Source organism: Peptococcaceae bacterium 1198_IL3148, from assembly GCA_036763105.1.
In the GTDB taxonomy this organism is placed as follows: Bacteria; Bacillota; Desulfotomaculia; order Desulfotomaculales; family Desulfohalotomaculaceae; genus JBAIYS01.
This window is the reverse complement of sequence record JBAIYS010000001.1, coordinates 230,686-346,028: the sequence shown is the minus strand read 5'-3', so window position 1 is coordinate 346,028 and position 115,343 is coordinate 230,686. Positions and strand designations below refer to the sequence as shown.

113 protein-coding genes, 1 tRNA gene, 1 other RNA gene and 2 riboswitches (2 of these 117 only partly in view) are annotated in these 115,343 nt (G+C 45.1%); of the genes, 93 read left to right on the top strand and 22 right to left on the bottom strand.

Going from position 1 to position 115,343, the window contains the following annotated elements; genetic code table 11:
- The 25 genes from V6C27_01785 to V6C27_01665 all read left to right on the top strand — a co-directional run.
- Positions 1 to 405, top strand: partial view of a PQQ-binding-like beta-propeller repeat protein gene (locus V6C27_01785; GenBank protein ID MEG6615158.1) — the 3' portion only. The gene continues 690 nt to the left of window position 1, outside the view; the window shows 405 of its 1,095 coding nt (coding positions 691-1,095); its start codon lies off the left edge, out of view; its stop codon occupies positions 403 to 405.
- Positions 406 to 430: 25 nt separating this feature from the next.
- The gene (gene fabZ / locus V6C27_01780; GenBank protein MEG6615157.1) at positions 431 to 856 is read left to right on the top strand and encodes a 3-hydroxyacyl-ACP dehydratase FabZ; all 426 of its coding nucleotides are present in this window, start codon (positions 431 to 433) and stop codon (positions 854 to 856) included.
- A gap of 162 nt (positions 857 to 1,018) precedes the next feature.
- On the top strand, positions 1,019 to 2,089 hold the full coding sequence (locus V6C27_01775) for an MraY family glycosyltransferase (protein ID MEG6615156.1): 1,071 nt from the start codon (positions 1,019 to 1,021) through the stop codon (positions 2,087 to 2,089).
- Positions 2,090 to 2,215: 126 nt separating this feature from the next.
- On the top strand, positions 2,216 to 2,482 hold the full coding sequence (locus V6C27_01770; protein MEG6615155.1) for a type II toxin-antitoxin system Phd/YefM family antitoxin: 267 nt from the start codon (positions 2,216 to 2,218) through the stop codon (positions 2,480 to 2,482).
- Positions 2,475 to 2,747: a type II toxin-antitoxin system RelE/ParE family toxin gene (locus tag V6C27_01765; GenBank protein MEG6615154.1), complete on the top strand. Its 273-nt coding sequence runs from the start codon at positions 2,475 to 2,477 to the stop codon at positions 2,745 to 2,747. Before V6C27_01770 ends, V6C27_01765 begins: the two co-directional genes overlap by 8 nt.
- 304 nt (positions 2,748 to 3,051) lie before the next feature.
- Positions 3,052 to 3,774 carry a DUF421 domain-containing protein gene (locus V6C27_01760; protein ID MEG6615153.1) on the top strand — a complete coding sequence of 241 codons (723 nt, stop codon included), beginning with the start codon at positions 3,052 to 3,054 and terminating at the stop codon, positions 3,772 to 3,774.
- A 16-nt stretch (positions 3,775 to 3,790) separates the two neighbouring features.
- A complete protein-coding gene (locus tag V6C27_01755) occupies positions 3,791 to 5,248 on the top strand; it encodes a phosphoglucomutase/phosphomannomutase family protein (GenBank protein MEG6615152.1) in 1,458 nt (485 codons plus the stop codon).
- A 266-nt stretch (positions 5,249 to 5,514) separates the two neighbouring features.
- A complete protein-coding gene (locus V6C27_01750; protein ID MEG6615151.1) occupies positions 5,515 to 7,701 on the top strand; it encodes a S8 family serine peptidase in 2,187 nt (728 codons plus the stop codon).
- 114 nt (positions 7,702 to 7,815) lie between these two features.
- Entirely contained in the window at positions 7,816 to 9,381 is a 1,566-nt protein-coding gene (murJ, locus tag V6C27_01745; protein MEG6615150.1) for a murein biosynthesis integral membrane protein MurJ, read from the top strand.
- Positions 9,382 to 9,640: 259 nt separating this feature from the next.
- Entirely contained in the window at positions 9,641 to 9,871 is a 231-nt protein-coding gene (locus V6C27_01740) for a YlmC/YmxH family sporulation protein (protein MEG6615149.1), read from the top strand.
- A gap of 104 nt (positions 9,872 to 9,975) precedes the next feature.
- Positions 9,976 to 10,077: riboswitch (SAM riboswitch) on the top strand.
- A gap of 82 nt (positions 10,078 to 10,159) precedes the next feature.
- Positions 10,160 to 11,347, top strand: a complete 1,188-nt coding sequence (metK, locus tag V6C27_01735; protein MEG6615148.1) for a methionine adenosyltransferase — start codon at positions 10,160 to 10,162, stop codon at positions 11,345 to 11,347.
- Positions 11,348 to 11,787: 440 nt separating this feature from the next.
- Complete coding sequence (locus V6C27_01730) at positions 11,788 to 12,090, top strand: hypothetical protein (protein MEG6615147.1); 303 nt, start codon at positions 11,788 to 11,790, stop codon at positions 12,088 to 12,090.
- Positions 12,091 to 12,120: 30 nt separating this feature from the next.
- Positions 12,121 to 13,305 (top strand): GAF domain-containing protein, encoded by a 1,185-nt coding sequence (locus tag V6C27_01725; GenBank protein ID MEG6615146.1) that lies wholly within the window; start codon positions 12,121 to 12,123, stop codon positions 13,303 to 13,305.
- A gap of 287 nt (positions 13,306 to 13,592) precedes the next feature.
- Positions 13,593 to 14,306, top strand: a complete 714-nt coding sequence (locus V6C27_01720; GenBank protein MEG6615145.1) for a ComF family protein — start codon at positions 13,593 to 13,595, stop codon at positions 14,304 to 14,306.
- Positions 14,307 to 14,621: 315 nt separating this feature from the next.
- Positions 14,622 to 15,146: a ribosome-associated translation inhibitor RaiA gene (gene raiA / locus V6C27_01715; GenBank protein ID MEG6615144.1), complete on the top strand. Its 525-nt coding sequence runs from the start codon at positions 14,622 to 14,624 to the stop codon at positions 15,144 to 15,146.
- A gap of 111 nt (positions 15,147 to 15,257) precedes the next feature.
- On the top strand, positions 15,258 to 17,912 hold the full coding sequence (gene secA / locus V6C27_01710) for a preprotein translocase subunit SecA (protein MEG6615143.1): 2,655 nt from the start codon (positions 15,258 to 15,260) through the stop codon (positions 17,910 to 17,912).
- A 12-nt stretch (positions 17,913 to 17,924) separates the two neighbouring features.
- Positions 17,925 to 19,041, top strand: a protein-coding gene (gene prfB, locus V6C27_01705; protein ID MEG6615142.1) for a peptide chain release factor 2 whose coding sequence is annotated in 2 segments (ribosomal slippage) — positions 17,925 to 17,993 and positions 17,995 to 19,041 — 1,116 coding nt in all. Because the reading frame shifts where the segments join, the coding sequence is not laid out codon by codon here.
- Between the two features lie 136 nt (positions 19,042 to 19,177).
- Complete coding sequence (locus V6C27_01700; protein ID MEG6615141.1) at positions 19,178 to 20,023, top strand: YitT family protein; 846 nt, start codon at positions 19,178 to 19,180, stop codon at positions 20,021 to 20,023.
- Positions 20,024 to 20,043: 20 nt separating this feature from the next.
- Complete coding sequence (locus V6C27_01695; protein ID MEG6615140.1) at positions 20,044 to 20,862, top strand: transketolase; 819 nt, start codon at positions 20,044 to 20,046, stop codon at positions 20,860 to 20,862.
- Between the two features lie 299 nt (positions 20,863 to 21,161).
- Positions 21,162 to 22,103 (top strand): transketolase family protein, encoded by a 942-nt coding sequence (locus V6C27_01690; protein ID MEG6615139.1) that lies wholly within the window; start codon positions 21,162 to 21,164, stop codon positions 22,101 to 22,103.
- Positions 22,104 to 22,324: 221 nt separating this feature from the next.
- Complete coding sequence (ftsE, locus tag V6C27_01685; GenBank protein ID MEG6615138.1) at positions 22,325 to 23,011, top strand: cell division ATP-binding protein FtsE; 687 nt, start codon at positions 22,325 to 22,327, stop codon at positions 23,009 to 23,011.
- Complete coding sequence (gene ftsX / locus V6C27_01680; GenBank protein MEG6615137.1) at positions 23,001 to 23,885, top strand: permease-like cell division protein FtsX; 885 nt, start codon at positions 23,001 to 23,003, stop codon at positions 23,883 to 23,885. Before ftsE ends, ftsX begins: the two co-directional genes overlap by 11 nt.
- 18 nt (positions 23,886 to 23,903) lie before the next feature.
- A complete protein-coding gene (locus V6C27_01675; protein ID MEG6615136.1) occupies positions 23,904 to 25,043 on the top strand; it encodes a peptidoglycan DD-metalloendopeptidase family protein in 1,140 nt (379 codons plus the stop codon).
- Between the two features lie 454 nt (positions 25,044 to 25,497).
- Entirely contained in the window at positions 25,498 to 26,565 is a 1,068-nt protein-coding gene (locus tag V6C27_01670; GenBank protein ID MEG6615135.1) for a S41 family peptidase, read from the top strand.
- 73 nt (positions 26,566 to 26,638) lie between these two features.
- The gene (locus V6C27_01665) at positions 26,639 to 27,874 is read left to right on the top strand and encodes a PDZ domain-containing protein (protein MEG6615134.1); all 1,236 of its coding nucleotides are present in this window, start codon (positions 26,639 to 26,641) and stop codon (positions 27,872 to 27,874) included.
- 241 nt (positions 27,875 to 28,115) lie between these two features.
- On the opposite strand, the gene V6C27_01660 is transcribed toward V6C27_01665, so the two are convergent.
- Positions 28,116 to 28,388, bottom strand: coding sequence for a DUF3243 domain-containing protein (locus tag V6C27_01660; protein MEG6615133.1), 273 nt, complete (start codon positions 28,386 to 28,388; stop codon positions 28,116 to 28,118).
- Between the two features lie 14 nt (positions 28,389 to 28,402).
- A complete protein-coding gene (locus V6C27_01655; protein MEG6615132.1) occupies positions 28,403 to 28,540 on the bottom strand; it encodes a hypothetical protein in 138 nt (45 codons plus the stop codon).
- A 115-nt stretch (positions 28,541 to 28,655) separates the two neighbouring features.
- Here V6C27_01655 and V6C27_01650 point away from each other — a divergent pair, with 115 nt between their 5' ends.
- The 4 genes from V6C27_01650 to uvrA all read left to right on the top strand — a co-directional run bounded on the left by V6C27_01650 (position 28,656) and on the right by uvrA (position 36,181).
- Positions 28,656 to 29,222, top strand: coding sequence for a uracil-DNA glycosylase (locus V6C27_01650; GenBank protein ID MEG6615131.1), 567 nt, complete (start codon positions 28,656 to 28,658; stop codon positions 29,220 to 29,222).
- A gap of 105 nt (positions 29,223 to 29,327) precedes the next feature.
- Positions 29,328 to 30,809 carry a substrate-binding domain-containing protein gene (locus tag V6C27_01645; GenBank protein ID MEG6615130.1) on the top strand — a complete coding sequence of 494 codons (1,482 nt, stop codon included), beginning with the start codon at positions 29,328 to 29,330 and terminating at the stop codon, positions 30,807 to 30,809.
- A gap of 376 nt (positions 30,810 to 31,185) precedes the next feature.
- Positions 31,186 to 33,207: an excinuclease ABC subunit UvrB gene (uvrB, locus tag V6C27_01640; protein ID MEG6615129.1), complete on the top strand. Its 2,022-nt coding sequence runs from the start codon at positions 31,186 to 31,188 to the stop codon at positions 33,205 to 33,207.
- A 100-nt stretch (positions 33,208 to 33,307) separates the two neighbouring features.
- On the top strand, positions 33,308 to 36,181 hold the full coding sequence (gene uvrA / locus V6C27_01635) for an excinuclease ABC subunit UvrA (GenBank protein MEG6615128.1): 2,874 nt from the start codon (positions 33,308 to 33,310) through the stop codon (positions 36,179 to 36,181).
- Between the two features lie 168 nt (positions 36,182 to 36,349).
- Here uvrA and V6C27_01630 read toward each other — a convergent pair whose 3' ends face one another.
- From V6C27_01630 to V6C27_01610, 5 genes are read right to left on the bottom strand one after another with little or no spacing between them, the layout of a single operon-like run.
- Positions 36,350 to 37,552 (bottom strand): ABC transporter permease, encoded by a 1,203-nt coding sequence (locus V6C27_01630; protein MEG6615127.1) that lies wholly within the window; start codon positions 37,550 to 37,552, stop codon positions 36,350 to 36,352.
- A gap of 12 nt (positions 37,553 to 37,564) precedes the next feature.
- Positions 37,565 to 38,707, bottom strand: coding sequence for an ABC transporter permease (locus tag V6C27_01625; GenBank protein ID MEG6615126.1), 1,143 nt, complete (start codon positions 38,705 to 38,707; stop codon positions 37,565 to 37,567).
- Positions 38,700 to 39,398: an ABC transporter ATP-binding protein gene (locus V6C27_01620; protein MEG6615125.1), complete on the bottom strand. Its 699-nt coding sequence runs from the start codon at positions 39,396 to 39,398 to the stop codon at positions 38,700 to 38,702. Before V6C27_01620 ends, V6C27_01625 begins: the two co-directional genes overlap by 8 nt.
- A 3-nt stretch (positions 39,399 to 39,401) precedes the next feature.
- Entirely contained in the window at positions 39,402 to 40,475 is a 1,074-nt protein-coding gene (locus tag V6C27_01615; protein MEG6615124.1) for an HlyD family efflux transporter periplasmic adaptor subunit, read from the bottom strand.
- Positions 40,476 to 40,478: 3 nt separating this feature from the next.
- Positions 40,479 to 41,114: a TetR/AcrR family transcriptional regulator gene (locus tag V6C27_01610; GenBank protein ID MEG6615123.1), complete on the bottom strand. Its 636-nt coding sequence runs from the start codon at positions 41,112 to 41,114 to the stop codon at positions 40,479 to 40,481.
- Between the two features lie 521 nt (positions 41,115 to 41,635).
- Between V6C27_01610 and uvrC the strand changes: the two genes are divergently transcribed.
- The 19 genes from uvrC (at position 41,636) to V6C27_01515 (ending at position 62,601) form a co-directional block, all read left to right on the top strand.
- Complete coding sequence (gene uvrC, locus V6C27_01605; protein MEG6615122.1) at positions 41,636 to 43,504, top strand: excinuclease ABC subunit UvrC; 1,869 nt, start codon at positions 41,636 to 41,638, stop codon at positions 43,502 to 43,504.
- Between the two features lie 31 nt (positions 43,505 to 43,535).
- Positions 43,536 to 44,339, top strand: a complete 804-nt coding sequence (locus V6C27_01600) for a Cof-type HAD-IIB family hydrolase (protein MEG6615121.1) — start codon at positions 43,536 to 43,538, stop codon at positions 44,337 to 44,339.
- A 125-nt stretch (positions 44,340 to 44,464) separates the two neighbouring features.
- A complete protein-coding gene (locus tag V6C27_01595) occupies positions 44,465 to 45,424 on the top strand; it encodes an ROK family protein (protein MEG6615120.1) in 960 nt (319 codons plus the stop codon).
- Between the two features lie 17 nt (positions 45,425 to 45,441).
- The gene (gene rapZ, locus V6C27_01590; GenBank protein ID MEG6615119.1) at positions 45,442 to 46,308 is read left to right on the top strand and encodes an RNase adapter RapZ; all 867 of its coding nucleotides are present in this window, start codon (positions 45,442 to 45,444) and stop codon (positions 46,306 to 46,308) included.
- A 3-nt stretch (positions 46,309 to 46,311) separates the two neighbouring features.
- Complete coding sequence (locus tag V6C27_01585; GenBank protein MEG6615118.1) at positions 46,312 to 47,607, top strand: YvcK family protein; 1,296 nt, start codon at positions 46,312 to 46,314, stop codon at positions 47,605 to 47,607.
- A gap of 289 nt (positions 47,608 to 47,896) precedes the next feature.
- Positions 47,897 to 48,847 carry a DNA-binding protein WhiA gene (whiA, locus tag V6C27_01580; protein ID MEG6615117.1) on the top strand — a complete coding sequence of 317 codons (951 nt, stop codon included), beginning with the start codon at positions 47,897 to 47,899 and terminating at the stop codon, positions 48,845 to 48,847.
- A complete protein-coding gene (locus V6C27_01575) occupies positions 48,848 to 49,849 on the top strand; it encodes an MBL fold metallo-hydrolase (GenBank protein MEG6615116.1) in 1,002 nt (333 codons plus the stop codon).
- Positions 49,846 to 50,331 carry an acyltransferase gene (locus V6C27_01570; GenBank protein ID MEG6615115.1) on the top strand — a complete coding sequence of 162 codons (486 nt, stop codon included), beginning with the start codon at positions 49,846 to 49,848 and terminating at the stop codon, positions 50,329 to 50,331. Before V6C27_01575 ends, V6C27_01570 begins: the two co-directional genes overlap by 4 nt.
- Before the next feature lie 20 nt (positions 50,332 to 50,351).
- Entirely contained in the window at positions 50,352 to 50,951 is a 600-nt protein-coding gene (locus V6C27_01565) for a DUF1405 domain-containing protein (GenBank protein MEG6615114.1), read from the top strand.
- Positions 50,952 to 50,980: 29 nt separating this feature from the next.
- Positions 50,981 to 52,363 carry an RNA polymerase factor sigma-54 gene (rpoN, locus tag V6C27_01560; protein MEG6615113.1) on the top strand — a complete coding sequence of 461 codons (1,383 nt, stop codon included), beginning with the start codon at positions 50,981 to 50,983 and terminating at the stop codon, positions 52,361 to 52,363.
- Positions 52,364 to 52,542: 179 nt separating this feature from the next.
- Positions 52,543 to 53,610 (top strand): type I glyceraldehyde-3-phosphate dehydrogenase, encoded by a 1,068-nt coding sequence (gene gap, locus V6C27_01555; protein ID MEG6615112.1) that lies wholly within the window; start codon positions 52,543 to 52,545, stop codon positions 53,608 to 53,610.
- Between the two features lie 88 nt (positions 53,611 to 53,698).
- Positions 53,699 to 54,880: a phosphoglycerate kinase gene (locus tag V6C27_01550; GenBank protein MEG6615111.1), complete on the top strand. Its 1,182-nt coding sequence runs from the start codon at positions 53,699 to 53,701 to the stop codon at positions 54,878 to 54,880.
- Between the two features lie 84 nt (positions 54,881 to 54,964).
- Positions 54,965 to 55,720, top strand: a complete 756-nt coding sequence (gene tpiA, locus V6C27_01545; GenBank protein MEG6615110.1) for a triose-phosphate isomerase — start codon at positions 54,965 to 54,967, stop codon at positions 55,718 to 55,720.
- Between the two features lie 16 nt (positions 55,721 to 55,736).
- The gene (gene gpmI, locus V6C27_01540) at positions 55,737 to 57,287 is read left to right on the top strand and encodes a 2,3-bisphosphoglycerate-independent phosphoglycerate mutase (GenBank protein ID MEG6615109.1); all 1,551 of its coding nucleotides are present in this window, start codon (positions 55,737 to 55,739) and stop codon (positions 57,285 to 57,287) included.
- 62 nt (positions 57,288 to 57,349) lie between these two features.
- Positions 57,350 to 58,633, top strand: coding sequence for a phosphopyruvate hydratase (eno, locus tag V6C27_01535; protein ID MEG6615108.1), 1,284 nt, complete (start codon positions 57,350 to 57,352; stop codon positions 58,631 to 58,633).
- Positions 58,634 to 58,787: 154 nt separating this feature from the next.
- Positions 58,788 to 59,021, top strand: coding sequence for a preprotein translocase subunit SecG (secG, locus tag V6C27_01530; protein ID MEG6615107.1), 234 nt, complete (start codon positions 58,788 to 58,790; stop codon positions 59,019 to 59,021).
- A 52-nt stretch (positions 59,022 to 59,073) separates the two neighbouring features.
- The gene (locus V6C27_01525; protein MEG6615106.1) at positions 59,074 to 61,176 is read left to right on the top strand and encodes a sodium-translocating pyrophosphatase; all 2,103 of its coding nucleotides are present in this window, start codon (positions 59,074 to 59,076) and stop codon (positions 61,174 to 61,176) included.
- A 659-nt stretch (positions 61,177 to 61,835) separates the two neighbouring features.
- Positions 61,836 to 62,144, top strand: a complete 309-nt coding sequence (locus V6C27_01520; protein MEG6615105.1) for an IclR family transcriptional regulator — start codon at positions 61,836 to 61,838, stop codon at positions 62,142 to 62,144.
- A gap of 43 nt (positions 62,145 to 62,187) precedes the next feature.
- Positions 62,188 to 62,601 (top strand): IclR family transcriptional regulator, encoded by a 414-nt coding sequence (locus tag V6C27_01515; protein MEG6615104.1) that lies wholly within the window; start codon positions 62,188 to 62,190, stop codon positions 62,599 to 62,601.
- 66 nt (positions 62,602 to 62,667) lie between these two features.
- Here the strand turns inward: V6C27_01515 and V6C27_01510 are convergent, their stop codons facing one another.
- Positions 62,668 to 63,396 (bottom strand): IclR family transcriptional regulator, encoded by a 729-nt coding sequence (locus V6C27_01510; protein MEG6615103.1) that lies wholly within the window; start codon positions 63,394 to 63,396, stop codon positions 62,668 to 62,670.
- Between V6C27_01510 and V6C27_01505 the strand changes: the two genes are divergently transcribed.
- The 9 genes from V6C27_01505 (at position 63,391) to ssrA (ending at position 68,486) form a co-directional block, all read left to right on the top strand.
- Positions 63,391 to 63,867 (top strand): 2-oxoacid:acceptor oxidoreductase family protein, encoded by a 477-nt coding sequence (locus tag V6C27_01505; GenBank protein ID MEG6615102.1) that lies wholly within the window; start codon positions 63,391 to 63,393, stop codon positions 63,865 to 63,867. The two genes, V6C27_01510 and V6C27_01505, sit on opposite strands and share 6 nt — an antisense overlap.
- A 35-nt stretch (positions 63,868 to 63,902) precedes the next feature.
- Positions 63,903 to 63,992, top strand: a complete 90-nt coding sequence (locus tag V6C27_01500; protein ID MEG6615101.1) for a 4Fe-4S binding protein — start codon at positions 63,903 to 63,905, stop codon at positions 63,990 to 63,992.
- A gap of 18 nt (positions 63,993 to 64,010) precedes the next feature.
- Positions 64,011 to 64,691, top strand: coding sequence for a transketolase C-terminal domain-containing protein (locus tag V6C27_01495; GenBank protein MEG6615100.1), 681 nt, complete (start codon positions 64,011 to 64,013; stop codon positions 64,689 to 64,691).
- Positions 64,684 to 65,556, top strand: a complete 873-nt coding sequence (locus tag V6C27_01490; protein ID MEG6615099.1) for a thiamine pyrophosphate-dependent enzyme — start codon at positions 64,684 to 64,686, stop codon at positions 65,554 to 65,556. Before V6C27_01495 ends, V6C27_01490 begins: the two co-directional genes overlap by 8 nt.
- Before the next feature lie 75 nt (positions 65,557 to 65,631).
- Positions 65,632 to 66,270, top strand: a complete 639-nt coding sequence (locus tag V6C27_01485) for a hypothetical protein (GenBank protein ID MEG6615098.1) — start codon at positions 65,632 to 65,634, stop codon at positions 66,268 to 66,270.
- A gap of 276 nt (positions 66,271 to 66,546) precedes the next feature.
- Positions 66,547 to 66,966 (top strand): PaaI family thioesterase, encoded by a 420-nt coding sequence (locus V6C27_01480; protein MEG6615097.1) that lies wholly within the window; start codon positions 66,547 to 66,549, stop codon positions 66,964 to 66,966.
- Positions 66,959 to 67,513 carry an HDIG domain-containing metalloprotein gene (locus V6C27_01475; protein MEG6615096.1) on the top strand — a complete coding sequence of 185 codons (555 nt, stop codon included), beginning with the start codon at positions 66,959 to 66,961 and terminating at the stop codon, positions 67,511 to 67,513. Before V6C27_01480 ends, V6C27_01475 begins: the two co-directional genes overlap by 8 nt.
- A gap of 136 nt (positions 67,514 to 67,649) precedes the next feature.
- Positions 67,650 to 68,111, top strand: a complete 462-nt coding sequence (smpB, locus tag V6C27_01470) for an SsrA-binding protein SmpB (protein MEG6615095.1) — start codon at positions 67,650 to 67,652, stop codon at positions 68,109 to 68,111.
- Between the two features lie 24 nt (positions 68,112 to 68,135).
- Positions 68,136 to 68,486: a transfer-messenger RNA gene (gene ssrA / locus V6C27_01465) on the top strand.
- Between the two features lie 261 nt (positions 68,487 to 68,747).
- Here ssrA and V6C27_01460 read toward each other — a convergent pair.
- Positions 68,748 to 68,954 (bottom strand): hypothetical protein, encoded by a 207-nt coding sequence (locus V6C27_01460; GenBank protein MEG6615094.1) that lies wholly within the window; start codon positions 68,952 to 68,954, stop codon positions 68,748 to 68,750.
- Positions 68,955 to 69,114: 160 nt separating this feature from the next.
- Complete coding sequence (locus tag V6C27_01455; GenBank protein ID MEG6615093.1) at positions 69,115 to 70,077, bottom strand: helix-turn-helix transcriptional regulator; 963 nt, start codon at positions 70,075 to 70,077, stop codon at positions 69,115 to 69,117.
- 349 nt (positions 70,078 to 70,426) lie between these two features.
- Here V6C27_01455 and modA point away from each other — a divergent pair, with 349 nt between their 5' ends.
- The 3 genes from modA to V6C27_01440 are packed head-to-tail and all read left to right on the top strand — an operon-like array spanning position 70,427 to position 72,605.
- The gene (gene modA / locus V6C27_01450) at positions 70,427 to 71,230 is read left to right on the top strand and encodes a molybdate ABC transporter substrate-binding protein (protein ID MEG6615092.1); all 804 of its coding nucleotides are present in this window, start codon (positions 70,427 to 70,429) and stop codon (positions 71,228 to 71,230) included.
- Positions 71,231 to 71,243: 13 nt separating this feature from the next.
- The gene (modB, locus tag V6C27_01445) at positions 71,244 to 71,912 is read left to right on the top strand and encodes a molybdate ABC transporter permease subunit (protein ID MEG6615091.1); all 669 of its coding nucleotides are present in this window, start codon (positions 71,244 to 71,246) and stop codon (positions 71,910 to 71,912) included.
- Between the two features lie 12 nt (positions 71,913 to 71,924).
- Positions 71,925 to 72,605 carry an ATP-binding cassette domain-containing protein gene (locus V6C27_01440; GenBank protein ID MEG6615090.1) on the top strand — a complete coding sequence of 227 codons (681 nt, stop codon included), beginning with the start codon at positions 71,925 to 71,927 and terminating at the stop codon, positions 72,603 to 72,605.
- A 305-nt stretch (positions 72,606 to 72,910) separates the two neighbouring features.
- Here V6C27_01440 and V6C27_01435 read toward each other — a convergent pair whose 3' ends face one another.
- A complete protein-coding gene (locus tag V6C27_01435) occupies positions 72,911 to 74,491 on the bottom strand; it encodes a methyl-accepting chemotaxis protein (GenBank protein ID MEG6615089.1) in 1,581 nt (526 codons plus the stop codon).
- Between the two features lie 492 nt (positions 74,492 to 74,983).
- On the opposite strand from V6C27_01435, the gene V6C27_01430 reads away from it, so the two are divergent.
- The gene (locus V6C27_01430) at positions 74,984 to 75,835 is read left to right on the top strand and encodes a Dam family site-specific DNA-(adenine-N6)-methyltransferase (GenBank protein ID MEG6615088.1); all 852 of its coding nucleotides are present in this window, start codon (positions 74,984 to 74,986) and stop codon (positions 75,833 to 75,835) included.
- 3 nt (positions 75,836 to 75,838) lie between these two features.
- On the opposite strand, the gene V6C27_01425 is transcribed toward V6C27_01430, so the two are convergent.
- The gene (locus V6C27_01425) at positions 75,839 to 77,548 is read right to left on the bottom strand and encodes an AlwI family type II restriction endonuclease (protein MEG6615087.1); all 1,710 of its coding nucleotides are present in this window, start codon (positions 77,546 to 77,548) and stop codon (positions 75,839 to 75,841) included.
- A gap of 328 nt (positions 77,549 to 77,876) precedes the next feature.
- On the opposite strand from V6C27_01425, the gene V6C27_01420 reads away from it, so the two are divergent.
- The 3 genes from V6C27_01420 (at position 77,877) to V6C27_01410 (ending at position 82,110) form a co-directional block, all read left to right on the top strand.
- Positions 77,877 to 78,497, top strand: coding sequence for an accessory gene regulator B family protein (locus V6C27_01420; protein MEG6615086.1), 621 nt, complete (start codon positions 77,877 to 77,879; stop codon positions 78,495 to 78,497).
- A 21-nt stretch (positions 78,498 to 78,518) separates the two neighbouring features.
- On the top strand, positions 78,519 to 78,653 hold the full coding sequence (locus V6C27_01415; GenBank protein MEG6615085.1) for a cyclic lactone autoinducer peptide: 135 nt from the start codon (positions 78,519 to 78,521) through the stop codon (positions 78,651 to 78,653).
- 187 nt (positions 78,654 to 78,840) lie between these two features.
- Positions 78,841 to 82,110 (top strand): SNF2 helicase associated domain-containing protein, encoded by a 3,270-nt coding sequence (locus V6C27_01410; protein ID MEG6615084.1) that lies wholly within the window; start codon positions 78,841 to 78,843, stop codon positions 82,108 to 82,110.
- Between the two features lie 525 nt (positions 82,111 to 82,635).
- Here the strand turns inward: V6C27_01410 and V6C27_01405 are convergent.
- The 4 genes from V6C27_01405 to V6C27_01390 form a co-directional block, all read right to left on the bottom strand.
- Positions 82,636 to 84,009 (bottom strand): sodium-dependent transporter, encoded by a 1,374-nt coding sequence (locus V6C27_01405; protein MEG6615083.1) that lies wholly within the window; start codon positions 84,007 to 84,009, stop codon positions 82,636 to 82,638.
- A gap of 74 nt (positions 84,010 to 84,083) precedes the next feature.
- Positions 84,084 to 84,728 (bottom strand): class I SAM-dependent methyltransferase, encoded by a 645-nt coding sequence (locus V6C27_01400; GenBank protein ID MEG6615082.1) that lies wholly within the window; start codon positions 84,726 to 84,728, stop codon positions 84,084 to 84,086.
- 137 nt (positions 84,729 to 84,865) lie between these two features.
- Positions 84,866 to 85,372 (bottom strand): flavin reductase family protein, encoded by a 507-nt coding sequence (locus V6C27_01395; GenBank protein ID MEG6615081.1) that lies wholly within the window; start codon positions 85,370 to 85,372, stop codon positions 84,866 to 84,868.
- Positions 85,373 to 86,524, bottom strand: coding sequence for a class I SAM-dependent RNA methyltransferase (locus V6C27_01390; protein MEG6615080.1), 1,152 nt, complete (start codon positions 86,522 to 86,524; stop codon positions 85,373 to 85,375).
- A gap of 355 nt (positions 86,525 to 86,879) precedes the next feature.
- Between V6C27_01390 and V6C27_01385 the strand changes: the two genes are divergently transcribed.
- Both V6C27_01385 and nhaB read left to right on the top strand, forming a co-directional pair.
- Complete coding sequence (locus V6C27_01385; protein MEG6615079.1) at positions 86,880 to 87,173, top strand: hypothetical protein; 294 nt, start codon at positions 86,880 to 86,882, stop codon at positions 87,171 to 87,173.
- Between the two features lie 60 nt (positions 87,174 to 87,233).
- On the top strand, positions 87,234 to 88,757 hold the full coding sequence (gene nhaB, locus V6C27_01380; GenBank protein MEG6615078.1) for a sodium/proton antiporter NhaB: 1,524 nt from the start codon (positions 87,234 to 87,236) through the stop codon (positions 88,755 to 88,757).
- Between the two features lie 161 nt (positions 88,758 to 88,918).
- On the opposite strand, the gene V6C27_01375 is transcribed toward nhaB, so the two are convergent.
- On the bottom strand, positions 88,919 to 89,203 hold the full coding sequence (locus tag V6C27_01375) for a metal-sensitive transcriptional regulator (GenBank protein ID MEG6615077.1): 285 nt from the start codon (positions 89,201 to 89,203) through the stop codon (positions 88,919 to 88,921).
- Positions 89,204 to 89,378: 175 nt separating this feature from the next.
- Positions 89,379 to 89,473, bottom strand: a tRNA-OTHER gene (locus tag V6C27_01370).
- A 232-nt stretch (positions 89,474 to 89,705) separates the two neighbouring features.
- On the opposite strand from V6C27_01370, the gene V6C27_01365 reads away from it, so the two are divergent.
- On the top strand, positions 89,706 to 90,980 hold the full coding sequence (locus tag V6C27_01365) for a double-cubane-cluster-containing anaerobic reductase (protein MEG6615076.1): 1,275 nt from the start codon (positions 89,706 to 89,708) through the stop codon (positions 90,978 to 90,980).
- A 3-nt stretch (positions 90,981 to 90,983) separates the two neighbouring features.
- The gene (locus V6C27_01360) at positions 90,984 to 91,742 is read left to right on the top strand and encodes an acyl-CoA dehydratase activase (GenBank protein MEG6615075.1); all 759 of its coding nucleotides are present in this window, start codon (positions 90,984 to 90,986) and stop codon (positions 91,740 to 91,742) included.
- Positions 91,743 to 92,156: 414 nt separating this feature from the next.
- Here V6C27_01360 and V6C27_01355 read toward each other — a convergent pair whose 3' ends face one another.
- The gene (locus V6C27_01355) at positions 92,157 to 92,399 is read right to left on the bottom strand and encodes a hypothetical protein (protein ID MEG6615074.1); all 243 of its coding nucleotides are present in this window, start codon (positions 92,397 to 92,399) and stop codon (positions 92,157 to 92,159) included.
- Positions 92,400 to 92,541: 142 nt separating this feature from the next.
- On the opposite strand from V6C27_01355, the gene V6C27_01350 reads away from it, so the two are divergent.
- From V6C27_01350 to V6C27_01305, 10 genes are all read left to right on the top strand, one after another.
- Positions 92,542 to 92,889, top strand: coding sequence for a hypothetical protein (locus tag V6C27_01350; GenBank protein ID MEG6615073.1), 348 nt, complete (start codon positions 92,542 to 92,544; stop codon positions 92,887 to 92,889).
- A 58-nt stretch (positions 92,890 to 92,947) separates the two neighbouring features.
- Positions 92,948 to 93,514, top strand: coding sequence for a stage II sporulation protein R (gene spoIIR, locus V6C27_01345; protein ID MEG6615072.1), 567 nt, complete (start codon positions 92,948 to 92,950; stop codon positions 93,512 to 93,514).
- A 59-nt stretch (positions 93,515 to 93,573) separates the two neighbouring features.
- Entirely contained in the window at positions 93,574 to 93,900 is a 327-nt protein-coding gene (locus V6C27_01340; GenBank protein MEG6615071.1) for a hypothetical protein, read from the top strand.
- Positions 93,901 to 94,010: 110 nt separating this feature from the next.
- Positions 94,011 to 94,745, top strand: coding sequence for a YkgJ family cysteine cluster protein (locus V6C27_01335; GenBank protein ID MEG6615070.1), 735 nt, complete (start codon positions 94,011 to 94,013; stop codon positions 94,743 to 94,745).
- 64 nt (positions 94,746 to 94,809) lie between these two features.
- The gene (locus V6C27_01330; protein MEG6615069.1) at positions 94,810 to 95,136 is read left to right on the top strand and encodes a YlbF family regulator; all 327 of its coding nucleotides are present in this window, start codon (positions 94,810 to 94,812) and stop codon (positions 95,134 to 95,136) included.
- Between the two features lie 300 nt (positions 95,137 to 95,436).
- Positions 95,437 to 96,609 (top strand): ABC transporter substrate-binding protein, encoded by a 1,173-nt coding sequence (locus V6C27_01325; GenBank protein MEG6615068.1) that lies wholly within the window; start codon positions 95,437 to 95,439, stop codon positions 96,607 to 96,609.
- A gap of 128 nt (positions 96,610 to 96,737) precedes the next feature.
- Positions 96,738 to 97,631 carry a branched-chain amino acid ABC transporter permease gene (locus V6C27_01320; GenBank protein ID MEG6615067.1) on the top strand — a complete coding sequence of 298 codons (894 nt, stop codon included), beginning with the start codon at positions 96,738 to 96,740 and terminating at the stop codon, positions 97,629 to 97,631.
- Between the two features lie 2 nt (positions 97,632 to 97,633).
- Positions 97,634 to 98,707: a branched-chain amino acid ABC transporter permease gene (locus V6C27_01315; GenBank protein MEG6615066.1), complete on the top strand. Its 1,074-nt coding sequence runs from the start codon at positions 97,634 to 97,636 to the stop codon at positions 98,705 to 98,707.
- 1 nt (position 98,708) lies between these two features.
- A complete protein-coding gene (locus V6C27_01310) occupies positions 98,709 to 99,476 on the top strand; it encodes an ABC transporter ATP-binding protein (GenBank protein ID MEG6615065.1) in 768 nt (255 codons plus the stop codon).
- Positions 99,469 to 100,176, top strand: coding sequence for an ABC transporter ATP-binding protein (locus V6C27_01305; GenBank protein ID MEG6615064.1), 708 nt, complete (start codon positions 99,469 to 99,471; stop codon positions 100,174 to 100,176). Before V6C27_01310 ends, V6C27_01305 begins: the two co-directional genes overlap by 8 nt.
- Positions 100,177 to 100,310: 134 nt before the next feature.
- Here V6C27_01305 and V6C27_01300 read toward each other — a convergent pair whose 3' ends face one another.
- Positions 100,311 to 100,580, bottom strand: a complete 270-nt coding sequence (locus tag V6C27_01300) for a transcriptional regulator (protein MEG6615063.1) — start codon at positions 100,578 to 100,580, stop codon at positions 100,311 to 100,313.
- A 183-nt stretch (positions 100,581 to 100,763) separates the two neighbouring features.
- Between V6C27_01300 and V6C27_01295 the strand changes: the two genes are divergently transcribed.
- The 7 genes from V6C27_01295 to V6C27_01265 all read left to right on the top strand — a co-directional run bounded on the left by V6C27_01295 (position 100,764) and on the right by V6C27_01265 (position 105,389).
- Entirely contained in the window at positions 100,764 to 101,399 is a 636-nt protein-coding gene (locus V6C27_01295) for a metallophosphoesterase (protein MEG6615062.1), read from the top strand.
- Positions 101,400 to 101,414: 15 nt separating this feature from the next.
- Positions 101,415 to 102,407 carry a hypothetical protein gene (locus V6C27_01290; GenBank protein ID MEG6615061.1) on the top strand — a complete coding sequence of 331 codons (993 nt, stop codon included), beginning with the start codon at positions 101,415 to 101,417 and terminating at the stop codon, positions 102,405 to 102,407.
- Positions 102,408 to 102,817: 410 nt separating this feature from the next.
- On the top strand, positions 102,818 to 102,961 hold the full coding sequence (locus tag V6C27_01285) for a hypothetical protein (protein MEG6615060.1): 144 nt from the start codon (positions 102,818 to 102,820) through the stop codon (positions 102,959 to 102,961).
- On the top strand, positions 102,924 to 103,286 hold the full coding sequence (locus V6C27_01280; GenBank protein MEG6615059.1) for a NifB/NifX family molybdenum-iron cluster-binding protein: 363 nt from the start codon (positions 102,924 to 102,926) through the stop codon (positions 103,284 to 103,286). Before V6C27_01285 ends, V6C27_01280 begins: the two co-directional genes overlap by 38 nt.
- Before the next feature lie 24 nt (positions 103,287 to 103,310).
- Positions 103,311 to 104,159 (top strand): ATP-binding protein, encoded by an 849-nt coding sequence (locus tag V6C27_01275; protein MEG6615058.1) that lies wholly within the window; start codon positions 103,311 to 103,313, stop codon positions 104,157 to 104,159.
- Entirely contained in the window at positions 104,147 to 105,013 is an 867-nt protein-coding gene (locus V6C27_01270; protein ID MEG6615057.1) for an ATP-binding protein, read from the top strand. Before V6C27_01275 ends, V6C27_01270 begins: the two co-directional genes overlap by 13 nt.
- A 25-nt stretch (positions 105,014 to 105,038) precedes the next feature.
- Entirely contained in the window at positions 105,039 to 105,389 is a 351-nt protein-coding gene (locus V6C27_01265) for a NifB/NifX family molybdenum-iron cluster-binding protein (protein MEG6615056.1), read from the top strand.
- A gap of 58 nt (positions 105,390 to 105,447) precedes the next feature.
- Positions 105,448 to 105,566: riboswitch (molybdenum cofactor riboswitch) on the top strand.
- A gap of 148 nt (positions 105,567 to 105,714) precedes the next feature.
- On the opposite strand, the gene V6C27_01260 is transcribed toward V6C27_01265, so the two are convergent.
- Both V6C27_01260 and V6C27_01255 read right to left on the bottom strand, forming a co-directional pair.
- Positions 105,715 to 106,179, bottom strand: a complete 465-nt coding sequence (locus V6C27_01260; GenBank protein MEG6615055.1) for a glycoside hydrolase family 73 protein — start codon at positions 106,177 to 106,179, stop codon at positions 105,715 to 105,717.
- Positions 106,180 to 106,238: 59 nt separating this feature from the next.
- The gene (locus V6C27_01255; GenBank protein ID MEG6615054.1) at positions 106,239 to 106,889 is read right to left on the bottom strand and encodes an MtnX-like HAD-IB family phosphatase; all 651 of its coding nucleotides are present in this window, start codon (positions 106,887 to 106,889) and stop codon (positions 106,239 to 106,241) included.
- A 168-nt stretch (positions 106,890 to 107,057) separates the two neighbouring features.
- Here V6C27_01255 and V6C27_01250 point away from each other — a divergent pair, with 168 nt between their 5' ends.
- The 8 genes from V6C27_01250 to V6C27_01215 all read left to right on the top strand — a co-directional run.
- The gene (locus V6C27_01250; GenBank protein MEG6615053.1) at positions 107,058 to 108,140 is read left to right on the top strand and encodes a branched-chain amino acid aminotransferase; all 1,083 of its coding nucleotides are present in this window, start codon (positions 107,058 to 107,060) and stop codon (positions 108,138 to 108,140) included.
- Positions 108,141 to 108,405: 265 nt separating this feature from the next.
- Positions 108,406 to 109,356, top strand: coding sequence for a nitronate monooxygenase (locus V6C27_01245; GenBank protein ID MEG6615052.1), 951 nt, complete (start codon positions 108,406 to 108,408; stop codon positions 109,354 to 109,356).
- Between the two features lie 305 nt (positions 109,357 to 109,661).
- Positions 109,662 to 111,617 (top strand): acetate--CoA ligase, encoded by a 1,956-nt coding sequence (gene acs / locus V6C27_01240; protein ID MEG6615051.1) that lies wholly within the window; start codon positions 109,662 to 109,664, stop codon positions 111,615 to 111,617.
- Positions 111,618 to 111,737: 120 nt separating this feature from the next.
- Positions 111,738 to 112,127, top strand: coding sequence for a DUF2680 domain-containing protein (locus tag V6C27_01235; protein MEG6615050.1), 390 nt, complete (start codon positions 111,738 to 111,740; stop codon positions 112,125 to 112,127).
- A gap of 172 nt (positions 112,128 to 112,299) precedes the next feature.
- Positions 112,300 to 113,640, top strand: a complete 1,341-nt coding sequence (locus V6C27_01230; GenBank protein ID MEG6615049.1) for a histidine kinase — start codon at positions 112,300 to 112,302, stop codon at positions 113,638 to 113,640.
- Positions 113,615 to 114,382 carry a LytTR family DNA-binding domain-containing protein gene (locus V6C27_01225; protein MEG6615048.1) on the top strand — a complete coding sequence of 256 codons (768 nt, stop codon included), beginning with the start codon at positions 113,615 to 113,617 and terminating at the stop codon, positions 114,380 to 114,382. Before V6C27_01230 ends, V6C27_01225 begins: the two co-directional genes overlap by 26 nt.
- 91 nt (positions 114,383 to 114,473) lie before the next feature.
- Positions 114,474 to 114,866, top strand: a complete 393-nt coding sequence (gene acpS, locus V6C27_01220; protein ID MEG6615047.1) for a holo-ACP synthase — start codon at positions 114,474 to 114,476, stop codon at positions 114,864 to 114,866.
- Positions 114,857 to 115,343, top strand: the beginning of a protein-coding gene (locus V6C27_01215) for an NAD(P)H-hydrate dehydratase (protein ID MEG6615046.1). It continues 1,064 nt past the right edge of the window; 487 of the gene's 1,551 nt are visible here — the first part of the coding sequence; the start codon lies at positions 114,857 to 114,859; the stop codon falls past the right edge of the window. Before acpS ends, V6C27_01215 begins: the two co-directional genes overlap by 10 nt.

Below are 115,343 nucleotides of genomic sequence, written 5' to 3'. Positions count from 1 at the left end.
GGAGATTTGGCTCAACTGAGTAATCCAGTGCAGGCCAACCGCCTGGCCAACGGCAACACATTGGTGGTGGATGAGGGCATCAACGGCGGTCGGGTGTTTGAAGTGACCCCCGAAGGCGAGGTGGCTTGGGATTATCGCACTGGTTTGCAAAAGCCCAAGTCAGCCACCCGGTTGGACAATGACAACACCGTCATTGTGGATCGGCAAAGGGATCAGTTGCTGGTGGTGGATCAGCAGGGTAAAACACTGGCCATCTATAGTTGGGCAGAGGCGGTCAAGCACTTGCCAGTGATGAACGTTTGGTATGGACAATATTTGCCAGATGACAGTTTGCTATTGACCATGACGCTAACCAATAACGCCAGTAGAGTGTTGGAACTGAATTTTGGGGATAATATTGAATAAACACCAAAATACGGAGGGTTATTAAATGAATATTAACGAAATTATGGAGGTATTGCCACATCGCTATCCCTTTTTGCTGGTGGATAAAATAGTGGAGGTGGAACCGGGCAAGAGGTCGGTGGGTATTAAAAATATCACCATCAATGAACCGTTCTTTCAGGGCCATTTTCCCGGTTATCCGGTGATGCCCGGGGTATTGATCATTGAAGCCATGGCCCAGGTGGGGGCGGTGGCGCTGTTAAGCCTGCCGGAGTACCAGGGCAAGCTGGCGTTATTTGCTGGTATCGATGGGGCTCGTTTCCGCCAGCAGGTAATGCCTGGCGACCAGTTGACTTTTGAAATAGAAGTAATAAAATTAAGGGGTAAGATCGGCAAGAGCAAAGGCAAAGCGTTGGTGGACGGGAAAATTGTCGCGGAAGCGGAGTTAATGTTTGCCATTGGGGATAAGTAACTTGTTAATTATCGATAATTGAAGATATTTTAAGATATCTCCCCAGTGATGGCTTGTACCATGTTAACTAACTAATTATTGTAGAAAAATCAACTTTGTCACCGAAACTAGTTATCAAGTACAATTGATATGATGTGCTAGATATTATTTGGAGGGATTACGGTGTTAATTAAAGCAAGTGCCGCGGCAGTGTTGGCAGTGGTAATATCACTGCTGGTTACCCCATGGGTGAAACGCTTGGCCATCAGAGTAAACGCCATGGATGTCCCTGATAAACGTAAAGTACACACCGGCTTGATGCCCAGGATGGGTGGCTTGGCGGTATTTATCAGTTTTGCAGTGACGGCATTGATCGTGCGTCCCTTAACCCCGGCCTTGGCTGGGTTACTTTTGGGGGGCCTGGTGATTATATTGGTGGGCATCGTGGATGACATTAAAGGCCTGTCACCCAAACAAAAACTAGTTGGTCAGATAGTTGCAGCGTTAATGGTGATCCCCTTTGGTATTCAAGTGGAGTTTGTCACCAATCCCATATCCGGTGGCATTGTGGGCCTAGGGATTTTGGCCATTCCGGTAACGGTGTTTTGGATTATATCGGTAACCAATGCGGTTAACCTAATTGACGGTTTGGATGGTTTAGCCGGTGGTACCTCAATGATTGCCGCACTTACCATTGCAGCGGTGGCTTGGAAACAGGGTCAGCTTTACGGGGGCTCGGCGACACACACCGAGGTGGCAGTGTTGGGCTTAATTTTGGCCTGTGCGGTGTTGGGCTTTTTGCGCTATAACTTTTTCCCCGCCAAGATATTCTTGGGGGATACCGGTTCGATGTTCTTAGGTTATTGTTTAGCGGTATTGGCGGTGATGGGCTTAACCAAAATTGCCGCCTCCATTTCGGTGTTTATTCCCATTGTAATTTTGGGCATTCCGCTGTTGGACACCTTTTTTGCCATTGTTCGGCGCAGTTTAAATGGCAAGCGGATTTTTCAACCGGACAAAGAGCATTTACATCACCGTTTAATGGCCATGGGTTTATCCCATCGGCAAACGGTGTTGGTGATATACGGCATCAGCGCAGTGTTGGGTGCCAGCGCCTATGTGTTAAACCTGGTTACCACCGACCACGCGGTATTGTTGATGGCCGGCCTATCGTTAATCATCATTATCGGCGCCAACAAAGTGGGTGTAACTGGCGGTAAAGCCACGGTTAAAAACGAACAACAAAATATTTAAGCGAACCAAAGGTGCTGTTGCGAAACCGACAATGCATTTTGCAACAGCACCTTTTCTTATGTGAAGATTTTATATCATAATTATGATATAATACATGTAATAATTATGATATAAGGAGTTGTGTGTATGCCTAAAATTCGCCCCATATCAGATCTGCGCAATAATTTTAATAAAATATCTGAAATCTGTCATCAAGAACAACAACCGGTATTTATCACTAAAAATGGCGAAGGAAACTTGGTGGTTATGAGTATGGCTCTTTATGAAAAACAGCAGTCCCTAATAAAGCTCTATGAGAAATTAGCAGAGGCGGAGGCTGAAAGCCGTGCCGGAGAAGAAACGACAAGCCACCAAAAATTGATGGCTGAGCTAAGGAAAAAATACCATGAGTAAACCTTTGGAAATGCGTTATTTACCTTCGGCAAGAAGAGATATTATTGAAATATTAGAATATATTCAACTGGATAATCCAGAGATAGCAATGGCAACGATTGAACGTTTTGATAATGAAATTGGAAAACTTGCCGATTTTCCTTTGCTAGGCAAATCTCCTAATAATCAACGGTTATTACAACTAGGGTATCGGATATTGATAGTAGGGAACTATCTGGTTTTTTACGTTGTTTGTGATCTCGATTTATCGCGCCCGCTAAAGTAACTTTTGCTATAAACATTGGTTTTAATTCAAAATTCATAATTCATAATTTAAAATTACCTTCCTATTTTTCAACGGTTTTCTTCTTCTTTTTATCCCTAAGCCACTTCAGATAATCCTCGTACATATCCTTGCGGCTGTCCAGCTTGACGATGGTTTTGCTCACTGAACTTTACCTCCCCAATAATGCTAACTGTATTATTGCCAATTAGTTACATAATTAAACTGTTATTGCCATTAAATGAATAAATTCCTAATGAGCAGGAGAACTTAAGCTTTATATCTAATCTATGTTGGAGGGATAAAGTTGAATCCTCATTTTGAGATCGCCATCCGGGCGGTGGGGGCTTTTTTTGCGGTGCTGATTATAACCAGGGTGCTGGGAAAAGAGCAGATGGGACAGTTGGCGGTCAGCGATTTTGTCAATGCCATTGCCATCGGTTCGATAGCGGCCAATATGGCCACCGATCACAAAGAAAATGTCAGTTACTACATCATTGGTATCATTATTTTTGGTGGTTTGACATATGCAATAAATTATGTGGCATTAAAGTCCAGAACAGCCCGTAAAATATTAGAGGGTGAACCGACGGTGGTGATCCATAACGGCAAGCTGTTGGAAAAAAACATGGCTAAAATGCGCTACAGTGTGGATCACGTCACCATGCAGTTGCGGGAAAAAAATGTGTTTAATATTGCCGATGTGGAGTTTGCGGTGGCCGAGCCCCATGGCGAATTGAGTGTGCTGTTGAAAAGTGATAAACAACCACTAACCCCGCGGGATGTCAATATCGCCACCGATTATCAGGGGGTGCCGTCGGAACTGATTGTGGATGGAAAGATTATTTATCAAAACTTGCAACAGAACAATTTGTCTAAAGATTGGTTGCTAACGGAGTTGAACAAGCAGGGAGTTAGCAACGTTAAGGATGTGGTTTTTGCCAGTTTGGACAGTGCTGGCAATCTTTATGTGGATAAATATCAGGATCAGCTAACCTATGTGCAGGACATCAGCGATAAAATTAAATGATTGGGGGAACCAATAAATGTCGATAAAAATTGCCTTCGGCACCGATGGGTGGCGAGGCATTATTGCCCAAGACTTTATCTTTGACAATGTGCGTCTGGTGAGCCGGGCGGTGGCTCAATATTTGGTGGATAGCGGTGTTAACCACCGTGGCTTGGTAATTGGTTATGACAACCGCTTTCTCTCCGACCGCTTTGCCGAAGAGGTGGCGGAGGAAATGAACAAGTGTGGCGTGCCGGTGTTTGTCATTTCTCAGGCGGCACCCACTCCGGTGACCGCCTATGCCATTAAACTGCAGCGGGCAGCGGGGGCGGTGATGCTGACCGCCAGCCACAATCCACCGGAATACAACGGCTATAAGTTTATTCCCCAGCATGCTGGGCCGGCGTTACCCCATGTGACCAAGCAAATTGAGGAAAATATTAAACAGCAGCAGGCCATTTGTTCCACCAATGTAACCGAAGAGGCCGAAGGTAGGTACGGCCATTTGGTGGAAGAACATCACCGATCGGAATACTGTTCCAGTTGTAAAATCGATCCCTTTAATGAATACATAGCCCATATTGCCGAACTGGTTGATTTGGACATCATTGGCAAAGCCGGTTTAAAGATAGTGGTGGATCCGATGTACGGCGCCGGCATTGGTTATTTAGATACGCTTTTGGCAAAGGCCGGGGTAACGGTGGAAACCATTCACAATTATCGAGACCCGTTATTTGGTGGCGGCATGCCAGAGCCCACCATGGCATCGCTGGGAGAACTGCAGCAGCGGATGCAGGCGGTGGGGGCAGACCTGGGGTTGGCACTGGATGGCGATGCCGACCGTTTCGGCATTATTGATCGCAACGGAGAATACATCGCCCCCAACCAGTTTTTGCCAATGCTGTATTATCACCTGATGGAAGTAAAGGGTGTGCGGGGCCCAGCGGCCCGCACGGTGGCCACCACCCATTTGTTGGACCGAATTGCTCAGCACTACGGCCAAACGGTGGAGGAGACCCCCGTCGGCTTTAAATATATCGGTCAATGTCTGCACGTAAAGGGTGCCATTATGGGCGGTGAAGAGAGCGGCGGCATGTCCATTAAAGGGCATATTCCCGAGAAGGATGGCATTTTGGCCGGCATGTTGGCGGCGGAAATGGTGGCTTATCACCGCAAGAGTTTAACGGAGTTGATGGAGCAGATCGGCGGGCAGTTTGGCAAGTTGTATAGCAACAGGCTGGATGTGCACACCACCCCGGAAGCCAAAGCCCGGGTGCTGGCAGAACTGCAACGGTTTAATCCCGACACCATCAATGGTCAGCGGGTGGTCAACCGCATCACGGTGGATGGCACCAAGTTGCTATTGGCCGATGGCTCCTGGACGTTGATCCGGCCTTCCGGCACCGAGCCACTGTTCCGCATCTATGCTGAAGCCAGCAGCCCGGAACAAGTTAACCAGATACAACAGGAAGTAAAAGAAAAGTTAAAATTGTAACATTAAATTGCTCCACATGACCATTACATGCAACGGTTTTTGTAGGGCCGATTTATCGCGCCCTTAAGCAACGTTAGTTATGACGAGTAATCATTCATTTTGCGTCACTAACCAAAAATTAACCCCAAAAATAGTAAAAAAAGGCACCAATGGTGCCTTTTTTCTGTTAAAGATTAAAGGAGATACCCTTAAAGTGTCGAAAAAAACAATAGTACAATATATATACGAAATAAATACCGAAAAAGTTCCACTAATTGAGGTGCAAAATGAATTTTTCCCTAAGAAATAAATTTTTGGTTACCACAACAGCATTGGTTCTTAGCATAAATTCATTAGTATTCAGCAACGCTACCCTGGCCAACAATCTATCGGCCACCGCCATGGGGGTGCCGTTGGTGTTGCAGGGCGAATTTGGTGAAAATACCTTTGGCTTAACCGGTAAAGGACAAGTGGTGGGCGTAGCGGATAACGGCTTAGGCACCGGGGTCTTTGAGGAGATACACCCGGATTTAATTGATCGCATCGTCGGCATAAAGAATTACAGTGATGATGGTTGGGACGACCCTTCGGGGCACGGCACCCATATTGCCGCCACCATTGTGGGCAGCGGCGAAAAGTCTGACGGCCACTTTAAAGGCATTGCCACCGGTGCAGAGTTGTATTTTCAAGCCACCTACGACGGTAATACCGGCAGTTTAAAGTTGCCCGAGATGTATCAGTTATTGCAGGATGCCTACGAAAATGAGGTGCGGATTCACTCCAACAGTTGGGGTTTTGACGCCAATTCTGGTCAATATGATGATGCCGCCCATTCGTTGGACAAGTTTGTTTGGGAGCACCGAGACATGGTGGTGCTAAAATCTGCCGGTAACGGGGCCACCTATGTCAGTTCACCGGGGGCAGCGAAAAATGCCATTACGGTGGGAGCCACCGAAAGTCCCCGGGGCATTGATGAAGATTCCGATAACCCCAAACAGGTGGCGGCCTTTAGTGGCTTTGGCACCTCCGATGGCAGAATTAAGCCAGATTTAGTGGCACCGGGAACCTGGATTATGTCGGCATCCCGCGCCGATGAAAGTTTCTATCAATATCAATCCGGCACCAGCATGGCCACCGCATTGGCCACCGGTGCTGCTGCTTTGGTGAGACAGTATTTGGAAGAAGTAAAACAGCTTCAGCCCTCGGCCGCCATGGTGAAGGCGGCCTTAATCCACGGAGCCCGGGAACTGCCGGGAGAACCCCGGGTAAAGCAGGGCTTTGGCATGATTGATGTACAGGCTACCGTGATGGCTTTGGAAGACGAGGCCACCGGGTATCGTGATAATGTCAAGATGAAGCATGGTGAAAAATATAGCTTTGAAGTTAAGTCTGATGGCCAGTCGCCATTGGCGGTGACGGTGGTTTGGAGCGATTACCCCCAGCGCGCCAGGGTGGCCAATGGGTTGGTCAACGATTTGGATTTACAAATGGTGGATCCCGATGGCAGGGTGTTTTGGGGCAATAACACCATTGGCGGTGACAAGAAGAATAACGTGGAAGTGATTCGCATCAATAACCCCCAAAGCGGTACTTACACCATCACCGTCAAGGGGGCGAAAATTGTCCAGAGTCCCCAGCCCTTTAGCATTATCTACGGTGATGTGCCCCACCGGGGCACCATTAAAAATGCCACCAGTGCCCCAGTGTTGGAAACAGAGCACAAGACATTGGAGATTGATCCCGAAACCAAAGTGAAATTGGTCAAGGACAACAAACTGCAGCGGGATGTGGCCATCGGGGATTTGCCAACGGGAACCGATGCCTACTATTATCCGCAAAATGATTATCGGATACTGGAACAATTTGAGGCCATGTATGATTTGGCCTATACCACGTTGACCAAACGGCTGTTGGCAGCCAAGCCCAAGGCCTATCCAGACACCAAGGGCCACTGGGCAGAACAGGTAATTACCAGCATGTCTAACCAGAAGGTGATTGGTGGTTTTGGTGACGGCACCTTTCGGCCGGATCAAACGGTTACCCGGGCCCAGTTTGCCTCTATGCTGGTGCGGGCATTGAAATTGGTGGACGAGCCCGGAGAAGCCAAAACCTTTAGGGATGTGGCCAACGGGGCGTGGTACCAAGGGGCAGTGGGGGCTGCCGTTAAGGCCGGACTGGTGGTGGGTTATACTGAACACACCTTTGGCCCCAACGATCCCATCACCCGGGAACAAATGACGGTGATGATCGCCCGAGTGGTCAGTGGGGGTCATATCCCTTACAGTTCAGAAGATCGCGCGTTGGACATATACCGAGATTTGGATCAGATCAGCCTTTGGGCCCAACCATCCATCGCCTATATGGTGGACAAAGGGGTGATCAGTGGTCGGGCGGCCAATGTTTTTGCCCCCCAGGGCACGGCCACCCGGGCCGAGGCAGTGGCGGTAATCCAGCGCATGTTAGATTTACTGTAACTAGTTGACTATTTAAATATTTTAGCGGCAGAAGGATAAATGTAAAATATCCAGAATACTAATCTGTTGTTAGTCAAGACTATAATCATAAGAGAAACAGAAGGTGTTGTTCAATTGTCTACAGGAAAAATTATTGCCAGAGCCGCTATTGTTATTTTGGTGATTAACCTAACCTCGAAAATCTTGGGTTTTTTTCGGGATATGGTGATCGCCTATCAATTTGGCGCCACCGGTGCCACTGATGCTTATTTAGTTGCTTACACCATTCCCTACGTGTTGATGAATATTTTGGCGCTGGCGCTATCCACCGTGGTGGTGCCGGTTTTCAGCGAATATGAATCCCAGGGCAGACGGGATGAGGCCTGGAAGCTATTTTCCACCGTTACCAATTTGACCGCCTTGGCTTTCGCTGTGTTGGTGGCCATGGGCCTGTTGGGGACGCCCTGGTTGGTTAAAATAATTGGCCCGGGTTTGGCCCCGGAAGTGGCTGCTTTAACCGAAGAATTGACCCGGATTATGTTGCCGTTGCTGGTGTTTAACGGTGTGTCCACACTGTTTAACGGGTTGCTAAATGCCAACAACATTTTTGCCGTTCCGGCCCTCAGCACTGTCATTGCCAATACCACTGTCATTGTGTCCACTTTGACGTTGGGTAACGTGATGGGTATTCAAGGGGTGGCCATTGGTACGGTGTTGGGTGTGCTCTTTGCCGCGCTGTTTCAACTGCCATCACTTTGGCGGTCCGGCTTTAAATATCGGTTTAGTTTTGATTGGCGGGACCCGGGAGTACAAAAGGTAATGTCGCTAATGTTACCGGTGACCTTAGGGGTGTCCATCAACCAAATTTATATTGTCATTGACCGCATGTTGGCTTCGGGTTTGGCCGAAGGCAGTATATCGGCATTAAACTATGCCAATAAGTTAATTTTATTGCCACTGGGCTTGTTTGTGATGGCCATTGGCACCGCCTTTTACCCCACTTTGACCAAACAGGCGGTGGATCCCAAGGCTGGGGATATGGCCACCACGTTGCAACGGGCCTTTAGGGCGGTGGTGATGTTGTCCATTCCGGCCGGGGTGGGTTTAATGGTGTTGCGCTACCCCATTGTGCAACTGCTATTTGAGCGGGGGGAATTTGATGCCCACGCCACCGCAATGACTGCCTATGCGCTGCTGTTATTTAGCATTGGTTTGGTGGGTCAGTCGGCCAATGTAATTTTAACCAGGGGCTTTTACGCTTTGCAGGATACCCGCACTCCGGTGAAACTGACTTTGATCACCGTGGTGATTAACTTAATCTTTAGCCTGCTATTAATTGGCAAACTACAACACGGTGGTTTAGCGCTGGCCAACTCCATTGCCGCTTTAACCAACACGCTGATGTTGTCGTGGTTTTTGTCCCGCCGGGTGAAAAAGCTTTGGGATCGGCAAATGGTGCGCTTTGGTATCCAAGTGTTGGCCGCCTCTGGCCTAATGGCGGTGGTGGCCCACTACGTCAACGGATTTGCCGCGGCCATCTTTGCCGGCTATGGCACCATTGGTTTAGCCATCCAAGTGGCGCTGGCCATATCCGCCGGTATTTTGGCCTACATTTTAGCCGCCATCGGGCTGCGCATTGACGAAACCAAGTTAATATTTACCTACGGCAAAAAGTTTTTAGTGAAACTAAAACGAGCGTAAACATGAATTAAACAGCAAACTAATGTTTAACGCAGAATGTAGGGGCTCAATTCATTGAGCCCACCAAAGCAACATTTGCCTTTAGAGTGCAACTTTATTACTATGGGTAACTGTTGCGTTTTGCGGGATCGATGAATCGAACCCCTACAAAAAGCGTTGCATGCGATAATGCATGTAATTCAAAATTCCTAATTCATAATTGCCCCAATGTAACCCTTTGCAACACAGCAGCATATTTTGGGGTAAGGGGGGTTACATCATGTATAAGGTCACCGATTTGACGAAACGGGATATCGTTAACATAAAGGATGGCTCAAAACTGGGGGCGGTCACCGACATGCACTTCGATTTAAACACTGGCAGAATTACCGCCTTGGTTGTGGCCCAGTCCCGCAAAATGGGCCTGTTAAGGGCCGGTAAAGACATTGTCATCCCGTGGGATCGCATTGTTAAATTTGGGGTGCACACCGTTTTGGTGGATATCGATTAGGTTGTAAAATAAAACAGGTTACAAAATAAAATATATTTTGACAACGTTAACAACCTTTGCTAATATATAATTCGAATCAGGAAAAAATAAAAATTGAAAATTTTATCTCATCAAGAGAGGTGGAGGGACTGGCCCAATGAAACCCGGCAACCTGTGTTTAAGGTGCCAATTCCAGCGCAACCGTTATGGTTGGCGAGAGATGAGGAGAAGCTAACCACCTCTCCTTGGGAGAGGTTTTTGTTTTTTATGGGACCAGCACAAGGCAATTTAATTAAGGAGGCTTATACATTGGCAAGAATGCTTTTTACTTCGGAATCAGTTACTGAGGGTCACCCAGATAAAGTGGCCGACCAAATTTCCGATGCTATTTTGGACGATATTCTCTCCAAAGATCCCCAGGCCAGAGTGGCATGCGAGACCTTTGTTACCACCGGTTTAGTGATGGTGGGTGGAGAGATTACCACTGACTGTTATGTGGACATCCCTAAGATTGTAAGAAAAACTGTTTTAGAGATTGGCTATACCCGGGCTAAATTTGGCTTTGACGGCGATACCTGTGCGGTGTTAACTGCCATTGACGAGCAATCCCCTGATATTGCCCAAGGGGTTGACCAAGCCCTAGAGGTGCGGAGTCAATCCGATGGGGATCGGGAACTGGACTTAACCGGTGCCGGGGATCAAGGCATGATGTTTGGCTATGCCACCAACGAAACCCCAGAACTGATGCCAATGCCCATTTCCTTAGCGCACAAAATGGCACAAAAATTGGCGGAAGTTCGCAAGAGTGAAGAGTTGGACTACCTGCGCCCCGATGGCAAAACCCAGGTGACCGTTGAATATGAGGACGGCAAGCCGGTGCGCATTGATACCGTGGTGGTTTCCACCCAACATCACCCAGAAGTTGACCACCAAACCATCAGCACAGATATTATCAATAAAGTAATTTTACCGGTACTACCTAAAGAACTGGTGGATGATAAAATTAGATACCTGATTAATCCCACCGGCAAGTTCGTTGTGGGTGGTCCCCACGGAGATACCGGCTTAACCGGCCGTAAAATTATTGTGGACACCTACGGTGGTTACGCCAGACATGGTGGTGGTGCCTTCTCCGGCAAAGATCCCACCAAGGTGGACCGCTCGGCAGCCTATGCCGCCCGGTATGTGGCTAAAAACATTGTGGCCGCCGGCCTGGCAGAACGTTGTGAAATTCAACTGGCCTACGCCATTGGGGTGGCCCGTCCGGTATCTATTATGGTGGATACCTTTGGCACCGGCAAAGTGTCCGAGGACAAACTGGTGGAATTGATCAACAAGCATTTCGATCTGAGACCAGCCGCCATCATCCGGGACCTAAACCTACGGCAACCCATTTACCGCCAAGTGGCTGCCTACGGTCACTTCGGCCGCCCAGATTTAAAACTGCCCTGGGAACGCACCGACAAAGCAGAAGCCCTTAAAGCAGAAGCACTGTAAAAGGGCAATTATGAATTTTGAATTATGAATTATGCACGAACCAGCCTCCATTTGGGGCTGGTTTGTTTGGCTTTTGAAAAACCCATTGATGCAATGATAATTAATGTTTTTGATTAACCTTGTTATTGTAGGGGCTCAATTCATTGAGCCCACAAGTAATGTTTGCTGTTAGAGCAAAATGTTTTACCATGGGCAAAAGTTGCGTTAACGGGCTTGATGAATCAAGCCCCTACAAAAGGCAAAAGACAAAAGGCCATAAACTGCCGGAATCAGGCAACGTAATTCTAAAATGACAAGACAATCCAATTCAAAATTCAAAATTCTTAATTCCTGTTTTCACCGTTCATAAAATTGTAATCCCAAAAACAATTGTTTCGGCAAAACCCCTTTGCACAATCACAAACCCCGCCGCATATTCTGCATTAAAGGGGGATGCAACAATGACTATTTTGGGCTATATCGGGGCGGCCTTTGGTTGCTGGGTGCTGTGGATATTGTGGAAATATCGCAATGTCAACGCTGTGGGTGAAATGCCACTGGTGAAGATTATATTGCAGAACCAAGCAGAGCAGCTGGAGGGCTTGGTGCGCTGGCTGTGCCGTCGGCACCCCGATGTGCGGTTGGTGCTGGTGGATGTGGGCAGCACTGACGATACGCCGGCAATTTTGCGGCGGCTGTCTGTCCGGTATGGTTTTTGTTTTGAAACAGAAGGGAAAAGGTATAATCCTGCTGGTGTCGAATAAAAACAACAGAAAGATAAGGGTGGTGATGCCGTGCGCTGGCGTGGGTTTTATGTATTATTTGTTTTGTTTGTGCTTGGTGCTGGTACATATGTGTTGGTGGATCTGTTCCCTGGTTTGGATATTGATTGGGGCCGGGAACTGGTAGTGATGACAGCGCTAATAATTTTGGCCGAATGGTTCGCGGTCTCCTTTCCCCAGGGACTGGTTTCCGGGGGATTTGCGGTGGTTTTTGCCACCTTTTTGATCTATGGCGGTGAAGAAGCGGTCTATGTGGTGGGGTTATCGATATTAATTGGACAAGGCATTGCCAACCGCGGCAACCCGTTGCGCACCACGTTATTTAACGGAGCCCAGTACATTATTTCCGCCTGGGTAGCGGTTTGTTTGTATACACTTATTGGTGGTTCACCCACCGATCGCAGTCCGTTGGACAACATTATGCCTTTACTGGCCTTTATTGGCGGTTATTACGCCGCTAACCATTTGCTAACCTACATCTATCAGTTGCCCCGCATCAGCCTTTACCCGGATATCACCAGAACGGACGTCCTAAAGTGGGATGCCCTCACCTATTTATTTACCGTCCCCATTGGCTTAATTATGGCCCTGCTGTACGATACCATTGGTGTCACTGGGGTGGTGTTGCTGTTTATACCGGTGCTGGCCATTCAGTTTATTCTGCGACTTTACGTGGACTTGGAATTGGTTAACCGAAAATTGACGGTGCTGTATAAAATATCCAGTAGGCTGGCCATTACCGACCTGGATAAACTGATGGACTTGATCCTAAAGGAATTTCGACGTTTAGCCAATTACCACACTGGCATCTTTTACCTGTGGCGGGAGGACAAGGGCTACTTTGAGCCGGTGGTGGTAAACAGTACCTATGCCCATCAACTGAAGAAGATCTATGTCTATCCCGGCGAAGGTTTTGTGGGTCGGGTGGCGGAAAGTTTTGAACCGGTGTTAATAGAAGACACCCGCAAGGATCAGGTTTTGCGCAGAGAACCAGGATTATCCCAGGTGATGCGCTCGCTAATGGCGGTGCCGCTGGTGTCTGCCAATGGCGTGGTGGGGGTGATTGTTTTGGGCAGTAAACGGGTCCATGGTTTTGACCACCAACAGCTAAATAGCTTAAACATCATTGGTTCCCAAGCTGCCCTGGCGGTAAACAACGCCATTTTATCCGATAGAATTAGGTTATTTTTTAGATAAAATACGAACTTTTAATTATGAATTAGAAATTTTGAATGAAGAAAGGGTTTGGCCAAGGCCGAACCCATAAATTTAATAACCCAACTATAGATGTGATGTAGGAGCTCAATTCATTGAGCCCACAAGCACCGTTTGTTTATAGGCAAATATGTGGGTTATGTGCAAAGGTTGCGTTTTACGGGATCGATAAATCGAACCCCTACAAAAGCATACATGTAATGATGAATGTATATATGTCTAATTAATTCAAAATTCATAATTAGCGTAGCGTAAAAGGGTGGTTTTACATGAAACTGCTGGAATCCCTATTAAACCTGTTGTTTCCACCAAAGGAGACTTGCCCTTTGTGTGGTGACAAATCTGCCGAGAACAAAATTTGTGCTGACTGTGGGCTGTGGTTGACTAAATGTCGGCAACAGCCCTTTTGTTATCGCTGTGGGCGGCCCAGTGTTGGTCAGGTGTGCGAGGACTGTATTAATAAAGAGCGGCCCTTTTTGCTGGCTCGGGCGGTGGCGCCCTACCAAGGGCCAATGCGGCAGGCGGTGCATCGCTTTAAATATCAGGGTAAACAACAATTGGCGGCACCTTTGGGTAAACTAATGTTGCAGCGCATTGCCGCTGAACCGCTGTACCACCATTGTGACTTGGTGGTGCCAATACCGATGGCCAAAACCAAAGAGCGGTTGCGGGGTTACAACCAGGCCCTGCTGTTGGCCCAAGTGGTGGCGGCGGGTTTGACTTTGCCCTGCCGCCAGGTACTGATTAAAGTTAGGGATACCGTGCCCCAAGCAAACCTTAACCGGCGGCAAAGGGAGTTGAACTTACAAGAAGTGTTACAATTAAAAAATAATGGGAATATTAAAGGCAGAAGGGTGCTGTTAATTGACGACGTCATCACCACATGCGCCACTGTTTCAACAGCCGCCGCGGTGTTGCGACAGGGTGGCGCCACAGAGGTGTTGGTGTTAACTTTGGCGGCTACGCCAAATATCGCAAAATAGTGCAAATAAGCCCGCGTTCTCTGACAAAAATTGTGCCAATTAATTTCAAAATTTTACAAATAATTAATAGACCGTTAAAGTTACTCACATCAAAAGTGCTGATTTTACTGGTTATCAACAGAGTTATGCACATTATCCACAGAAAATTAATCACAACAGCAAGTTGATAAATTTTTTTTTCGACATGGCATTTTGCAAATGCTGTCGAGTATAATATTCTTAACCTTCTCATAACATTTTCCTTGGAAACAGCAGGATATTGTTAATATGTGGGGAATAATATAATTATACTCTGGCGAAGGGAGTGGTAATTAGATGAATATTATTGTACGCGGAAAAAACATTGAAGTAACACAGGCGCTAAGGGAACATGCAGAAAGACGCATTGGTAAGCTGGAGAAATACCTGGACGGCATGGGTGATGCCATTGTAACCCTAACGGTGGAAAAGGACTTTCAAAGGGTTGAGGTCACCATCCCCATTAACGGTATGATTTTAAGGGGTGAAGAAGCCACCATAGATATGTACATGTCCATTGATATGGTGGTAGACAAGTTAGAAAAGCAAATTGAAAAATATAAAGGCAAAATAATGGAAAGAAGATCCCGGGGTGCCAACGGCAAAGTGGCAGCGGCAACCAAGGCAGCAGAAGATGGCCCGCGGGTGGTGAAAACCAAACGGTTTGCCATTAAACCAATGGATGTCGATGAAGCAGTATTGCAAATGAATTTGCTGGGCCATAGTTTCTTCGTTTTCTTTAACGCTGAAACCGAACAGGTAAACGTGGTTTACAAGCGGAAAGATGGCAACTACGGCTTGATAGAACAGGAATTTGAGTAATAAATTACCCGCCTTGAAGTTAAAAACTATTAATGGTAAAATAAATCGGTAATGTTATATAAGGAGGAACCTGATAAAGGTTCCTCCCTTTCAATGTGAGGAGGATACCCGATGCTGAAATTTTTGAAAGGGCTATTTGATGACAATACCCGGGAAATCAAAAAGCTGGAGCGGGTGGTACAAAATATTAATGGTTTGGAACCTCAAATGCAGTCATTGTCAGATGAAGAGCTGAAGGGAAAAACCGTTGAATTTAAAGGCCGCTTGGAAGCAGGGGAAACATTAGACGACATCTTGCCCGAAGCATTTGCTGTGGTTAGAGAAGCATCGTCACGGGTGTTGGGCATGCGTCATTATGATGTCCAGCTGATGGGTGGTATTGTGCTGCATCAGGGTCGCATTGCCGAGATGAAAACCGGTGAAGGTAAAACGCTGGTGGCCACTTTGCCGGTCTATCTTAACGCACTAACTGGTAAAGGTGTGCATGTAATTACCGTTAACGATTATTTGGCTCGCCGTGACAGTGAACTTATGGGGCAGCTTTATCGCTTTTTAGGATTATCAGTGGGCTTAATTATCCACGGATTACCATGGGAGCAACGCAGACAAGCTTATTATAGTGATATTACATATGGAACTAACAATGAGTTTGGTTTTGATTATCTGCGGGACAACATGGCTATGCATCCCGATCAAATGGTGCAACGGGAGTTAAACTTTGCCATTGTGGACGAAGTGGACAGTATTTTAATTGACGAGGCCCGGACACCGTTAATTATTTCCGGACAGGCGGATAAGCCCACCAAGCTTTATTACACCATGGCGAAGGTTGTGCCCCGGCTAAAGGCCGAAGAGGACTATGCCGTTGACGAAAAGGCCAACACAGTGAACCTCACCGAAGAGGGCGCCGCCAAAGTAGAAGAAATGTTAAAGATAGAGAACCTATATGATGACCAAAACCTGGAATTAAACCACTATTTAAACCAAGCTTTACGGGCCCATGCGCTGATGAAGCGGGACCGGGACTATGTGGTTAAGGATGGCCAAGTGGTGATTGTTGACCAGTTCACCGGTCGTTTGATGTTTGGTCGCCGTTACAGTGACGGGTTGCACCAATCCATCGAGGCCAAGGAACGGGTGAAGATCGAAAAGGAATCCCAAACATTGGCCACCATCAGTTTCCAAAACTACTTCCGCATGTACAAAAAGTTGTCCGGTATGACCGGTACTGCCCTTACCGAGCAGGAAGAATTTATTAATATTTACCGCATGGATGTGGTGGTTATTCCCACCAATAAGCCGATGATTCGGAAAGATAATGCCGATGTGGTTTATAAGAATGAGGCCTCTAAATTCAGAGCGGTGGTGGAAGAAATTGCCCAGTGCCATCAAAAGGGACAACCGGTGCTGGTGGGTACTGTCACCATTGAAAAGTCAGAAATTCTCTCCCGGATGCTGAAAAAGCGCGGTATAGCACATAACGTGTTGAATGCTAAAAACCACGAAAAAGAGGCGGAGATTATCGCCCAAGCTGGTCGCTATGGTGCGGTTACCATTGCCACCAACATGGCCGGTCGCGGTACCGACATCATTCTGGGGGGTAACCCGGAATTCTTGGCCCAGGCTGAAATGCGCAGCCGCCACAAAGAGGACATTGATTTAGTACAAATTTTGGAAGATCCCGAATATAAAGAATTAGTCAAAAAATATAAGGCCGAAACGGAAAAGGAACACCAACAGGTGGTGGCCGTCGGTGGTCTGCACGTAATTGGTACCGAACGGCACGAGAGTCGCCGCATTGATAACCAGTTGCGGGGTAGATCCGGCCGTCAGGGGGACCCCGGTTCCAGCCGGTTTTATGTGTCCTTAGAAGACCCCTTGATGCGGCTGTTTGGCTCAGATAACATTTCCGGCATTATGGAAAAACTGGGTTTGGAAGAGGATGTGCCCATTGAAAACGCCATCGTCACTAAATCCATCGAAACTGCCCAAAAACGGGTGGAAAGCCGCAACTTCAGTATTCGTAAGTATGTGCTGCAGTTTGACGATGTGATGAACCAACAGCGGGAGGTTATTTATGACCAACGCCGCCGGGTATTGGTTGGGGAAAACATGCAACAAACTGTGCAGGATATGATTAGACAATGTGTAGATGGTCTGGTAAACACCTATTGCCCCGAAGGGGTATACCCAGAGGAGTGGGATCGGGAGAACCTACTGCTACAAATGCAGCAATTTGCTCCCAACCATAACGTCACGCTGGAACAAATTGCCGATATTGACATGCCCCGGGAGGAAATTGCCGACCTGCTGAAGGAAAAGGCACTGGCGGCTTACGCTGAGCGGGAGCAAGCACTGGGTGCAGATACCCTGCGGGAAATTGAGCGCATGATTATTTTGCGGGTTGTGGATGAAAAGTGGATGGATCACTTGGATGCCATGGACCAATTGCGTGAAGGCATCGGGCTGCGGGGTTACGGTCAAAAGAATCCCGTTACCGAGTATAAATTTGAAGGTTATGAAATGTTCCAAAACATGATTGACAGCATCCAGGAAGAAGTGGTGCGTTATCTCTATCGGGTGAGACTGCCCCAGGAGGCGCAACCACAGCAACGCACCAACATTGTGGAAAACCGCTATCAGGATGAGGAAAAGGAAGCTAAGAAACAACCGGTGCGCAATGAAGAGACCGTTGGTCGCAATGACCCATGTCCCTGCGGCAGCGGTAAGAAGTATAAGAAGTGTTGTGGAAAAGATAAAGAATAAGGGGTTATGCTGATGTATCCGGAACTAAAGCGGGATATCAAGGCCCTGGAAAATCGCTTGGCAGATTTGAGGGTTTCCCTTTGACATCGCTAACAAACAAATTGAGATAAGTAAGTTGGAGCAGCAGATGCTGGCGCCAGGCTTTTGGGATGACCAAAGTGAGGCCCAAAGGGTGAGCCAAAAACTGGCCAATTTAAAGGACCAAGTGGCTAGCTTTGGGCAGTTGCAACAACAGTACGAAGATGTGTTGGTACTGGTGGAATTGGGCGAAGAGGAGCGGGACCAGAGTGTTTACGCCGAAGCCCAAGAAAGTTACCAACAATTGCTGCAACAACTGGCAGATAAAGAACTGGAAGTGTTGTTGTCCGGCAAATATGACCGGGGTAACGCCATCATTTCATTGCACGCCGGGGCCGGCGGCACCGAAGCCCAGGATTGGGTGGAAATGCTGTTGCGCATGTACACCCGGTGGGCGGAAGACCATCAATACAAAGTGGAAATTTTAGATATGCTGCCTGGGGACGAGGCGGGGGTAAAAAGTGCCACGGTGGAAATTGTCGGTCCCAATGCCTACGGTTACATGAAATCGGAAAAGGGCGTGCACCGGTTGGTGCGCATCTCTCCCTTTGATACCGGTGGGCGCCGCCACACTTCCTTTGCCTCGGTGGATGTGATGCCCGATGCCGACGACGATGTGGAAATTGAAATTCGAGATGAAGACTTAAAGGTTGATACCTTTCGGGCCAGCGGTGCCGGTGGTCAGCATATCAATAAAACCGATTCTGCGGTGCGGATGACCCATATTCCCACCGGCATTGTGGTGTCGTGCCAAAATGAGCGGTCGCAGATTTCCAACCGCAACGCCGCCATGAAAATGCTGAAGGCCAAACTGTTGGACTTGGAACTGAAGAAAAAGGAACAGGAGTTGGCGGAACTGCGGGGTGAACACCAGGACATCGCCTGGGGCAGCCAAATCCGTTCTTACGTCTTCCACCCTTACAGCATGGTGAAGGACCACCGCACCAATGCCGAAACTGGTAATGTGGAACAGGTAATGGACGGCAAAATAGATCTGTTCATCAGTGCCTACCTCAAGGAACAAGCACGTCAGGCCCAAGGGGCCAATTAATGCCACAGGGGGGTTCCCCTTGTGGCATTTTAGTTGTTTGTTATTGTATAAAATAATGGCGAACAAAGCAGGATTTCTGAATTAGGGTACAGAATTTGGGAATTATAACCTTAAGTGTTGATGGGGTGGTTAGTTAATGCTTAGGGTTGTATTGAGATATATTGGGGTGTTGGCGGGCGTATTGCTCACCGCCCTGGGGCTGGATTTATTTCTGGTGCCCAATAAGATTGCCGCCGGTGGTGTCAGTGGTATTGCCACTATTTTACACCACTTGTTTCATGTGCCGGTGGGCATGACCATGTTGGCCTTTGATTTGCCGCTGTTTATCATTGCCTTTATCCGCATGGGCATGGGGTTTGGTCTGCGGTCGCTATTTGGCAGCGTGACTTTGGCCATCAGCATTGACCTTTTGGCCCCCTATTTACCGGTACCCACCGAAGATTTATTACTGGCCAGCATTTTTGGGGGCGTGGTTACCGGGCTGGGCTTAGGATTGGTTTTTCGCAACCAAGGTTCCACTGGAGGCACCGACATGGCGGCGGCCATTATCCGTTCCTATACCGGTATGAACGTTGGCCAACTGTTGTTTATGGTGGATGCCACGGTGGTGTTGGCGGCGGGGCTGGCCTTTCAGTCGTGGGAATTGGCCATGTATGCGCTCATCACCATCTTTATTACTTCCAAAGTAATTGATCTAGTGCAGGAGGGCTTTTCTTATGCCAAGGCCTTCTTTATCATCACCTCGGAACCCCGGCTGGTTGCCGAGGTCATTATAAAGGAAATGGATCGCGGAGCCACCTGTTGGCAGGCCCAGGGAATGTTTACCGGCGGTCAGCGTCATGTGCTATTGTCGGTGGTGGCCCGCCAGGAAACAACCAAGCTGAAACAAATTATTCATCAAGCTGATCCCAAGGCCTTTGTGGTGCTGACCGATGTCCACGAAGTGCTGGGAGAAGGCTTTAAACCAATTACTACAAAATAGATTAGTTGGAGGGAACAAACATGAGTGAAGAAAGACTGCAACAACTGCAGTCCATAGCCAAAGTCATTCGCCGGGATATTGTAACCATGTTAGGCGAGGCTGGCTCTGGTCACCCCGGTGGTTCACTATCCGCTACGGATATTGTGACCGCTCTGTATTTTGCTGTGATGAGAATTAACCCCGATGAACCCAAATGGGCTGACAGAGATAGATTTGTGTTAAGTAAGGGCCATGCAGCACCGGTACTTTACGCCGCACTGGCTGAGCGGGGCTACTTTGAGCCGGCTCATTTAAAGACGTTGCGCAAATTGGGCAGTAAACTGCAGGGACACCCAGATATGAACAAAGTGCCTGGGGTTGATATGTCCACCGGTTCGTTGGGACAGGGTTTATCTGCCGCCAACGGCATGGCACTGGCGGGAAAATTGGATCAAAAGGATTACCGGGTTTATGTGCTGTTGGGCGATGGCGAAGCACAGGAGGGTCAAGTGTGGGAAGCCGCCATGCTGGCCGGTCACTACAAATTGGACAACCTCACTGCCTTTTTAGACCACAATAAAATGCAAATAGATGGGCCCATTGAGGATGTAATGTCACCGGAACCGCTGGCCGACAAGTGGCGCTCCTTTGGCTGGCATGTAATTGAAATTGACGGCCACAACATGGAACAAATTTTGAACGCAGTGGCTGAAGCCCAGCAAACCAAAGGCAAACCAACCATGATTTTAGCCCAAACCGTCAAAGGTAAAGGGGTGTCCTTCATGGAAAACCAAGTGGGCTGGCACGGCAAAGCCCCCAGCGCTGAACAAGTGGAACAAGCGTTGCAAGAACTGGCGTAAAGGCAATTGTGAATTAGGAATTATGAATTTTGAATGTAGCTTACACCAGGCTTCGGGTAAATAATTTACGTGGTCTGGTTTTTGTAGGGGCTTGATTCATCAAGCCCACCAAGCAACGTTTGTTCTTGTACAATACTTTTTACTATGCACAGATGTTACGTCAGCGGGATCGATAAATCGAACCCCTACAAAAAGCGTGTGCACGCAATGATGGACGACGGATCGACCTATCAATTAATGTAATAAAACTAAACGGTTAAAAAGCTATTTGCTAGCTCAAAACAAGGGGGTTTTTTGGGGTGACTAAAAAGATTGCTACCCGGGAGGCGTACGGTGAAACGTTGCTGGCGCTGGGTAAAGAAAATCCTAATGTGGTTGTATTGGATGCCGATTTGTCTAAATCCACTAAAACCTATGATTTCGGCAAACATTATCCCGATAGATTTTTTAATGTTGGCATCGCAGAGGCCAACTTAATTGGCACCGGTGCCGGTTTGGCAGCTGCAGGTAAAATTCCTTTTTGCAGCACCTTTGCGGTTTTTGCCACCGGCCGGGCCTACGACCAAATTCGTAACAGCGTGGCCTATCCACATTTAAACGTAAAAATTGCCGCCACCCACGCCGGCGTTACGGTGGGTGAAGACGGCGGTTCCCACCAGTCCGTCGAAGACATTGCCATCATGCGGGCGCTGCCTGGCTTTACAATTTTTGTGCCGGCCGATGCGGTGGAAACCGACGCTGCCATTCGGGCGGCGGCAGAAATTGAAGGCCCGGTTTACATTCGTTTAGGCAGATCCGGGGTACCGGTTATTCACGACGAAAACTTGAAATTTATCCCTGGCGAAGCGGTGCAACTGCGGGACGGCAGCGACGCCACCATTATCGCCACCGGCATTATGGTATCGGCAGCTCTAGAGGCGGCAGAGCAACTGGCCGGCCAAGGGGTTAACGTCCGGGTGCTGGATGCCCACACCATTAAGCCGCTGGATATCACCGCGGTGGTCAATGCCGCCCAAGAAACCGGTGCCATTGTCACCGCCGAAGAACACAGCATTATTGGCGGCCTAGGCAGTGCAGTGGCCGAAACCATTGCCGAACATTGCCCGGTGCCCATCAAACGGGTAGGGGTAAGGGATGTATTTGGCGAGTCGGGCAAACCGGCGGAATTACTGGAGCACTTCGGCCTAACCGCCACCGACATAGTCAACGCAGTACAGCAAGTAATTAAACGCAAAAAGTAACATTTTAGCTGACCGATAACATTAAGACAGGGGGACAGGTCCCTTGTCTCCTTAGCTGAGGAGACAAGGGACCCGTCCCCCTGTCTTCCCCCTGTCTTCTTCCTTTTTTATTTGCTGGCAAAAAGTGAACCTTTTTCTACCATTTATGCCTTTTTTAAAGGAAATTGCTTCTAGGTGTCGAAAGAATAATTTTGGATGTATTGGACAAGGTGGTGCACTAGGTGATTCATTTCCATAATGTATCTAAAATATATGATAATGGAGTTAAAGCATTATCCGACGTTACTTTGCGGATTCGCAAGGGCGAATTTGTATTCTTAGTGGGTGCCAGTGGGGCCGGTAAATCGACACTGTTGAAAATGATTTATCGCGAGGAATTGCCCACCAGGGGTCAGTTGATGTTTAACGGTAAAAATGTGGTGCGCATGCGTACTCGAGAAATTCCCTATTTGCGTAGAAAAATTGGCATGGTTTTTCAAGACTTTCGGTTACTGCCCCAAAAGACGGCAGCGGAAAATGTTAGTTTTGCTTTAGAAGTAATTGGTGCTTCCCGCAGTTACATTAAGCGGGCGGTGCCGGCGGCTCTGCAGAAGGTGGGCATGGCAGATAAGGCCAACCAATATCCATCCCAACTTTCTGGTGGTGAGCAACAGCGGGTGGGCATTGCCCGGGCCATCATCAATAATCCGGTGTTGATAATCGCCGATGAACCCACCGGCAACTTAGACCCGGAAACCTCCAAAGAGATTATGGGGTTATTTAGTGCCATTAACCGCAGTGGTACCACCATCATTATGTCTACCCACGCTTGGGATATTGTGGACAACATGAAGCAACGGGTGGTGGCCATGAACGGTGGCCAAGTGGTTCGTGACCAAGAGGGCGGGGTGTACAACATTGAAATTTAGCACACCCTTTTATAGCCTGCGGGATGCGCTGATATCACTGGTGAGAAATGGTTGGCTGACGGTGGCTTCGATAGCCATTGTGGCGGTTTCTTTAATTATTTTGGGTGGATCGGTGCTGTTGGTGATCAATTCTGATTACCTAACCAATAAGTTAGAATCCAATGTGGAGATCAGCGTATTTATCGCCGAGGAGACCACCAGTAAAGAAGTATCACAACTGGGTAAAGACATTAGGGCCACCGCCGGGGTGGAGGAAGTAAAGTTCATTTCTAAGGAACAAGCCCTCAAAGATATGAAGGAAAGCTTTGGTGATCAGGGCGATATTCTAGACAACTTAGAAAAAAACCCATTAAACGATACATATCGCATTAAAGCGAAGGATGCCAATCAAGTGCCGGCCTTGGCCGAAAAGTTTGAGCAGATGCCCAACGTAGAGCTGGTGCGCTATGGCAAGGGATTGGTGGAGAAACTGCTGGTGATCACCGACTGGGTGCGAACAGCCAGCTTGGCGGTGATGATCATTCTGGCAGTGGCGGCGGTGTTTTTAATTGCCACCACCATCCGGATGTCGGTATTTGCCCGGCGGCGGGAAATTAGCATTATGAAATATCTGGGTGCCACCAACTGGTTTGTGCGCGCTCCCTTTTTGATAGAAGGTTTGATTTTGGGATTGCTGGGTGCGCTGATGGCGGTGCTGGTGGTGAACTTGGGTTATACCACCTTAATTAAGCAACTGGAGGTTTCAGTGCCATTTATCAGTTTGGTTTCCAGTGGCGAGGTGTTGACCATGCTGCTGGGTGTTTTGCTGGGATTAGGGGTAGCAATAGGTGTCTTTGGAAGTTTAGTTTCCATTCACCGTTTTTTAAAAGTATAGGACGGGGAGGAAGCAGCATTGGGTTCTAATCTTTATAAAAAGTTATTGGCCTACGGATTAACTGCTTGTTTATTAACAACCACAGTAACTTCGATTGCTGAATCGACATCATTAGAAGACCAGTTGAAACAGGTACAGCAAAGACAGCAACAAACCAAGGAAAAATTAAATGAACAAAAGAGTGTAGTTAAAGATTATGCCAGCCAAGTGGTGGCCATTAACAGCTCCATTGCCCGTAAGGAGCAGGAGATTAACAGTCTGGACCAGCGCATCAGTCAGACCGATAAAATTTTAAAGCAAACCGAAGCGGAACTGGCGGTGGCAGAGGAGGAACTGGCCGCAAGCACCGAGTTGCTGATGAAACGCCTGAAGGGTATTCACCAAACCGGCGAAGTCAGTTACCTGGAAGTGCTGTTGGAGGCAGAGGATTTCTCGGATTTAATTATCCGCATGGAATTACTGAAGAAAATTGCTGAACAGGATAAAGAAATTATGGAGGCGGTGGAAAAGGAAAAGAACCGCATCGCCGTTAAAAAGAGTGATCTGGAACTTAAAATGAGGGACTTGGCCGAGATGCGTCGGCAGCAGGAGCAGGCTAGAATAGAATTGGCATCCCGCCAGGCGGAACGGAAGGAACTTTTACAGGCAGCCCAACAGGATGAAAAGAAATTTGCCCAACAGGTGTATGAGCTGGAACAGCAAGAACAGGCAATTCTAAGACAGATTGCCCAACAAAATGCCGGCAGCGGTGGTGCGGCTTACACCGGTGGTGTCTTTGCCTGGCCGGTGCCGGGACATAATAGCATTTCATCTCCCTTTGGCATGCGCTTTCACCCAGTGCTAAAGGTGGACCGCATGCACAACGGTATTGATATACCGGCCCCCACCGGGGCCAATGTGGTGGCGGCCGCAAATGGCACGGTAATTTCTGTAACCACCATGAGTGGTTATGGTAAAGTGGTGATGGTGGATCATGGCGGCGGGCTGACAACGCTATACGCCCACCTGTCCCAGCAGTTGGTAAGCAACGGTCAACAGGTGGCCAAAGGCCAAGTGATTGCCAAAGTGGGCAGCACCGGGATGTCAACCGGCCCCCACCTGGACTTCTCGGTACGGCAAAACGGCAACGCAGTTAACCCGATGAACTATCTTCAGTAACTGATTTTACGAAAAAACATTCATTATTACCTGCAATGTAGGGGTTCGATTTATCGATCCCGTAAAACGTAACGTTTGCCCAGAGTGAAGAATTATGATCTAAGAACTAACGTTACTTTTGGTGGGCTCAATGAATTGAGCCCCTACATCGGTGGCTCAATTTTTTTGAGAAAACACATTCATCACTGCATGCAAATGTTTTTTGATAAAAAGCTTACATAGTTTTAAAAGGGTGTGTGTTATGCACGCACCTTTTTTTATGCATCGGGCTGGTCATGCAAAATTTAAAATTCCCAATTCATAATTGCCTTTATTGTAATTATTGCCAGGGTGATGTAGTATAATAAACGTAGATTAATAGGGTAGGTGACTTGAATAAGTGAGGAATTTTGGGTCTAGGCCCAGAGGTATATCTAAAGTATTGATAACCCTTGGGGTAATAGCTTTTTTGTTTGTGGCAGTAACAGGTTATACGCTATTTAGTAACTATAACGGTTTGGGTAATTTTGTGAAGGTAATTTCTTTAATTCGTACACAGTACCTCTATGATGTGACCACCGAAGAAATGGTTGAAGGTGCCATTAAGGGTGTTGTGGAATCTCTGGATGATCCTTACTCAAATTATCTCGATCAAGAAACCTTTAAAAAGTTAACCGAACAGATTCACGGCTCCTTTGGGGGACTGGGAATTCTGGTGGGTGTTGAGGGCGATTATTTAACGGTGGTTCTTCCCTATGAAGATACCCCCGCTGACAAAGAGGGTATCAAGGCTGGGGATAAGATTGTTAAAATTAATTCAGAAGATGTGGTGGGGCTAGACCTTGACGCCGCCATCAATATGTTGCGGGGCCCCGTTGGCAGTGAAGTTAATATCACCGTACTGCGGCAAGATGAAGAGATTGAGAAAACTCTAGTGCGGGAAGAAATCAGAGTGCCCACTGTGCAAGGGGAAATTGTGCCAGACACAGAAATTGGCTATGTGCAGATTTCTCAGTTTACCGAAATTACCGCCGATGAGTTGGATGAGGTGTTAACCAAGCTTAAGGAAAAAGACATTAAAGGCTTGGTGCTGGACTTGCGCAATAATCCCGGCGGTGAGCTGGTTTCGGCCACTCGGGTGGCGGATGAATTTATTTCCCAAGGCCCGATAGTGCATATTGATTATAAACAGGGCGAGGATAAGACCTATAATGCGAAAAAGCCAGCACTGAATTTGCCGCTGGTGGTGTTGATTAACGGGCATTCGGCCAGTGCCGCGGAAATATTGGCCGGGGCCATCAAGGATCACCAGGTGGGTACCTTGGTGGGAACCACCAGCTTCGGTAAAGGGGTGGTACAAATCGTATTTCCTTTGGATAACGGTGCCGGTTTAAAATTGACCACAGCCCGTTATTTAACACCGAACAAACACGATATCAACAAGAAGGGTATTGAACCCGATGTGGTGGTGGAACTGCCGGAGGATGCCGAGCAGGATGTGCAACTGGAAAAGGCGCTGGAAGTGCTAAAAGAGAAGATGTAGGTTCATTGGATAAGGCCACGGTTAACGCTGTGGTCTTATTTTACAATTCTAACCTCAAATAGGGGCTGGTTAAATGTTTTGGCTGGTTGATATTTTTCCGGCAATAGTGCTACAAATGTTTTCCCATCTGTTCAATCCTTTGTTTTGGCTGGTGTTGTTGCTAATTGCCTTTCAATATCGACGCATGTTGAAAATTAGGCAAAGTTTTTTTGGCGTTAAAAATGGCAATTGGTTGCCGGATTTGGTACAAGCCACCGGTTATGGACTGGTGGGTGGGTTCATTGGCAGTTTGTTGATGGTTTTTGTGGGCTTAACGCTGTCCGGTTCGGGATTGAACTATATTTGGCCGGTGGCGCTGTTGTTATTGTTGATTGATGCCCGGTTTTTATGCTTTGCCTATGCCGGCGGTATTGTGGCCTTTTCCAGCTTGGTGTTTGGGTGGCCCCAGGTCAGTGTCCCCCAAGTGTTGGCGCTGGTGGCGATACTGCACATGGTGGAAAGTGTGCTGATTTATTTTAGCGGTCATTTGGGTGCGGTGCCGGCCTATATAAAAATTGGCCCCGATCAAGTGGTGGGGGGCTATGTGCTCCAACGTTTCTGGCCGATACCGGTGGTGGCGTTATTAATTGTCGGACAAACAACAGCGGTGCACGCCGGTGTGGCTATGCCCGATTGGTGGCCATTAATTAAACCGGAACTGGAGGTTGCTGATCCCGATACGCTACTATATGCACTGTTTCCAGTGATGGCCGGTTTAGGCTACGGGGATTTGGTTACCGCCAGAAGGCCCCAGGAAAAAGCTCATATTTCTGCTAAATATCTGTTTATATATAGCGTGGTGTTATTGTTATTGGCAGTGTTGGCAGGTAAGTATTTTGCCGTTGCTGTTATAGCGGCGCTGTTTTCACCCTTGGGCCATGAGGCGTTAATTCACGTTGGCCAACGGATGGAATTGCAGGATAAACCAATTTATGTGCCGCCCAGCCATGGGGTCAAGGTGTTGGATGTGATTCCCAAAACCGCTGCCTGGCGCATAGGCTTGCGCTCGGGGGATGTGATTATCGGCATTAACGACATGCCTTTATTTAACAAAGCTGCGCTGGACTATTTGCTCCGTTATACCGCCGGTTTTGTAGAAGTTTCCTACATTAGTGGCCAACAGCAAAGTTATCGCCGGGAGTTGGTAAAGTTAACGGACAGTGAATTCTTTGGCGTCATCCCGGTGCCCGATCCCCACGAGAAATGCCACATGGATATAACCACCGAAGGGCCAGTCATTCGATGGTTAAAGAAGAGATTTAAGTGGTAAATTGCTGTGTGGTTCTATACGATGTGTTGCAAACAACAAACGCATTTTAGAAGTAGTTTGCTTTTTTAGGAATCAATTTTTTTGCTTTTTGTAGGGGCTCAATTTATTGGGCCCACTAAAGTAACGTTTGTTATTTGAATAATAGTTTTCACCAGGTACAAATGTTACGTTTTGTGGGATCGATGAATCGAACCCCTACATTATTATACGATATTATTATGTTTAAAAAATTGCCTCTTTGCTACCTGTTTTTCTTGGCCAACTTGGTCATTAAATGGGCTATCACCTGTTGTTCTTCTTTGTTGGCCACTTCCCATAGTTCTTTAACTGCCTTTTGCTCGGGGTTGGCTGGGGGAACACTTTCTGCCAGCACTGCCCCGGCTTGATAGGCAAAGTGGTCAATCCGGTCTTGGGAAATACCCAGTTCTTCGGCAAACTCTACCGCTTTACCTAGGTATGACTTCCAATTGTCCCAATTGGTGTTGGCTTCCTTTAAATCAAAATTAAAACCCATTTATAAAGCCCCCTTTAGCGCATTCCAGCTAAAATATAATATCCGAGATAACCCACAACAATGATACTAATTACGTGTAGTACCCACCAGCCGGGCTGAAAGGTAGCCCAAGTGCCTAAATTAACCTCCCGACGCTCTTTTACATCTGCCATAGCGGACACCTCCATTTGCTTTGTAAATTTATACTATATTGTTGTAAAAATTGCCGATAATTATGCAAAATGATAAAATATATGGCGATATAACAAAGGTGAGTGAGGGAGTATTATGAGTTTAGAACAAATAGAGCAGGAAATAGTTGGTTGCCAGCGCTGTGGTTTGTCCGCAGGCAGAACCAATATTGTATTTGGCACCGGAAATCCCCATGCCAAAATAATGTTGATTGGTGAAGGACCGGGCAAGGACGAGGATTTGGAGGGCATACCCTTTGTGGGCGCCGCTGGTCAACTTTTAAATAAGATTTTAGCCGCGGCGGAAATAAAACGGGAAGATGTTTATATTGCCAATGTGGTTAAGTGTCGGCCACCGGGCAACCGGGTACCCAACCGGAAGGAGGCCGCCGCCTGTTTGCCTTGGCTGTGGCAGCAAATTGAGATCCTTAGGCCTCGGATTATTGTGCTATTGGGCGGCACCGCGTTACAAAACTTAATTAGCCCCGATGCGCGGATTACCAAAATGCGCGGTCAATGGTTGGAGAGCAAAAGTGGCATTAAAATTATGCCCACATTCCACCCGGCGGCCCTGCTGAGGGATCCACGGCGAAAAAAACCGGTTTGGGAAGATTTTCAAATGATTCGGGACGAATATAAAAAATTGCTCCCAGGGGATCAATAAAAGAAAATTTTTCAAAAGTAAAAAAGTAAAAAATAAACCATAATACCATTAACAAGGATGGCGAAAGGGCTGAAGTTAATGGGTCGGTTTTTAATAATGATATTGATGGCGGCGTTAATGACCACTGCCTGTGGCGGTGCTAATAAAAAACCAACTCCCCAACAACAGCAGGGACCTAAGATTGGGGTTAGTGTCGCTGATATACAGCGCAATGGCAACCAAACGATAAAACAGATCATTAACGAATCGGGTAAGCAGGATAAGGCTAAAATTACCTGGATGGATGCCAAGGGTGATCCCACCCAACAGCAAAAGGACATTCAAAAGTTGATTGAGGAAAAGGTTAAGGTTGTGATATTGCAAGTTACCGATGCCTCCATTGGTCCGGAGTTGGTTCGCCTGTTAACGCAGAATAACATTAAAGTGATTGCTTTGGAGACTTTGCCGGAGAACACGCCGGTGGATGGCTACATTACTTCGGATCACAGTCGCACCGGCAGTTTACAGGTTCGTTATTTGGAAACGCTGTTACAACAGGCCCAACAACAGCTTAAACAGGGAGAAGTGTTGCTAACCCCCCAGCCGTCCCAGCAACAGCAAGGGCAGCAACAGGGTCAACAGCAGGGACAACAATCACCACAGGGTGAGCAACAGGGCCAGCAGGGCGGTCAACAAGGGCAGCAACAACAGCAGCTGATCATTCCAGACGAGCAGCAGATAGCCATGGGCATTCAGGATGGTGGACCCATTAAAGTGGTGGTGTTGGAAGGGGACAGCAATGATCAAATGGCCCAGGGCATTACCGCAGCGGTAAACACTGCGCTGCAAAGTATAGAAAACATTGATGTGGTGTTATCGCAACCACACCCCCGTTGGGATGCCAATATAGCCAAAATGACGATGCAGCAGGTGTTGGCTCAAAATAGTGATATCGATGCCGTCTTGGCCAATGACAGCAATTTAGCCATGGCGGCGGTGGAAGTGTTAAAGCAAATGGGTATGGAACGGCGGGTGGTTACCGTTGGTGCCGGGGCAGATCCCAAAGCAGTAAAGGCATTGACCAGTGGCGAACACGATGCCGAGGTGGATAATCGGCCGGACATGTTGGCGGGACTGGCTTACCAGGCGGCCAAGGATTTAGCCGAGGGCAAACCCTTTGACTATGACACCAGAATAAATAACGGTGATTATACAGTGCCGACCAAAATTGTGCCCCCAAGGCTGATTCAACAGGAAAATGCCTACCTGCTGGAAGATAGAATGAAGGAACAGCAAGGCCAGCAACAGCAACAAGGTCAGCAACAACAAGGTCAGCAACAACAAGGTCAACAGCAACAAGGTCAGCAGCAACAAGGTCAGCAAGGACAACAGGGGCAACAACAGTCTGGCCAGCAGCAGGGTCAGGGACAACAAAAGACCACCCTAAAGATCACCACCAAAGAAGGTGAAACGGTGGAAGTACAAATAGATGGTGAAGTACAAACCATCGAAAGCCAAGCCGGTGGCCAACAACAACAGGAACAGCAAGGGCAACAAGGGCAACAAGGTGGCGGTCAGCAACAGGGCGGCGGGCAAGGTGGGCAATAAGCAATTATGAATTTTGAATTATAATTGGTGGTGCCTGATTCCAGCCGTTGGAATAAAGTTGCCATACCAAATTTGGTGGGCTCAATGAATTGAGCCCTTACATCTCGAAATATGTACTATCTACCATGGATTACGTTAATAACTACATGTATAATATATTTTAGGGCTCATTTAATGAGCCCTAAAATTTTTGCTTAGATAGGTCTTGAAAACTTGACTGCAATGGTATAATTTTAATATCAAGAAACTATCTAAAAGTGAGCGGTGCAGCAGATGTTGGGGTTTAACCGTAACTGATAGCAAGAGGCACCGCAGTCTCAACTGGCAAAGGTTATTTAGCTGTGTTATTAAAATTAAAATCACGGAGTGATTGCTCGTGGATTTTCAACTTAAATCCGAATACACCCCCCAAGGTGATCAACCCAAGGCCATTGGGCAACTAATCGATGGGCTGGACCGGGGATTAAAACATCAAACCTTACTGGGAGTTACCGGTTCTGGTAAGACTTATACCATGGCCAACGTAATTGCTGATCAAAATCGGCCGACGTTGGTGTTGGCGCCCAATAAAACTTTGGCGGCTCAGCTGTGCAGTGAGTTTAAGGAATTTTTTCCCAACAATGCGGTGGAGTACTTTGTCAGCTACTTTGATTATTATCAACCGGAAGCCTACATTCCCCAAACCGACACCTATATCGAAAAGGACAGCAGCCTGAACGATGAAATTGATAAATTGCGTCACTCGGCCACCTGTGCGCTGTTTGAGCGGCGGGACGTCATTGTGGTGGCCAGTGTTTCTTGCATTTACGGTTTAGGTAACCCAGAGGAATACTCCAACCTGGTGTTGTCATTGCGCACCGGCAATGTGTATGACCGGGATGAAATCTTGCGTAGACTGGTGGATATTCAATATAGCCGTAATGACGTTAACTTTACCCGGGGAACCTTTCGGGTGCGGGGAGACATCATTGAGATTTACCCCGCCTCGGCCACCGAAAAGGGTTTGCGGGTAGAACTGTTTGGCGATGAAGTTGATCGGATGGTGGAATTTGATGTGCTTACCGGCGAGGTGCTGGGAGAAAGGAATCATATCTCGGTATTCCCAGCCAGCCACTACGCCACTTCAGATGCCAAAATGGAGCGGGCCATTGTCACCATTGAGGAAGAATTGGAACAAAGATTAAAGGAACTGAGAGATCAGAACAAACTGCTGGAGGCCCAACGCTTAGAGCAACGGACCAGATATGACATAGAAATGATGCAGGAGGTGGGCTATTGCAGCGGCATTGAGAACTATAGCCGCCATTTGACCGGTCGGGCCCCGGGCGAGCCACCCTATACTTTGTTGGACTTTTTCCCCGATGACTTTTTGTTAATTGCCGATGAATCCCACGTGGCCATTCCCCAAGTGGGTGGTATGTATGCCGGAGACCGGTCCCGCAAATTGACTTTGGTGGAACATGGCTTTCGCCTGCCTTCGGCCTTAGATAACCGCCCATTGATGTTTGAGGAGTTTGAACAAAAGGTGGGTCAGCGCATCTACGTATCGGCCACACCGGGGCCTTATGAAATGCAGCACAGTCAGCAGATTGTGGAACAAATTATTCGTCCCACCGGTTTGGTGGACCCCGAAATATTTGTGCGCCCCACCAAGGGACAGATTGATGATTTAGAAAGCGAAATCCGCCAGCGGGTGGAACGCAAAGAGCGGGTGTTGGTAACCACCTTAACTAAAAAAATGGCCGAGGATTTAACCGATTACTTTAAAGAACATGGCATCAAAGTGCGCTATATGCATGCCGACATTGGTACCATTGAGCGGATGGAGATTTTGCGGGACTTGCGCTTGGGCGAGTTTGACGTGTTGGTGGGCATTAACCTGTTGCGGGAGGGCTTAGACCTGCCGGAAGTGACTTTGGTGGCCATTTTGGATGCCGATAAAGAGGGCTATTTGCGCAGTGAGCGGTCGCTGATTCAAACCATCGGCCGGGCTGCCCGCAACGCCGAAGGCAAAGTGATTATGTATGCCGACAAAATGACCAAGTCGATGGAAAAGGCCATTGGTGAAACTGAACGGCGGCGGGAAATTCAAATGGCCTTTAACAAGGAGCACAACATCACGCCGCAAACGGTGCAAAAAGCGGTGCGGGATATTATAGAGGCCACTAAAGTTGCCGAGACCCCGGCTAAATATACCGTCGGCAAGCAGGTAGATAAGTTGACCAAAAAGGACCTGAAAAAACTGATTGCCGATCTGGAAAAGGAAATGAAACAGGCTGCCCGGGAACTGGAATTCGAAAAGGCCGCCCAACTGCGGGACAGCTTAATCGAATTGCGGCTGAGATTGCGGGGCGTCAAAAACCCCCAGCCGGCCTTTTCAGAAGTGATGGAGGAGTAGGAGTGGAATTCTGAATTAGGAATTTTGAATTGGTTGGCGGGGCGGCGTGGAAACCGCTCCCTGCGAATTAGGCGATAATTCTACAAACTGGAGGACAGACATGCTGGATAAAATTGTGGTTAAGGGCGCGCGTGTCCATAACCTGAAAAATATTGACATCGAGATACCCAGGGACAAAATGGTGGTAATTACCGGTTTGTCCGGTTCGGGCAAAAGTTCGTTGGCCTTTGACACTATTTATGCCGAGGGGCAGCGTCGCTATGTGGAGTCACTGTCGGCCTATGCCCGGATGTTTCTGGGTCAAATGGATAAGCCCGATGTGGACTACATTGAAGGCTTATCGCCGGCCATTTCCATTGACCAGAAAACCACCAGTAAAAACCCCCGCAGTACGGTGGGTACAGTGACAGAAATTTACGATTACCTGCGTTTGTTGTATGCCCGGGTGGGGCAACCCCACTGTCCCAAATGTGGCAAGCCCATTACCCAACAGACGGTACAGCAGATGGTGGACCAGTTAATGGAACTGCCGGAACGCACTAAAATCCAACTGCTGGCACCGGTGGTGCGGGGGAAAAAGGGTGAACATGTTAAAATCCTTGAGGGTATAAAAAAACGTGGTTATGTACGGATACGGGTGGATGGCGAAGTGCAGGAAGCCACTGCCGAAATTAAACTGGAAAAAAACAAAAAGCATACCATTGAAATAGTGATTGACCGCTTGGCCATTCGGGAGGGGGTTGAAAAACGTCTGGCAGATTCGTTGGAAACTGCCCTTAAGGAAGGCCAGGGAGTGGTGACGGTGGATGTTGTGGACGGCTCGCCCTTGGTATTTAGTGAAAACTTTGCCTGTGCCGATTGTGGCATTGGCATTAGCGAAATTACCCCCAGACTGTTTTCCTTTAACAGTCCCTTTGGTGCTTGTCCCACTTGCACCGGTTTGGGCTTTAATGAAGAAATCGACCCGGATCTGGTAATTCCGGATAAAAGTATATCCCTTGCCGAAGGAGCCATTAAGGGTTGGTATAAAAGCTTCAACAGCCAAAGTATTTTGCAAGCTGTGGCGGAGCACTATGGCTTTAGTTTGGATGTGCCGGTGGAGCAAATGAACCCCCAAGACCTGGAGCGAGTGCTTTATGGCTCTGGTAAAGAGAAGATTAACTTTGTCTTTGGCGATGGCTATAAATACAGTGCGGTTTTTGAAGGGGTAATTAACAACCTGAATCGATTGTATAAAGAAACCACGTCTAACTATCGACGGGATGATTTGGAAAAATACATCACTGTTAAGCCTTGCCCTGTTTGTAAAGGGGCTAGATTAAAGCCCGAGGCTCTGTCGGTACTGATTGCCGGCAAAAACATTACCGAAATTACTGCCATGTCGGTGGTTAAACTACAACAGTTTTTTCAAGAAGTAAAGTTTACCGAGCGAGAGCAGATGATTGCCCGGCAAATCCTGAAAGAAATTAAAGAGCGCTTAGGCTTTTTGGTTAATGTGGGTTTGGATTACTTGACCTTGGATCGGGCGGCCGGCACCCTTTCCGGCGGTGAGGCCCAACGGATTCGCTTGGCCACCCAAATTGGTTCTGGTTTGACCGGAGTGTTGTATGTGCTGGATGAACCCAGCATTGGCTTACACCAGCGGGACAACACGCGGTTGATTAAGACGCTGGAACGACTGCGGGATATGGGCAATACTCTGATCGTGGTGGAACACGATGAAGACACCATTTTGGCTGCAGACCACGTGATTGATATTGGCCCAGCGGCGGGGGAAAAGGGTGGTAAAGTGATTGCCGCCGGCACGCCCCAACAAATAATTGCCGATGAGCAATCCATTACCGGCCAATATTTAAGTGGTCGCAAGGTGATTCCGGTTCCTCAGCAGCGGCGGCAGGGCAACGGCCAAGAACTGAAAATTATTGGCGCCCGGGAAAACAATTTAAAGGATCTGGATATCTCCATTCCGCTGGGTGTATTTACCTGTGTTACCGGCGTCAGCGGTTCCGGTAAAAGTACGTTGGTCAATGAGGTGCTTTACAAGCACTTGGCCCAAAAATTACACCGGGCCAAAGATCGCCCGGGTCAATTTAAGGAAATTCAAGGTTTAGAGCACTTAGATAAGGTGATAGATATTAACCAATCACCAATTGGTAGGACACCGCGCTCCAACCCAGCCACCTATACCGGCGTGTTTAGCTATATTAGGGAGCTGTTTGCCCAATTGCCCGAGGCTAAGATGCGGGGCTATAAGCCGGGACGGTTTAGTTTTAACGTCAAGGGCGGCCGCTGTGAAGCCTGCCAGGGCGATGGCATTATCAAAATTGAGATGCACTTTTTGCCGGATGTTTACGTGCCCTGTGAGGTTTGTAAAGGGGCCCGTTATAATCGGGAGACTATGGAGGTCAAATACAAAGGCAAATCCATTGCCGACGTTTTAAATATGTGTGTGGATGAAGCGGTGGAGTTCTTTAAAAACATCCCCAAGATTCACCGCAAGATCAAGACGTTGCAGGATGTGGGCTTGGGCTACATTCGTTTAGGGCAACCGGCCACCGAACTGTCCGGCGGGGAAGCCCAGCGGGTGAAACTGGCCACCGAGTTATCCCGCCGCTCCACCGACAAAACCATGTACATTTTGGACGAGCCCACCACCGGACTCCACGCTGCCGACATCGATCGGCTGTTGCAGGTGCTACACCGGTTGGTGGACAACGGCAGCACCATGGTGGTGATTGAGCACAACCTAGATGTAATTAAAACCGCCGACCACATCATCGACCTGGGTCCCGAGGGCGGCGATAAGGGCGGACAAGTGGTGGCCACCGGCAGTCCCGAAACGGTGGTGCAGGTACAACAATCCTACACCGGTCAGTACCTAAAACCAGTATTGGAACGGGACAAAGAGCGAAGCGCCAAGTTCGAGGCGCAGGACGCGGAGGATATGGCAGCAGAAATGATGGCCGCCCAGTAAAACCAAAATAGTGTTTCCATCACAAATGTTAAACGAACGCGTAGGGGCTGGGTTCATCAAGCCCGCCAAGTAACCTTTGCCTGTGAAACAGAGAGTTTCTCCATGGGCAAAGGTTACTTTTATGGGATCGATAAATCGAACCCCTACATTTGTCTGTAATGATGAAAGTTACCTACCCAACCGCCTGGGGTAACTGGTGCCGCAATTGACCGTCAACCCCGGTTGCTGAGGTGGTTTTCTTCGTTTGCTGAAATTTAGGGCCAGCACCAGCGCTACCACCGCCATGGCCGTTAATACCAATAGACTGGTGCTGACATACTGCATGCCCAGCTCCTTTAGCGTGATGGCTCGAAAACCGTTGGCCATCCAGGTGAAGGGCAGTAGGTTGGCCAGATAATTAATTACCTTTGGTATTTGAGTTTGGGGCCAAGTGAGACCGGAGATCATAAACATCGGCACCGAAAGCAACATGATGTATCTGGTTACCTGCAGCGAGTTGGGTGCCAGCACTGAAATGAAGAACCCCAGCGAGGTAATGATTATGTTAAAAATTAGGCCGAGTAGCACCACTAAACCCAGCGACCCGCCAATTTTGACGCCAATAAAATGGGTGGCAAACCAAATCAGCAATCCGTAGTTAAAAAAGTTGGCGATAAAGTAGGGCAGTGACTTGCCGATGAAAATTTTCCCCTTAGGCACCGAGGCACTGAGGTATTGCAGCCAACTGTTATGCTCCTTTTCCCGGGTGATGGACAGGCTGGTGGTCAACAGGCCCAACTGGTGAATAATCATCAGCAATAAGCCGGGAAACATGTAAGTGGCATAGCTGTAGGTGGGGTTATACCAAACCTCCACATTGCTGGCCACGGTGTTTAACGTGTTTTGGATTTCCTGTTCGGTGTAACCTAATCCGGCCAAGTAACTGGCGGTGTGATTGGCGTTAACCTCATTAACCACCTGCATCAAATACTTCCGGGTATTAAATCCCCAAATTAAGTTGGAAACATCATAGACCGTCAACACCTTACCGTTGCGGTGCTGGGCGGTCACTGCACTTAAATCCTCCGGAATCACTACTCCCGCCTTGACGGTGCCATCATTCATTGCCCTTTCCAACTGATCGTAGGTTTCTATTTGTTGTTGTACCGCAAAGTGAGGACTGTTTTCAAAGGCGCTGACAATTTCCCGGCTGAAGGAGGACCGATCTAAATCCACAATGCCCAGCGGAACAGCACTGATAATGCCGGTCATGTAGACTGCTCCCAGCACCACTGCATATAACAGGGGAACTAAGAATACCATCAACAATAATATCCGATCCCGTACGATATGATACATTTCATAGCAAGCGATGTTTAGTATTTGTCGCAATTTAGTCCCCCCCTAACTGCGTCGCCAAACGAAGATTGTTGCCACGCTGTAACAGATCACAGCTATCAACAGCAGCACTGCGAAGTGCTGCGCCACCGACGGCCAACTGGGGTCCTTAAAGGCCAGCAGGTTAAAGCCTTGGAAAAACCAGGTTTGGGGCAGCAGTTTGGCCAACCATTGAATCCAATGGGGCATTGCCTCCAACGGCCAGGTATAACCCGATAGCACAAAGGAGGGCAGGGCAATGATCATACCAAATCTGGTGGCATCCACGGCATTTCTGGCAAAGCTGGACACCAACGTGCCGATGCTATGTATACTGATGGCAAACACCAGCGTAAAGAGTAACAATGTGCCTAAGTGCTGATCCAGCGGCATTTTTAACACGGTGAAACACAATAAATAGACTGGCATAACCAACAACATGAAGGTGATGATGTGCACGATGGATTTACTGATAAATAGCTTGGCTTTAGAAAAACCAATGGACTTAAATTGATACCAACTGCGGTTGCCGGTTTCGCCAATGACGTTGGTGGTGGCCAGCAATGTGCAACATTGTTGCCAAATATTGAGCGTTAATGCCAGCACTAAAAAATAAGCATAGTTCTGGGTGGGGTTAAACCAAGGTTCTTCCACTTGGCTGACCCCCAGATAAGCCTCCTCTGCTTGGGAATGGGCTATGCCGCTGGTTAGTAACCTTTTCACTCCCGCTTGGGCACTGACCGTCCGGGTGACGGTGAGGATGGCGGTGTTGGCATTGGTGGCATAGACAATGTTGCTGCCATCAATGGCAGTGTAAATGGTGGTCTGCCGCCCTAGCGAAACATCCCGGCCGAAGTTTTCTGGAATCACCACCGCCACCATGGCTCGGCCTTGGGCAATTAGTTGCTGGGCCTGTTGATAACTGTCGGGGTAGGTGGTGATGTTTAGGTACTCGGCGGCGGTCAGTTTATCAATTAGGTCCCGGCTGGCGGCGGAGTGATCCAAGTCCACCACCGCGGTGGGAATATCTTTAATTACTTGGGCGTTGTAGGTGCCAACGAACAGCAGTAATCCCAGCAGTGTGCCCAGCAATAATATATAGCGCAGCCCTTTGTCCCGCCACATATAGAAAATTTCTCGGTACATAATGGTCAGACATTGTTTAAGCATCGTCTTCACCGCGGTGGCCAGAGTTTAGTTGCCGCTGCCATTTTTGTTGGGCGGCGTCCCCGGCGTAAAGGGTAATTTGGCCCCCCTCTAACCAGGCAACCCGATCCATCAGTTTAAAATATTCCGGGTTGCTGAACCCCCAGATACAGGTATGGCCTTGGGCTAAGAAGTTGCTTATGGCTTGAGTCATTAGGCGGCGGGAATAGATGTCTATATCGTCAATCAACTGATCGACAATTAAAATTTGTGGGTGGTTGAGCAGAGCACAGGCCAAAGCCAGTCGCTGATAAACCCCCGCCTCCAACCCTTTAATGGGCTGGCCCAAGAACGGTTCCAGCTCCAATTGTTCGACTAACGGATTGATATTACATTTATTGGCATTTTTCAGGGTGGCGATAAAGTCCAAGTTTTCGGCCACCCTTAAATCCGGGAATAAACTGGGTTGTTGGGTCACCAGGCCCAGGTGATTTTTATACCTTTCGCTGCGATTAATATCCATCCCCAGCACCGTCACTTGGCCGGATTTAAACTTATCTATGCCCGCTAAGATATGTAGTAAAGAGGTTTTGCCGGTGCCCCGGGTGCCAAAGACGCCGAAACATTCTGCATAGACCTCAAAGGACAGTTGGTTGAGAATGATTTTTTTCCCCACCCTTTGCACCAAGTTATCGACAGAGATTACTGGCTCCATGGCTTATTCGGCCTCCTGCAATATATTTACCGTGGCAGTCATGCCCACCTTTAATAATAAATCGGGATTGGGCACATCTATTTTCACTTCATAGCTGCGGACATCGTGCTGTTGTTGTTCATTGACCGCCTTTTTCACCGCGAATTCCCCGGCGTTATTGATCCACACCACTTGGCCTTTAAAAACTTGATTGGGAAAGGCGTCCACTTTAACTTCCGCTTGCTGGTTTAGGTGAACCCGGCCAATCTTATCTTCGCTGATATAAACTTTGACATAGGGGTGGGTAAGGTCGCTAACTTCAAAAACCGGGGTGCCGGCATTGAGCATTTCGCCCACTTCCAAATATTTCTGAGTGATATAACCGGCTATCGGTGCCTTTAGGGTGGCATCGTTTAAGTAGGCCTGGGCCTCATGCAGCGCCCCCTGGGCCTGCTGGCTTTGTCCCAGTGCCGCTTGATACTCAGACTGGGCGGTGGCTACTTTAGTGCGGGAGGCAATGGCCTGATCAAGGGCAGCCTTGGCTTCGGCCAACTGACTTTGGGCCAACTGATAACCATTCACTGCTTGGTCATAATCACTTTGGGAAATGGCATCGCTGTTATGTAGCACCGTCATGCGATCGTAAAGCTGCTGGGCGTTTTTTAAACCCACTTCTGCCTGCTCCACCTTAGCCTGCAGTTGGGCAATGGTGGTTTCCACCTGCTGTTCAGTTAAGGTAATGGCCTCTCGGGCCTGTTGAGCTTGGGCCGCTGCCGCTTGGGCTGCCCCGGCGGCCTGGGTTAGTTTAGCCTGCAGTTGGCTGTTTTCCAGTGTGGCCAGTTTTTGGCCTGCCTCTACCTTGGCCCCTTCATCCACCAGCAGCGTCTCCAATTTGCCCGGCACTTTAAAGGAGGCTATGGCGCTGCGGGCTTCAATGGTGCCAGTGATGGACAAGTCCGCTTGTTCTTGGGCTTGGGTGCTGTTGTTTTGGTAGCGGTAACCGGTAAATATTAGGGCGGTGATGGCGATAATGACCAACAGGATAATCAGCGTCCGCTTTTTGTTCTTCTCAATGGCGGTGAAAGAATTGGTATCCATAGTTTATCCCTCCATAGCTTTGTGATTGAGGATGCCGTTAAAGGTAAAATCCAGGATGTGTTGCAGCCGTTCTTCCAGCGCCTTAGGGGCAGTTACATCCTGTTCTTGTTCCCACATGAAATCAAAGACGTCTTGCCGGGAAAAATACATCATGTTGATGGCGTTGATGCTGATAATTAAGTGCCGGATATCCAAATTCTCGCGGATGGACCCCTCTTGAACCCCCTCTTCCAACAGTTGCATTAGTTCCGGCATAATTGCTTTGGAGATATCGGTCAATATTTGGCGGGAGTAGCGCCCGCCGTGTAAAGCTTCCCAATGGATTAATCGAACAAATTTTTCGTTTTCCGCCAGAAAGTAAAAGTAATTTTTAATAAACTGGGTTACTTTGTTTAGGGCATTTCCTCTGATGTTGGCCCGGTGCAGGGTTTCTAATATTTTGTTGTAATTGTTGCGCATCACTTCGATATAAAGCTCTTCTTTACCCCCAAAGTAATGATAGATCATGCGCTTATTGATTTGGGCGGCGGCAGCAATTTCATCTACCCGGGCTCCGTCCAACCCCTTGTCGGCAAAAATCTCCTCCGCCGCAGTGATAATGCGATTTCTAGATTCCTCTGCATTGCGCTCCTTAGCCATTTGTGGCCTCCTTAAATTTATCTTTGGCTAGTTGAGATACCGGTGTCTTTTGCTGTGGTTTGATATTTACTTTGCTGTTGGGTATGGGTTACGGCAAAACCTGCCACCTGCTGCACCGCTCACTAAGGATAGATTTCGCCGGCCTCCTTCGCTAAGTTCGGTTCGCTGCTCAACTATATATCGTTCGCTACCTGCAGCAGGTGTCAGGTTTTTAATTAATCCTTTGTTTATGAAGCAATTGCAAAAGCCACCTGCATTTGTTTTCTCATCCTAATTGGTAGGGGGCGGCGGTTTCCACGCCGCCCCGCCAAAGCAACGTAGGTTTGTTCTGCGGGCTGGCGTGGAAATCAGCCCCTACTTAACTAATTCAATTCAAAATTTATAATTCAAAATTGCCAAAGGCTTCGCCTTTGGCTAGGTAACTAACCAGTTACTTACTTGTTTACAAAATTTTAAATCTTTTGCGTGGGTGTTGTCAATGAGTATAATGTTTATAATGATGGAAAGAGGTGTCATTTTTTATGAAACTGGATGAAAAACTTAAACATCTTCCCTCAAAACCAGGTGTATATATCTATCGCAATGGCGATGGTGACGTGATATATGTTGGTAAAGCGGTGTCGTTGAAGAATCGGGTGCGTTCCTACTTTCAACAGGGGGCCCAGCATTCTGCTAAAACCAAAGCGCTGGTGGAGCACATTGCCGATTTGGAATACATTGTGACCGACTCGGAAGTGGAAGCGCTAATCCTGGAATGTAACCTAATTAAAGAATATCGACCCCGCTATAATGTGTTGTTAAAGGATGATAAAACTTATCCCTACATCAAGGTGACGCTGGCCGAGGATTACCCCCGGGTGCTGACCACCCGACGGCTGGTGAAGGATGGTTCTCGGTATTTTGGGCCTTATACCCAGGTGGGGGCGATGAACGAAACGCTAAAACTGTTAAAGAAATTGTTTCCTTCCCGGTCCTGCAGTCAAAAGCAGTTTGCCTCCCGCACCCGGCCCTGCTTAAACTATCATATCAAGCGGTGTTTGGCGCCCTGCACTAAAAATGTGGATAAAGAACAGTACCGCAGCACCATTAATGAGATTGTGATGTTTTTGGAAGGGCGGCAGGATGACTTAGTTAAACGCCTGGAAAAACGCATGCATCAGGCGGCTGAGGAGTTGGATTTTGAAAGGGCCGCCCAGTTGCGGGATCAATTGCAGGCCATTAACAAAGTGATGGAAAGACAAAAAATTGTTTCCGAGGGTTTGGAAGATCAGGATGTGGTGGCCATGGCCCGGGGGCAGGGTGAGGTGTGTACCATGGTGTTTTTTATCCGGGGCGGAAAATTGATTGGCCGGGAACACCACATGCTGAAAAACACCGATGACCTTAGTCGGGCGGAGGTGATGGCGGGATTTTTAAAGCAGTATTATAGCCAAGTGGACTTTATCCCCAAACAGGTGCTGTTGTCCGAAGATATTGCTGACGAGGCAGAGGTGATGGGGGAATGGTTGAGCCAAAAGCGGGGCTCTAAGGTGACGGTCAGAACGCCAAAACGGGGTGAAAAACTAAAACTGGTGGAAATGGCCGCTAAAAATGCGCTGTTGGTGCTACAACAAATTGAGTTGGAGGGCTTAGCCCAGGATCGTTTGGACGGGGCGATGGCTGATTTGGCCCGGGCGTTATCTTTGCCCAAGCCCCCGTACCGCATGGAATGTTATGATATTTCCAACACCCAAGGGACGGAGCAGGTGGCCTCGATGGTGGTTTTTGAGGAGGGTAAGCCCAATAATAAAGAGTACCGGCGCTTTAAAATCAAGACGGTGGAGGGCCCCAATGACTTTGCCTCGATGCAGGAGGTGTTGACCCGCCGGTTTACCCGGGGGTTGGAAGAACAAAAATTAATTAGAACCGGACAAATTTCCACCAAGGAAGCCAAATTTCATCGGTTCCCAGACTTAGTCATTATAGATGGTGGTAAAGGGCAGTTGTCTGCTGCCCGGGAGGTGATGCGTTCGCTGGGGGTGGACGATATTCCCACCTTTGGTTTGGCGGAGAAGGAGGAGTTGCTTTTTTCGGAAGGTAGTAGTGAGCCCATTGTGCTACCCCGCAATTCCCAAGCTTTATACCTGGTACAGCGGTTGCGGGATGAAGCGCACCGCTTTGCCATCACCTATCACCGGTCGCTGAGGACGAAACGGAATCTTAAATCGTTGCTAGACGAGATAGAGGGCGTTGGCACGGTGCGCAAGCGGGCGCTGCTGCAGGAGTTTAAAACGTTGGCCAATATTCAAAATGCCGACTTGCATCAATTGCAGAGTGTGTCGGGCATGAACCGCAAGGCAGCGGAGGCGGTCTATAACTTCTTTAGGCAGGAAAAAACCGTTAAACAATAGAATGATGGTAAGTAAATAACGGGAGGATAAAATGGACAAATATAAATTAATTGCAATAGATATGGATGACACCTTGTTGAACAACCGGTTAGAAATAACCGAACGCTCTCTGCAGGCAGTGCGTCGGGTTAGAGAAAAGGGCATACATGTTACGCTGTCAACCGGCAGAATGTTTTGTTCTGCGTACCCCTATGCCATGCAGTTGGGCATTGATTTACCGTTGATTACTTACCAAGGGGCGTTGGTTAAAAATGCCCTTTCGGGTGAAGTGTTGGCCCACAAGACAATTCCGTTGGAGTTGGCCCGGCAGGTGGTGGCCGATGTACAAAAATGCGGATACCATATCAATGTCTATACCGATGACAAGCTTTATGTGGAAAAGGTGACGCCCGTAGGGCTGGATTACGCCCGCATTTGTGGGGTGGATCTCAATCCGGTGGGGGATTTAGTGGCGTTTTTACAACAACCCCCCACTAAAATTGTGGTGATCAGTACCGAATCTCAGATAGATGATCTAAAGGGCATTATGGAACCCATTTATCGTGATCGCTTACACGTCTGTAAATCCAAACCAACCTTTTTGGAGTTTTCTCACCCCAAAGCCACCAAGGGCTATGCCTTGGCTAAGCTGGCAGAGCTTTTTAATGTGCAACAGCATGAGGTAATGGCCATTGGAGATAGCGACAACGATGTGGAAATGCTGGAATATGCCGGCATGGCAGTGGTGATGGCCAATGCCCGGGATCACATTAAAACCCTTGCCGACTACATCACTGACTCCAATGAGGAGGACGGAGTGGCCAAGGTGCTGGAGAAATTGGTGCTAGCTGATTAATTACCTAAATGCCTAAATGTCTTACATAGGACATAGGTTTGTGGGGTATATTGATTGTGTTACCCATTGATAAACATTGAATTAGAATTATGAATTATGAATGGCTAGTTTGAAGGTGAATGTTTATGAACTATGTGGTTGGCGTGGATGTTGGGGGTACTAAAATATTAACCATGCTGGCGGACCCGTTGGGCAATGTGTTGGCTGAGGTGACAGTGCCGACCATGGCCGATGAGGGCGCCGAAGGGGTAATGGAACGGGTGGTGCAAACCGTTACCGCTGTGCAACAGCAGATTGGTGTAAGGGGGGGCCTGTTGGCGGTAGCAGTGGGTGTACCGGGGCCAGTTGATGTGGCCAATGGCTGGGTATACTTTTGCCCCAACTTGCCTTGGACAAACCTGGCCCTGAAACAAATATTAGAAAACAAACTGCAGGTACCGGTGTTGGTGGAGAATGATGCCAATGCCGCTGCCTTTGGTGAGCATGTCTATGGGGCCGGTGTTGGCCAAAGGGACATGATCTACGTCACTGTTAGCACCGGCATTGGTGGTGGCATCATTACTAATGGCCAAATCTATCACGGGGCCTCTGATAATGCCGGGGAGATTGGACATATGACCATCATGCCCGACGGCCCTTTGTGTAATTGTGGTAACACCGGCTGTTTGGAGTCATTAGCTTCCGGTACCGCCATGGCCAATGCCGCCAGAGAACTGGTGCTGCAGGGCAGAGGTGAAAGGGTTCTTCGGGCTGCCGGGGGTCAACTGGGTACCGTTGATGCCCAGGCGGTGGTGGCCGCCGCCCAAGAGGGCGATCATGAGGCCAAAGCCATTGTTGCCGGCGCCGCCAGGGCTTTAGGTATTGGCATTGCCAACCTGATCAATATCATCAACCCGGGGTTAGTGGTGCTGGGGGGCGGTGTGATGAACAGTAAAGAAATGTTTTGGCCGGTAATGCAGCGGGAGATAGAAAGCCGGGCGTTACAGGCACCGTTGGCACGGATGAAAATTGTACCGGCCCGCTTGGGAGCAAAAGCAGGGGCCCGGGGTCTAATTGCCCTGGCACTGAAATGTTATCGAAACTAGCATCGAGGAGGAAGCGGATGAAATCCAGAATTTTAATTGTTTCCGGATTGTCTGGGGCGGGAAAAACTACGGCAGTGCGCAATTTAGAAGATTTAGGCTATTTTGTGGTGGATAACTTGCCGCCAGCATTTATACCGAAGTTTGCTGAGCTTTGTCAACAATCCGATATGAAAAAAACCGCCATGGTGGTGGATATCAGGGGCCGGGAGTTTTTTAACACAGTTTTTGCGGCGTTGGCAGATTTAGATAATAAAGACATCAAGTATGAAATATTATTTCTAGAGGCTTCCGACGAAGTGCTGGTGCGTCGTTATAAGGCATCCCGCAGGCGTCACCCGTTGTCCGGTGGCGAAATTTTAGAAGATATTAAGGAAGAGCGAGCTTTAGTTAAAGAATTGCGTGGCAAAGCCACCCGGGTAATTGATACCTCTAATCTTAGCGAAAAACAGCTGAAACAAGAAATAAATAGCATCTATGGTGACACCCGTGATGATTATGATTTATTTATTACGGTGATATCCTTTGGTTACAAAAATGGTATTCCGTTGGATGCCGACTTGGTGATGGATGTGAGATTTTTACCCAATCCTTACTACGTGCCGGAACTGCGGCACTTAACAGGCAATGATCCTGCTGTGCAACAGCACGTGTGTAGTTCAGAGGTAACAACTGAATTTAAAACTAAGTTTTCCGAACTGATTGAGTATTTGATACCTCACTATAAAAAAGAGGGCAAAGCCACATTGATGATCGCCATTGGTTGCACCGGTGGTATGCATCGGTCTGTTACGTTGGCCAATTGGCTGGGTGACTTTTTAAGAAAACAGGGTTACAAAGTGGCAGTGAGGCACCGGGACATTGATGAACAAGAACGGAGTGTGTAGTAATTGTTGACGTGGTTAAAATGGCTATACCCAGGCATGGGTATCAAGCGCTGGCTGACGATGGGCTTGTTGGGCACAGTCATCATTACGGTGGGTTTTGGTTTTCTGGTTCCCGGTTTAGTTGAACGTATTTCAGAAATAGCGCCAAAGGGTATTCCTAACTGGTTAGCTGGTGCAACGCTTTTAGTAGTTGGTTTTATTATTGCCGGATATGGGTTGTGGAGGGCCTTCAGTACGGTGGTGGGAGAGCTATCCCGGGATGACGACGACAGTGTGGTGGATTTAATTTATAAACGCAGATATTTGCAAAAGGGACCGAAGATTGTAGTAATTGGTGGCGGTACCGGCCTATCTACACTACTGAAGGGTTTGAAGGAATATACCAGCAATATCACGGCCATTGTGGCGGTTACCGATGATGGTGGCAGTTCTGGACGGCTGCGGGATGAGTTGGGCATATTGCCACCGGGGGATATCCGTAACTGCCTGGTGGCATTGGCCGATAAAGAAAGCTTGATGGAGCATGTGCTGCAATACCGCTTTAAGGGCGGCGAGATGGCGGGACATAGTTTAGGGAACTTATTTATCGCGGCGCTATCTGATCTATCCGGGGGTTTTTATGGCGGTGTGCAGGCGCTATCCAAGGTATTGGCCATTCGGGGCCAAGTGCTGCCTTCCACGCTGGAAAATGTGGTGATTGGAGCAAGATTTTCCGATGGTGCGGTGGTGCGCGGCGAATGCTCGCTGGCGGCCAGAGGGAAAAAAATAAAAAATATCTTTTTAGAACCGGAAAATTGTCAACCGCTGCCCCAGGCGTTAAAGGCACTGGAAGAGGCCGATGCCATTGTGCTGGGGCCGGGCAGTGTCTACACCAGTGTTATTCCCAATCTGTTGGTGGCGGGTATACCGGAAGCCATCAAAAACTCATATGCGCTGAAGGTCTATGTATGTAACGTGATGACTCAACCGGGGGAGACCAAAGACTTTACCGCCAGTGATCACCTAAAGGCCATCCAACAACATGGCGGTCAACTGGTGGACCATATTATTGTCAACAAAGGTTTAATTCCCAAACATCTGGTTAAAAGATATCAACAAGAGGAGGCCTCGCCGGTGGTGGCGGATATTAGCAAGTTGCGGTCTATGGGGGTAAAGGTGGTGGCCGAAGATCTGGTGCTGGAGACCGATGTGGTGCGTCACCATTCCCAAAAACTGGCCCGGGCTATTTTAAAACTGATTTTTGCTAATAAGACCCCGGCGGAAAGGAAAAAATTTATCCAAGACTATTCTAAAGAGTAATTATGAATTTTGAATTAGGGTTTTTTGCGAAAACACATTCATTGTTGCTTGCAAATGCATTTTGTGGTTTATCGATCCCAGAGAACGTAACATTTGCACATAGTGATAAGTTTTATCTAAATACAAACGTTGCTTTGTGGGCGCGATAAATCGCCCCCTACATGTTCGGGTAACAATTGTTACGTTCTTATTTTCATACTACTTTGTGAATGCTAATGTGTTTTCTTATTTCCTAATTCATCATTGCTTTTATGATATAATGTACGTGGCAGAAAGAGGGGTTGTCACAATGTCTTTTTCGGTGTTTACTAAAAATGAATTGGCCAGGGTTGTGGGGCCGCGGAGATGTTGTCAGCTAACGGAACTGGCAGCGATTTTGAAAATGGATGGCAGCATTTCTATTTCCGGTCAAAAACTGGCCATTACCATAGCTACTGAAAATGCTGCAGTGGCCCGCAAGTTACTGACTTTGGTGAAAAAATTATTTGGCCTCCGGACCGAAGTAATGGTACAACGTAAAGTGCGGTTAAAAAAGAACAATATTTATTTGGTGCGGATTCCACCCCATGCTGAGGTGGAAAATGTGCTGGCCAAATTGGGCATGTGGGACAAGGAACTCAGAATGCCGCGCTCAGATGTTAAATTAGGTAAACTAAGCAGGGTGTGTTGTCGTCGGGCCTATTTGCGGGGGGTATTTTTAGGTGGTGGCTCCATCAGTAATCCCGAGGGAAATTACCACTTGGAAATAATCACCAATGACGCCCAACACGCCGAAGAGATTTGTCATGTCATGAAGAAGACCAATCTAGGTGCTAAAATCAGCGTGCGCAAAAATTGGTATGTGGTTTATTTAAAGGAAAGTGAACAAATAGTGGAGTGCCTAAATAACATGGGTGCCCACGAGGCGTTGTTGGAATTTGAAAATATTCGTATTTATAAAGATATGCGCAACCAGGTTAATCGCTTGGTAAACTGTGAAACCGCTAATTTAAATAAGACTGTCAATGCCGCGGTGCGGCAACTGGAGAACATCAAGTACATACACAATAAAATTGGCTTTAGTAAACTGTCCCCGGCATTAAAGGAAACTGCCGAACTGCGGCTTAGCAATCCAGATATCAGTTTAAAGGAACTGGGTGAGTTGATGAACCCGCCGGTGGGGAAGTCCGGAGTAAATCACCGGATGAGAAAACTGGAGGACATTGCCAATAAATTGCGCGGCCAAGTAGGTAAGGGCTAGATGAAGAACGATATTAAAGGTTTTTTATGTGAGCATACAAATCAGGCGGTACAACAATCCTTTTGGCGACACCGAAAGCGGGAGATAACCCCGCCCACCGGTAATGGCGTTATCTTTTTAGGCACCGGGGGTAACCCAGAAGCAACCTTTACTCAGCAACCCCAAACGGCGGGCTTTATTATTGCCGCCGGTGGGGTGAGAATTTATGTTGATCCCGGTCCCGGTGCGGTGGTGCGGGCCCAGCAAATGAACTTAGATTTGGGCATGCTGGATGCCGTTTACATCTCCCACGGACACCTGGACCACTATGGTGGGGCCGAGGGTGTGGTGGAGGCGATGTGTTGGGCAATGTACGCCCGGCGGGGTCACCTATTGGCACCCCATAATGTGCTGGATGGGGAAGGGATTATCAGTTACTATCATCAAGGATTTGCAGCCTACGCCGGCTATCGGGGCGGCCCCCAGGTGATTAGGTTACAAGCTCAACAGCCCATCACCCTGAAGGATGTTCGGTTGACACCGATTAAGGTTTATCATAGTGACGAAAACTTTGGTTTTATATTGGATACCGGCCAGCTGACCATTGGCTATACCAGTGATACCAATTATGTGCGCAAATATTCCACCCCAGAGGGGCTGGTGGAAGTGGGCAAGGGACCCCACAAAGGGCCGGTGATGGATTTGCTGGATATAGTGGAGTATCGTTGTGACATTAAAGAAGCCTTTTCGGCAGTGGATGTTTTAATTGCCAATGTAACCACCCACAACGCGTGGTTGCATCGACACATTACAACTTTAGGCTTGGCCCATCTGTTGCAGGGCTCCCATGTGAAGCTTTGTTTTATTACTCACTTTAATCACGTTTGTGTGGAGCCTGTGGATTTGCGGGGATTAATGGCTCAATATATAGAAGAAACCACCGGCGTTAAAACGCTGGCAGCCTATGATGGGGCGGTACATGATTTAGACAGATTATTGGAATGCATGGGGTGTCCTAAGTGAGAAGGGTAGAATCACATCCGGTGACCACAGGTAAAAATTCTATGTACAGCATGAACGAAATCTGTGGGCTCTTTCGGTCGGCTTATAATTTTATCGTGATTACCATTTGTAGATACCTACCTTGGTTGGAGGTCAAGAATTTTTTATACCGACATTTGCTGGGTATGAAGATTGGCACCAATGCGGCAGTGGGGTTGATGGCCATGTTTGATATCTTTTTACCCCATTACATCACCATTGGTCGGAATAGTATTATTGGTTATAATGTGACCATTTTAGCCCATGAATTTTTAGTGACCGAGTACCGAGTGGGGAAAGTGACCATCGGTGATGATGTGCTGATTGGAGCCAACGCCACAATTATAGCTGGGGTGACCATCGGCGATGGCAGTATCGTGGCTGCTGGATCGGTGGTTACCAAAGATGTCCCGTCCAAGGTAATGGTGGGCGGGGTGCCCGCCCGGATAATTAAAAATATTTAGAATAGTTAGGAGATTATATTTTGTTGGCATTACTGAAACGATTATGGAAAAACCCTTGGCAACAGTGGTGGTTTATGGGTATTTTGGTAGTAATAAACCTATTGGGTTCTATTTACGGTTATTACTGGTATCGTCAGCAGCTGGCAACCACCGAATTTTACTTTTGGCCAGTAATACCAGACAGCCCGTTGTCAACGACGTTGTTTGGTTTAGCACTTTTATTGGCATTGATCGGTTGGCGATTGCCCATTTTGCAAACCTTGGCGGTTACCGCCTGCATAAAATATGGGATTTGGGCGGTGGCTTTAATGAGCCATTATTGGCATTATCACGGAACGGTGGAGATAACAGAGATTATGCTTTGGCTATCCCATCTGGGGATGGTTATCCAAGGGATTTGGTTTTTAAATAACTTATATATACCGGTGCGGGCGGTGTTGGTGGTGGCGGTTTGGTTTTTAATTAACGATGCCATGGATTATCTGCTTGGGTTGCATCCTTATTTATTTGCCGCCGACCAGCTGGTGTTTGCCGGGGTGTTGGCGGTAACGTTAACTATATTGCTGTTAATTGGTATTTTATTTAAGTGCCGTAAATATAGATTATCGGGACTGATCTAGTCAATCTATAAAACTGGGAGTGGTAGAGCTTGCGTTTGGGTTACGGATTATCTATAGAACAAACTCAAAAATTAATTATGACCCCAGAGTTGAGGCAGGCCATTGCCATTTTGCAAATGTCATCCTTAGACTTAACCCAGTTTGTGGAACAACAGTTGCAGGAGAATCCGCTGTTGGAAAAGACCGTTGAAGAGGCCGGGCTGGATCAGGCTGATGCAGGTGGCCATGAGGATAAGTTTGATATCGATTGGCAGGAATACTTTCAGGATAGCAGTGACTTAGGAGATTCCGGAGGGCCAATTAATCGGGACAAAGAATACAATTACGAAGCCTTTGTGGCCGAAGCGCCCAGTTTATCTGAACATTTGAACTTTCAACTGGCCATGAGCAATTGTCCAAAGGATATTGCGGTGATAGTTAAGTACTTAATTGGCAATTTGGACCCTAGGGGATATTTGCATATTAGCCTGGACGAGGTTAAGCATGAGCTCAACAGCACCGATGACAAGGTGGCGGCAGCCCTGGAAGTGCTACAGTCTATGGAACCGGTGGGCATAGGGGCCCGCACGTTGGAAGAATGTTTGTTGCTGCAGGTAAAGGGCATTAATAAAGAAAACCCATTGCTGATATCAATTATTCAACGACATTTAAAGGATTTGGCCCAGGGTAAATATAATAAAATTGCCACCAAACTTGGGGTTACCGTTAAGGAAGTGCAGCGGGTGGCAGATACCATTCGGATGTTAGATCCAAAACCGGCCCGGAACTTTTCCCATCGAGATGACAATCAATTTATTGTGCCGGATGTGGTGGTGGAGAAGGTTGGGGATGAATATATAATTTTAGTTAATGATGTCACTGTGCCCCGGATTAGGGTCAATAACCTTTATAAATCCGTTGTCAAGCAATCCCAAGATAACGATGCTCGCAAGTATGTGGAAACCAAACTTAATGCCGCTCTGTGGCTGATCCGCAGTATTGAGCAAAGGCGCATGACGCTGTACCGAGTGACCAACACCTTAGTTGAATTACAGCAGGAATTTTTAGATTATGGAGTGAAGTATTTAAAGCCACTGAACCTAAAGGACGTGGCCAACCGCTTAGAACTGCATGAATCCACCATCAGTAGAGCCACCGCCAATAAGTATATTCAGACGCCCCAAGGGGTTTTTGAAATGAAATATTTTTTCTCCAGTGGCATTAAACGGCAGCAGGGCAATGATGTGTCCTCTGAAAGTATAAAAAAGCTGCTGCAGGAAGTGGTGGCCGGGGAAGACCCCAAAAAGCCGCTCAGTGATCAGAAAATTGCTGATTTATTGAAAGAGAAGGGCATCCAAATCTCACGGCGCACCGTGACCAAGTATCGGGATGAACTGGGCATACTTTCCACCAGCCAACGGAAGAGGTATTAAGGTCAAATGTTGAATTTTGCATGATTAAGTTGGCGGTTGCAAATGATATTGGTGTGGCTGTAAAAAAATTAAATTAATAGTATCACAAAAGAGGAATTATGCGGTAGTATATAGTATAAATATAATAAATAGTATGTCACAAAGAACAATTAATCGCACCGAAAGGGGAGATACTACCAATGACCATAAGAGTTGGTATTAATGGATTTGGAAGAATAGGACGTTTAGTTCTAAGGGCCGCAGCAGAGACCGGAGATTTTGAAGTTGTTGGTATTAACCACAAATCACGTCGCATCAATCCACCACAACAAAAGGTTGGACTGGATTTTGCTGCTGTAAATGATTTGACATTCTCCAAAACGTTGGCGCACTTATTAAAATATGATTCAGTGCATGGCATCTTTGCCCCAGAGGTTGAAGCCACCGAGGACGCGCTGATTGTTGGCGGTAAAGAAGTAAAGGTTTATGCCGAAGCTGATCCAGAAAAATTACCCTGGGGTGAAACTGGGGTAGATATCGTTGTGGAATCCACTGGCCGGTTTACCAAGCGAGATGATGCCGCTAAGCACCTGAAAGCTGGTGCTAAGAAGGTGGTAATTAGTGCACCGGGTAAAAATCCTGATGCCACCATCGTGATGGGTGTAAACGATGACATTTATGACCCAGCCAATCACCACATCGTTTCCAACGCATCTTGTACCACCAACTGTTTAGCTCCGGTGGCCAAAGTGCTCAGTGACAAGTTTGGCATTGTTAAGGGTTTAATGACCACCGTGCATTCATACACCAACGACCAGAACACCCTTGATTTACCACACAAAGACTTGCGTCGCGCCCGGGCGGCAGCCCTTTCCATTATTCCCACCACCACCGGTGCTGCAAAGGCGGTGGCTTTGGTATTGCCAGAATTGGAAGGCAAGCTGAATGGCTTTGCGATGCGGGTGCCAACACCAAACGTATCCGTTGTGGATTTGGTGTGTGAACTGAAAAAGTCCACCACCGTTGAAGAAATAAATGCCGCCTTAAAGGCAGCAGCGGACAACGAAATGAAGGGCATTTTAATGTTCTCTGACTTGCCGTTGGTATCCAGTGACTACAATGGCAATCCCCATTCATCCATTGTGGATGGTCTTTCCACCATGGTTATGGAAGGCAACATGGCCAAAGTAATTGCTTGGTATGACAACGAGTGGGGTTATTCCAACCGGGTGCTGGATTTAGTTAAATTTATTGCATCAAAAATGTAATTAAACTAATAATAAATTCTGGATAATAAGGGCTCATATTTTGAGCCCTTATTGCCAATACATACTAGGTTTGTGGAAGGTGATTTTGTTGCCGAAAAAAAGCATAGAGGATATGGATGTAACCGGTAAGCGGGTTTTGGTGCGGGTGGATTTTAACGTACCATTGAAAGATGGCATAATTACCGATGATACTCGCATTCGGGCGGCATTGCCCACCATCAAGTACTTGGTGGATAAAGGGGCCAAGGTTATTTTGGCTTCCCACCTGGGACGTCCGAAGGGTCAAGTGAAGGAGGAATTCCGCCTCACCCCAGTGGCCAGTAGGCTTTCTGAGTTGCTAGACAAACTGGTGGTGAAGGTTGACGATTGTATTGGCGATGCACCCAAACAGGCCATTGATCAAATGCAACCGGGCGACGTGGTTTTGTTGGAAAACGTCAGATTTTATCAACAGGAAACCCAAAACGACCCGCAGTTTGCTAAACAATTGGCGGAATTGGCCGATGTCTTTGTTAATGATGCCTTTGGCACTGCCCATCGGGCCCATGCTTCCACCGCTGGGGTAGCGGAGTATTTGCCGGCAGTGGCTGGTTACCTGCTACAAAAGGAACTGGATATGTTGGGTCAGGCGGTGGAAAATCCCAAGCGGCCCTTTGTGGCCATCATTGGGGGCGCCAAAGTATCGGATAAAATTGGCGTCATTGAAAACTTGTTGGGCAAAGTAAACACGTTAATCATTGGTGGCGGTATGGCCAACACATTTTTAAAGGCCCAGGGGGTAGAGGTGGGCAAATCACTGCTGGAGGCTGACAAATTGGATTTGGCAAAGCAGCTAATGAAACAGGCTGAAACCAGCGGCGTTGAGCTTTTGCTACCAATGGATGCTGTTGTGGCTGATGCATTGGAAAATCCCACTGTAGTTAAGACGGTTTCTGTAGAACAAGTACCTGCAGATTTGATGATTTTAGACATTGGACCCCAAACGGCAACTAAGTTTGCCGAGGCGGTTAAGGCTGCGGGAACGGTGGTTTGGAACGGCCCCATGGGTGTATTTGAGCAGGATGCCTTTGCCCAGGGCACTGAATCGGTGGCCAAAGCGTTGGCCGACTCCGATGCCGTCAGTGTAGTGGGTGGCGGAGATTCGGCGGCAGCCATTAAAAAGACCGGCGTAGCCCATCGCATTAGTCACATTTCCACCGGTGGCGGGGCCTCGTTGGAATTTTTAGAGGGCAAATCATTGCCCGGGGTAGCGGTTTTAAAGGACAAATAAAAATGAAATTTGTGTAGGGCTCAGAAAATTGAGTCCTTTTTGCAAAAATATAGTAAAATATGTTTGGTGAGAGGAGGCAGGCAGATGCGCAAACCGATTATAGCAGGCAACTGGAAAATGCATAAAAATACACAACAAGCGTCAGACTTTGTTAAGGAACTTAGCGGTCAGGTGACCGATACCACCGTGGAAGTGGTGTTGTGTCCACCCTTTACTGCCATTCAAGCAGTGATTGAGGCTGCCCAAGGCACCAACATTGCTGTGGGAGCCCAAAACGTGTATTGGGAAGAGGAAGGGGCTTTTACCGGAGAGGTATCCCCGGGTATGCTGGCTGAATTGGGCTGTAAGTATGTGATTGTGGGTCACTCGGAACGGCGTCAGTACTTTGGCGAAACCGATGAAAGTGTGAATAAAAAGGTAACCGCTGTGTTAAAGCATGGCATGATACCGATAATTTGTGTGGGTGAAACCCTGGCGGAAAGAGAGCAGGGGGTTACTGAACAGGTGGTTGGTGCCCAAACCGAGGCAGCATTAAAGGGCTTTGACGCCGAAACGGTGGCCAATATGGTCATTGCCTACGAACCAGTTTGGGCCATCGGCACCGGCAAAACCGCTTCCACCGAAGATGCCCAACAGGTGATTGCCTTTATTCGCAATGTGGTTAAGGGTATGGTTGGTGCCAGTGCAGATCAAGTGCGCATTCAGTATGGTGGTAGTGTTAGACCGGACAATGCGGCCGGGCTAATGTCTCAACCGGATATTGACGGTGCGCTGGTGGGCGGTGCCAGTTTGAAGGCTGACAGCTTTGCCGGCATTATTAAAGAATCTGCCAGGGGTTAGTGAGGGGGAAAGGTATTTGAGTCCATCAATACAGCCCCTGGTCTTAATGATTCTGGACGGTTGGGGTATTAGCAATCAGCAACAGGGCAATGCCATTGCTCTGGCGAAAAAACCGAATATTGACCAATATTATAAACATTATCCCCATACAATGCTCAGCGCTTCGGGGGAAGACGTGGGCTTGCCCGAGGGTCAAATGGGCAACTCAGAGGTGGGGCACTTAAATATTGGCGCCGGCCGGGTGGTATATCAAGAATTAACTCGGATCACTAAGGAAATAAAAGAGGGCGGTTTTTTTGCCAACCCGGAATTTTTGGCGGCCATACAAACGGTGAAAAAAAACGGCAGTGCGCTACACTTAATGGGTTTATTGTCAGATGGCGGGGTGCACAGCCATATAAACCATTTATTTGCCCTATTGGAGCTGGCCAAAAGGGAAAACCTGGAGCGGGTGTATATTCATGTCTTTTTAGACGGGCGGGATGTGCCGCCGGCCAACGCCCAACAATATATCGATGAGCTAGAGAAAAAGTGTGCCCAATTGGCAGTGGGTAAAATTGTTACCGTCATGGGCCGCTATTACGCCATGGATCGGGATCAGCGCTGGGACCGCACCGAAAGGGCCTATCGGGCGCTGGTGTTGGGTGAAGGCTTGAAAACGGAACACGCCGAGGAGGCCGTTGAAGAATCCTATCGGCGGGATGAAACCGATGAATTTGTGCAACCGACGGTGATGGTAACTCCCAACGGCAAGCCTTTGGCCACCGTTAGGGACGGGGATGCCATAATCTTTTATAATTTTAGGCCCGACCGAGCCCGCCAAATAACCCGGGCCTTTGTGGATCGGGATTTTAGTGGTTTTAAACGTCCGGCGGAACATCCTCGGGTACACTTTGTTTGTATGACACAATACGATAAAACCATTGTGGCACCGATTGCTTTTAAACCACAAAAACTGGTCAATACCTTGGGTGAAGTGTTGAGCAAAAATAATGTGCAGCAGCTAAGATTGGCTGAAACCGAGAAGTATGCCCATGTGACCTTTTTCTTTAATGGGGGCGTGGAAGTGGCCAATCCCGGGGAAGAAAGGGTACTGATTCCCTCTCCCAAAGTGGCCACCTATGACTTAAAGCCCGAAATGAGTGCCAATGAAGTTACCGCTGCGCTGTTGGAGCAGTTGGCACTGGACCAGTATCAGGTTATAATTATGAATTATGCCAACACAGATATGGTGGGTCACACCGGCAAAATGGATGCCGCCATTAAAGCCATTGAGGCGGTGGATAAGTGTGTGGGCCAAGTGGTCCGGGCGGTCTTGGCACGTCAGGGCACCGTGCTGATTACTGCCGACCATGGCAACGCTGAGTTAATGGCAGATGAAGCGGGCAACCCGGTGACTGCCCACACCACCGATCCGGTACCATTTATTTTGATAAACGACAATCAATACAAACAGGTTAAGTTAAAGACCGGCCGGCTGGAAGACATAGCGCCCACCATGTTGGAAATACTACATATTGAACAACCAAAAGAGATGACCGGAAAATCTTTGATAGTTAAAGACTAGACTAATTATGAATTTTGAATTGTGAATTATGAATGACCTATTACAAAAGGAGGAACAACAAAATGGATACCACAATTATTGATGTTCGGGCCAGGGAAATATTGGATTCCCGGGGCAACCCCACTGTGGAAGTGGATGTTGTATTGGAAGACGGCACACTGGGCAGGGCAGCGGTGCCATCGGGCGCTTCTACCGGTGCTTACGAAGCAGTGGAACTGAGGGATGGCGATGAAGGCCGCTACTTGGGTAAAGGGGTTACCAAAGCCGTTGATAATGTTAATGACATCATCGGCCCAGAAATTTTGGAAATGGATGCCACCGACCAACTGGGTATTGACCAGTTGATGATTGAGTTGGACGGCACTGCCAACAAAGGTAAATTGGGTGCCAACGCCATTTTGGGTGTATCGTTGGCGGTGGCCAAGGCGGCGGCCGAATCCCTTGGATTGCCACTGTATCAATATTTAGGCGGCACCAATGGTAAAGAATTGCCGGTGCCCATGATGAACATATTAAACGGTGGCGAGCATGCCGATAACAATGTGGACATTCAAGAATTTATGGTGATGCCCGTTGGTGCAGAAAACTTTAGCGAAGCACTGCGTATGGGTGCAGAAATATTTCATAACCTCAAAAAAGTGTTGAAGGCCAAAGGTTTAAATACAGCGGTGGGCGATGAAGGTGGCTTCGCTCCCAACTTGGGTTCAAACCAAGAGGCTTTGGAAGTAATAGTGGAAGCCATCACCGCTGCGGGATACAAGCCCGGTGAAGATGTGGCGCTGGCAATGGATGTGGCTGCCACCGAGCTGTACCAAGATGGCAAATATGTGATTGAAGGGGTGGCCAAAACGGCAGAGGAAATGATTGCTTACTATGAGCAATTGGTGGCTAAATTCCCCATCATATCCATTGAAGATGGCTTGGCCGAAGATGATTGGGACGGTTGGAAATTATTAACCGAGCGGTTAGGTAAGCATGTACAATTGGTGGGCGATGACCTATTTGTTACCAACACTGACAGATTATCCCAAGGGATTGCTACAAAAGTAGCAAACTCCATTTTAATTAAAGTAAATCAAATTGGTACTCTCACCGAGACGCTGGATGCCATTGAAATGGCCAAGCGTGCGGGCTATACAGCCGTGGTTTCCCACCGTTCGGGCGAAACTGAAGATTCGACAATTGCTGACCTGGTGGTGGCCACCAATGCCGGTCAAATTAAGACTGGTGCACCTTCACGCACCGACCGGGTGGCGAAATACAATCAGCTACTGCGCATCGAAGAAGACCTGTCATACCTGGCCAAATTCCCTGGCCGCAAGGCGTTTTACAATCTTGATAAATAAGGGCTGAGGGGCTTTTTCTAAGCCCCCCAGATTTTACTTTTTAAATATTATAACTATACAGGCATAACATTGTTGCTAAATATTCGTTTGTTATTATTGTCACATTCGAATGCCTGTGTTATAATGAAGTTGAAATTTTATACTTTGCAAGGAGGTGAATCTATTGAAGGGCTTTGTGATCGGCCTTCAAATGCTGATTGCACTAGGACTGATAGCCTCTGTGCTACTTCAATCCGGTAAGAGTGCCGGTTTGTCTGGTAGTATCGCTGGTGGGGCAGAAACTTTGTTTGGCGGCAGAAGAAAAGGTATAGATGGCATGCTAGGCAGAGTCACTGTGGCCCTTAGTGTCCTCTTCGCAGTATTATCTTTAGTTTTAGTTGCTTGGTAAACAAAAATTAAAAAGAGAGAGAAAGATTAAGGAGGGTAATGTTCAAGTGGATATGACATTAGCTTATTATGCCGCTGGCGCTGGTGCTTTAGCCCTAATTTTTGCCTTTGTTACCCTGGCTAGCGTTTTGAAAAACGACATGGGTACACCTAAGATGCGTGATCTTTCTTTAGCCATCCAGGAAGGCGCTATGGCTTACATGAACCGCCAGTACAAAACATTGATTCCCTTTGCACTTGTAATTTTTGTTGCTCTTTGGGGTGCTGCTTTTGTTGTTACCCCTGCTGAAGGTAGCCACTTACCAGTAGGTGCTCCTTCCGCCATTTCATTCTTGGTTGGTGCTATTTGTTCTGCAATTGCTGGTTACATCGGTATGAACAGTACCACTAAATCAAACGCTCGTACCACTGAGGCTGCCCGTAGCAGAGGGTTGGCTGCTGCGTTGGACGTATCCTTTAAGGCTGGTGCAGTAATGGGTCTATCCGTTGCTGGTCTTGGTCTACTGGGTGTTTCAGTATTGTTCATTATTTTCGGAGATCCACTGGTAATTAACAGCTTCGCATTTGGTGCTTCTGCAATTGCGTTCTTCGCCCGGGTTGGCGGCGGTATTTATACCAAAGCTGCTGACGTTGGTGGTGACCTGGTTGGTAAAGTAGAAGCTGGTATTCCTGAGGACGACCCACGTAACCCAGCTACCATCGCTGACAACGTTGGTGACAACGTTGGTGACACCGCTGGTATGGGTGCTGACTTGTTTGAATCCTATGCGGCTACCACCATCGCTGGTATGCTGATTGGTAACACCCTGTTTGGTTTTGCAGGTATTATTTTCCCATTGTTAATTGGTGCAGCAGGTATTGTGGCTGCTATTATCGGTACATTCTTTGTACGGACATCTGAAGATGGTAACCCACAAACTGCTTTGAACATTGGTATTTGGATAACTAACATTTTAACCGCTATATTTACATGGTTTATCGCTAAAAGAATATTCCCGGCCGATGGAGTGGCTGAGAATGGGGTTGCTTACGGTGATGTAAGTACAGGTATTTTCTTGGCTGTAGTTGCTGGTTTAATTGTTAACGTAGCCATTGGTTGGTTAACAGAGTACTATACCGCGGCTGGTAAAGAACCTGTTAAGAGAATTGCTGAGGCTTCAAAATCTGGCCCGGCCACCAACGTAATTCACGGTTTATCCGTTGGTATGGAATCAGTACTATTCCCAATGTTGTTCTTTGCCGGTGCCATTTACTTCTCATTTGCCATGGTTTCATCCTTTGCACCTAGCCCAGAGGCTGGCGTAATGTGGTCCATCTACGGTATTGCCATGGCTGCTATGGGTATGTTATCCACCGCTGGTATCATTGTGGCAATGGATTCCTTTGGTCCGGTTGCTGACAACGCCGGTGGTATTGCTGAAATGTGTGAACTGCCTCCAGAAGTGCGTGAGAAGACTGACAAACTGGACGCAGTTGGTAACACCACTGCTGCCATCGCCAAAGGTTTTGCCATCGGTTCCGCAGCGCTAACCGCTCTGGCTCTGTTCAGTGCTTATGTTGATGGTATTAAACATAAGTTTGGTTTGGAAGAATTGGTAATTAACTTGACCGAACCAATGGTTCTGGTGGGTGTGTTCATTGGTGGTGCTGTTCCATTCTTGGTTGGTGCCCGCACAATGCGCGCCGTTGGTGAAGCGGCCTTTGATATGGTTGAAGAGGTTCGTCGCCAGTTCCGTGAGATTCCTGGCATTATGGAATACAAGAACAAGCCTGACTACGCCCGTTGCGTAGACATCGCTACTAAAGCTGCTATCGCCAAAATGATCTTCCCTGGTCTAGTTGCTGTATGTAGCCCAATCCTGGTTGGTTTCCTGCTGGGTGCTAAAGCACTGGCTGGTTTCTTGACCGGTTTAACTGTAACAGGTGTACTGTTAGCTCTGTTCCTCTCCAACGCTGGTGGTGCTTGGGACAATGCTAAGAAGTGGATTGAACAAGGTAACTTAGGTGGTAAAGGTTCAGAGCCTCACAAGGCTGCTGTTATCGGTGACACCGTTGGTGACCCATCTAAAGATACCTCCGGTCCTGCCATGAACCCATTGATCAAGGTTGCTGGGACCATCTCCCTGATCATTGGTCCACTACTGACAAGACTATAAGAATAAAAAAATGCTGGGCTTGCTGCTTGATGCCCAGCATTTTTATTTTAAGTATAAGTGTAAACGTATTTAAGAGATAAACAGGGACTGTTGTGAAATCTACTGTAGCGAGGCGGTTTCCACGCCGACCCGCCTGAGCACATAGGTTTGTGCTGGCGGGCAGGCATGGAAACTTGCCCCTACAGCGCTTTTTGCAACAGTCCCTGTTTATTTCACTTTCAGTAACGTGAATGTGATATTTTAAGCGATTTAGGGGTTTTGACACTTAACTTAGTAAAATTTAAACTCTGTAACGCGTGTGCCACAAGGCTTTGAGAAAAGTGAATTTGCAAACAATTCAAAATTTAATTATAATTACTTGGTTTTCGACAAAATTTGCACTATTATAAAAGTGCAGTATCATAATATTTAACCAAGTATTATAATACAACACAAAACAACACGAGTAGGATGGTGGACCTTTTTATTAAGATCCTAAGTTAAGAACCTAAGTTAAGAACCAATATATGCTTTGCCACGATGTATTCCTCCAAATCTCTGTTTATCGGCAGCAGGGATTGGTATCTTGTGCTCAGGGGGTAACTATTTTGTCGTAGATTACTATGTGATTATGCCCACTTGCCGAAAGTATAGTATAATGAGATGCGGGTGATGTTATGATGGATAGTACTAATGAAAAACCAAAATATATGATTGGCTCGGTGGAAAAAGCTTGTGATATCCTGTTAGTCTTTGATGAAAATAACACTGAGTTGGGAGTTACAGAGATCGCAAAGAAGTTAGGCTTGACTAAAAGTACGGTGCACAAAATCCTGCTTACCCTTGAGTATAAGGGGTTTATCGCTCAGAATGAAAGTAATGGCAAGTATTCGCTATCGGTAAAGTATTATCAGAGGGCCAGTAGTTTTCTCAACAACCTTAAATTTAGACACACTGATTCGCCCTACTTTAGAAGAAATTTTGCATAAGTTTAATGAAACGGTGCATTTTGGTGTCTTGAGTGGGAATGAAGTGGTAATCTTAGAAAAACTGGAAAGCACCCAATCGGTTAGCGTGCATTCCCAAGTGGGGAAAAAATCGTCGTTGTACTGTACCAGCGTTGGTAAAGTGATATTGGCCAATTTACCCCAAGCAAAAATTGATCACTTTTTAGACACTTACCCCAGGGTCAAATATACAGATAATACGATAGTGGACAAAGAACAATTGCTGGCAGAATTAGAGAAAATTCGCCAGAATGGTTATGCCATCGACATTGAAGAGCGCGAATTAGGAGTTCGCTCTGTAGCTGTACCCACCAGGAATTTAGCAGGAACCTTAATTGGCGGCCTGAGTGTAACCGGCCCCAGGTACCGCATGACAGATGAGCGGATTAGGGAAATTAGGGACTTCCTCCTAGATGTTGTTTTGAAAAAGAAAATGTAAGGCAAAAGGTATTTTATTAACAAAACAAAAAGGGGCTGTTGCAAAAGGTTTTGCAACAGCCCCTTTTTACTGCAAGGACTGAGAAATTTCTGCGGCTGCTATTTTCACCAGATTAATCAGTTCTTGCCTGCGTGCATTCATACGCTCACCGGGTCCGGAAACACTAATTGCAGCCAGTGCATGTCCACTTAAGTCCATAATCGGTGCTGCGAAACAAGTCAAACCAATTTCACTTTCATCCTCATCACAGCCATATCCTTGGCGACGAATTTCCTCTAAACTTTGGAGCAGTTGTTCTCCATTGGTGATTGAATGGGCAGTTTTCGGAGAAAAATCCACCACCTTAATGTAGTGCTCAATAGCCCCTTCATTTTGATATGCCAGCAGCACCTTCCCCGTTCCCGTTAGATGCGCCCGGCGGCACATCCCCACCATTGATTCCATGCGAATGGAGGAGGAACTACTTTGCACTTTATCGATAAACTGTACCCTTGTATCGTCATTCCACACCACTAGGTGAGCGGTTTCATTACATTGTTGAGACAGGTTTAACAAATAGGGGTGTACAACCCGAACAATCTCCATGCGATGAATGACTAACGAACCAATGGAGACTAGGTGGATACCAAGGCGGTATTTGTTATTCTCTGTCTTGCTTACAAACCGGCGTCCCTCCAACGTTGAGAGTAATCTAAATGCAGTGCTCTTTCCCATGCCCATTAGTCGAGCCACCTCAGACGCTCCCAGTTCTTCGTGTTTGCTTAGTAGGTCCAGAATTAAAAGGGCGTTATCCATGAAGACAAATACGCAATTACTGTACCTGCCTATGGACACGAACGCCGTGGTGCCCCTGTTTATACCGACATTGTTGTGGACGAGAAACCAATTCTCGTTAACTGCTTTGTCTATCAACCAAATATTGTGCTGGTGATGGATGATGCCATCAGTGAAAAGAACGTTGACGTAAGTAAAGGGAAGCATGAAAATACCATACTTGTACTAAACACCTCTGATATTGAAACAGCAAAAATGTATGCAAAAAGATATGATTTCCGCCAGGTCTATTATGTAGATGGTACCCAGGTTGCACTGGACAATATTGGTAGAGGGATTCCTAATGGTTCAATGCTGGGTGCATTAGCTCATACTGGCATTGTTTCCATCGCATCAGTGGAAAGTGCACTGAAAGAAATCTTTGGAGTAAAGGCTGGTGAAAAAAATGCAGATTCAGCGAGAGCGGCATATGAACAAACAAAAGAACTCTAATCTTTTAGGAAAACAGTGAAGAATGTGTGAAAATTATGTGGGATTATTGCAAAGGCTGTGGCATTTGTGCCAATGTATGTCCGAGAAAATGTATTGAGATGGTGGATGAAAGGAGTGGGAAATAGTGGCTCACTTCTCACTCGATGCAGAAGGTTGCCTTACCAGAACAAGCGGAGATTGATGCATTTATCGGCAAATATCAACCGCATAATCTGGTATTAGATCCGGCGAATCCGATTGTAATTAACAACTTGACTCCTTCTGATGAAATAACCGAGATGAAATACCAGCAGGCCATTGGTTATCAAAATTCTTTGCAGGTGATGGAAGAAGTCTTTGGTGAATTTGAGCAGAAGTTTGGTCGCAAAAAAGCTGCTGTTGAGGGCTATCGTACAGAGGATGCGGAGGCAGTCATCATAACTCTAGGCTCAATGTACGGAACTGCCAAATATGTTGTGGATCAGCTGCGGGATAAAGGTATTAAAGTTGGGGCAGTGAAGATTACTTGTTTCCGCCCATTCCCTGTGGCTAAGCTACGGGAAGTGATGGGCGGTATTAAAAAGGTGGCAGTTCTTAACCGTACCACTGGTTTTGGCGCCCAAGGTGCCCCAGTATGGTTAGAGGTTAAGGCCGCTCTGTCAAGCGAAACACTGGTTAAAAGCTATATCGGTGGTCTAGGTGGTAGAGACGTGAGCACCGATACCATTGAAAAGGTATTTACTGATATTTTAGCTGAAACTAACACCTCGTTTGATCAGCCAACATGGATTGACTGTAGAACAGAGGAGGCAATGAATATAAGGAAGGTGGAGACAAATGATTAGGATTAATACCGAAGCAGACGACTTTATAGCACACGGTGTCAGTGCCTGTGCCGGATGCGGTATGGAACTGATTATCCGCAATGTGCTAGACATCCTAGGACAAGATACCACAGTGGTCATTCCACCCGGTTGCTCTGCCCTCTTCTGCGGATTTGGTAAAGAAACAGGCATGCGTGTTTCTGCATTTCAAGGTAACCTAGAAAATACCGTAGCCTATGCGGCAGGTATTAAGGCAGGCTATGAAGTGCAGGGTAACTATCACACCAAAGTTGTTGGCTTTGCCGGTGATGGTGGTACAGTGGACATCGGATTGCAATCGCTTTCCGGTATGATGGAACGCGGTGACAACGTATTATATATCTGCTATGACAACGAGGCTTACATGAATACTGGTATTCAGGGCAGTAGTTCCACCCCCTATGGTGCGTCCACAACTACCACCCCAGGAGGGAAGCCAACCCAGAAAAAGGATTTGTTGCGCATAGCGCTGGCCCATGGTATTCCTTACTGTGCATCAGCAAGCGTTGCCAACATCCCAGATCTGCGCAAAAAGGTGCAAAAGGTAAAGGATATCGAAGGCCCTACTTTGCTGCACATCCATGCCCCATGTCCCACTGGTTGGGGATATGATGCCTCTAAGTCAATTGAGGTCTGCAAAAATGCTGTGCAAACAGGTGCGTGGATACTTTATGAATATGAGCACGGCAAAATTACTGTCAACACCAAGCCTAAGGAACTGAAGCCAATAGAAAACTACCTCAATTTGCAAAAACACTTCAGGGGTATGAGTGAGGAAGAAATTGCTTATCTCCAAGAAGTGGTAAAAAATAACTACAATCGTTTATTAACTGAGGCTGGTAATTAACTAGTTGATGAGCAACTGATGGTTGCGCGTGAATGTAACCATGCGCAGCCTTATTTATATTTACTGGAGGGCATCATGAAAAAATACAAAATTGTTGCAATTAATCTCGGTTCTACTTCAACAAAAATTGCTTACTACGAAAATGACCAGTGCAAACTGAAAACTAACCTGGTACACAGTGCTCAGGAACTTAAGCAGTTTGATACCATCTGGGATCAATATGACTATCGCCTCCATGTTATAGAAAACTACCTTAAGGAAAACAACATTGAGGTATCCGAGCTTGATGCGGTTGCCACCCACGGTGGTCACATTGAGCCGATAGTGGGTGGTGTTTATCGGGTTAATGAAAAATTGCTTGCACAATCCGCCTCTGGAAAATATGGTTTGCATGCCTGCGATTTAGGTTTGAAAATTGTGACCGCTCTCTCTCAGTATGGCCCGGTTCCGCTCACCGTTGACCCACCCATTACTGATGAGTTTGAACCCCTGGCCCGTTATAGCGTACTGCCGGAATTACCACGGCGCAGCAGCTTCCACGCCCTTAACCACCGGGCGGTGGGCAAACAGTATGCCAAAGATATTGGTAAAGAGGCTAAACCTAAGTGTCAAAAAGTGGTTCATTACGCTGAGCAGCCTGGCTTTGATATTAGAAAACTGGTTCCTGTCCCAACCAATACATGCTTAAGTTATCAAGAATTGGCGTCAGAATAGTGCCGCCAATGGTATCCTTCTATAATAAACCCCAGAATTTAGAGGATATATTAATCATCACGTAATGAAGGTTTTCGATCAATTTGGCATTCGATATGATAAAGCTAAAAGATGGAATGGCTAGACTGGCAAACTAAAACACTTCCTTAATCTAAGGGGTGTTTTAGTTTTTACAAATAGTGTTATTCGGGGGAACGTATTTTCGAATGGCATTGAAAATTATAGCTAATTTTGGTAAAATATTAAGATAAACGTAACTAAAAGGGGCATTTTAACTTGTTTGAAAAAATAGATCATCCTGAAAATCCGTGCTTTGGCTGTAGCCCACATAATCCAATCGGACTTAAATTGCTGCCGCAGGTGGATGAAGACAAATGTGTTGCGGTCTTTACACCCCGGCCTGAACACCAGGGTTGGGTGGGGTATATGCATGGCGGTCTGATCACCACTTTGTTAGATGAAGTGATGGGAAATTGGTTATGGCAAAACGACAAACCTTCGGTGACAGCGGAAATGAATGTGCGGTTTATTAAACCAGTACCCATCGGTGATGAACTGACGGCCATCGCCCACGTGAAAAATGAACGCAGCAGAATAGTGGAAATGGAAGCAGAAATATTATTGGCTGATGGACAAAGGGCAGCCAAAGCCACAGCTAAGTTTTTCAAAAAGGAAAGGGGATTTACCGGTGAATAGAGAAGAGGCATTGGCTTTACTGAAAAAAAACGTGAAAAACAAAAATTTAGTTAAGCACAGTTTAGCAGTGGAGGCAGTAATGGCCGGTTTAGCTAAACATTTTGGTGAAGATCAAGAAAAATGGGCCATAGCAGGTTTACTGCATGATATAGATTATGACTATACCAAGGATGACCCGCATAAACATAGTATCATGGGGGCAGAAATGCTAACCGAAGCTGGTTTACCCGAAGATGTGGTCTATGCAGTGAAGGTACACAATGATATGCATGGATTGCCCAGAAACAGTTTAATGGATAAGGCTCTGTACGCCACCGACCCGTTGACTGGATTAATTACAGCGGCCGCTTTAATTCGTCCAGAGAAAAGTCTGTTTGCCATTAATAAGGAATCATTGATTAAGAGATATAGCGAAAAAGCCTTTGCGAAAGGTGCCAACAGAGAAGTCATTGCTTCTTGCAGTGAATTAGGTTTAAGTTTAGAAGACTTTATGGCCCTGGGATTGGAAGCCATGCAGGGAATTGCCAAAGATCTGGGGTTAGAGTAATTTCGATGCGGTGTCTGGCTCCGCTAAGCAACCAATAAACTTTATTCTTTACAATGTGCACTAAATGTGTTAACATTACATTTGCACCTTACATGGAAATGCGATTTATAATATTGTTACTGAGGTGTTTTTTTAAATGGCTAAATCAAGTGACCGGGTAGTAACGGAAAACCGCAAAGCAAGGCACCTCTATCACGTGCTGGAAACCCATGAAACTGGTATCGTGTTGCAGGGTACCGAAGTAAAGTCCCTTAGGGCGGGTAAAGCAAATTTGCAGGACAGTTATGCCCGGGTTGAAAAAGGCGAGCTATTCCTTTATAATATGCATATAAGCCCGTATGAACAGGGTAACAGGTTTAATCACGACCCTAAACGTACTCGCAAGCTATTAATGCATAAGCACGAGATTAACCGCTTACTGGGTCAGTCTAAGGAAAAGGGTTTAACCCTAGTACCCCTAAAGGTTTACTTTAAGGATGGTAAGGCCAAAGTTTTTTTGGGAGTAGTAAAAGGTAAAAAACTACATGATAAGAGACAAGATATTGCCGCCCGAGATGCCAAACGTGATATGGAAAGGGCATTAAAGGCACGCTACTAAGTCGATAATCTATTACCCATATATGGGGGCGAAATGGGTTCGACGGGGGAAGCGGTGGCAAGAGGAGCGAGCCGGGATCCCACTCACCCGTTAAACAGTGGAACACTTATAAATGCAAACGAAGAATACGCTTTAGCAGCTTAGTTGCTGTCTAACCTTCTACCTGCGTTGGGCCCGTGGCCCGGGCTAGAAGGTCACTTAAACGGGCTGGCTTAATCCCAATTCTCGGAGGGGTTAAGTAAGATTCATCGAGATAGTCGTAGCGAAGGCTGTTTGTGGTCGCCGCTGCGGTGAAACCAAATCACAAACTGCGCTCGGAGATCCTGTTGTGGTCGGTCCTTCGGACGGTGGGTTCAACTCCCCCCGCCTCCACCAGTCGTATACACAGACACCACAAGATTAACTTCAATGATGTCTGTTTTTATATTTACGTTTTTAACAAACCGTTCGATTACTTGCTTTACGACAAGTGGTTCATTAACATTTAAAGCTTTTTTAAATGTGTTTAAAGTCTCCACTATTTTTTCTATAGAAATGATTTCTTTCTGTTGTTTAATCAGCCATTCCTGGTAACGACTTTCTAGGGTGTTTTTTTGTTTTCTAAGGCTTGGAGCTTTTCAGTGAAGGCCCGAACAACTACAGTCCCTTCTGCAATGGCCCACCGGTGGTTAAGGATTGCCTGACTAAGTAGCTATTATGATCCACAATATTAAAGCACTTCAAAAAGATATAAGCATAGATTCTGTTATTCTCTTTGGCTCCCATGCTAAGGGAACGGCCAATAAAGTCAAAAAATAAATCAATTATAATAATTAGCATATTAGGGTTACCGTTTTTTAGCAAAAAGAAACCGGGTATTGCACCCGGCATTAATTAAATATTCAACTCATTTTGAGCATGATAAATGGCCTCTTCATCTATCCTTGGGGGGCGATCACTGTTTTATGGGGTTGTCTCCCATGGAAAGGGAAGAATCATTGGAGAATCACATTAATTTAACTTACTATACTTCAGCTACAATCTTGCCAGTTTCTGAAGTGTCGTAATCACCTAAGCCGTTAAGTTCCCTTTTAAAATCTTGAGATTGTAGTACAGCTATCAGTGCTTGCATAAAAGGCTTGTGAAGGTGTTCTTTCCTGATCACAAGCTCGTAACGTTCCTTTTGCAAAGGAATAAAATCTAATCCCCGCACCTGCATCGATACTTTTTCATTTCCCAAGCCAACATCTGCATCTCCCCGGGCAACGGCACTGGCAATGGCAAGATGAGATTGTTCTTCCACTTCATACCCTCTGATTAAACGTCCATCGACACCTAGAAGACGAAGTTTTTCATCTAAAAGTACCCTGGTGCCGCTACCTTTTTCACGATTGATAAATTTAATGTCTTCCCGAGTTAAGTCTGCCCAATCGTTGATGACCTTAGGATTGCCCTTTGTTACATAAAAACCCTGCATTCGACAGGCCAGGTGGACAATAATAGTCTTAATACCGGGCAACATGTGGCGAACATAGGGAATATTATAGACGTTGGCGTCCCCGTCCCATAGGTGAATAGCAGCAAGATCTGCTTGTTCATGATAGAGCGCTAAAAGTCCCGGAAAACTCCCGACACTATGCCTAAAAACTTTGATACCGTTGGGATGTCGCTCCAACTGACGAGATAATACATCCAGCAACGCATCTTGACCGCAGATAACAATCCCCTTGGGGTGCTGACTAATCCTTGGCTCTATAGCTAGGCCCAGTCTGGTTTCGTTGTTTAAGCCCAGCGGATTTTTATCTTCACCCAACTGCACTTTTTTACCTTGTCGTTTATAATTTTCAACATCTCTCAGATCAACACGTATTTTTCGTCCAACGCGGTAGGCCGGTAGTTCACCGCGTTTTATTAATTCATAAACAGTATTCTTAGCGATTTTAAGCTTTTTTGCAACTTCCTCAGGTGTTAAGGAAATTTCTTCCATAATTTTACCTCCAAATCTATTGACAAATATTATAACACAATTTATTATTACTAACATAATACGTTTAGTCACGTTATGTTTATTTCTATAACTTCATTATAATAATGTTATGTTACGTTGTGTTTCTCTACGTATATAAAAGTGCACCGATGCTCTAGACATATATGCTAGGGCATTTATGTTTTAAAATGAACTTTATATGCTAGGTTTCTTTAGAGTTACATAAAATATGGAGGGAGAGGTGTGAAAGGATTTGAAATGTTAATTAGTTACATTAAAATGTTACTTACACAAAATCTTATTCAAGCCCTGCTATATAGCTAACTAATTGAAGAGAGGAGCGTATTAAATGAAAAAAATTATCACTATGATATTAATGTCTGTATTTATGTTTTCAGTCTTGACAGGTTGTGGGGGTACCAATAAACAAGCAACTTCTCCAAATCAAGCTAAAGCAGAGCCGGTTAACTTGACAGTCTCCGCAGCGGCCAGTCTCAAGGATGCGGCTGAAGAGTTAAAGGTTCTCTATGCTAAAGAGCATCAGGATGTCAATATTACATATAATTTTGGGGCTTCTGGCACACTGCAAAAGCAGATAGAGCAAGGCGCACCGGCAGATCTCTTTATCTCAGCTGGCAAAAAGCAGATGGATGTATTGGAAGAAAAGGACATTGTTGTTAAACAGTCACGTCAAGATTTGCTGGGAAATGAACTGGTGTTGATAGCTAAAAAGGATAGTCAAATTGCAGATTTTCAAGATTTGTTCAAGCCAGAAGTAGAAAAAATTAGCATCGGTACTCCGGAGTCTGTCCCTGCAGGTCAATATGCCAAAGAGGCTTTAACCTCAATGCAGTTATGGAATAAACTGCAACCAAAACTTGTTCTAGCCAAGGATGTGCGTCAGGTTCTTACCTACGTCGAAACCGGCAATGTTGCAGCAGGCATGGTATATAGCTCCGACGCTGTGATGGGTGAAGATATTAAAGTGGTAACTGCTGCCCCGGCTGAATCCCATAAACCGATCGTTTATCCGATGGCCATACTAAAGAATACTAAAAATCAAGAAGCTGTAGAAGATTTTGCCGCATTCCTGTCAGGGGAAGAGGCCGCTAAAGTATTTGAGAAATACGGGTTTAAAGCAATTAATAAGTAATGGGGTATAAGCTATGTTCTTACTGGCAGACTGGTCACCGGTATTACTATCCCTTCGTACAGCAGTTATTGCTGTGATGGCAGTGATCATTTTGGGATTACCATTGGCAAGGCTAATGACCCGCAGAGAGTTCCCAGGTAAAGATGTTCTGGAATCTGCCATCACTCTGCCCATGGTATTGCCGCCGTCAGTTATCGGCTATGGTCTGTTGATGCTGATTGGCAAAAACGGACCGTTGGGTCAACTGTTGGATAGCTTTGGCATTAGGATTATTTTTACTTGGTGGGCTGCGGTGCTGGCGGCAACGGTGGTTGCTTTTCCGCTGATGTACCAGAGTGCCAAGGCAGCCTTTAAAAGTGTTGATGTAAACTATGAAAACGCGGCCCGGACTTTAGGGGCAAGTGAGGTAAGGATATTCCTTACCGTCACCCTGCCCCTGGCCTGGCCCGGCATATTGGCTGGGGTGGTTTTATCCTTTGCCCGGGCTTTAGGTGAATTTGGGGCCACCTTAATGGTGGCAGGCAATATTCCAGGGCAGACGTCCACAATACCGGTTGCTATCTTCTTTGCGGTGGATGCCGGTGATAATGCCACTGCCCAAACCTTGGTGGCCATTGTCACTGCATTTAGTTTTCTGGTTATTTTTTGGGTCAACCGCTGGGCCAAGCGACAGAATTATTAGTAGGTGATGGTGATGTTAGAGGCGCTAATTCATAAAAAACTGTGGCATTTTGATTTAAACATAAAGTTACAAGTAAAAAATGAAATATTGGTGCTGTGGGGACACTCCGGTGCTGGAAAAACCACTATTCTGCAATGTCTGGCCGGTTTAGCTAAACCTTCCTCCGGCCTTATCAAACTAAATGACCAGGTGTTATATTCATCTGCAGATCATATAAATTTGTCACCTCAAGTTCGCAACGTAGGATATTTGTTTCAAGACTATGCCCTGTTTCCCCATATGACTGTAAGGCAGAATGTAATGTACGGCTTAAAGGCCAAGAAGATTTCTAAATCAAGTGTTGACCCCGGGAAATTGTTAAACTCCTTCGGTGTAGGGCACTTAATAGATCGTTACCCCCGCCAGCTTTCCGGTGGCGAAAAGCAAAGGGTGGCCTTGGCCAGGGCGCTGGCAGTTCAACCTAAGTTACTCTTATTAGATGAGCCCTTCAGCGCCTTGGATAAGGGTACCAGGGAATCGCTCCGGCAAGAGGTGAAAAAACTACACCGCCAGTGGCAGATTCCCTTTATTTTAGTTACCCATGATGAGGAAGACGCAAGTTACCTGGGCGATCATCTTATTGCCTTGGACAAAGGGCAACCTTGTCAGGGTATTGGCAACGTTACTACCACTTCATCCCAAATAGTTATTTAATTTGAGGAGGGGAGTTTTTTGAAAGGGTCTGGGAGGTGTATCGGGGTGGCAAAATGTAATAATGTTTTTTATTGCCAACTGGAAAACAGCCTTTAACCAATTGGTAGTAAACTAAATTATGAGTAAAGTTGAAGTTGTTTGATCTCTTTAGTTGAAAATGTTATTTTACTCATGTTGCCCCCTAATTCCTATATAGTAAGTTTAAGTATATAAAAAAATACCTGTAGATAAAACACTCTTTTTCAAGTGTCCTAACTACAGATACCATATTAAAAGCCTCGCTTTTTTATCTTTCTATTCGCTCGCTATTGGAGTTTAAATTTATCAACAGTTTTACTTAATTTATCAGCAATGTTAGCCAATTGTTGTGAGGCACTTGATACTTGTAGGGTGCTGGAAGTTATTTGTTCACTTGATTGAGCAAGTTGTTGCATTCCTTCATTTACCTGTACCACACCGCTTGCAACATCCTGAATAATGTTGGTGTTAGTCTTAGCTGCTCTAGTAATTTTTTCTAATGAAATACCGGCATTGTTAGCAATTTGTACGCCTTCACCTACTTCTACCACACTGCCCTCTATAGAAGCTACTGCCTTTTCCACACCAGCTTGCATTTGTTCAATAAGTCGTGTGATTTCAGAAGAAGCATCAGCTGATTGTTCAGCTAGCTTACGTACTTCTTCCGCTACAACTGCAAAGCCGCGCCCATGTTCACCAGCCCGGGCAGATTCAATGGCAGCATTTAAAGCCAGTAAATTTGTTTGTTCGGATATATTGGTAATGACAGTAATGATCCTGCCAATTTGTTGGGATTGCTCGCCTAAAGCTTTGATCACATTTGCAGTATTTCCAGACACCCGAGCAATAGAATTAATTTTTTCGACGGTTTCTTTTACTGCTTTATTTCCTTCTTCGGCTAATAAATACATTTGCCTGGAGTCATGAGCCATGGCAGTTAAATTTTCAGTCCCCTGCTTAGAGGTGGCTGCAACTTCATTTGTAATACCTGCTACTTCTTCCATTGATGTATTTACTTCTTCACTGGCAGATGCCAAATCTTGACTGTAACTGGTTAAATTTTCGGAATTAGTTTTTATATTTGAGATTATTTCATGCAAATTTTCGATGATACCATTAAAACTGTTGGCCACATCACTAATTTCATCTTTCCCTTCTGCAGGAATACGCCTTGTTAAGTCACCTTCACCTTGATTAATATCATTCATTGAATCCATGAGAAGTTTTAATGGTGGCACTATTTTATAAAATAGTAGTAAGCACCCGCCAATTAAAGTAAAGGCGATTAATCCTAAAACTAAAACTAATCGGGACACTATTATCTGAAGTTGGATTTGTGTATTATTTAGAGTATTACTCATTTCCTGAACATGATTGTCTACATACTTATCCAAGTTGTTTGAAAGCAGTTCGGCAGCACTATCAAACTCAGGCATAATAGCATTTCCCGCTTCTCTTCCTTGACTAATATAGGCGTTAGCCATTTTTATGCCGATGGCATAATAGGGTTCAAAATCTTTTAATATCTCATTAATTTCACTAGAATCACCTAAGTTACTATCTTGTAAACCCTTGGCGTAGGTTCTGAATTGTTGTGCATACTTTTCTGCTTCTGTTAATCCACCAATATCTCCGGTGGCACTGGCATCAGTAAGCCATTGCTGTACTTGGATGACAGAATAACGCATATCTTTAGCCTGTAAGACACTTACTGTAATTTCACGTTCCAAGCTGGTAATGTTCTCTTGCACCGCATGAAGTTCTTTATAATTATAAATGCCTAACGTCCCTAGACAACATACTAATAGCACCACAAACGCAATTAGAGAAGATTTAATTTTTAAGCCGCTTAATAAAGATCTGAACACTTTAATCTCCCTTTACTATAAATCATTTTATTACCGTTTTTGCTAATGTTTTCTTACAGTATACTATAAGAATACCTCAATTTATCGAATAATGGAATAAAAAGATATCTTATAATAAAGCCTGTGTTTTTATTTTGTAATGTTATCCAATACCTTGGGCGGCTGTTTTAATGGCTACTGTGTTTATTTAAGTGTTAAAATTTCAGGAATAAGTACTTCTATCGGTCTGCATTCCCTTATCGAAAAGTGGCACTTGGCAGTGCCTCCTAGTTTTTTACCATTTATAATGTCGCCCTTGGCTGTTTGCCGCACATAAAATCTATTCTTTCCCTTCATAAACTCTTATTTTCATTAATTAGCTTGTGTAATATTATATAATAAGAAGATCGGTGTTACTATTAAAAGGTAAAAGCTTAAGGTTATACCGTTGTTTTTTTAATAACTTTAGGTTATTCTGTATATTCAAGTTAGCATTTTAGAAGGGTGTGCAAAATGAAGCCAGTATTAAAATATAGAGGTGGAAAATCTAAAGAATTATGCCACTTTTTAAAACATATTCCTAAAAGTTACACAACCTACATAGAGCCCTTTGTGGGGGGAGGGGCCTTATATTTTCATCTTGAACCGCAACGGGCAATCATTAATGATATTAACACTAAACTAATTACTTTTTATCATCAGTTAAAATATCAGTACCATACTTTAGTTGATCAACTTGCTGAGTTACAGGATATTTATGAAAAAAACCAAATTGAGTATGAAAAATTAAAGGCAAAGAACCCTGATATAAAGGTTGAAAATAAAAATGAGCAACTGTACTATAGCCTCCGCAACATTTTTAATTATCCCAATGAAAATTATTTAGCAGGCACAATATATTATTTCATTAACAAAACTTCGTATGGCGGCATGATAAGATATAATAAAAAAGGCGAGTATAACGTACCCTTTGGGAGGTATAAGAATTTTAACACCAAAATAATCACAGAAAAACATCATCATTTGTTGGCTAATACTGACATCCACTGTGCGGATTATTCCGAAATTTTTAACATGGCTACAGAGAGGGATTTTATGTTTTTAGACCCACCATATGATTGCATTTTTAATGATTATGGCAACTTAGAATTAGAAGATGGTTTTAATGAAATGGAGCATAAGCGATTAGCTTCAGATTTTAGAAACCTGGGTTGTCCCACTTTGATGGTGATTAGTAAAACTCCTCTAACCGAGAGCCTATACAGGGATTACATAGTGGATGAATATCACAAATCCTATGCAGTCAACATAAGAAATCGTTTCAAAAATGAAGCAAAACATATTATAATTAAAAATTACAGATAGAGGCTACGCTATGTAGCCTCTATTTGTTAAATCTACCCATTCCTTTGCAAGTCTTTTTATTTCATCATACCAATTTTTTTCATCTGTAGCTGTATTTGAAGCCTCGGCAGCAGTCTTAAGAAAGTTAAGTAAATGCTTAGAAGATGGTTTTTGTTTACAAGAATTGGCAACGGTAAGCATTTTAATTAGTGTTTCGATGTCCAAAGGAATGATTTTAGATATACCACCATAATAACTAACTGGAACCTTGTGCAGTGTGTAAAAATGAGCAAGGGTAGCATCATTTATTGATTTAGCAATAAATATCCCAAAGGTATCCTTTGATTTATTTTCTTTTTTAAATTTACCCAGATGCCGGGCCACAGGCTCCCCTTCCATTTCATATTGTTTTTGCCCGGTAGACATGGTAACCTCGATAATTGAGTTAAAATCCTTATACCGACATTCAATATCAGGCTTATTGCCAGGTGCTGTCATTAATGGTGTACCTTCATCATCCACTTTAAAATTCCCTTCGATTTGCCCATCATTAAGCATGGCAAAGGCCCGCCATACATTCCATTCCAGGAGTAGTGGGCTGTCAACAGGTACTCTTTTACCCATCAACTGTTTAAACAAGGATATGATTTCACTGTATTGATTATAGGTTCTAAGTTCTATCGCATTCTTAGCAACATTTTCTTTCCGTTTGTTGGCTATGAGGTCGTCGCGATAATCCTTTAACTGTTCTAAGCTTAGCTTGTTGTATAATTCTTGCTTGATACCGTAGCGTTCTATAGTTTTAATAATACTGACTTTATCATCGGTAATTAAAATAGGTGTGTTAGGATTGAACAGGTAAGCTTTGTATTCCTTTTCGTTTAAAAAGTTAGTGGGTTTTCTATCAACAGTTTTAATAATATATTCAACGTCGGCAATTTTGTCATCGGAAACCTTCAAGTAGGCGCCACTTTTAGAGGCCACCACCAGTTCAGTAGCCCTCAAATATCTAAAACAGGCATCGGCATAATCCCGGGCGTTATCCATTTTAGTTTTAATAAAGCTAGCCACAGATTTTTCTGAGGATTCTCTAGTTTTGATATTTCCAGTTTTAATTTCTGCGCAATATATTTTCATTGTTTCATTAAGTAAAGTGCTATATAAAAAACGCTTATAATTAGTAACATTTCTATCTAGGTTCAGCAGGTCTTGCCTAAACTGCTTAATTTTATTTTTAATAACGTCATATTTTTGATAATCAGTGAGTTGAATAGCAAAAACTTTAATTTCATCTTTAGATAAAGAACCCAAATCGTAAATCAGTCTTAAAATTTCTAAGTATGGCTTTACATTAAATACATTATGAGGGTCTTTATGAAAGGGGGAAGGTAATTGAAATTTTAACAACTGTCTGGTAAAGATTTCGTAAGGTCTTTTACCGTATAACAGTTGCCTGCCCGGTTCAGTTAATTGAATGGTTGGTTTTAAATTAACAAAACCTAATGCCTTTGGGGCACGGTTTATTCTATCCCTTGCACTAAAGGCTTTATCTTTAACTGCAGTGCCTGCAAAAAAAATTGCATCTGACAGCCTTTGGGCGAACTGTGATTGGGTATCGGTATTCCAAGTTTTGTCCGAAAACTCTTCAACCAGTAATTTTACCTCCGGTAACATCTTAAAAGGTGTTCGCGGTGAAGTGACAAAAAATAAGGTTTTAGAACGTAACGTTGCCATATATCCACCTCTCAATGGTAAAAAATATCAAAACTACTACATAAAATATTCGAATCCCTTGGTATATTTCCTTTATTTAAAGTAAGTGATCTATTGAAAAGTGCTTGGCCACTTACCAATTTAAAAAACTAGCCTAAGCCCTCTTTAGACGGCTTTTTGTCGCTTTTAAGGAACATCTGTAACTATAGGGGATTCTTTGTTTGTAGGTAGGAATTTTAAAGCTGTATGTCGTAGTATTCCAATTATATTTAACATTGGCAGTAGTTAGTAAGTAAATGTGGTATTAATATCCAAAATTAATAGAATCTAAGGATGATGTGTGAAAGATATGAGTTATTTATCCTTTAGTAAGCGCTTGGCAAATTATCTAAGTTTAAAGACTGGGTTGACGTCAGAACAAGAAATAATTATTACTTACGCCATCGAAATATTGGTTCTTAACTTAATTAACATTGTCTTTACAATTGCCCTGGGGGCACTTTTGGGGGTATTGCCTGGCACTATGGTAGCACTTATTACAGTTGCTGCTTTCAGACATACCGCAGGGGGGGCCCATTTAGATTCGCCAGTGCGCTGTGCGTTGCTCACCATTATAATTTTCCCCCTAATTGCTATCATTGCCCAGCAGATGTGTGCATTATCACAAATTTATATTGATATTTTTATGGTGCTATCAATAATCATTGGGTTACTTACTGTAATATTATTGGCACCGGTTGATTCTCCTGGGGCACCAATTATATCCAGCACCAGAAGAAGAAGGCTAAAGGTTCTATCCATAATTATGGTGGTGCTGATAGCGCTGGTAGTTGTTTTTTTAAGGGAAAGCCATTGGGTTTATGCATTGCAAATTGGTAATTGTTTAGCTTTAAGTGTGCTATGGGTTAGTTTTATATTAAGTGGAACAGGGAAATGGGTTATGTCAAAAATTAATCAGATTAAGGTTTAGTATAAAAAAGGAGGTGGATTAATGATGAAAAAACTTGGTTACCGCCTGTTTGGCGTAATGGTGGCTGCACTGATGTTTGTGGCCAACATAGCTTCAGCCTCGGCGTGTATAATTTCACACTATCAGCCAGAAGTACCAAAGTCCCTTAGAAAGTAAGAAAGAGGGGTGGTTTAACCACCTCTCTTTGCCATTTAAAATAAGGGTCATAAAACAAACACTCCTATTTAGGGGTGTTTGTTTTATGACCCTTTGGGAAAGTAGAAAAGTTTAAGGGAATAAGCATAAAAAGAGCTAAGCTATTAACCTAAAGGCTTGGCGAATGCAAGTTTTTCTAATAATATATATGGATAAGTTGCAACTATGGGTAGGTGTGCTGATGTTTAAAATAGATAATGAATTAATTGAAAATATTGCCCACAATCATGATGTCTATAGAAGAGGCACACAGTATTTTTATCAAAATCGGGTTGTCAGTCTGGAGCTGGATGAAGAAAATAATTGCCTTTATGGTATTGTGTCCGGTGGTGAACGGTATGCGGTGTCAATCTGCTTTAGCCCGGAGGGGGCGATAACCGAAGTGTACTGTGATTGTCCCGCCCATCAAAACTACTACTATGGGGCATGCAAGCATGTGGTGGCATTGTTAATGAAATATCAATATCACAGTCAAAGCCTATTTAGTAAGCAAAGGGCTAAAATTGCCGCTAGCAAATTGGCCGATAGTATGCTGGCGTATTTTGATCAGCAATTAAGCAATGACAAAAAGAGAACGGTTAAGTTGGAAGTTACGCTGGACGTAGAATATCAAGGCAAAAATTCCTATGCGGTTTCCTTGCGCATGGGTTTAGACAGAATGTATGTGGTTAAAAGTATCAGGGATCTATTTGCGGCCATGGAAGACGATGAACCACTGGTTTTTGGCAAAAATTTTGTGTTTGAGCCCCTTAACCATAGTTTTACTGCCGAGGACCAGCCGGTGATTGATTTGTTACATGAAATATATGAACTGGATAAAATAATGTTTCGGGACAGCTGGGGCTATTATAGCAACCGGAGTAACAGTTTATTTAACGGAAAACACGTCTTGTTAGGCCAAACGGCGGCAATCAGGCTATTGTCCATCTTGCCTTCAGGGAGTTTTAACTTAAAGCTATTTAATCGAGAATACAAAAATGTACCGGTGTTGGAGCAGGATTTGCCCTTGGAGTTTTCGTTAAATAAAGAAAAAGAAGATTTGTTGCTGCAATGGAATAAATTAAAGCTCTGCCCCTTAGTAAAAACTGGTGAGTATTTCTTTTTAGAAGATAGGATTGTCAAAATATCTGAACAACAGCGGAAGGTTTTTTTGCCACTGATCAATGCCTTTATCGACGCTCCCCGCGGTATTCGTTTATCCAAACAGCAGAAAGAACGCTTTGTCACAGAGGTACTTCCCGTTGTTAAAAGGATTGGGCAAGTAAAAATCGACCCGGTGGTTAAGGAGAGTTTTTGCGAGGCTGACTTACAAGTGGAGATTTGGTTGGATAAAATTGGTGAGGATGTTACCGCCAAGGTGGAGTTTGTATATGACCAAATCCGTTTTAACCCCTTTGCCGGTAATGCGGCGGTGCAGACCGGAGACAAAATATTAATCCGGGATATGGAAAAAGAAGGGGCAATTTTCCAACTGTTAGAACAGGCTGAGTTTCAAAATCTCAAGGGCTTACTGCATTTGAGGCGGGAAGAAAATATCTACCAATTTGTATACAGCTTGTTGCCACAACTGCAGCAACTGGGAGAAATTTATTACTCAGAGAAATTTCGCAAACTGCGGGTTAGGGACGTTACTGCGGTGGCTGGTCGAGTGCGGCTTAATGAAGGCAATGATATGTTGGAGTTTTCCTTCCATTTGGATGAAATCGATATGATTGAACTGAATGATGTTTTTGCATCTCTGCGCGAGAAGAAAAAATATCATCGCCTAAAGGATGGTTCATTCTTGCCCTTGGATACCGACAGCTCACATCTGGAGCAATTAATGAGCATGGTGGATTCATTAAATATTTCAGAGCAGCAGTTGCAGCAAGCGGTTGTCAACATTCCTAAATACCGGGCGATGTATATTGACAGGTGTTTACGGGAGGGCAATTTACGCTTTGAAAGAAACCTGGTCTTTAAACAACTGGTGCAAAACATTGCAGAACCCCAGGATATGGAATTTGCAGTACCTAACAGTATCAAAGCAACCCTTAGGGAGTATCAAAGGACAGGTTTCAAATGGCTAAAGACACTGGCGATGTATGGTTTAGGTGGCATTTTGGCCGACGATATGGGCTTAGGAAAAACGCTACAGACCCTTACTTTTATTGCCTCGGAAAGGGAGAGAATGCAATTGCCGGCGCTGGTGGTTGCCCCCACTTCTGTGGTGTATAACTGGCAAGATGAAGCTAATAAATTTGCACCGGAATTGCAGGTTGTAGTGGTGTCGGGAACGCCCCAAGAAAGGGAAGAATTATTGAAGGCAGCCAAAGAAGCAGATTTAGTCATTACATCCTACGCCTTGATGCGGCGGGATATTAAGTTATATCAAGATATTGGTTTTGGCTATTGTTTTTTGGATGAAGCACAAAATATTAAAAATCCTAATTCTTTGAATGCCAAAGCAGTAAAAACCATCCAGGCTAAAGGTTGTTTTGCATTAACCGGCACACCCATTGAAAACAGTTTAATGGAATTATGGTCGATATTTGATTTTATTATGCCTGGTTATTTATTATCCCGACAAGAGTTTATTAAGAAGTATGAGCGCCCAATAGTAACCAAACAAAATGATAGGGTGTTAACGGAGTTGCAGCGGCAAATAGCCCCCTTTATTTTGCGGCGGATGAAAAAGGAAGTGCTGCAAGAACTGCCACCTAAAATCGAACATAAGGTGTTAATTGATTTAACTAAAGAGCAAAAGAAAGTTTATGTTGGTTATTTACAAAAGGCGAAGCAAGAAATTGAAGAGGTGATTGCCGCCAGTGGCTTTGAACGGAACCAAATCAAGATTTTGTCGGTTCTGACTAGGTTAAGGCAAATTTGTTGTCATCCAGCCACGTTTTTAGAAAATTATCATGGTAACAGCGGTAAACTGGAGTATTTAAAAGAGTTTATGCGGGATGCTTTGGCAAGCGGCCATCGGATTTTATTATTTTCACAGTTTACAAGTATGTTGGAGATTATTCGCAACCAGTTGATATGTGAAGGAATAGCGTGCTTTTATCTAGATGGGTCCACAAAAATGGAAGCGCGCAGTCACATGGTGCAGTCCTTTAATAAAGGCGAGGGAGAAGTGTTTTTAATCTCTTTAAAGGCTGGGGGCACAGGTCTTAATTTAGCCGGGGCTGATATGGTAATTCATTATGACCCCTGGTGGAACCCTGCGGTGGAAGATCAAGCCACCGACCGGGCTTATCGCATTGGCCAAAAGAATTCGGTACAAGTTATTAATCTTATCACCAAAGGTACCATTGAAGAAAAGATTTATGAACTGCAGCAAAAGAAAAAAGCAATGATTGACGCGGTGATTAAGCCCGGTGAAACCATGATCTCCAAAATGACCGAGCAAGAGATTAGGGAGTTGTTAAGTTAGTTTAGAAATCCCAGAGAGTGCTATGGCTTGAATTATTAGTTCGTTTTTTAGTATAATTAGGGTAGTATACTATAAATGATAGAATATACCGAAAATTAGTTGTGGTTGGCAGGTATTTATTATGGACGTATAGAAATATGATTTAAAAAAGGGGGGTGTAAATTCATGGAGGGCGGAATGTTGTGGATGGCTTATATTTTAAGCTTACCCTTTATTATTTTAGCAGTGACCAAGTTTGATAGTTAATCAGTTGAGTGGTAATAATGAATACTTTATAAATTTCACTACAGAAATAAGCGGCCTTTGCCAATGCAAAGCTGCTTATTTTTTTTGAAGAAAATAGCCTAACCCGTTGGGTTAGGCTACGCTGAAGGCAAATTGCATACTGCATTCTGTTTCTTTCTCTGGTTTTTTGATGGCCCTTTTGAGTTTTTCAATCAGTTCGCGTAAAAAGTTTCTCAAAATAAACCCCTCCTTATATGGGTATTATTGCCAAAGGAAAGGGGTTTTAAAACCCAAAGTTTATTATTTTATTAAGCCCAGAGCGTTGAACAAAATGATAACAATTGTTAGGGGAGCAATATAGCGCACCACAAAGAGGTAGGCGTTAACCGCCACCAAATTGTTCAACTTACCATTGTTGGTGGCCTCGTCCCGAATAACTTTGGGTCCCAAAATATGGCCAGCAAATAGCGCAATAAATATTCCGGCGACGGGCATTAAAATGTTTGATGAGGTGTAATCCATAAAATCAAACATCGTCTTACCCAATAGCGTAAAATTTGCCAACAGGCTGGAGGATAGGGTGGCAGTGCTGCCTAAGGCGGCAATGACCAAAACAACGGCCAGCGTGGCTGATTTTCTGCGCCACTTTCTTTCTTCATGTAAATAGGCCACCGGCACCTCTAGTAAGGAAATCATCGCCCCAATGGTGGCAATGGCTGTCAAAATAAAGAATAATGCCAAAAATAGCTGTCCCATGGGCATGGAGTTAAATACCATTGGTATGGTCAGAAATAATAGCGGTGGCCCAGAGGATGGTTCAAAGCCAAAGGAAAACACTGCCGGGAAAATAGCGATGCCCGCTAATAGGGAAACAATGATGTCAGAGAGCATCACTTTAATGGCTGTGCCGGGTAAGCTTTCGTTTTGGCCAATATAACTGCCGTAGGTGGTCATGGTGCCAACGCCCACTGACAATTTAAAAAAGGCCAAACCCATGGCCACCAGCAGCACTTCGGCATTGATTTTGCTAAAATCCGGTTTGAAGAGAAAAGCTAAGCCTTCACCGGCACCGGGCAATGTCAATGACCGAATGCCACAGACCATTAATAAGATCAACAGGATTGGCAACAGTGTTTTAGTGATTCGTTCGATACCACCACGGACACCGGCTAAAATAACCGTCCCTGCGGTTGCTAGGGCTAGCCACTGCCAAATCAGCGGTTCCCAAATGCTGGTGGATAAATTGGCAAAGGCTTGGGTAGCACCGGCGGCATCCATCACCTTAAGACCACCCATGGTGGCCTTAAAGGCGTAGGCAAATACCCAACCAGCCACGGTGGTATAAAAGCCCATAATTAATAGGGCTGAAAACATGCCGGCAATGCCGGTTAAAAACCAGGGTTTTCCAGGTGCCAGTTTTTTATAGGCACCTACCGCTGCCCGGTTGGCCCGCCGTCCAATGATGAATTCAGAGATCATCACCGGTATCCCGATAAAAAGGGTGCTGATTAAATAGATAAAGATAAAGGCAGCCCCTCCGTTTTCTCCAGTAACGTAGGGGAATTTCCAAATATTGCCCAGACCCACGGCTGAGCCCAATGTGGCTGCAATAACACCAAGGCTGGTGCCAAAGTGTTCTCGCTTTACTGGCTTTTCTGCAGTTTGTTCATTCATGTCTACACATCCCAACTAATAAGTGTCACAATTAATGATTTTAACGATAGATCAGCAAATATGTCAATGGGATATTATTCGGATTGCATAACACAAATACTTTTATTATCCAGCAAAAGGATCTTTAAATGGTAGTGCTTTGCCATCCAGTTAAAGGTTTTTGCGCTGTAGAAACAAATGTGGGTATTGTCTTGGCGATACCACCAGTTTTTAAAATTATGCTGGCTATGAAATTGGGTCATTACCGCCAGTATACCCTGGGGGTTTAAATGGTATGTTAATAAATCCATTACGGTTTTTGGTTGCTGCAGGTGTTCCAGTACTTCGGTGGCAGTAATCAAATCATATTTTTTATTAACGAAATTTTTATCGGGGTAGAAAAAGGGATCATACCAATCCATGTCAATACCCCTTTGGCTGAGTAAGCTGCTTAAAACCGGTGCCGGGCCACAGCCAAAGTCTAATCCGGTTTGAAAGTTAATATTTAGTGGCTGGAGGGCGTTATCTATAAACCGGCTCAAAAATTTTACATAACCCTCATTTTCCATGGTGTTGTTATGTAACTGATACCTGGCCTTTTCGTCCTCAGCACTGATGAGAAAATTTCGATCAATAAAGATCAGGTCACAGGTGGGGCAGTGATAATAGATTGGTTTTGTTACTTCTAATATTTGGCTGGCGCCACCGCCACAGAGCCAACAGCGATTGCTAGTACTCATAAAAACTCCTTTACTGTTAGTATAAAACTGCGCTGGTTTACCCATTGCCGTTCACTTACTAAAGCAAACACAGGTGGTTACTTAGTCCACCTGTGTTTGTGATGCTGGCAGTAGTTGTTGTCAATTCAAGGCATGGTTTATTCTTTAACATAGGAGGCGACAATTTCACCATAATAAATCACATGATAATCACCCTTGGCGTAACTATGTTGATGAATTTTTTCATCAATTAATGCTGGCTCCATGGCCTGTTGATAGACAACTTTACATTCATAAATAAGGTCGCACTGGCCAATAACCGGGGTGTTAACAACTTTGGCCGGCTCGGCGGTTAAGTTGCATTCTTTAAACTTATCCACATCCCGGCCGGATTTGGTGCCGCAAAAGGCTAACTCTTTTTTTAAGTCCCTTTTAATCGGTATGCTGACGGTGAATTCCTTGGCTTTATCGATCAGCTGATATGTATGCCGGGAATATCTCACCAACACCGCAAAAACCGGTTTGCCCCAGTTAAAACCCACAGTACCCCAACCGATGGTCATGGTGTTCAGTTGATCTTGATGTTTGGTGGTTAAAAATGCCCCTTTGGGTAGCTGGGCCAGCAGTTCCTTTAGATATTCATTGTAGGCAACGTCCTTAGTCATTTAAATCATCCTTTCCGTTATTTTTTGCGGTTTCGGTCCCAGGTATTGATAATAATCACATCTAATTCTGCCGTTATATAGCTTGCGTTTTCTGTCGGCGGTGCGTCCGTATAATTTCTCAAAATCCGGGTGAGAAGTGATAATGTATATTGACCAAGTATCTAAGGGTTTAAATACCTGACCCATTAATCGATATAACTTTTCCACCGCCGGCCGTTGGCTCAGTCGTTCGCCGTAGGGGGGGTTGGAGACAATACAGCCGTACTTCTTTTTGGTGCTGAATTGGGCCACATCTTGGGGGTGAAAGGTAACCAGTTCATCCACTCCGGCCTCCCGGGCATGATAGCGAGCCAGGCTCAAAACCTCTTTATCGTGATCGTAGCCCAGTATTTTCAGAGGTTGGTCGTAACGGGCTAGGCTGTGGGCCTCTCGGCGGGTCTCTTGCCATAGTTTTTTCGGTATTGCCGGCCAATCTTCCGACACAAAATTTCTACCTAAACCCGGAGCTATATTTTGTCCCATTAGGGCTGCTTCAATGGGGATGGTGCCGGAACCGCAAAAGGGGTCCACCAACAGCCGGTCTGCATTCCAGTAGCTAATCATTAGCATGGCAGCGGCCAAAGTTTCTTTAAGGGGTGCCTTGGCAGACAATTTGCGATAACCCCTTTTGTGTAGCCCGGCCCCACTGGTATCGATGGTTAAAGTGGCCATATCCTTTAACAGCGCCACCTCAATTTTATATTTGGGACCGGTTTCATTAAACCAATCCACCCGGTAGACTTCCTTCATTTTTTCCACCACCGCTTTTTTGACGATGGCTTGGCAGTCGGGAACGCTGTGCAGCGTGGAGTTGATGGACTTTCCTTCCACAGGGAATTCGGCATCCAATGGCAGCCATTCGGGCCAATTTAACGCCTTGGTCTGTTGAAAAAGTTCTTCGAAGGTGGTGGCTTTAAACTCACCCATTTTCAACAAAACCCGTTCCGCGGTGCGCAGCCACAGGTTGGTCTGGCAAATGGCACTTTCGTTGGCCACAAAGGTTACTTTGCCATTTTCCACCTTTAAATTATTATAGCCCAGTTGTTTAAGTTCTTGAGCCACCAAAGCCTCTAAGCCAAAGGCCGAGGTGGCGATTAATTCTATTTTTGCCATAAATGCCTCCTGATCGATATATCAAACTGTTACCATTTTACCCTACAGAGTTAATAATATCCAGATTTTATCGATCAGTGGTAACTAAGTCTCCACTAGTAAAAAAGTAATTGTCACCATGTGGCAGGGAATGGTATCTAAAGTTAGTAGATAGCGTTAGAAAAAGGGAGAGTTATTCTAAAAGGCATTTTTGGAGTTAGACATTGACGTATTTTATTGTTATATTAATTATAATATTAGAATATTGATTATCGTGTTGTGCCTGTAAATTGGCACAAGGAATTTGACTAACTGGGGGGGGTAGTCCTTATGGGACTATGCCCCCTTTTAGTTTGCCTTTGAAAGGGTGGTGGGAATGGTTAGAAGATTTGTTATAGTAAAATTATGTCTAATGTTGCTGACAATTGCCACCATTTCGGGACCAATTGTTGTGGAAGAGGCTATCGCGCAACACAAAGAAACTAAAATAGTTGAAAAATACCAAGCTTATGTTAGCAAACCGAGAATAAATAAAGAGAAACCACGAAATATTAAAATGATCGAACACCTGAAGCGACATTATAATCCAAAGGACCTGGATCACCTTCAGTTAAAACAACAATCTTTTGTACAGTCGCGGTTTTTCTTGTCTAGTTACCTAGAATCGTAATGACTGACCAGCATTATTTGAATATAATCATTTAGAATTTCTTAATTTTGGAGGTATTTTATGAGTCAAACAGGTATAGGAAAAGCAAAACAGTTGGGTTTGGGACAGGCATTCAAAGCAAATTTTTTGGGTGACGCACCGAACTGGTATAAAACAACAATTCTCGTTTTCCTGGTGTTAAACCCTATTCTGATGTTTACCGTCGGCCGGTACGTTACCGGTTGGGTGTTGATTGCTGAATTTATCTTTACCCTTGCCATGGCGCTAAAGTGTTATCCCCTTCCTGCCGGTGGTCTGCTGGCCATCGAAGCCGTTGTGCTCGGGCTTACTAACCCGCATACCATTTATCAGGAAGTTGCAATGAACCTCCCGGTTATTCTGCTTTTGATGTTTATGGTTGCCGGGATCTATTTTATGAAAGACGGTCTGGTGTACCTGTTTTCCAAAATCCTTACTAAAGTACATTCTAAAGTGGCCCTTGCATTCCTGTTCTCTTTCATGGGTGCATTTCTTTCCGCATTTCTGGATGCGCTAACGGTAACGGCGGTGATTATTGCGGTGGCATATGGGTTTTACGGCATCTTCCACAAGTATGCCTCTGGCGAAAGCGAAAAGTATGCCATTAATAACGATGATAACATTGATGACAAACATCAGCAGGATTTGAATCAGTTCCGTGGTTTTTTGCGCAATCTGATGATGCATGGTGCTGTGGGTACTGCGCTGGGCGGAGCAACCACACTGGTTGGTGAACCGCAGAACCTACTGATCGGCACCATCATGGAGTGGGACTTTGTTGATTTCTTTTTAAACTGCTTACCTGTGTCTATCCCGGTACTGATTGTTGGTCTTATGACCTCTATTCTCCTCGAAGTTACCAAGTTTTGGGGGTACGGTTATCAGCTTCCAGCATCAGTGCGCAAGGTTATGGAAGATGACGTCAAAGCCAAAGAAGCCGCGATGGACACCCGCGAGCGGGTACGCCTAATTGTTATGGCTGTAGCGGGTGTTGTGTTGATTTTCTCACTGGCGTTGCATTTGGCAGAAGTGGGTATTATTGGTCTGATGATTATCATTCTGCTTACCGCCTTCAACGGGGTTACTAAAGAAGGAGAAATCGGTCATGCCTTTGAAGAAGCACTGCCCTTTACTGCGCTGTTGGTGGTATTTTTCGGCGTTGTTGCGGTCATTCATGACCAGCATTTGTTTGCGCCCATCATTCAGTGGGTGCTAAACATGGAAGGACAGAATCAGCTTGTCGCATTCTTTGTGGCAAACGGTGTCCTTTCTGCAATCAGTGATAACGTATTTGTGGCTACTGTATATATGAGTGAAACGCTGAAAGCTTTTGAAGCTGGAGGCATTGCGCTGGAACAGTACCAAAAGATGGCGGTTTCCATCAACATGGGTACAAACATCCCTTCTGTAGCTACACCAAATGGTCAGGCGGCGTTCTTGTTTCTGTTAACCTCTGCCCTTGCTCCACTGATTCGGTTGTCTTACGTTGAAATGGTGAAATTGGCTTTGCCATACACCATCGTTATGTCTATTACCGGGTTGCTGGCAACAATGTATCTACTGTAATCTAAAATTATAGTATATCTAATGGTATTTATCTAAACAAAAACAAGGGGCAGGTTTCCATGCCTGCCCGCCAGCACCAATCAATGTTATTTAGGCGGGTCGGCGTGGAAACTACCCCTACAGTAGGTTTGGCAACAGCTCCTGCTTTAATTAATGTTGCCTTAAGAAAATTTCTTTAATACAGTCATAAATTCATCCATACAATCACTAAAATCCCCATTGTTTTCTAGATTTTCTTTAATACTGCTGCCTAAATGACAAGCCAATACAGTGAAGCCAACCCTGTTTACCGCTGCTTTGATGGCACCCAGTTGAATAACGATGTCTCCGCAATCTCTATTCTCATCAATCATTTTTTGGACACCGCGCACTTGCCCTTCGATACGCTTTAGCCTAGAAATTAAATCCTTTTTCATTTTGTCATCTTTTTGCATCATTGTATTCATGATTTACCCTCCGTATACCCCTTATGGTATCAATTGTAAACAAAAATATTAACGCTTGTCAAACCAAGGTATTAATAGGAAAAAACTGTTATCACCTGATCCCATTTGAGTTAATAATCCAGGTAGTGGTACAAAAAAAGAACCCGGTGGGGTTCTTCAGTGAGGTGTCTTTAACTGGAGGGATGGTGTGAGAGTTGAACTCTACCCCGACTGTTTTGCAGCCGGCCAGTGGGTTTGCAGCCCATGGGGAACACCGGTTCCAACCATCCCGAGGGTATATGTAACCCAATTATAAACCAAAAGGAATATTTGGCATAGCGTTTAGTTATAAAACTTTGTTATAGTAACCAAGTTGTTGCTACAAATGGCTGGCGGCATAAATAATTTTTATATCTATAGAACCGCAGAGTAATATAACGTAATTTTATAATAAAAATAACAGGTTATTATAACTGACTTATAGAATATTTATTAACGTAATTCTATTTAGGAGGGATTTCACTTGTCAGATTACCGTAAAATGTGGCAAGATCTAGGTGTGAATTTGGAAAAACACGATGAGTTCTTGGCACCGGTACCATCTCTTTATGGAGATTTATTTGTCAGCCAACAAAATCGCCCTGAGGGTATGAAATATTTTGATTTTGTCATGTCCGAAGTGCATGGACTGAGAGTAAAAGAATTATTGGATATGAAGGATGATCCCAGCAAAAAAGTGGTGGGCGCTTTTTGCGTCTTTGTGCCAGAGGAATTGGTTTTGGCCACCGGTGGCGCTTGCATTGGTTTATGTGGAGGTGCCCAATATTCAGTGCCCATTGGGGAAAAAGTATTGCCCCGGGCCATGTGTCCGTTAATTAAATCTTCCCTTGGCTTTAAGGTGGGTGGCGTATGCCCATACTTTGAAGTGGCAGACTTTGTTGTGGGCGAAACCACCTGTGACGGTAAGAAAAAAGCCTATGAAGTACTTAATGAATATCATCCCACCTATGTGATGGAACTACCCCAGAAGCGGGATCAAGCGGATAAAGAACTGTGGCTAAAGGAAGTATATGCCTTTAAGGATAAAATGGAGGCAGAAGCGGGCAAAACCATCACGGCGGAAAAATTGACGGCAGCGGTTAAGTTGGCCAACGATCGCCGCAGAGTGTTACAGCGTCTTTATGATGCCCGCAAGGTTGACCCAGTGCCCATCAGCGGTAAAGATGCAGCTTTAATTACCCAATTGGCCTTCTTTGATGATCCGGCCAGATTCACTGAAAAGACCACCGCACTGTGTGCAGAGTTGGAACAGCGGATAGAGAAGGGTGAAGGGGTATTTCCTAAGGGAGCACCACGGATTTTAATTACCGGAACGCCAATGCCACTGCCCAGTTGGAAGATGCACAACATTATTGAAAGTAGTGGCGGTGTAGTGGTGTGTGAAGAATCCTGTACCGGCACTCGTTATTTTGAGACGCTGGTTGATGAAACCCCCACCACTTTGCCAGAACAAATGGAGGCGCTAAGTCAACGGGCGTTAAACATTAACTGTGCTTGCTATACACCAAATACCGGACGAATCGATGATATTTTGCGTATGGTTAAGGAATACAACGTCGATGGCGTGGTTTATTATTCCCTGCAGTTCTGTCACACCTATGGCATAGAATATCGGGCAGCGGAAAAGGCACTACAGCAGGCCGGGGTGCCGGTAATCCGTATTGAAACGGACTACAGTGATGAAGATAGCGGCCAATTGCAAACCAGAATTCAAGCATTTTTGGAGATGTTGAAATAGCCGATGATCACTGCAGGAGTTGATGTGGGGTCCACCGCTGCTAAGGCGGTGATCCTAAAGGAGCGGGAGATATTGGGCTGGGCCATCATCCCCACCGGTTGGAGTCCCCGGGATGCAGGCAAAAGGGTATTGAACCAAGCGCTAACCATGGCCAATGTTGATGTCGGTGGCGTGGAGCGGATTATTGGCACCGGCTATGGCCGGGTAGCGCTGGATTTTCTTGATCGGGCGGTGACAGAAATTACTTGCCACGCCCGGGGTGCCAACTACTACTATCCGGAGCATGGCTTAGTAATTGATATTGGCGGTCAGGATAGCAAAATTATTAAGGTGAACAATCAAGGAAAAGTGCTTAACTTCCTAATGAATGATAAGTGTGCCGCTGGCACCGGTAGATTTTTGCAGGTAACCATCAACAGCTTGGGATTAGAGCTGGATGAGGTTGACAGCTTGCCACCGGCGGAACCGGCCACCATTAATAGCATGTGCACCGTCTTTGCCGAATCGGAAGTTATCAGCATGTTGGCCTCCGGCACCCCCAAGGAAAGCATAGTGACCGGGTTGTTTCATTCCATTGCCAAGCGGATTGCCACCATGGCCGGCTCGATGGAGCTTCCGGGAAATGCCACCTTCACCGGCGGGGTAGCCCAAAGCATCCTGCTGCGGCAGATGTTGGCGCAGGAACTGGAAGCCAATCTAGCGGTGCCACCGAACCCCCAGCTAATGGGAGCACTGGGAGCAGCGCTGATTGCCCAGGACTAATTTTGTGTCTGTGTAAAGTAATTATATCGGTGAGTAGAAAATGTTGCGGATTTAACAACGGCTGTGTTTAATTATGAATTGTGAATTATGAATTTTGAATGGCTAGTGGCCGAAGGATTATATAACTACTTTTGTGTGCATAAAAAGAAGGGGCTTGGTATTTTACCGAACCCCTTCTTTTTGGTATAAAATATGCGAACAGTTCTTGTTATCAAAAATGCAGGTGGTTTTTGCCCTTGCTTTACGAACAAAGGGTTTGTTTAAAAACCAGACACCTGCTGCAGTAAGCGAACGACATATAGTTGAGCAGTGAACCGAAGTTAGCGAAGGAGACCGGTGGAGTCAGGGTGGCGTATATGCCCGTGAGGGCGGTGCCTGATTCTAGCCGTTCAAAAATTCAATTCATAATTGCCCTTATCCTTGCTTTTGAGAAGCCAAGTAATTGGCAATTTTACCAATCTGCATGTCCACCAATTTTTCCACCGGCTCATTAACCTCTTTAGCGCGCTTTTCAATCACATGATACTGGTTGCTGATAAACTCTTGAAAGATAAACTCCAATACCTCTTCTTCAGTCTGATTATTCTTCTCTGCAAATTGCTCAATTTCCTTAAGGGTTTGTTCGGACAAAGTAAGCTCTCTTTCTTGATTTGCCATTGATAAACATCCTTTCTCTTCTCTTTAGTATAACTTTATTTCCAGTTTAAACCATTAAAATATAAAAAGCAACATTCAACTATCCATTGAAAATAATCAGTAACTAATATATCATTAAAGTATTAATTAAGGGGGTGCTGTTTTGAAAAAAGCCGCTAAAAAAGCTGCTTTGGAAGAAAAAAATAGACAAACAGCTCTTGGTGTTAAAAAACATCTAAGATTAATGGTAATAATTAAAGCATTGGGAAGCTTGTTGGGACAAATTGGTCTTTTACAGGCCGGTGCCAATACTGCCGTCAGTATGTTAATAATGCCTGGATTGATTATTGTTATTGGTATTTTTCTAATTAATCAAAAGCTCAGTGATGAAATTGCAGTCCGACTTTCTAAATATATAGTAATATTTTACTGTTTCCTAATCTTAGCCGTTGTGGGCAATATTATGTCATTTTTAGTGAATGTGGGTTTTATTAATACCATTAAGGTATAAAAAGTTGGCAAACACCTCATACTATTACTAATTAGTTAGTATGGGGTGTTTTTTATTTATGAAGTATATTAAAAGATTCACGGTAATTTCATTTATAGTAGCGTCTTTGTGTGCAGTAAGTTACTATTATTGTTTGCAACAGGAGTACGCCCAAGAGTTAATTAGATTTCATGTCATTGCTAACAGTGATAGTATAGAGGATCAAACCCTAAAGCTACATGTCAGGGATGTTGTGGTTAATGATATGAAACAACAGTTTGCTACTGCCAGCACCAAGGAAGAGGCCAGAATCATTACCGAGCAAAACCTTGACCATATCAAGCATTTAGCAGAACAACAAATACAAAAAGAGGGTAAAGACTATCAGGTGGCGGTAATGTTGGGGGATTATCAATTTCCCAAGAAAACCTATGGGGATTTAACACTGCCCGCCGGCAACTATGAAGCGGTGCGGGTGGTAATCGGTGCAGGCAAAGGACAGAACTGGTGGTGTGTACTGTTTCCGCCGCTGTGCTTTGTGGATGGGGTGCAAAATTATCCAGAGGGTGAAAAGCCTAAAGGGGTTAAAGTTTTTGAAAAAAACGATATTGAATTCCGCATGCGGTCGTTAGAATTGTTCAAATAATGGTTATAAAACACCATATCTGGTAATCATAGTAAAAATGAATTAAAGGAGAGATGGTGTTGGAGTTTAAAGAAATTGATGAACAGGCGGCAATGGAGTATTTTGAAATGCTAAAGGATGCTCCAACCATGCGAGAACTGCTTGACGCCCACCCAGGCTTAGAAAACTTAATGCATGTGATGACGGCTCAACTGGCCACCCACTTTATTCTTCCCTATTTGGAAAATCGGTTGGCAGTGGAGGATTTAATTGAATCCATCAGAAGATATCTAACAACAGCAGTGGCCTTTGGCATTATTTTAAACAACAATGATGAAGCCACCAAATTTATTATGGATTTATACAATAAAGATGAAAACCAAGATGGGACACAAACAGCGGGCTAATGTGACACCACCTCTTACAACTTATAAGGGGTGGTTTTATTTTTTAAAGAGGGTTTGTGAATTTTGTGGCGAATATCACTATTTATCAAGTAAAAGATGGGTGATGTGGTTTGGCAAGTAATAACTATTTTACCGCAACAGATAAATTTAAGTTTTCCTGCCACGCTGGACTGGCATGTTTTAACACCTGTTGTCGGGATATCAGCATTTTTTTAACACCCTACGACGTTTTGCGTCTCAAAAACCAGCTTAAATTAACATCGGACGAATTTCTGCAGAAATACACCCATGTCATTGATACCGGCCCCCAGAGGTTTCCAATGATAATGATTAACATGATGGATCAACCGGATAAAAGATGCCCCTTTGTATCAGCCCAGGGTTGCTCTGTATACCAAAACCGACCGTGGTCTTGCCGCATTGCACCGGTGGATATTAAAGGAGAAAACTTGTATGGTTTTTGCTTTGACGAAGTTCGTTGTCACGGACTAAAGGAGAACCGGGAATGGACCGTTAAAGAGTGGGCAGAGAACCAGGGGGTAGATTTAACCCAAAAAATAGAGCAAACCTTTAATGAGATTCCCAAGCAGTTAACATTTACTGGTCTCGCCAGCATAGACAGACATATTAAAGATATGTTCATGATGGTGTGCTATAATTTGGACAGGTTTAGAGACTACATCTTTAAAAGTAATTTTATCGAAGTTTTCAATGTTCCGGCGGCAACGGCCACAACCATCAAGACAGATGATTTAGAGTTAATGGAATTTGGCTTTAATTGGTTAGTAAATGGGTTCAATATAAGAAAGTCCATTGAATTAAGGGACCAAGCCTTTGGTGGTTAAACAGTATTGTGGGGCAACAAGCTCATAATAAATATACACAAAATTACTGAGGGAGATGAGTGTAATGAACGAAGTGTTGCAACAAAAAGCTAAAGAACTAGGCAATTTAATTACCCAGACAGAAGAATATAAGCGGGTTAAAGAGTTACAAGCGGCAATGTTTGCCGATGAGAAGGCGTTGGCTATGTTAAAAGAAGTGCAGCAGTTGCAGAACAGAAACCAAAATAAACAAAAACTAAACGAACTGACTAAAGAAGATTTAAAAGAAGTGGAACAAGCAGAATTAAAAATGCTAGAAAATGATTTAATCAAGAGCTTTCACGAGGCCCAGACAGATTTTCAAAGGCTATTGAACTTTGTTATGAAGGATGTAATAGAGGCCAGCAAATAATCACGTAGGGGGTTGTTGCAAAACTTTGCAACAGCCCCTTTCTGTATGTTAATAACAAAACCCACCCCCTTTTTTATTTACACCACCAGTAGACAAATGTATTTTGCTTGGAGTACTAATTATTAGAAATTAAAAGAATGTGTAAGATATTGGACAATAATGTGGACAAAAAGGTATTTTTAGAATTGATTTATCGGGAAAAAAGTGGTAGTTTACCAAATAGGGATATATATCCGCCAATGGCGGACATGTCCAAGGTTTCAGAAAAATTGAAAAATGAAGAGGGAGTTGGGGGAAAAGATGTTAAACAAAAGGTTCCTCGTATTAGTGGCCGCAGTAATGCTAGCAGCCTTTGCCCTGGTTGGTTGTGGTGGCGGTGGCGAACAAGCTGCCACTGACAAGGCGGCAGAATCTGATGTAATTAAAATTGGTGTTTATGAACCATTAACAGGTACTAATGCCGCAGGCGGTGAAATGACTTTAGAAGGTATTGAACTGGCCAACAAAATGTACTCAGAAGTATTGGGTAAAGAAGTAAAATTAGTTGTGGTGGATAACAAGAGTGAAAAGCAAGAAGCCGCTAACGCAGTGGAAAGACTGGTTAGCGAAAATGTAGACTTGATTATTGGTAGTTATAGTAGTTCATTATCCATGGCTGGTGGCCCCATTGCCCAAGATGCCGGTGTGCCGGTAATTGGCTGTTCACCAACTAACCCATTGGTTACTCAAGGTAACGATTATTACTTCCGGGTTTGCTTTATCGATCCATTCCAAGGCACAGTAATGGCTAAATATGCGGTGGAAACCTTAGGTGCTAAAACTGCAGCCATTATTCCGGACGTACAAAACGACTATTCTGTAGGTTTGAGTAACTACTTTGAAGAAGCCTTTAAAGAGTTAACCGGTGATGAAAATGCCATTGTAGCCAAGGCCCAATACAATACCGGTGACAAAGACTTTTCTGCTCAGTTGACAGAAGTTAAGTCTAAGAATCCAGATGTAATCTTTGCACCTGGTAACTTCTTAGAGTGTGGTATCTTGGTAGAAAAGGCCAGAGAGCTGGGTATTACCGCTCCAATGCTGGGTGGCGACACTTGGGAAGCTGAGGAGTTCTTAAACCGCGTTGGTGGTCTCAGCGATATTTATTTCAGCACTCACTTTACTGCTGAAGAACCTGTAACTGAAATGTCTACCACCTTCTTAGAGAAGTTTAAAGAAGAATATCCAGACAAAGATGTTAATGCCTTTGCAGCTTTAGGTTTTGACTCTTACCTGTTGGCGCTGGATGCCTTTACTAGGGCTGGTTCCACCGATAAGGAAGCAGTTAGAGAGGCCATAGCAGCAACTGCTAATTTCGAAGGTGCCACTGGTCTGATTACCTTGGACCAAAACGGTGACGCCACCAAGACCGCCATTGTTAAAAAGGTGGCAGATGGTCAGTTCGTTTATGATAGTAAGGTACAACCTGAATAAGCTGGGAAGTAAATATAAGCTCCCTTTCCTAAATTGGGAAGGGAGCTTAATATGCTTGAACTAATACTGTAATGTTAAATTAATAACCACACGTTGTAACAGCGGCATACTGAGAGGGGTTACACAAAATGTCTTTAGAAATGTTCGTACAAAACCTGGCCAACGGTATAACCCTAGGTAGTTTATATGCGTTAATTGCCATTGGTTATACCATGGTTTATGGAATTCTTCGATTAATTAACTTTGCCCATGCCGACTTGCTAATGGTGGCTGGTTATGCAGCTTTGTTTGGTATTGGCATTTTTGCGCTACCATGGTGGTTGGCTTTTCTGTTGGCGGTAGTTATCACCACATTGCTGGGTGTCAGCATTGAAAAAGTTGCCTACCGTCCTCTGCGCACCGCGCCGAGAATATCGGTTTTAATTTCTGCCATTGGCATATCGTATCTATTAGAAAACTTAGGTATTGTTTTGTTGGGGGCTCGTCCCAAATCATTTCCCCGGCCAGAGGAACTGGTTTGGAATATCCAGATTGGGAATATATCGTTTCTGTCCTTAACCTTTATCATTCCTATTGTTACAATTTTATTATTGATTGCCGTAATGCTGGTGGTTAATAAAACTAAGTTTGGCATTGCCATGCGGGCGGTGTCCAAAGACTTTGAAACCGCAAGCCTGATGGCAGTTGATGTAAACAAGATTGTTTCCTCCACCTTTGCTGTGGGTTCAGCCTTGGCGGCGGTGGGAGGTATTATGTGGAGTATGCAGTACCCCCAAGTGGACCCGTTGATGGGGGTTTTCCCAGGAATTAAATGCTTTATCGCCGCGGTATTAGGTGGCATTGGCAGTGTGCCTGGGGCAATGATTGGCGGCTTTATATTAGGTATGGGTGAAGTAATGTTAGTTGGATTTATGCCTGAATTGTCTGGTTATCGGGATGCATTTGCCTTTTTGCTATTGATTTTAGTGTTGCTATTTAGACCCGGCGGCATTTTAGGTGAAAACGAAGTGGAGAAGGTGTGATCATGGATAGCAGAAAAAACATCAAAAGGGTATTAACCATCGCCACATTGTTGTTAGCCGCTGTAGTTTTATATTTTGGCAATGAGCATTTAACTAGATTCCAAGCGCGGATATTAAACCTCTCTGCCATCTTTGTGATCTTAGGTGCCAGCATGAACTTGGTCATTGGCTTTACCGGCATGTTTTCGCTGGGGCACGCGGGCTTTATGTGTATCGGGGCCTATACCGCAGCCATATTAACCATGTCACCGGAAAGCAAAGAAATGATTTACTTTATGGAGCCCATTATTCCGGCCTTGGCCAACATTCACTGGCCAATAATTCCGGCCATATTAGCTGCCGGTGCTGTGGCGGCCTTTTTCGGTATTTTGATTGGTTTTCCAGCCCTAAGACTGAGGGATGACTACCTGGCCATTGCTACCCTTGGTTTTGCAGAAATTTTGCGCATTATTGTTACCAACACCATCAGCATCACCAATGGAGCTTTGGGATTAAAGAATATTCCCAGCGTTAAGGAGCTATGGGTGTACTGGGGATGTGCCATTATCACCATTTTGGTTTTAAGGGCATTAATTAATAGCAGTTGGGGCTATGCCTTTAAAGCCATTCGGGATAACGAAATAGCTGCTGAGGCCATGGGTATCAGTATATTTAAACACAAGTTGATGTCCTTTGGTATCGGTGCCTTCTTTGCCGGGGTAGCCGGGGCGCTAATGGCCTTTTTAATTACTTCCATTGACCCCACCATGTTTAGATTTTTATTTACCTTCCAAATTCTGCTGATAGTTGTGGTGGGAGGCATGGGCAGTCTAACCGGTTCGGTAATTGCCGGTGTAGTGGTTACTGTGGCGATGGAGTGGCTGCGCTTTGTGGAAACCGACATGAATATCCTTGGCATGGAAATCCCAGGCATCCCTGGCATGCGGATGGTTATCTTCTCCATTCTGCTGGTGCTGGTGGTGTTATTCTACCGCCAAGGACTGATGGGCACCCGAGAATTTAACTGGGATTGGCTGTTAGATAAACTGGGTGCTGGCAAAAAGGACAAAGGGGGTAAGCTAGGTGAGCGAGCATAACATGTTAGTGACCGATGATATTACCATGAGATTTGGTGGTGTAACAGCGGTATCCAAGCTTGCCCTAGATATTAAGCAGGGCGAAATCATCGGTTTAATTGGGCCCAATGGTGCGGGAAAAACCACTTGTTTTAATATGATTACCGGAGTGTATAAGCCCACCGAAGGCAACATTTATTTTAATGGACAAAATATTACCGGCAGTCGACCTGATGTAATTACTAAATTGGGTATTGCCCGGACATTCCAAAACATCCGCTTGTTTCAATCGATGACAGTTTTAGAGAACGTGATGATATCTAAACACGTTCGCCTAAAGGCTAGTCCTTTGGAAGCCATTTTGGGGCTACCCCGGTATACCAAGGCACGCAAACAACATTATCAGGAGTGTATGGAACTTTTACGACAGGTGCAACTGGATGATGTGGCCAATGAAATGGCAACATCATTGCCCTATGGTAAGCAAAGAAGGTTGGAGATAGCCCGGGCGCTGGCTACTCAGCCCAGCCTTCTACTGCTGGATGAACCGGCGGCGGGAATGAATCCGCAGGAATCGCTAGAGCTGATGGACTTTATCGCTAAGATAAGGGATCAGTTTAATTTAACAATACTGATGATTGAACATCACATGGAAGTGGTAATGGGCATTTGTGAGCGGATCTATGTACTGGATTACGGTCAAACCATTGCCAGCGGTATTCCATCGGAAATACAGAGCAATCAACAGGTTATTGAAGCATATCTGGGGGCGGTGGAAACCAGTGCTTAAAATTGAAGATTTGAACGTATATTATGGTGGTATCCATGCATTAAAGGGTATCACTCTGGAAGTGCCAGAAAATAAAATTGTGACGCTGATCGGAGCCAATGGTGCGGGCAAAAGTACTACTTTGCGGGCCATAAGCGGTTTGGTCCCTGCTGCCAGTGGCAAAATAACCTTTAAAGGTGAGGAAATCACCAGTAAAAAGACAGTGGATATTGTAAAAAGGGGCATTACCCTAGTGCCCGAGGGACGGCGAATTTTTGCCAACTTGACAGTGTTGGAAAACATCAAAATGGGTGCCTATGGCCGTAATGACAAAGACGGAATCAATCAAGATATTCAGCACATCTATGAAATATTCCCTAGGTTAAAGGAACGGGAGTGGCAAAAGGCGGGGACGCTATCCGGTGGCGAACAGCAAATGTTGGCCATTGGTCGGGCGTTAATGTCCCGTCCCAAAATGTTGATGATGGACGAACCGTCATTGGGGTTGGCGCCCCTTTTGGTTAAAGAAGTTTTTAATATTATTCTCGATATCTATCAAGAGGGCATGACAATACTGCTGATTGAACAAAATGCCACGGCAGCCTTGCAAATTGCAGACTATGGATATGTGTTAGAAACCGGTAAAATAGCTTTAGAGGGGCCAGGAAAAGAACTGGCTAATAATGATGCGGTGCGCAAAGCTTATTTGGGGGGTAAATAAAGGGGTTGTTGAGATAAAGGTTACGGTAAACCCAGCGCTTGCTGCACCGCTCACTTTGGGGAAGGCAAAAGACTCTGAGTTTCGTTACGTAAAGGGGCTGTTGCAAGTTTCGCAACAGCCCCTTTACCCTGCCTTTATACAGCCTCTTCTTTGGTGATTACCAGGTAATTTTCACCCAGTTTGGTTATTTCACACATTTTGCTTTTGCCTTCGGTGCTAATATCCACTAATCCCAGCGCATATAACTGGAACAGAATGTGGTCTAATACCGCCCTTTTGGTGGTGGACATTAGGCTTAACTCTTCTTTATTCATTTTGCCTGCATTCAGTAGAGTGGTTAGCACCCGATTGGCTTCCTCTGGCAACCTGTTAGCCGCTTGTTTAAAATATTCATGTAAAGTCACTTTATTACTATACCTCCTTGATATATGACTGTTATCATTTATTATTGCCTAAATACTGGTTAATTAAACAGTAACCCAATTAGTTTTTATCAAAAAGTTCGCACTTTTCAATTAACACCTTGACATTGGTTCATTAACTGGCTATATTAACTTAAAGTATTTAATGGGAGATGACTGGGGAAAATGATAGCGGCCAAAAATATTAAATATTTTCTATCCCAAGTAATGGGCCGTTTGTACGTTCCCCCGGAACTTTGTGGTACAACGGAACATAAGGTGCTCCATTTAAGCGATACGCCAACATCCCTTTATTCAGCCATTGGTTGTTTAGTAAACACATTGAAACCCGAGGTGATAATTCACACTGGCGACTTGGCGGATGACATTAAACTGGAGCACAATGCCCACAGAATTGATCTTTATGACCAGGCGGTGGAGCCATTGATAAAAATGTTGGAAAACAGTTCGGCAGATAAAATATGTATAATTCCCGGGAACCATGACGATGTGGATGTGATCAGCGGGCATATCGCAAAAACAGAGCTATTAACCGAGGGGCAAGTGGTGGAGATAAACAATTATAGTTTTGGTTTAGCTCACCGATTAAAGAGGTTGCCCCCGAGGGCCGATTATAAACTATATGGTCATAATTTTAAAAGACCGTTAAAAAAGATGGAAAACGAAGTGTACTTAAACGGCATCCAGAGCATAAATGTAATTTTATTGCCATCCAATGAAGTGGTTAAAATACCGTATACCTGGGGAACTAATCGCGATCGTAAAATGGGTGACCGCTACATGCTTCCCAATACAATTTAATAAGGGGGGGTTGTTTTGATTTTCGTGAGAACTGGGCCGCGATTTTTATTTTTATCCACTGCCGACCCGGACCAACTTAAGGACTTATTGTTAGAGAAGTTGGCTGGTAAAGTGGTGGACTTTTCCTATGCCATCGAAGCGGCAGGTGAGAGTGAAACCATTGTGCTGGTGACCATTGATGAAGCCAACCAACCCAGATTGAGTAATGCCCAACATATTGTGCTTTTGCCCATTGGGTCTTCGGTTACCCTTTCCAAATTAATAAACCTCGGAGTGGGCAGTTTATTGACGGGAGCGGAGTTGGGCGCCGGCCTGCTTGTGCAACGATTACCCAAAGGTGGCGAAGTGGTGATTGATATGATTAAAGAAGACTATCAGGCCCAAGCGGTGGATTTGATAGAAGCCATTTGTGTGGGCCAGGCTGATGATACCATTGTGGTATTTACCGAGGATCCGTTGCAAAAAACAGTTAAGGTTGAGAATGTGTTAGAACCGACATTGCTAATCAACCAACCAATACCACAAATGTATCGGCTACTAAGGCGAGAAGCGGTGCGCTACTTCACCCATGGGTTGGCAAAAAGTGAGTGGTATGAGGTTAGAATAAATATTTACGACGCCGATGATAACTTTGAGTTACACGGCCGCCGGTTGGAATTGGTGTTGGAGGACTTAGAAGTTGGTTTAATACTGGGCGAAACCTGGACCCGAGACCATGCTTTGACTTTATTTTCGGTGGCCGCCTATCAAATTAGACTTTTCACCATGCTAGATCCCTTGGAACTAAAGACACTGCTGTTGGGTTTGGAATATAATGAACAGGGCGATAGATTTGTAGATATGGACCTTTACCACCGCCGGGACAAAATCGAATGGGCGGCGTTAGCCAAAAAATTGCCCTTTGGCAGGAAAAAGTCTGGACTTTATTGTCGACAAGAGTTGTACAAACGTCTAAGCCCTAAGGTTGTTGAAAAATTGTTAAAGCTAGAAAGAAAACTGCAAAATTAAGGTGCGTACTAGCAATCAAATTGCCAGTACGCACTATTTTTTATTTAAGAAAAGCAATCCAGTTGTCTTTTGCCCATGCTTCACGAATAAATGGTAGATAAAAACCTGACACCTGCTGCAGTAAGCGAACGACATATAGTTCGGTTTGCCAAAGATTGTTCCAAGGACTGCTCAAAGAAATTCAATAAAGTTTCTGCCAATTAATATTGACATAAGTTCATAATGGTAATATTATAGTTATGAACATATGTAAAGTATTAAGTTTTCTAAGGGGAGGAGTGCAATGAGAAATTTTAGATGTTCATCCTGTGGCCACCAATTTACGGTACCCTTTGGTAATGGTGTTTGTGGCCGGGAGGTAAAATGCCCACAATGTGGGGCCCAGGCGCTAAGGACACATTGTCAACAAGGTGGGGGAAAATTTAGCGGTAATGTTGCTGGCGGTAGAGGAACTGGCAGAGGAAATGGTAGGGGCCGATGCAATGGTAATAATGGAAACGGCAGGAGGGCTGCAAATTGAAAATAGCAATATCTTCGCTAGACGAAAGCATTAACAGTAATTTGAATCCTAGGTTTGGCAGATGTGAATATTTTATTATTTACGACTGCGACAGTGGCAATTTCACCGCAGTGGAAAATAGCGGTCGTTTGTCCACCGGCGGTGCCGGTATTGCCACTGCCAAAATGGTGGCAGATTTGGGAGTAAAGGTCATCATAACCGGTTTGGTAGGGCCAAAGGCCTTTACTGCTTTAAAAGCTGCAGGAATTAAAGTGTACACCGCTAACGAAGGAAAAATCTTAGAGTTGATCGAGCAGTACAAAAACAACCAGCTTAAAGAGGTTAATACAGCTAACAGTGGGGCCCACAGCGGTATGTAACTAACATAGGTGGTGTTATAATTTATGAAAATTTCTATTGCCAGTGGTAAAGGTGGTACTGGAAAAACGCTGGTGGCCACCAACCTGGCCCTTTCCATCGATAACCAACCGGTGCAAATTTTAGACTGTGATGTGGAAGAGCCCAATGCCCATATTTTTTTAAAGGGAGACTTGATCGACGAACAAAGGGTTTATACACAAATACCAAAGGTGAATGAAAACCAATGCCAGAGCTGTGGAAAATGTGCTGACCTATGCGTCTTCAATGCCATGGCACTGTTTGATAAAACCCTATTATGTTTTGACGATCTCTGCCATAGTTGTGGGGCATGCTGGCAGCTGTGTCCGGAACAGGCGTTGGAGCCCTTTGATAAGGAAATTGGCACCGTTAAAAAAACTAAGATAAATGACTTAACTTTAGTAACCGGCACCCTTAAAATTGGTACCCACATTAGTCCCCCAATAATTAAAGCCGTTAAAGAACAATGCATTACCGGCATCAACATTATTGATGGACCGCCGGGAAGCTCTTGCCCGGTGATGGAAACGGTATCTGACACCGATTATTGTGTTTTAGTTACTGAACCCACTCCCTTTGGCCTCAATGATTTGACATTGGCCGTTGAAATGCTGAGAAGTTTGGCAGTGCCCTGTGGTGTGGTGATAAACCGCGATGGTGCAGACAGCGCCATGATAGAAAAGTTTTGCCAGCATAACAACTTAGAAATTCTAATGCGCATACCCCTAGATATAAAGATAGCCCAAAGTTATTCCCAAGGCATACCGATAGTGCAAAACAGTGGTGAATGGCAGCGTAAGTTTAACCAACTGCATCAAAGAATTTTAAAGGAGGTGCAGGCATGCAAGAATTAACGGTGGTTAGTGGTAAGGGTGGTACCGGCAAAACCAGTTTGGTGGCCGCCCTGTGTACCTTAGCCCAAAAGGCAGTTATCTGCGATTGCGATGTGGATGCCGCCAACCTGCACCTACTTTTAAATCATCAAAATATATCCACCAAGGAATTTTGGGGAGTAAAAAAAGCCTTTATTGACCCAGATAAGTGTATTCAGTGTAGAAAATGTGAACAATTGTGTAGTTTTGATGCCATTAAGGGTAATGCTGTTAACCCCATGGCCTGTGAGGGTTGCGGCTTATGTACTCACATCTGTCCCGTCGAGGCGGTGGCAATGGTGGATCATTTAGCGGGCCATTGGTATATTTCCGACAGTGTTTACGGACCCTTTGTCCATGCTAAGTTAGGAATTGCCGAAGGTAATTCCGGCTTGCTGGTGGCCGAAGTGCGCAAGGCTGCTAAAGAAATGGCCGAGGAAAGTGGCATGCCACTAATTATTACCGATGGCCCACCGGGCATTGGCTGTCCGGTGATCTCTGCGCTGTCCGGTACCGACATGGCACTAATTGTTACCGAACCAACAGCATCGGCCATGCATGACATGGAACGGATAGTTCAAGTGGCCCAAAACTTTGGCTGTATTACCGCAGTGTGCATAAATAAATACGATTTGAACCTAGAAAACAGTAAAGTTATTGAAGACACTGCCCGGCGGCTAGGGGTCTCTGTAATTGGCCGCATTCCTTACCAAACGGTGATGCACAAAGCACTGGTCAGTAAAAAACCGGTAACTTTGCTAGCAAATAATCAAGTTAAGCAGGAAATTAGCAACTTGTGGTGTAATATAAATAAATTGTTAGCATCAATAAAATAACAAATGTTATAGGGAGGAATTTACAATGAAAATTGCTATGCCTTTTAAAGACGGACAAGTAAACCCACATTTTGGTACCAGCAGAGAATTTGTGGTGGTGGAACTGGAAAATGGGAAAGTGGTCAATAAAAACATCATTACCGCAGAGGGTTTACAGCATAATCACGGTGGCCTAGCAGGTTTGGTCAAGGATATGCAAGTTGATGCTGTTATTACAGGTGGTATTGGTGGTCATATGATCGAGGCTATGCAACAAATGGGTATAAAGGTTGTACCCGGCGCTGCCGGTGAAATAAATGCAGTGGCTGAGGCTTATGCTGCCGGTACTTTAATCACCAAACCGAACATTTGTAGTTGTGGTGGACATCATCATTAATTATTTTTAAAATTATAGCAGGAATTTTACCGCAGTGGGCGAATAGTATATAGCAAACTTAATTTAACTTCTCCGAGTTTACTGACCTGTTGGGTAAACCATGGTTGGTAAGCCGATAGGGTATATTGGGAAACTGATATGCCTCCCAGTGTGGAAAGGAGAAATGTTCTGGTTAATTTATGGTAATAAAAAACCAGGCATTGCTGTCCTTTTTGCAATGCCTGGTTTTTTATTTAATCAAAGGTTTATCAACCCTCAATTTATCTAATCTTCTTATTTGCTCCCCTGATGGGGAGCATTTTTTTTAGCGCCAACAATGTAAAAATCAATCGTTATCGTATTGGTACAAGTTATATTTTTTCATGATGGAGATGAGTTTTTGGGCATATCTAGGGTCGGTGGCGTAGCCCGCTTGATACAGTCGGTGTGCTGCTTCATCAGGGGTGGCAGCCTCCCGCACCGGCCGATAACGGTCCTTTAACATTAGCTCTTTGTGGTCCTCGATGGATTCCTCGTAATTGTGGTAGCGTCTGAATTTAGCCATTCGCCAAACCTCTCGGCCATTTTCAAATTCCCAGTGGGGACATTCTATATAGCCTGCTGGTCCTTCACCTTTGATGCCAAATAGGTTGTTACTTTCTTTTTTGCTTTTATGATCTAAGGGGGTGGTCTTACCCCATCCGCTTTCCAGCGCCGCCTGAGCAATAATTAAACTGGCAAAAACTCCGGTTTCCATTGCACTGCGCTGGGCAGCGGGGGCAATTTTGGCAATAAACTCCTGTGGATGCATGGGATCACCTTCCTAAACACATTTTGTTTTAGATTATGTGACTAGCATTGAAATGGTGATTAACAACCGTCAGGGCTAATGTTTTTAACATAATCAATGATTTGCTTAAAGGATGTATAGCAAATGGCTGGGATGTAGTTTTGGCGACAGTATGCCAGCAAAGAATCTTTAGCAAAAAGAATATCCGCCTGCTGGCACACGCACATGTCGGAGTAACCATCGCCGACATATACCACTGTTTGGTTAGCCGACAACTGATGTAATAGCTGTTTTTTGCAGGTGCCACATTTTTTGCATTGGGGGTTACTATGTTGGCATCCAATGGAGAAATGATTGTCGGCGGTAATAACTAGCTTATTTGCGTAGACCGTCAAATCTTCCAGACCATGTCGTTGCAAAATGTAATTAATTAATTGCTGGTAACCGTCACTGAGGATGTAAATGGGATAATTGTTGTCTTTGCAGAACTGAACAAAACTTGGAAAATACTCATCCAGTTCGATGGTGTCCAGCAGTTGGTAAATCTCTTCGAGAGTGGCATCTAATAGAGCAAAGGTTTGATTGGCACAATCTTCGGTGGACAGTTGCCCCTGCTCCCAACGGTCATTTAAATCCTGCCAACCGTCACGACAAAATTTAGTTACCATGGTGGCCACCACATCTTTTTTGGTGATGGTGCCATCAAAATCAAGCATAAATACTAATTTCATAAGCATCTCCCTATTGTCAGAAATTTGAACACAGTTGTAGAAACATTTTATAATAAATATTCTGTCACTGACAGGAATTTTATTGTACAATGTAGAATATATCCTAATTATCCTAAATAAATAGCTAATTATATTTTTATATAGATAAAAAATAGGAGATGATTTTTGATGTTAAACATCAATGTGGAACCCGTTGCTGAAAAGGACCTGAAACCCCTTTATACTGATGCTGGGCAATTAGTATTTGGCAAAACCTTTACCGACCGGATGTTTACCATGAAATACAATACCGAAAACCAGTGGCATGATGCCAAAATAGAAAGTTATAAACATTTTAGCATGGATCCGGCAGCATGTGTACTGCACTATTCACAAGAAATTTTTGAGGGCTTGAAGGCTTATGTGGCTGAGGATGGTCGCGTTTTGCTGTTTCGCCCAGAGCAAAATGCCAGACGAATGAATCGCTCCGCCAAACGTTTGTGTATGCCGGAAATTCCAGAGGAGGATTTTCTGCAAGCATTAAAAGAACTGGTCAATTTGGAAAAACGTTGGATACCTAGGGAACCTGGTACTTCCCTTTACATTCGCCCCACCATGGTGGGAAATGAAGCCTTTTTAGGGGTACACTCATCAAGGGAGTACATATTCTATATTATTCTTTCGCCGGTGGGTCCTTATTTTAAAGCTGGTTTTAATACCATCAGTATTTATGTTGAAGATAAATTGGTTCGGGCTTCGGTGGGTGGCGTTGGTGACATTAAAACCGGTGGTAACTATGCGGCGCAACTTTTGGGACAGTTAAATGCTGAGAAAAATGGATTTTCCCAAGCGCTGTGGTTGGATTCTAAAGAGCATAAGTATATTGAAGAAGTGGGCGCCATGAATATGTTCTTTGTTTTCGGTGATACGTTGGTGACACCGCCATTGACAGGGTCTATTCTGCCAGGTGTAACCAGAGCTTCGGTAATTGAACTGGCCAAGGATATGGGTTATGGGGTTGAAGAAAGATTGATCAGTGTTGACGAAGTCAAAGAAGCTGCGGCCAGCGGCAAAATAACAGAAATGTTTGGTTCCGGAACCGCTGCTGTGATTGCGCCGGTGGGGGCACTAAACTACAAAGGGGAAAATTATGTAGTTAATAACAATCAAGTGGGTGAAGTGACCAAGAAACTGTATAATCGCCTGTTAAACATACAATATGGTAAAGAAGAAGACAAATTTGGTTGGGTAGTGGAGATTGGCAGGATTTAATTTACCGTTGAATTAAGGGGCTGTTGCAAAAAGCGTGTGGGGCAGGTTGCCATGTCTGCCCGTAACACCAAACCTATGTTACTATAGGGTCGGCGCGGAAACCGACCCTATAGTAGGTTTTGCAACAGCCTCTTTTATTATGTAAAAAATTAACGTCGGTTTACAATATATGGCATTTGTTTATTTTGGTTATAATAATAGTTGAAAATTGTTACTTTATATGGTTTACTAGTATAGTTAATATTTGTTTTTGGAGGGAAAAGTTTTGAAATTGCCAGAATTGCGGATCGGAAATTTAGTCCCTAAGTTTCCCATAATTCAAGGCGGTATGGCTGTGCGAGTATCCACCTCTTCGCTGGCGGGGGCTGTGGCAGCAGCCGGTGGTGTAGGGGTAATCGCAGCAACCGGTATGGCCTTGGATGAACTAAAGGATGAGATAAGAAAAGCCCGTAAAATTGCCAATGGGGGCATAATTGGTATAAATATCATGTATGCTGCTAAGGAATTTGCCGCTTTGGTTCATACAGCTATCGAGGAAGGCATTGATGTGATTTTTACCGGGGCGGGGTTTTCCCGGGATATTTATCGTTGGGGTAAAGAAAGTGACACCGCAATCGTACCCATTGTTTCATCGGCCAAGGCGGCACGGATATCTGAGAAATACGGCGCTGCGGCAGTGGTGGCTGAAGGAACCGAGGCCGGTGGGCACTTGGGTACCGATAAATCCATCAAGGAGATTTTGCCTGAAGTCGTGAAGGCCGTTAAAATACCAGTGGTGGCAGCGGGCGGCGTAGTGTCTGGACAAGATATGGCTGATTTAGTAAAACTCGGTGCCAGTGGGGTACAGATGGCCACTCGCTTTGTGCTCAGTGAAGAATGCTCAGTGGCAGATGAATTTAAACAAATGTATCTACAGGCCAAGGAAGAGGATGTGGTATTAATCCAAAGTCCAGTGGGTTTGCCTGGCAGAGCCATTAATAATGAATTTGCTAAAAAGATACAGCAGGGTGAATACGCGCCGATAGAACATTGTCAGAGCTGTCTCAAAGACTGTTCCCGGGCCTATTGTATTATGAAGGCACTAACCAATACCCGGGATGGTTTAGTCAATGACGGTGTTGTTTTTGCAGGCAAAAACGTGTTTAAAATCAAAGAAATATTGCCGGTGAAGGAGATTTTTAAGCGATTGTTGGCTGAATTTGAGGCAGCGAAATAGTTTAAGGGCAATTTTGAATTATGAATTTTGAATGAAAAGGGCTTGTCTTTGGACAAGTTCTTTTCGTTATTTCCGGCCTTATTTGTTTAACGGTATCCTTTTTATATTAGGCTGAACGGTTAATTTTAGGCGGTGAATGGCAAATAGGCGGTGCCGATGGGTGTATACCGGTATACATTGTCGTTTGACGCGATTAAAACTACTGGGTGGGCAAATTATGCTATTGGGCGCAAAATTATTTCTCAAATGTGTTCTACTGTGTATATTTAGTATAACACATTTGTTTGATATTAGGAGGCAATAGCATGAGTGTTAAATTAGCGGATAATCAATTGATAGAATCGTTTTTTGGTAATGATAACATTTTCCCACCCAATCCAAAATTTGTGGCACAAGCCAATGTTAATGATGCCAGAATATATCAAGATGCCAATGATAATTATGTAGAGTATTGGGCTAAAGAAGCTGAGCGGTTAGATTGGTTTCAAAAGTGGGATCGTACTTTGGAGTGGGAACATCCCTTTGCCAAGTGGTTCGTTGGTGGCAAGATCAATGCATCATATAACTGTATAGATCGGCATTTAACAACCAATCGCAAAAATAAAGCTGCCATTATTTTTGAAGGGGAGCTGGGAGATTCCCGGGTACTAACATATCAAGACCTGTATCGGGAAGTGACTAAGTTTGCCAATGTGCTAAAGGACTTGGGAGTTACTAAAGGTGATCGGGTAAGCTTATATATGCAGATGATTCCTGAGCTGCCAATTGCCATGCTGGCCTGTGCTCGCATTGGTGCAGTGCATAACGTAATATTTGGTGGATTCGCAGTGGAAGCCATCAGGGATAGAGTTAATGATGCCGGAGCTAAAGTGGTAATCACCGCCGACGGTGGTTATCGTCGCGGCAAACAATTGCCGATGAAAGAAACTGTAGACAAAGCATTAACAGAAAACACTTCGGTGGAAAAGGTTGTGGTGGTACGCCGCACTGGCAATACAGATATCGACATGGTTGAAGGCCGTGACCTTTGGTATCATGAATTGATGGAAACAGCACCCATTGGCTGTCCGGCAGAACCAATGAATGCTGAGGATATGCTTTTTATCCTTTATACCAGTGGTACCACTGGTAAGCCCAAAGGAATTGTGCATAGTACCGGTGGCTATTTAGTAGGCACCAGTTCCACCCATAACATGGTCTTTGATCTCAAAGAAGATGATATCTATTGGTGCACAGCGGATATTGGTTGGATAACCGGACACAGTTATATTGTGTATGGTCCATTGGCAAACGGTGCCACCACCGTGATGTTTGAAGGGGCGCCCAATTATCCGGAGAAAGATAGATATTGGGCAGTGATAGAAAAGTACGGAGTGACAATACTTTACACTGCACCAACCGCCATCCGCACCTTTATGAAGTGGGGAGAACAATGGCCTGCAGGTAGAGACTTGTCTTCGTTAAGGCTGCTGGGCAGTGTAGGTGAACCAATTAATCCCGAGGCTTGGGTATGGTACAACAAAAATATTGGTAACGGCCGTTGCCCTATTGTGGACACTTGGTGGCAAACAGAAACCGGTCAATTAATGATCAGTCCATTGCCTGGTATCACTTTCAACAAACCTGGCTCAGCAAGTTTTGCCCTGCCTGGAATAGATGTGGATATTGTAGATGCTGCCGGTGATCCGGTATTGCCAGGGGAAACAGGATATTTGGTAATCAAGCATCCTTGGCCCGCAATGCTCAGCACCGTTTTCAACGATCCCCAGCGCTATATTGACCAGTATTGGAGCCGCTTTGAGGGATTGTATTTCACCGGTGACGGTGCCCGGCGTGACAGTGATGGGTACATTTGGGTGATGGGACGGGTGGACGATGTAATCAATGTATCGGGACACCGTATCAGCACCATGGAGGTTGAAAGCGCCTTGGTGGATCATCCGGCGGTGGCTGAAGCGGCGGTTATCGGTAAGATGCACGATGTTAAGGGGCAGGCGGTATCTGCTTTTGTTACGCTGAAGGATGGCGTTGAACAGAGTGAAGATTTGATTAAAGAACTGAGAACCCATGTGGCTAAAAAAATTGGTGCGTTGGCAAGACCGGATGACATTTTCTTTACAGCGGAATTGCCCAAAACCCGTAGTGGCAAAATAATGAGAAGACTGTTGCGGGATGTGGCTGAAGGTCGGACGCTGGGTGATACCAGCACCCTTTCTAATCCCGATGTGGTGGTGGATTTGAAACAACAGTATCAAGAGTAATTTCGAATGCTGAATTATGAATTTTGAATTTAGCTATTGGAAATTTATATTGGGTATCTCTCCCCGGTAATGGTAAAAACATCAAAAATAACATATAATATACCTAAAGGGGAGATGGTAATGTTTAAAATTAGGCGTAAGGTTGTTGCTATTGCGCTAAGCTTGACATTGGCAATTTCCACCGCCGGCGTTGCTATGGCGGACGTCACTGCAGATCAATTGCAGGCCATTAGGGATTGGCATCAGCAACGGGTTGCCCAGAAAGCAGAAGTGCTGCAAACCCATGTGGATGCTGGCAGAATAACTGCGGAACAAAAACAGGCGGTGCTGGATCGCATGGAGCAAAACTTTGCAACCAGGGAAGCAGCGGGGTTTGAAGGTTGCAGAATGATTCAACGGGATGGCAACATCCAACCCCCCAGGCAAGGAATGGGGATAGGACAGGGTAGAGGATGTTGCGGTGGCATGAAAGGTGCAGGCGCTGGCTTTGGCCAAGAAAACAACCCATAACAACATAATAGTAGTATTTATAGGCAGGGTGGAAATTTCCGCCCTGCTTTTTTAATGAAAACAAATCGACATCTAAGTAATGTATACATTTTATATACAAAAGGAATATCAAAACATTTGGAGAATACTACTTTATTTAGAATATTTACTCACTTTAATAAGAGGTGTAATTTTGAGACATATAGATCAAATTCAAAAGAGTACTATTTTGCGGTTTGCCTTGGTACAGATTATAGCATTGGGTATTATAATATATTTAACAAATAATTGGTTAGTTGCTTTGATATTGCTAATGGCCAATGCTGTGGTGATGTACACCGTAATTATCTACCCCCGTTTTCACAAAATGGTAACGGTTAGAGTGGACCCCAAGTCCTTCGATCGCAGCTTGCAAATCGCCAACGAAACCCTGCCTTTTTTACGTCGGGGACTTAATGCCGAAACTGCGCAGCACACCGCAGAGATTATTCAAAAAATTAGTGATGTGCCAGCGGTGGCGGTTACCGACAGACAACATGTATTGGCATTTTTGGGTGCCGGTTGTGAAAGGCACCCCCCAGGTGGCTCCATTGTCACCTACGCAACATTGGAGGTTATTGCCACCGGACAGTTGAAGGTGGTGGCCAAAAAACAGGACTTTAACTGTCCCCATCAAGCGGATTGTGATTGTCCCTTAGAAGCGGCAGTGATCGCTCCTTTAAAATGTAAAGGCGAAGTGCTGGGAACCATTAAGCTATACGAAACCACAGCAGGGGCGATGCCTGATAATTTAATTAAACTGGCCGCTGGTATTGCTCAATTGTTAGGTGTGCAAATGGAGCTTGCCGAACTGGATAGGCAGACGCAGTTGGTGACAAAGGCAGAACTAGATGCACTGCAGGCCCAAATCAATCCGCACTTTTTATTTAATACCTTGAATACCATCAGTATGTTCATTCGCACCAATCCAGAAACCGCCCGCAGGCTACTAAAGAGATTGGCAGCATTTTTCCGCCATTCATTAAAACGCCGGGGTTACTTAGTTACCTTTGAAGAGGAGTTGGAATATCTGCAAAATTATCTAGTGCTGGAGAAGGCACGCTTTCGGGAAAAGTTGCGAATTAAAAAAGAAATAGATACCGAGTTACTAAAACTTAAAATTCCGGTGTTGACATTACAACCGTTGGTGGAGAACTCCGTTAGACATGGCATATCCCCTAAAATAGGCACAGGGACGGTGAAAATAACTGCTAAACTGGTTGACGGAGAAATTCAAATAACCGTCAGCGATGACGGCGTGGGGATAAAACCCGAAATAATGCCCCGGGTACTGGAACCAGGGTTTGGTTCGGGGAGCGGAGTGGGTTTGAGCAATGTACATGAGCGCTTAAAAATACTTTTTGGTGAGGAGTATGGATTAACCATTACCAGTAACCAAGGCGAGGGAACGTCTGTTAAAGTTAGAGTACCATTAATTTTAGAAACTACCGAGGAAGGGGGATTTAATGGTGAAGTTAAGGGCGTTAATAGTTGATGATGAATACCCCGCTCGGCAGGAATTAAGATATCTGTTATCCAACTTTGAAAATATTGAAATTGTGGGGGAAGCCACCAACGCTAATGAGGCGTTGGCCTTGATCAAGGCGCTGGAATACCATGTGTTGTTTTTGGATATATCTATGCCTGGCATGAGTGGGTTAGAATTGGGAGCGGTGATTCAAGAATTGCCCCATCGCCCCCAGGTGATATTTATCAGTGCCTATGATGACCATGCTTTAAAGGCCTTTGAGGTTAATGCGGTGGATTATATATTAAAACCGGTGGAAGAACAGCGCCTGCGCAAGGCGGTGGATAAAGTATTAAAATTCTATGGCGACAACACTGTGGAGGATAATGAAGTTACCGAAGTGGACAATAATAGTAAAGCTAAAAGTGAAATTAAAATTAATCGCATCACAGCAGAAAAGTTGGGCAAAACCATTCTGGTGGATATGTCCGATATTTTTTATGGCTTTACCGAAAAGGATTGCGTATATATAAAAACCTATGATGAAAAACTACTGACCAGATTTACCCTAAAGGAGTTAGAGGCCAGATTAGACCCCACCGTTTTTTATAGAACCCATCGCTGTTTTCTGGTCAATCTGCATAAGGTTAAAGAAATTGTACCTTTTTTTAATGGCACATATAATTTGTTTTTAGAGGATAAAGAAGGCAGTGAAGTGCCGGTTTCGCGGGGGCAAGCCAAAAAGTTGCGTAAAATATTAGGCTTTTAATTCAATATCTCCCGATAAAAGTGATTGACAGTACTTTTATCGGGAGATATTTTAATGATAGGACTATTTTGACCGATGGGAGGTGCCCTTTGTGTTAACCGGTGTGGGAACCGATACTATTGAAATAGAGCGCATTGCCAAAGCCTGTACCAACGAACGTTTTTTAGAGAGGATATATACTTTGGCTGAACGTCAGTACTGTTTTAGTCATAAAAACCCCTATCCCAGTTTGGCGGCCCGTTTTGCTGCCAAGGAGGCGGTATTAAAGGCATTGGGCACTGGTTTAGCAGGGTGCCGGTTTACCGATATAGAAGTAATAGCCAATTACCCCGGTGGCCCTCCAACAGTTAAATTATCCGGCGGCGCTAGAAAAGTTGCCGATAAAAAAGGAGTAGATAAAGTGTTAATCAGTTTATCCCATGATCGAACTACAGCGGTAGCCTTTGCAGTGGCGGTGGCAGGAGGTGATCACCGATGCAGTTAGTAACGGCAGAGGAAATGAGGGCCATTGATGGCAAGGCCATTGCCGAATATGGCATTCCGGGCATAGTGTTAATGGAGAATGCCGGCAAAGCCGTAGTTAATGCAGTGGTGCGACAATTGCAAGGTAATGTGCGGGGCAAGGCCATTACAATATTTGTGGGTAAGGGCAATAACGGTGGCGATGGCTTGGTTGTGGCCAGACACCTGCTAAATATGGGGGCTGACGTTAGGGTATTGATGATTACTGAGCCCGAGGGGTTAACCGGGGATGCCCAAACCAACTTAAATATATGGCGCAATATGGGTCAAAAGATTTACTTGGTGCATCAACCAAATGGCATCAACCTGGTGAAGATTTCTTTACTCAGCACCGACCTAATAGTTGATGCCATGTTTGGCACGGGATTTAAGGGTACCGTGGGAGAAAAAATTGGGCGGATTATTGAACTGATTAACACCAGTGATTTACCAATTGTGG

Coding starts and splice junctions, on each gene's coding strand:
- V6C27_01495 (MEG6615100.1), top strand. CDS start 64,011: ATGCAGAAGGTTGCCTTACCAGAACAAGCGGAGATTGATGCATTTATC.
- V6C27_01260 (MEG6615055.1), bottom strand. CDS start 106,179: ATGCATCCACAGGAGTTTATTGCCAAAATTGCCCCCGCTGCCCAGCGC.
- V6C27_01455 (MEG6615093.1), bottom strand. CDS start 70,077: ATGGAAGAAATTTCCTTAACACCTGAGGAAGTTGCAAAAAAGCTTAAA.
- V6C27_01625 (MEG6615126.1), bottom strand. CDS start 38,707: ATGCTTAAACAATGTCTGACCATTATGTACCGAGAAATTTTCTATATG.
- V6C27_01425 (MEG6615087.1), bottom strand. CDS start 77,548: ATGGCAACGTTACGTTCTAAAACCTTATTTTTTGTCACTTCACCGCGA.
- V6C27_01315 (MEG6615066.1), top strand. CDS start 97,634: ATGGATAGCAGAAAAAACATCAAAAGGGTATTAACCATCGCCACATTG.
- spoIIR (MEG6615072.1), top strand. CDS start 92,948: ATGAAGTATATTAAAAGATTCACGGTAATTTCATTTATAGTAGCGTCT.
- whiA (MEG6615117.1), top strand. CDS start 47,897: ATGTCTTTTTCGGTGTTTACTAAAAATGAATTGGCCAGGGTTGTGGGG.
- V6C27_01655 (MEG6615132.1), bottom strand. CDS start 28,540: ATGGCAGATGTAAAAGAGCGTCGGGAGGTTAATTTAGGCACTTGGGCT.
- uvrA (MEG6615128.1), top strand. CDS start 33,308: ATGCTGGATAAAATTGTGGTTAAGGGCGCGCGTGTCCATAACCTGAAA.
- rapZ (MEG6615119.1), top strand. CDS start 45,442: ATGAAATCCAGAATTTTAATTGTTTCCGGATTGTCTGGGGCGGGAAAA.
- V6C27_01770 (MEG6615155.1), top strand. CDS start 2,216: ATGCCTAAAATTCGCCCCATATCAGATCTGCGCAATAATTTTAATAAA.
- V6C27_01765 (MEG6615154.1), top strand. CDS start 2,475: ATGAGTAAACCTTTGGAAATGCGTTATTTACCTTCGGCAAGAAGAGAT.
- tpiA (MEG6615110.1), top strand. CDS start 54,965: ATGCGCAAACCGATTATAGCAGGCAACTGGAAAATGCATAAAAATACA.
- V6C27_01355 (MEG6615074.1), bottom strand. CDS start 92,399: ATGGCAAATCAAGAAAGAGAGCTTACTTTGTCCGAACAAACCCTTAAG.
- V6C27_01265 (MEG6615056.1), top strand. CDS start 105,039: ATGAAAATTGCTATGCCTTTTAAAGACGGACAAGTAAACCCACATTTT.
- V6C27_01395 (MEG6615081.1), bottom strand. CDS start 85,372: ATGACTAAGGACGTTGCCTACAATGAATATCTAAAGGAACTGCTGGCC.
- raiA (MEG6615144.1), top strand. CDS start 14,622: ATGAATATTATTGTACGCGGAAAAAACATTGAAGTAACACAGGCGCTA.
- V6C27_01410 (MEG6615084.1), top strand. CDS start 78,841: ATGGATAAGTTGCAACTATGGGTAGGTGTGCTGATGTTTAAAATAGAT.
- V6C27_01615 (MEG6615124.1), bottom strand. CDS start 40,475: ATGGATACCAATTCTTTCACCGCCATTGAGAAGAACAAAAAGCGGACG.
- V6C27_01695 (MEG6615140.1), top strand. CDS start 20,044: ATGAGTGAAGAAAGACTGCAACAACTGCAGTCCATAGCCAAAGTCATT.
- V6C27_01320 (MEG6615067.1), top strand. CDS start 96,738: ATGTCTTTAGAAATGTTCGTACAAAACCTGGCCAACGGTATAACCCTA.
- smpB (MEG6615095.1), top strand. CDS start 67,650: ATGGCTAAATCAAGTGACCGGGTAGTAACGGAAAACCGCAAAGCAAGG.
- V6C27_01750 (MEG6615151.1), top strand. CDS start 5,515: ATGAATTTTTCCCTAAGAAATAAATTTTTGGTTACCACAACAGCATTG.
- V6C27_01325 (MEG6615068.1), top strand. CDS start 95,437: ATGTTAAACAAAAGGTTCCTCGTATTAGTGGCCGCAGTAATGCTAGCA.
- V6C27_01620 (MEG6615125.1), bottom strand. CDS start 39,398: ATGGAGCCAGTAATCTCTGTCGATAACTTGGTGCAAAGGGTGGGGAAA.
- V6C27_01610 (MEG6615123.1), bottom strand. CDS start 41,114: ATGGCTAAGGAGCGCAATGCAGAGGAATCTAGAAATCGCATTATCACT.
- V6C27_01375 (MEG6615077.1), bottom strand. CDS start 89,203: ATGAATACAATGATGCAAAAAGATGACAAAATGAAAAAGGATTTAATT.
- V6C27_01255 (MEG6615054.1), bottom strand. CDS start 106,889: ATGAAATTAGTATTTATGCTTGATTTTGATGGCACCATCACCAAAAAA.
- V6C27_01250 (MEG6615053.1), top strand. CDS start 107,058: ATGTTAAACATCAATGTGGAACCCGTTGCTGAAAAGGACCTGAAACCC.
- V6C27_01645 (MEG6615130.1), top strand. CDS start 29,328: ATGGCGGCGTTAATGACCACTGCCTGTGGCGGTGCTAATAAAAAACCA.
- gap (MEG6615112.1), top strand. CDS start 52,543: ATGACCATAAGAGTTGGTATTAATGGATTTGGAAGAATAGGACGTTTA.
- V6C27_01310 (MEG6615065.1), top strand. CDS start 98,709: ATGTTAGTGACCGATGATATTACCATGAGATTTGGTGGTGTAACAGCG.
- acs (MEG6615051.1), top strand. CDS start 109,662: ATGAGTGTTAAATTAGCGGATAATCAATTGATAGAATCGTTTTTTGGT.
- V6C27_01420 (MEG6615086.1), top strand. CDS start 77,877: ATGAGTTATTTATCCTTTAGTAAGCGCTTGGCAAATTATCTAAGTTTA.
- V6C27_01235 (MEG6615050.1), top strand. CDS start 111,738: ATGTTTAAAATTAGGCGTAAGGTTGTTGCTATTGCGCTAAGCTTGACA.
- V6C27_01500 (MEG6615101.1), top strand. CDS start 63,903: ATGTGGGATTATTGCAAAGGCTGTGGCATTTGTGCCAATGTATGTCCG.
- modB (MEG6615091.1), top strand. CDS start 71,244: ATGTTCTTACTGGCAGACTGGTCACCGGTATTACTATCCCTTCGTACA.
- V6C27_01390 (MEG6615080.1), bottom strand. CDS start 86,524: ATGGCAAAAATAGAATTAATCGCCACCTCGGCCTTTGGCTTAGAGGCT.
- eno (MEG6615108.1), top strand. CDS start 57,350: ATGGATACCACAATTATTGATGTTCGGGCCAGGGAAATATTGGATTCC.
- V6C27_01575 (MEG6615116.1), top strand. CDS start 48,848: ATGAAGAACGATATTAAAGGTTTTTTATGTGAGCATACAAATCAGGCG.
- V6C27_01510 (MEG6615103.1), bottom strand. CDS start 63,396: ATGGATAACGCCCTTTTAATTCTGGACCTACTAAGCAAACACGAAGAA.
- V6C27_01665 (MEG6615134.1), top strand. CDS start 26,639: ATGTTTTGGCTGGTTGATATTTTTCCGGCAATAGTGCTACAAATGTTT.
- V6C27_01650 (MEG6615131.1), top strand. CDS start 28,656: ATGAGTTTAGAACAAATAGAGCAGGAAATAGTTGGTTGCCAGCGCTGT.
- V6C27_01415 (MEG6615085.1), top strand. CDS start 78,519: ATGATGAAAAAACTTGGTTACCGCCTGTTTGGCGTAATGGTGGCTGCA.
- V6C27_01600 (MEG6615121.1), top strand. CDS start 43,536: ATGGACAAATATAAATTAATTGCAATAGATATGGATGACACCTTGTTG.
- V6C27_01385 (MEG6615079.1), top strand. CDS start 86,880: ATGGTTAGAAGATTTGTTATAGTAAAATTATGTCTAATGTTGCTGACA.
- V6C27_01520 (MEG6615105.1), top strand. CDS start 61,836: ATGGATAGTACTAATGAAAAACCAAAATATATGATTGGCTCGGTGGAA.
- V6C27_01755 (MEG6615152.1), top strand. CDS start 3,791: ATGTCGATAAAAATTGCCTTCGGCACCGATGGGTGGCGAGGCATTATT.
- V6C27_01275 (MEG6615058.1), top strand. CDS start 103,311: ATGAAAATTTCTATTGCCAGTGGTAAAGGTGGTACTGGAAAAACGCTG.
- V6C27_01295 (MEG6615062.1), top strand. CDS start 100,764: ATGATAGCGGCCAAAAATATTAAATATTTTCTATCCCAAGTAATGGGC.
- V6C27_01440 (MEG6615090.1), top strand. CDS start 71,925: ATGTTAGAGGCGCTAATTCATAAAAAACTGTGGCATTTTGATTTAAAC.
- V6C27_01660 (MEG6615133.1), bottom strand. CDS start 28,388: ATGGGTTTTAATTTTGATTTAAAGGAAGCCAACACCAATTGGGACAAT.
- V6C27_01485 (MEG6615098.1), top strand. CDS start 65,632: ATGAAAAAATACAAAATTGTTGCAATTAATCTCGGTTCTACTTCAACA.
- V6C27_01740 (MEG6615149.1), top strand. CDS start 9,641: ATGTATAAGGTCACCGATTTGACGAAACGGGATATCGTTAACATAAAG.
- V6C27_01270 (MEG6615057.1), top strand. CDS start 104,147: ATGCAAGAATTAACGGTGGTTAGTGGTAAGGGTGGTACCGGCAAAACC.
- V6C27_01720 (MEG6615145.1), top strand. CDS start 13,593: ATGAAACTGCTGGAATCCCTATTAAACCTGTTGTTTCCACCAAAGGAG.
- V6C27_01430 (MEG6615088.1), top strand. CDS start 74,984: ATGAAGCCAGTATTAAAATATAGAGGTGGAAAATCTAAAGAATTATGC.
- V6C27_01595 (MEG6615120.1), top strand. CDS start 44,465: ATGAACTATGTGGTTGGCGTGGATGTTGGGGGTACTAAAATATTAACC.
- nhaB (MEG6615078.1), top strand. CDS start 87,234: ATGAGTCAAACAGGTATAGGAAAAGCAAAACAGTTGGGTTTGGGACAG.
- V6C27_01490 (MEG6615099.1), top strand. CDS start 64,684: ATGATTAGGATTAATACCGAAGCAGACGACTTTATAGCACACGGTGTC.
- V6C27_01330 (MEG6615069.1), top strand. CDS start 94,810: ATGAACGAAGTGTTGCAACAAAAAGCTAAAGAACTAGGCAATTTAATT.
- V6C27_01730 (MEG6615147.1), top strand. CDS start 11,788: ATGACTATTTTGGGCTATATCGGGGCGGCCTTTGGTTGCTGGGTGCTG.
- V6C27_01525 (MEG6615106.1), top strand. CDS start 59,074: ATGACATTAGCTTATTATGCCGCTGGCGCTGGTGCTTTAGCCCTAATT.
- V6C27_01360 (MEG6615075.1), top strand. CDS start 90,984: ATGATCACTGCAGGAGTTGATGTGGGGTCCACCGCTGCTAAGGCGGTG.
- fabZ (MEG6615157.1), top strand. CDS start 431: ATGAATATTAACGAAATTATGGAGGTATTGCCACATCGCTATCCCTTT.
- V6C27_01400 (MEG6615082.1), bottom strand. CDS start 84,728: ATGAGTACTAGCAATCGCTGTTGGCTCTGTGGCGGTGGCGCCAGCCAA.
- V6C27_01405 (MEG6615083.1), bottom strand. CDS start 84,009: ATGAATGAACAAACTGCAGAAAAGCCAGTAAAGCGAGAACACTTTGGC.
- uvrC (MEG6615122.1), top strand. CDS start 41,636: ATGAAACTGGATGAAAAACTTAAACATCTTCCCTCAAAACCAGGTGTA.
- secA (MEG6615143.1), top strand. CDS start 15,258: ATGCTGAAATTTTTGAAAGGGCTATTTGATGACAATACCCGGGAAATC.
- V6C27_01700 (MEG6615141.1), top strand. CDS start 19,178: ATGCTTAGGGTTGTATTGAGATATATTGGGGTGTTGGCGGGCGTATTG.
- modA (MEG6615092.1), top strand. CDS start 70,427: ATGAAAAAAATTATCACTATGATATTAATGTCTGTATTTATGTTTTCA.